The organism is Yersinia massiliensis CCUG 53443 (genome assembly GCF_000312485.1).
Classification (GTDB): domain Bacteria; phylum Pseudomonadota; class Gammaproteobacteria; order Enterobacterales; family Enterobacteriaceae; genus Yersinia; species Yersinia massiliensis.
In genome coordinates this window covers 1,502,381-1,617,723 of sequence record NZ_HE997643.1, presented here as the reverse complement: position 1 = coordinate 1,617,723, position 115,343 = coordinate 1,502,381, and the positions used below count along the sequence as shown (strand labels likewise).

Sequence of the window (115,343 nt, the reverse complement as noted above, 5' to 3'; positions counted from 1 at the left end):
CTGGCAATATTGGTATTGTTCGGGCTATCAACACCGGGCAGGGGAGCAAGGGCAGTAATCACTCGCTCACACTCCTGACGGGTGCCGATGGTAATGCGCAGGCAGTTGGATAACCCCGGCTGCTTATTTTGGTCACGCAGAATGATGCCCTGATCCCACAACGCTTTGAACACGCTGCTAGAGGCGGTCATACGCACCAATAAATAGTTACTCTCGCTGATAAACACCTCTTCAACGCAAGCGCAGTCTTGCAGCGCATTTTGCAGCCATTCGCGGTTAGCTTTCACTTCGTTCACCCGCTGGCGCATTTGCTCTAAACCTTGAGGGCTGAGCGCTTGTGCCGCGATATCGGCCACGGGGGTGGATAACGGGTAAGGGGCAATCACTTTGAGCAGCAGTTGGATAATATCGCTATTTGCCAAGGTAAAGCCACAGCGTAAGCCAGCCAATGCAAAGGCTTTCGATAAGGTGCGCAAAATGACTAAATTCGGATAATCTTTTAGCCAACTGCTCACAGAGGCTTGCGGGCAGAACTCAATATAAGCTTCATCGATAGCCACAATCGCGCGGCCTTGCGACAATTCCAATACTTCACGTAGGTCGGCTGGGTTGATTAGATTGCCCGTCGGGTTATTGGGGCTACAAATGTAAATCAGCTTGACCCGATCGAGACTGTCTTTAATCGCCGGTAAGTCGAGTTGCCAATCTTCTTTGGCTTGCACGGTACGTCGTTCTACACCGAAGGTTTCGGCGCTCACGGCATACATGCCATAAGTGGGCGGGCAGAACAGAATGGCATCTTGGCCCGGCTCACAAAACGCGCGGATCAGTAGCTCAATCCCTTCGTCAGCACCACGGCTCACCAATACCTGCTCAGGTTCTAAACCGGCGTAAGCCGCGTAACGCTCAATCACTAACTTGGGCTGGCACTCAGGGTAACGGTTGAAGGTTTGTGCCGTTAATTGATATTCAGTGGCCAGCGGATACTCGTTGGCGTTAAGCCACACGTCGCCATTGCCACCTAAACGGCGGGCTGACATATAAGGGGTCAACGCGCGGACATTGGCGCGGGCCAAATCAGTGATGTTGGCAGATTTGCTCATGCTTGATCCTTATTGGTGGCTGTCAGGGCAGAGACGCGTAGGGTAACGGCGTTTTTGTGGGCGGTCAGTTGCTCGGCCTGTGCCAGTGTTTCGATAGTTGGTGCCAGACCCAGTAAGCCCTGCGGGGTTAACTGTTGCACGGTCATGCGTTTAACAAAATCGGCTAGACCCAAGCTGGAATAGGTTGAGGTATAACCATACGTCGGTAATACGTGGTTGGTCCCTGAAGCATAATCACCGGCGGATTCCGGAGACCAATCACCCATAAAGACCGAACCAGCATTATCGATTTGGTCGATAATCGCTTCTGGCTGACGTATTTGCAGAATCAAGTGTTCTGGGCCGTACTCATTACTGATATCGATGCATTGCTGCAAATCTTTGGTGATGATCAAACGGCTGCTTTCCAGTGCTTGGCGTGCAATATCTGCCCGCGATAACACCGCCAGTTGCTGTTCAACTTCCACAGCGACAGCTTGCGCAATAGCGGCATCTGGCGTTAACAATACCACTTGTGAATCAGGCCCATGTTCGGCCTGAGACAATAGATCAGAAGCAATAAATGCCGGTGTGGCACCGCTGTCGGCAATAACTAACACTTCTGATGGACCCGCAGGCATATCGATTGCCGCGCCATCAAGGCGTTGGCTAACTTGGCGTTTCGCTTCGGTGACATACGCGTTGCCCGGCCCAAAGATTTTATTCACTTTCGGTACGGTTTCGCTGCCAAAGGCCATCGCAGCAATAGCTTGTGCGCCACCAATCTGGAACACTTCTTGAATCCTACATAACTGCGCTGCATACAAAATTTCATCAGCAATCGGTGGCGGTGAACATAAAATGACACGCTGGCAGCCGGCAATACGCGCGGGGGTACCGAGCATCAGCACGGTAGACAACAGCGGTGCAGAGCCACCGGGGATATATAAGCCGACGGAGGCTATCGGGCGGGTGATTTGCTGGCAACGCACGCCCGGTTGAGTCTCAACATCCACCACCGGCATTTTCTGCGCGTTGTGGAAGATTTCAATGTTGCGTACCGCTTGCGCCATTGCTTGCTTGATATCATCGTTCAAACGCGCAGCAGCAGCGGTTATCTCTTCGGCACTGACGCGAATATCGGCAACTTGCACCGCATCAAAACGCTGACTGAAATCACGCAGGGCGCTGTCACCCTCGTTTTTGACCCGATCCAGTATCTCGCTGACCGCGCTGGTAATCCGGTCTGATGCATTAATGGCTGGGCGGCTCAGCAGCGCTTTTTGCTGCTCTTTACTGCATTGCTGCCAGTCAATTAGGGTATTGAAATTCGTCGGCTGCATCGGTTACTCCATCATTTTTTCAATCGGTAACACCAGAATGGAGCTGGCACCCAGCGCCTTCAGTTTCTCCATGGTTTCCCAGAATAGCGTTTCGCTACTCACCATGTGCATGGCAACGCGACTTTTATCACCCGCCAGTGGCAGAATCGTTGGGCGCTCGGCACCCGGTAACAGGGTGATGATTTCGTCCAAACGCTCGCTTGGTGCGTGCATCATGATGTACTTGGATTCACGCGCCTGAATAACCCCTTGAATACGGGTCATCATGCGATCAATCAGGGCTTGTTTCTCGGCAGGCATTTCGCCATCACGCTGGATCAAACAAGCCTTAGAGCGGTAAATGACTTCGACTTCACGCAGGCCATTTGCTTCTAGGGTGGCACCGGTTGAAACCAAGTCACAGATGACATCGGCCAAACCGGCACGGGGGGCAACTTCAACTGAACCGTTCAGTAAACAAGACTTAAAGCTCACGCCTTTTTTATCCAGATACTGTTTTAAGATGTGCGGGTAAGAGGTGGCAATACGTTTGTTTTGCAGGCATTCCGGCCCGGTGTATTCGGTATCCAGTGAGGCAGCCAATGACAGCCGGCAGCCACCGAAATCCAGACGGCGTAATGTGAAGTAACGCGGGTCTTCGCCTTGAGCACGGCGGCTGAGTAACTCTTCTTCCAGTACGTTTTCACCGATAATGCCCAGATCAACCACGCCATCCATTACCAACCCTGGGATATCGTCATCACGGACACGCAGGATATCGATAGGCATGTTTTCCGCGAAAGCAATCAGGCGCTGCTGCTGTAAATTGATTTTAATCCCGCAGCGTGACAGCAACTCGTGGCAATCGTCACTCAGGCGGCCTGATTTCTGCATCGCGATGCGTAAACGTGTTTTATCCAACATGATAATCCTCTTAATTTATTAATTTTCCCCTGCGAACGTAATGCCGTAGGGTGATTAAATCTGAATAACAAAAAAGCCCTCGGAAGATAATCTTCCGAGGGCTTTCTCTATTGCGTTCTACCGCCACCTGGAAGATTCGTTAACCGTCTTCCAGCACACATCGGCCTGCAAGACTAGTCAGGATGATGGTGATGATGGTGATTAAATTGAACGCGATTCATGATAATTTCTCTATTTGGGCTTTTTGAGCAAATCAAAATAGCCATATTTGGAACGTGCCATAATTTCTGTCAATCAACGTAAACCATCAGACGGTGGCGACGCAACCTTTTTTTCGTCTGATGAGTTTATTTCACCGAGGCGGGCTGCGGCTTATCTGTGGGGAATCATTTTATTTATGGCGATTTTCACTCTATTTAATGTCAGTTTAAGCACAAAACTGTTACGTATTGGCATTATCCCGATGAATGAAATGAAAGGCATAATGTCATCATACTTAGGGTATAACGCTGCTAACCTCATTGTGAGCGGGGGTTATCGGGCGTAGATTACCTGTAGGGTCTTATGTTTGTGGTATCAGTTATCGATATGAGTTATTGATAAAAATGGTTGAAGAGCAATATGGCTGGAGAGCAATCGAGATGAAAAAAGTCGCCATTATTGGATTGGGCTGGTTGGGTATGCCGTTAGCACAATCATTAATTCGTCGTGGAATACAGGTGGTTGGCAGCAAAACCACATTGGATGGTGTCGACGCTGCCAGAATGAGTGGCATTGATTGTTACCTGTTACAACTGACACCTGAGCTGATTTGCGATCCCGATGATTTAGCCCAGTTGATGGCAGTTGATGCGCTCATTATTACTTTACCCGCTAGCCGGACGACTGAAGGTGGCAGAGACTATTTTCAGGCAGTACGACAAGTGGTCGACAGTGCGCTCGCTTTTGGCGTCCCGCGCATTATTTTTACCAGTTCGACCTCCGTGTATGGGGAAACCCGTGGGCGCATTAAAGAAAACTCCCCTCTGCAACCGGTCACGACGGCGGGGAAAACACTCATGGAGCTCGAACTTTGGTTGCATGATTTGCCTAATACGTCAGTGGATATTTTGCGCTTAGCGGGTTTGGTGGGCGGCGATCGCCATCCTGGTCGTTTCCTGGTGGGTAAAACAGACGTTAAAGGCGGTTCACTGGGAGTCAATCTGGTACATCAGGAGGATGTTATTGCGGCCATTGAATTGCTGCTTCGTTTACCTAAAGGCGGGCATATTTATAATCTGTGCGCGCCGATGCACCCGAGCAAACGTGACTTCTATCCTGCCAGCGCGAGGGCGTTAAATCTCACGCCACCGGTATTTGCACCGGAAGATATCGAGGAGCCAGCACGGGAGATTGACGGCAGCAAGATTTGCAGTGAGTTAGGTTTCGAATACCTCTATCCCGATCCCAACCGTATGCCGTTAAATTAAGCCAACCAAAGGGGACGCCCCAGTCTAGGGCTTTCCCTTTGATTGGCGGCATGTCACCGTTTTTGATGAATATAAGTCAGTGCCAATGCCATCGCCAGTACCAGCCCTTTGATGATATCCATCGCATAGTAGGGCACTGACAACATCACCAGCCCGTTTTGCAACACACCGAGGATCACCGCACCAATCAAGGTGCCGAAGGCATTGGGTTTACCGGAGCCGGCCAGTGAAAAACCGATATAAGCGGCGGCCACCGCATCCATCAAATAACCGCCGCCGGCGTTGACTTGTGATGAGCCAATGCGAGACGCCAATAAAATCCCACCCAATGCCGCCAACAGTGAGGAAAGCATATACGCCAACACTCGATAGCGTACCGTGCGGATACCCGCGAGCCGTGCAGCTTCAGGGTTGCCACCAATGGCATACATGCGCCGACCATGTTTGGTCAGGGACAAGTAGAGCTGCACCACGATGGTGACCACCAACATAATCAGCACAATCACCGGCACTTGCCCTAATGCTGAGAACATCTCAGGAATGACGCCTTCCGCCATGTCACCGCTAGGCAGCAACATATTTTGCGTGATAGAGCCGCCGTGGCTGTAAGTCATCGCCACGCCTTGGATAACAAACAGGCTGGCGAGGGTCGCTAGCATGTCTGGGATCTTCAGCACCACAATCAAAAACGCATTGAACAGACCGACCAGAGTACAAATCAGCAACGTCAGGACTATCGCGCCCGTAGTGCCAAAACCGTACCAAACAAACAGCGAGACCACGATGGCATTCGCCAGAGAAGCGGTCGACCCCACGGATAAGTCAAAACCACCAATGGAGAGTGAAATCGATACCCCGATAGCAATCACAGTCACGATCGCAATGGAGCGCAAAATATTGATGATATTATTGGGATCGAGAAAGTTATCGGTGGCCAAACCAAATAACGCGATCAGCGCCACAACGGTGAGTAACATCCCCCATTTGTAGAGAAAATCAAACAGTTGGTGACGCCAAGGTTGTGCGTCTGGTAGGGGTAGTTCTTTGCTCACTGAGGGACTCCTCCCGTTGAATAAAGTAATAATGTTTCTTCATCGACCTCTGCGGCGTGCAGTTCAGCGACGACGCGCCCGTCCCACAGCACACAGATACGATCACATAAACCGACCAACTCGGAGAATTCGCCGGAAGCATAAATAATGCCTTTGCCTTGTTGAGCCAAGCCATCAATCAAATGGAACAAATCCTGCTTGGCTTTGATGTCCACGCCTTTCGTCGGCTCATCAAAAATCAGCACGTTGGAATCCCCCCGCAACCACTTGCCAATCGCCACTTTCTGCTGATTTCCCCCTGAAAGACGGGCCAGTTTTTGTTGTGGTGAGGAGGTGCGTACCCCAAGGCGCTGAATCAGTGTTTTGGCCCAATTTAACTCTTGGCGACGGCTAAAAATGCTCCAGCGAGAAAAACTGTCATCGGCGGCGACACTGAGGTTCATCGGGATACCTTCGTGGATAAAGATACCTTCTTTACGCCGCTCTTCTGGCACCAAGGCTAACCCTTGAGCCACTGATTGGTCTGGTGAGCGCGGTTTCCAAGGTTTACCTTGTAATTCACCGTGATCGACACGGCTGGTGGTCGCGCCAAACAACGCTTTGCACAATTCGGTTTTACCGGCACCGGCTAAGCCTGCAATGCCTAAAATCTCGCCTTCGTGCAACGTCAGTGAGATATCACGCAGTTTATGTTGGTCGTGTAACCCGCTGACAGATAAGAGAGTTTTATCGCTGACCACTGCCCGCCGTGGCGGAAAAATGTCATCCAAGGTATGGCCGAGCATTTTCTCCACGATCTGCTCACCGCTGAGATCGCCCATTACATCATGGCTGACACGGCGGCCATCCCGTAAGACGGTTAATTGATCGCAGATCTCGCGCAGTTCATGGATGCGATGCGAAATGAAAACGATCGCCATCCCTTCAGACTGCAAGCGGCGCACCACACGGAATAACCGTGCGCTTTCTGCTTGATCCAGTGGTGCTGTCGGTTCATCCAAAATCAGGAAACGGCATTGATGGGAAAGGGCGCGCGCCAGTAACACCTGCTGTTTCTCGGCTAACGTGCAGAGCTCTAAGCGTTGGCGCACATTCAATTTGAGATCGAGCTGCTCGAGCAGGGCTTCTGCCTGACGGTAAAGTTGTGGCCAGTTCAACAGATGGCCCCGTTCAGCGAGGGTATCCAGCATAATATTTTCCGCCACTGACAACGTGGGGATCAGCGCCACATCCACCTCTTGTTGCACCACGTGGATACCATGCTCTTTTGCCTGTCGCGGTGAGTGAATATCGATCACTTGACCATCAATCGCAATTTCGCCGCGATAGTGACTATGCGCGCCGGAAAGAATCGCCATCAGAGTTGATTTACCCGCGCCATTAGCGCCGACCAATGCATGAGTCGAACCGCCTTCTAAGGTGAAGTCAACGTGCTGTAAGGCGTGAAATCCAGAAAACGAGATAGAGATATCGCGCATCTCAAGGCGAGAGGGAGTGTTGCTGGACATAAATTTCGATGGCTGCCCTATACAGTGTTTAGCGAGGTAGGCAGTCAATAATGCTGCTCAGATCATTCTTTTTTAACACAGTTTCTATTATTCGCAACAAACTAAAATAGTTAAGGTATATCAAAAAATTATTAAACATTGCGGGTATAGCCCTTAAGATGAGAAAAACTTCGCTCAGACTTTCATTAATTTTGCTGAGACTTTCATTAATAAGGAACGCGCCATGAGCACGACTGCCATCCGAGTGCAGGTGGGGCCTGCTAACTATTTCTCTTTTCCAGGGGCTATCGACAAGCTGAGCGAGTTTTATCCTCAGTCGGCACTGGAACATGCATTGTGGATTTACGGTGAGCGCGCACGGGTGGCAGCCAGCGATTATTTACCGGCAGCATTCCACGAGGAAAGCGCCGTCCGTGCGGCGTTCACCACGCATTGCAGCGAGTCTACCGTCAATGATTTGGTCCAAAAAGGCGGCAACGATCGGCAGGTAGTGATTGGTATTGGCGGCGGTGCCGTTTTGGATACCGCGAAAGTGGTGGCGCGCAAATTGGGCGTGCCTTTGGTGGCTATCCCGACCATCGCTGCCACTTGCGCCGCTTGGACGCCACTGTCGGTTTGGTATAACGATGCAGGGCAGGCACTGAATTTTGAGATTTTCAAAGACGCTAACCACTTGGTGTTAGTTGAACCGCGCATCATTTTACAAGCACCCGTCGAATATCTGTTGGCCGGTATCGGCGATACCTTGGCGAAATGGTACGAAGCCGTGGTGCTTAGCCCGCAACCCGAAACCTTATCGTTAACGGTGCGTTTGGGGCTACAGGCGGCCTTGGATATCCGTAATGTGCTGCTGCAACAAAGTGAGGCAGCTTTGCAGGCGGTTAAGCAAGGCGAATTGACGCAAGATTTTCTCGATGTGGTCGACGCCATTATTGCCGGTGGTGGCATGGTCGGAGGGCTGGGTGAGCGATATACCCGCGTCGCGGCAGCTCATGCGGTCCACAACGGTTTAACACTGCTTCCGCAAACGGAACATTTCCTGCACGGCACCAAAGTGGCATACGGGATATTGGTGCAAACTGCACTGTTGGATCAGGAAGAGGCGCTCCAATCGCTGGTAGTTGCCTTCAATAAACTCGGCCTGCCCACGCATCTCGCTGCTTTGGATGTGGATATCAATGACCGCGAAAGTATTGAGCGAGTGATTGGCCGAATTTTAAAACCCAGCGAATCAATCCATTACTTACCGATAACCCTAAATTCAGACAAATTATGGGCGGCGATTGAACGGGTTGAAACAGCCGCTCAGCGTGGGCATAGCGTAGGAATAGGTGTTTAGATCAACGTGCAATAAGAATATTGTTTCTAATGGTTTAACACCTTGTTTTTTACCCCCGAGTTAGGGCAAAATACGCGCCATGCAATAACCGACGTTTAAACGCGTCGGTTATTTTTTTGCATTCATGTTTTCACAAATAAAGAGGCCGGACATCGATCCGGATAGATAAATAGGTCCGCGAGCGATTATTCACATACGAAAGTCGCCGTTATGAGGAAAGAACGATGGGGCAATTATTTTCATTGGCACCGGTGCCCACCGGTATGCGCTGCACATGCAGCGATTATGGCGCAGCAGGTATGTTCAATACCCGTTACTCCGCTTTAGTTTCCCCACTTACGTATCCCAGGCAGATACGAAGTTTCCCCGTCACCTCTGGCCGTTGCTCTACACTTGCAACACGGGTCAAAGGTATGGGGAGGCTGAATCATGACGCATAATGCTGCTGTTGAAGTCGGCACCAACCAAACTGGCACCAATAACCGCGTACAACTCAGAAAAACACTCACGTTAGTCCAAGTGGTGATGATGGGTTTGGCGTATTTGCAGCCAATGACTATCTTCGATACTTTCGGCATTGTTTCCGGTCTGACTGATGGTCATGTCGCGACCTCTTACGCCATTGCATTGATTGCCGTGCTCTTTACCGCAATCAGTTATGGCAAACTGGTTAAGCGTTTCCCGTCTGCGGGTTCGGCTTATACCTACGCCCAAAAATCCATTAGCCCGAACGTCGGCTTTATGGTGGGTTGGTCATCCCTGCTGGACTACCTGTTCATGCCGATGATCAACATTTTGTTGGCAAAAATTTATCTCGAAGCGATTTTCCCAGGTGTGCCGTCGTGGATTTTTGTTGGCGCACTGGTGAGCTTGATGACGCTGTTCAACCTGCGTGGCATCAACGTGGTTGCTAACCTGAATACCGTGATTGTAGTGGTTCAGGTCGCTATCATGGTGGTCTTTATGGGCCTGCTGATCCACGGCGTTTATCAAGGTGAAGGGGCGGGTACGCTGGTTAGCCCACGTCCGTTCTATTCAGAAAATGCCCATTTGGTGCCGATGATAACGGGGGCCACGATACTGTGCTTCTCATTCCTTGGCTTCGACGGCATCAGTTCGCTGTCTGAAGAAACCCCTGATGCCGGTAAGGTGATCCCGAAAGCGATTTTCCTGACCGCATTAATTGGCGGCGTGATCTTTATTGTCGTCTCTTACTTCTTGCAGCTCTATTTCCCGGATATCACGCGCTTCACCGATCCTGATGCGTCACAGCCGGAAATCATGCTGTTTGTGGCAGGCAAGTTCTTCCAGTCAGTGATCCTATGCTTCTCCTGTGTCACGGTGTTGGCGTCCGGTATGGCCGCACACGCTGGGGTTTCACGTTTGCTGTATGTGATGGGCCGCGATGGTGTATTCCCAGAGAAAATCTTTGGTTACGTGCATCCAAAATGGCGTACACCGGCCATCAACGTTCTGTTAGTGGGTGGCGTGGCATTGTCTGCTATCTCCTTTGATTTGGTGACAGCAACGGCATTGATTAACTTTGGTGCGCTGGTGGCGTTTACCTTCGTTAACCTGTCAGTGATTTCGCAGTTCTATATCCGTGAGCGCCGTAACCGCACGTTTAGGGATCACTTCAGCTACTTGATCCTGCCAATGATTGGCGCGGGAACCGTGGGTGTACTGTGGATGAATCTGGAAAGCAGCTCAATGACGTTGGGACTGGTATGGGGTGCTATCGGTCTGCTGTACATGATCTGGAAAACCCGTGCTTTCCGCCAAGCGTTACCGCAATTCACCGGTGAATTGGCACAATAACGCGCACTGATAGTGCGATATCGAATCGCGGTATTACGCATCTAGAACGGAGCCTGATGGCTCCGTTTTTTTATGGCTGATTTTATGGCTGATAAATCCCCATAACTTGAGGGTGAGAAGTGAGGATCGGCGGAAGAGTAAAGCGTCCGCGCCAGGGATGGCGCGGCTCGAGCCTCCAAGGATGGATTTACGGCGTCTTTACGATCGGCCTGTTCTCACTTCGAATCGGGCAGCGTTTTTCACCGTGACGGAGGGTATCGGGTTAGCTGACTAAGCCTCGCGCATAATCAAACAGCGCCTTCAGCAAGGCTAATTTCTCTTTATCGCTTTCGTACTGGTTATAGAACTGCTCCAGTTGCATCACATAGTCTTGCACGCGTTCTGGACTAAGCGCTTCACGACGATGCTCTAGCCAGCGTTTTTGCTCGCTGTCTGTCAGGGTGTTAGGATAATTGCGCGCGCGGAAACGGAACAGCAGCGCTTCCAAGCGTGGGTCTTGGAAGGTCAAGTCCAGTGCGGGCAGATTTTGCGGCTCAGTTTGCAAAATGATCTTCATGGTGGCGCGGTCAGCATCACTGAAAAAACCGTTATATAGCTGTGCATCCACATCATCAGATACCGCGAAAGGCTCCGCTTCTGCAAAGAGTGCGACCACTTTCTCGCGAACTTGCGGGTTCTGCCGCAACAGTTGCAAGTTTTGCAAGCAGCGCTGGCGGTCTATTCCGAGCCGTTCGGCATTCTCTGGCAGCAGGGTTTTGGCTGGCGCCAATACGGGGCATTTATTAATATGCACCAACTTCAGTGGCACGGCGGCATCTTGAGCATTGAGCTTATCGCGGCGCGTATACAACCGCTCACGTAATGTATCGCTGTCGAGCTCAAGCAATGGCGACATATCTCCCGCCAAGTCGCACATAATCACCGCGTTTTTATTGTCAGGATGCCAAGCTAACGGCGCAACCCAACTGGTATTGCCCCGAGCCGCACCAAACATGCCTGACACATGAACCAGCGGTGTCATTTCGGCGATATCAATCAAGGCATTGATTTTATGCTTACTGCGATGCTGGTAGAGATAATCAAACAGTCGCGGCTGCGCTTGCTTGACCAGCTTTGCCATAGCGATGGTCGCGTGCACGTCAGACATCGCATCATGGGCCTGTAAATGTTCAACGCCGTTGGCTTTGGTGAGATGTTCCAATTTAAAACTGGGTAAGCCATCCTCATTCTCTGGCCAAACAATGCCATCAGGGCGCAGAGCATAACAGGCACGCATCACATCCAATAAGTCCCAGCGGGAATTCCCCCCTTGCCAGCTATAGGCATAGGGATCATAAAAGTTGCGATAGAAAATATTACGGCTAACTTCATCATCGAATCGAATATTGTTGTAGCCAAGGATACAGGTGCCGGGGACATTAAATGCCTGATGGATCTGACGAGCAAACTCGGCTTCATTGACCCCGTTGGCGAGGGCATGTTGCGGGGTGATACCGGTGATCATCACCGCTTCTGGTTGCGGCAGGTAGTCATCTGCTGGTTTGCAGTAAATCACCAGTGGTGTTTCGATAATATTAAAATCGAGATCGGTACGGACACCGGCAAACTGTGCCGGTCTGTCCAGTGCGGGGCGCTGACCGAAGGTTTCATAATCGTGAACGTAGAACGTTGGTTGCTTATTTTTATCTGACATTAATCGGTTTAACCCTTAATCCACTATGGTCATGCCTCAGCAATGACCCGTTTGAACCCGTCCCCCTATTGGCGGAGGATCGCTAGCGCCCCATGACGTGGGGCGTAGAATAGCATTTCAAACGCCACGAAACGCGTACTTTGTCATAAGAGCTGAGCAATCAATAGGGTATCCAATCACTCGGCGGTTAATCACTCGCTACAAATGTTTGAACCATCAATAAAGGAGAGATATTTTCTTTATCAACGGAATCATTATGAAATAATTATGTTTCTACCAAAATGTGTCGATCTCACTAATATTTATCTGTCGTTTACTTAGTGATTTATACAATTATCCTACTAAATATTATGGTAGGACGCATAGTGAAAACACTTTTGTTAACCGGCGCCACAGGTTTTTTGGGCGGAGCGGTGCTTGAAAAATTATTGTTGGAAAATTCAGATTTTAATTATTTATTATTAGTTCGGGCCAATACACCTGAGCAGGGGCTAACCCGTATTCGCGAAAATTTGGCAAAGTTTTATTTGCCGGAAGGGCGGCTAAATAAAATAATGACGCGTCATATTTTATTAGGTGACTTGGCGGAGCCAGAAGGTTTTCTTGATGATCCGCGTCTTAATGATGTCACTCATGTTATTAATTGCGCCGCTGTCGCGTCATTCGGGAATAACCCTTTAATTTGGAAAGTGAATGTCGAAGGGACATTAGCCTTTGGGAAAAGAATGTCTGAGGTGGCGGGGTTACAGCGGTTTATCCACGTTGGGACGGCCATGTCTTGCACCCCTGATGCTGATACAGTCGTGAGCGAACAGACATTATTAGCCGAAGATGATGCGCACTTCGTAGAATACACTAAATCGAAATCGGCTATTGAGCGCCAATTAGCGGAACAATGCCCAAATATGCCGTTGGTATTTGCGCGACCCTCTATTGTGGTAGGACATACTCGTTTGGGATGCCAGCCATCCAGCAGTATTTTCTGGGTATTCCGTATGGCATTAATGCTGCGTAAATTTATGTGTTCGTTGGATGACTATATTGATGTTATTCCTGCTGATTACTGCGCCGATGCTTTATTGTGTATTTTACTGCATCCCGACTTGCCCGAAAATATTTATCATATTTCAGCGGGTGAAAAACAGAGCGTCAGTTTTGCCGAAATAGATCAGGCGATGTCATTAGCCACCAGTCAAAACCCTGTGGGCAAGGATTATCGGCAGGTAGAATATGGCGTATTGGTGCAGATGCGAAATCAACTAAAAGGAATCTTCGGCCCCTGCAATGAGCGGCTCATGCTAAAAGCCATGCGCTTATATGGTGCTTTTGCCATGCTCAATGTGCGTTTTAGCAATGAACGGTTATTAAGTTTGGGGATGCCTCAATCACCGCGTTTCACTGATTATATTGCCTGCTGTGTGGAGTCCAGTGTCGGCATGACCATTCAGCAGCAAATGGCTGTTGATTTTAAGTAAGCCAAATTCCCCACCTGATCGCCTAGGGTGGGGGGTATTCTTTACCCCGCAGGCTCATGATGGATGGTTCATTCGTCACTTCTGATAACGGTAAATCCAGTGCCAGCCAGTGATATCTCAGCTAGACTTAGCCTTTGGTATCTTACTGTATGTAGGTACATTGTGCGCCTGAATAAAAAGATCTCGCCACTGGATAACCTGATTTATACCCATTACCGCATTACTCACGCTCTGCGCATTACGCTGGCCGTGGTCTGTGGCTCTGCACCGGGGGATATGAACACGGCACTGTGGCGCAGCGGCGATGTGATTTTCGGCTCCTTACTGGCGCTGATTTTTACCAGCGTTTATCCGCAGCGTGCTTTTACCCACTGGCGAATGCAAATGAGCGATAACCTGCGCGCCATCAGCCAAATTTACGCCGCCTATCTGTCACCCAATGTTATTGAACGTCCACGCTTAGAGCCTAAATTAAAAACAGCGTTGAGCCATTCGGTGAAGATGCGCACCTTTATCGCGCCCGCCAGCAAAGAATCCCATATCAACAAAGACGTATTTGAGGCCATCCAGACATTAAGCCGCAATCTGATCTGCACGTTGGAATTGCTGGTGGATGCGTATTGGTCTTCACGTGAAAGCCATTTCATCATGCTCAATGCCAAAGGTCTGCGTAATACACAGCTAATGACCATCCGCACTCTCAATACGTTGAGTGACAGCCTGCGCGATGGGTCGCCTGCGCGTGAACGGGAAGTCACGCAAGAGTTGGGTGATATTGCCAGCGAATTAAAATCACTGATGTTCGCTGTCACACAGGAACAACAGGTCGAAACGCCGATTTACGGCTATGTTTGGTTAAGTCTGGAACTGACCAAACAGCTTGAGGAATTAGACGATCTGATTAATATGACCTTGCGCAGATGATCATTCGTGGCGAATCAGGCAGATGATATTTCTGTCTGGCGGGTAAAGCAGGTAAGATAAGCCAAGCCAATGAATCTTGTCATCAGGCATAGCAAAGCGGTATGGTTCAGATAGCCTGGTCACCAGCAATTGAATTTGTGTAAAACTTAAGTGAAGGTGTAAAAATGGATAATGCAATTAAGCCAACTTTCCAGGACGTTTTGGAGTTTGTGCGTATGTTTCGTCGCAAAAACAAGTTGCAGCGTGAAATCGTTGATAACGAAAAGAAAATCCGTGATAACCAAAAACGCGTGCTGCTGCTCGATAACCTGAGTGATTACATCAAACCGGGGATGAGCATCGAGGAAATTCAGGCCATCATCGCTGATATGCGTACTGCTTACGAAGATCGTGTTGATGAATACACCATCAAAAACGCAGATCTATCCAAAGAACGTCGCGAACTGTCGAAAAAACTGAAAGCGATGGGCGAAGTTAAGTAATTAGGGCCAGCTTCAGACCGCTAACAACTTTTTGACTCGATCTGAAGCGGTGAGGGTAGGTGGAAGAGTAAAGCGTCCGCGCCAAGGATGGCGCGGCTCGAGCCATCAGGGATGATTTTACGGCGTCTTTACGATCTGCCTGCTTTTTCCGTTGTAGGGATTTCGTCTATAAGAAAAGGCTGGCAATCACTGCCAGCCTTTTCTTTGGGCCGCAATACGCGTTTAGCGTAAGAACCGAAACGCGGGAAGATTGACTCCTTTAATAAAGATAAACGCCAGCAGCAACGAACCCCACAGTGCCATCGTGATGTAGCTACTCACACCCATAATGTTCAGCCCGCTTTCCAGCATTTGAAGCAAGAACAGCGCTAGCGCAATGCCGACAATCTTGCCGAAACCGCCATCGGGATTCACGCCACCCAGTACCGTCGCCAAAATGGTGATCAACAACAGCGATTCGCCGTAGGATGCTTTAGCTGAGTTCAGTTTTGACATCATCAACAACGCCGCCACTGCGCAGAGAAGTGATGAAATGATGTAGACCCAAATCAGCGTGCGGCGGGTATTAATGCCAGAGAAAAAGGTCGCTTTTTCATTGGAGCCAGACAGATAAATTTGGCGGCCCAGCGGCGTCTTAGCCAAAATCACCCAGATAACCAATGCCACCGCAATGAACAGATACAGCGGTAATGGCACACCGAGAAAATGGCTGCGATCCAATGCCAACACATAGTTCGGGAAGTTAGAGATAGCGGAACCTTTGGAAATCAGCACGTTCACGCCTTTTAGTAGCGTCATAATGCCCAAGGTCGCCAAAATCGGGGAGACGCGCACCACCGAGATAAGCACCCCATTAATCAGCCCGACCACTAACGCGACCGAGGCACCGGCTAACAGCATCAGCATCATCGAACTGAACGTCGGGTCCAGATGCGTACAAACCCACGCCATCACCAATGCACTGGCATTGGCGGTCGCAATAATCGATAAGTTAATCCCGCCGGTCAGCATCGTAATGGCCATCGCGAACGTGAGTACCCCCGCGACAGGGATTTGTGAAGCGATAGACTGGAAGTTGGCCGCAGACCAAAATACCTGTGGGATCAGCAAACTGAACACCACACTGACCAACACCAGCAGAGCAATTAACCAGCGTTCGGTATGATCACGTTGCGTTGTTTTCGACATGATTATATCCCTACCTTATGACGTTGGCCCCAAGCGGTCACACTGATACTGATGACAATCACCAGACCGATAACCACGGTATGCCAGTACGACGAAATACCGAGTAAATTCAAACCGTTTTGCAATATCGCCAGCAAAATCACCCCTAGCAATGTGCCGGTCAGCGTACCGCGACCACCGACAATACTGGTGCCACCGAGCACCACCGCGGCTAACACTGTCAGCTCGTAACCCAGTAAAGAGTCAGGTGCGACGGTTAACACGGTATAGGACTGCACGACGCCCGCAATGCCCGATAAAAAGCCCATGTATCCATAGACAAAAAGTTGCAGTTTCAGAATGCTAAACCCCATACGGGATGCCGCTTCCTGATTGCCTCCTAATGCATAGATTTGGCGGCCAATACTGGTACGCGTCATCAACAATGCCGTGACGATAATGGTGGCGAGCAGTGTCAGAATCGGCAACGAAAGGCCGTAGTCATAGCCGTCGGCGGCGGTAAAGGAGAACAGCATTGGCCCATGTTCGAACCATTCTGGGTAGGTATACAGCCAGACACCGCGGCTAAGATACAACAGTAAGCCGTAGAAAATATTCAACGTAGAAATGGTGATAATGATCGACGGGACGCGTAGGCGATTAACCAATAACGCGTTAATCAACCCCAACAACAAGCCTATTCCCCCTGCAAGCGCGAAAGCGACCGGGAAATTACCCCCAAATTTCACAATCAGCGTCACCATGACATACTGCGAAATAATGGTCATGGCAGGGAATGAAATATCAATACCGCCAGAAATCAGCACGATAAACAATCCACACGCCAATATTGTCAGCATGGCGTAGTTATTGATCAGATCGTAAATATTAGCGAGCGTCAGAAAATCGGGGCTGGTGAATGAAAGATACGTCGAAATAATCAAAATAGTGAAGGCCAGCATCACTTCATGGCGCTTCAGATTTTCTTTATTAAATAAGCCGGTGTGACCGTGATTGGATTTATTAGGCACCGATTTATTGACCGCATGGGGATTAGCCATTTACTACCTCCGCAATGGCGGCTTCGCTGCTGTTGCTTGGCAAGAATTCTTGCACCAGTGTCCCAGCCCGCATCACTAAAATACGGTGACTGTTAAAGTACGCTTCGTCTATCTCATCACAGACCATCAAGACGGCAATGCCTCGCGCGGCTAATGCATTGATGATGTTGTAGATGCCGGCTTTGTTAGCAATGTCGACCCCGACCGTTGGCGAATCGAGGATCAATATTTGCGGGTCCGTCGCTAACCATTTTGCAATGGCAATTCGCTGCGCATTACCGCCGGATAAGGTATTAACGGGCAAATCGCTGTTACCGATTTTAATCGACAGGTGTTTCACCATGTCTTCTACCAACGTATCCACCCGCTCTGTGCGCATCAGATGAAAGGCATTCTTAAGCCGATGCAATACGGTGGCGCTGATATTATCGCGAATCGATTGCGCCATAATCAGCCCCGTGCTCATCCTGTCTTCCGAAACATAACCAATACCGGCGGCAATCGCATCACGGTTACTGGCGAAGTACATCGGCTTATCATTGACACGAATGGTGCCCGACTCAGGCGTGGTTAAACCGAATAAGCTGAGGCACAGTTCGGTACGCCCTGCGCCGAGTAACCCCACAAGCGAAACAATTTCACCGGGATGTAAGGTCAGAGAGATATTGTGATATTCATTGCTGCGAGAAAGCTCTTCTACGGCGAGCACCGGTGGGCGAGTGGCGACAAACGGCGGCAGCACTTTGAAATCAAACTTCATGCCGGTCATCAGCCAAGCCAAACGCTGGTCATCCACTTCGGCGGCAGGATAAGTCCCGACCCAATCACCGTCCTTCAACACCGTGATCCGGTCTGATATTTCCAGTACTTCACTGAGTCGGTGGCTAACAAAAACGACGCAGATGTTGCGCGATTTCAGCTCATGTACCACGCGCAGTAAGCCATTCACTTCTTGGCGGGTCAGGGATGCCGTTGGCTCATCCATGACAATCAGGCGGGCATCTTGTGCCAATGCACGGCAAATGGCGACCAACTGTTTCTGAGCAATCGGCAAATCTTCGACTAAATCGTCCAGATCTAAGTGAGCGTTAATACTATTCATTACCCGTTCTGCGGTGGCACGCATTTGGCGTTTATCCACCCACAGATGATGGTGATAATGGTTCATGGCGATATTCTCAGCCACGGTTAAATTTGGGAACAGTGACAAATCTTGGTAGATAACCTGAATCCCCAACCGGACAGATTCAATAGGGGTCAGGGTAGAGTAGGTTTTGCCATCAATGGTCATGGCGGCATCAGCATCGGGTTGGTAGACGCCGGAGATAATCTTGATCAGCGTCGATTTGCCACAACCGTTCTGCCCCGCGAGACAATGAACCTCACCCGGTAGCAGGGTCATCGCCACCTTATTGAGCGCCTTGACGCCATAAAAGGTTTTACTGATATTTTCCAAGGTAATGAATGGCTGCATAAATCCTCTAACACCAAATGTCATGAGTAGCAGAGCCGAATAACCGCTCCGGCTCTGCGATTTTTCAGTGAATCAATACAGAGAATCCACGTTATCTTTGGTGACACGCAACACATTATGGAACTGGATCAAACGTTTATCTTGATCAACTTCCGCTTTACCTACCCCTGGGACATCCATACCGGTTTCGATTTTCTCGCCTTTCAGCACTTTATCGGCTACCGCAGTCAGCGCATAACCGGCAGAACCTGGGTCATAAGTCACGCCCATCGCGATATCACCACTTTTCACCAGCGAAGCGGCTTGAGAAGGGATCATCATACCAAAGACATGCACTTTATCTTTCGCGCGTTTTTCTTTCACCGCACGGCCAGCACCGATTGGGCCTTGTGAACCAAAAGCAACAATCCCTTTCAGGTCACTGTGGGCTTTCATCAAATCCAGTGTGGTACGGCGTGAATCGTCAATGCTCTCAGCAACAGGCATACGGCTAGTCACTTCGAACATATCCGGATAATGTTCTTTCTGGTATTTCACAAACAGATCGGCCCATAAGTTATGTTGTGGCACGGTCAGGCTGCCGACATAAATCACATAACCGCCTTTACCGCCCATGGCTTTCGCCATTTCTTCCACGTTATCGGCGGCGAATTTTGCGTTATCAATGATTTCGATATCCCAGTTAGCACTTGGCTGTCCTGGGGATTCATTGGTTAATACCACGATACCGGCGTCACGGGCTTTCTTAAAGACAGGCTCCAGTACATCGGCATCGTTAGGCACGATACTAATGGCACTCACTTTCTTGGCGATTAAATCTTCGATAATTTTAACTTGTTGCGGGGCATCGGTACTGGATGGGCCGACCTGATAGGCTTTGATACCCAGATCTTTACCGGCACGTTCTACACCTTCACCCATGCGGTTAAACCACGGCATACCAGCAATTTTCGAAATGTTAACCACTTCGATTTCTTGTGCCAGCGCGCTGCCCGAGCATACCATCATGCTAAACAGACTGGCTGCCAGTAGGGTTTTTACACTCAGTTTTTTCATCTAATAAGGCTCCCGGAGCTATGTAGGTTGCGGTTATCGTTGTTCGGTATTGGTGCAATATTATGATGCTGGATACATGTGTTTTATTTATGTTTTTAAAAAAATGAAGATTTAACAGGGCTCAGATTTTACATCTGCACTACATTTCCTGTTGCTTGACTCTAATCCTTCGGCAGCTATTTTCCCCATATCACTGAATGCTATTTATATGGATTAAATGGCTGCTTTCCCTGTTTGTGATTGAGGTCAACATTTTGAGGCGAAATTCAAAGTGCGTTGCATCAAAATGGTGGGTGGAAGGGGAATAACAATGCTAGAAACATGGACAATTTGGTTCGGATGTTTCTTAATTAGTCTGCTAACTTTTTGTGCTCACCAGCGATAACGGAGATTAACGTACTCCCCCTGGTACCATGGTTAACAGGTGTTGGTGCGGGTAGTTTTCGGTGATGTGGTGTCGCTGTAACTGCCAGTATAGCTTTTCGACGTCATGGCGTTGCCTGTCTAGCAATAAACCGACGACACTGCCGCTGTGAGCAACATTCAGCCCGTATAAATCCAATGCTTCGACTAACGCCATCAGCGCGGCAAAATCGGGTTTCACCAGTAAACGCTGGCTGGCTTGTGCACTTAGCGTGGTGGCTTGGCCCAGTAGTGAACAATCGCGCCGTTCGGCTGCTTGGGTAAAGAGTTGCCATGCCTGCGCCAATGACGCGGCGCTTGCCAGTAAAGCCGGTTGGCGATCTCGGCGGTGGTAATCTTCAGTATTCAGGATCTGCGGGCTTTCCAGCAGCAAGATATCCACAGCAGGCTGCCAATCATAGGATATTTGCGTCGCGGCAGTTTGGTGGTCAAACAGCGTTAATTGCTGAAATAGCGTGCTGTCGGTTGGCTCCAAGCTCACACACAGGGCCGCGAGGGCTGCCTCATCCAGCGTTTTCCCCAAATGACGGGCGGTGGCCATTGCGGTGGCGGCGATATCGGCGGTGCTACTGGCTAGCCCTTTTGCCACCGGAATGGTGGAATCAAAACAGATATTCAAGCCGCGCGCCATCTCAGCAGGGTGATCGAAGTAAGCCAAGACTGCCGCCAGCATTTGTCGCATCCGTGGCCGCTCATGCCCGCTAGGCACACCCTCGCTCACCGACACGGTACTAAACCAATTGACGGGGCAGGAAATTAGCTTCTCGCCACCCAGAATCCAGCCTTGGATTAACTCGCCACAGGACGCGGGGCAACGGGCTTCAGCCATGGCCGAGAACCTGCTGTAACGCGGTGATCAGCCGCTGATTATCGGCAGCACTCTTAACCGCCACACGATAATGGTCACGGGTTAATGCGGGGTAGTTGGCACAATGGCGAATCAAAATATGATGCTGTAATAACGCCTGTTGCAGATCGATTTCTGGTTTCAGGCAGCGCAAGAAAATATAGTTGGCCGCCCCTTGCCAGACCCGCAAAGCAGGCAGAGAGCACAGTTGTTGGTATAACCAGCGCTGTTGCTGCGCTAACCACTGATGTGTGGCTTGAATATACGCATGATCATCGAGAATGATTTCACCGGCCAGCGCTGCAAAGGCATTGATGGTCCAAGGTTCGCGAAGCTGTTTCATCTGCGCGATAGCGGCACGGTCACCGCTGAGCAGATAACCGAGGCGCAACCCAGGGATGGCGAAAAATTTGGTCAGTGAGCGCAGCACGTATAAACGCGGGAACGCCGCTAATTGCGGGGTTAGCCCTGTTGCCTCAGGCAGAAAATCGATAAAAGCTTCATCGACAATCAACGCAATTTGGTATTGATGGCAGCACTGCACAATAGCTTGCAGCAGCGTGGTATCCGGCATCAGCCCTGTGGGGTTATTCGGTGTTGCCAAGAACAAGCAATCAGGGCGCGATTGAGCCAGAACATCCAGCAAGCACTCATCAGGCTGGAAGCCATCGGCTTCACTCATCGCATAATCACTGATCTGGCAGCCGACCCGTTGCAGGGCGCGGCGATATTCAGCAAAACCCGGCGTGAGCAACAGTGCGGTGCGCGGTTGCAAGTGGTGAACTATCGCGTAAATCAGTTCGGTGGCACCATTGCCCGCCATGATGTTTTCTGGCTGGCAATGATGGACACGGGCTAACGCGCTATGGAGTTGGCGATATTCAACATCGGGGTAGCGTTCCGCGCGGTTAAGCTGCGCCACAATGGCTGTTTTCAGGGATTCAGGCATCCCCAAAGGATTAATGTTGGCACTGAAATCAATGATATTCTCTGCATCTGTCCCGATTTTCAATGCCATTTCCAGCACATTACCGCCATGCTCACTCATTGCTGCGTTATCCCCTCGTTAACTCATGTGCGCAGAATATCATACCCATCGCTGCGAACTACAACGCCAACGACAGAGGGTAGATCAACGAGGGAATTGAGCTGAGTGATAACGCTTCTGGTGTGAATGCTAAGATTTCACGCAATCGGACCACATCACCAATCACAATCAGTGCGGGAGCCGACAAGCCCTGCGCTGTGGCTTGATCGGCTAAAGTGGTCAGTGTGCCACTGGCGACTTGTTGCTGTTGGTGGCTGGCGTACATCACCACGGCAGCCGGTGTGGTTGGCGCTTTACCGGCGGCAATCAACTGCTGGCAAATCGTCGCCAATTGCGTCATTCCCATCAGGATAACCAGCGTGCCTTCCAGCTTCGCTAACGTGGCCCAGTCTTGCGGTTCGTTACCTTGGCGTAGATGGCCGGTGATGACATGGAAACCGGAGGCATAATCACGGTGCGTCACCGGTATCCCTGCATAGGCTAATCCACCAATGGCGGAGCTGATCCCCGGCACCACTTCGAACGGGATTTCTGCCAACGCCAGTGCTTCAGCTTCTTCTCCGCCGCGCCCGAACACGTAAGGATCGCCGCCTTTGAGCCGCACCACATTCAGGCCACGCAGGGCGCAATCTACCAAGATCTGATTGATTTCAGGTTGCGGCACCAAATGGTGATTGGGGTTCTTGCCCACATTGATCATTTCGCAGCCGTCAGGGGCTTCAGCCAGCAGTTCAGCGCAGACTAACCGGTCATAGACCAGTGCTTCTGCCTGACGAATGGCATGCAATCCTTTTACCGTAATCAGCGCCGCATCCCCCGGCCCCGCGCCCACCAGCCAAACTTTTCCACTTTTCATCTTGCTTCTCACTGTATGGCGAGGGCCGGTTGTACCGGCAGGGTTTGTGCCACGCGCATGACATCACGGGCAATCATCAATTCTTCATTGGTGTTAACGATGGCAATTTGTACCGGCCCCGTTTCTTTTTGGATAAAGAATTGGTTCTTCTGATTTTTCTCTTCGTCCAACTCGATACCGAGAAACGCCAGATCGCGGCAAATCTGTTGGCGCGCATGGCGGGCATTTTCGCCAATACCGCCGGTGAAAATCAGTGCATCAATGCCACCCAGTTGCACGATATAGCTGCCAATGACGGCGCGAATACGTTCAGCAAACAGTTCAAGCGCCACTTGCGCGCGAGTGTCGCCGTTGTTGGCCGCCTGTTCCACATCACGGTAATCATGCGAAATGCCGGAAACCCCCAGCAAGCCTGACTGGTTATTGATCAGTTGATTGATTTCGGTGGCACTCTTGCCTTCCGTTTGCTGAATAAACGGCAAGATGGACGGATCGATATCGCCGCTGCGGGTGCCCATCATGATCCCAGCCTGTGGGGTAAAGCCCATGGAGGTATTGACGGAGCGCCCGTTGCCGATCGCGCACAGGCTGGAGCCATTGCCCAAGTGACAAGAAACAATGCGTAGCGATTCGAGTGGTCGCCCCATGCGCTCGGCGCAGACGCCACTGACATATTTATGGCTGGTGCCGTGGAAACCGTAACGGCGAATGCCCAGCTCTTCATAGTAACGCCACGGCAAAGCATACAGATACGAGGTCTGGCTCAGGGTTTGGTGAAATGCGGTATCAAACACCGCCACAGCGCTGGCATGGGGCAAGGCCTGTTGGAACACGCGGATCCCCAAGGCGTTAACCGGATTGTGTAACGGAGCCAGCACCCCCAACTGTTCAATTTGAGCTAGCACATCAGGGGTGATGAGCTCAGAATCGGCAAAGGCTTCGCCGCCATGGGCCACGCGGTGACCGACACCGGTGATTTCCGCTAGCGAATCGATAATATTGTGCTCGATAAGTGCGTGCAGCAAATGTTCTGCGCCTTGGCGGCAATCGGCAATGGGTAGCGTTTCCCGCCATTTCACATCACCGGCACGCAGGTTAAACACCGCATCATCCATCCCGATACGCTCAATTAATCCTTGGCATAACACCTGCTCATCCGCTTGACCGGTTTGCGCATTGAACATGGAAAACAACTGAAACTTCAACGAAGAACTGCCGGCGTTTATCGCCATAATCTTACCGGACATGCGACTCTCCAGAATGATTCAAATAAGTCATAAGGTCAGTTAACCCCTCGCCGGTTTGCGCCGAGGTGATAAAGATATTTTGTGCGCCTGCTTGCTGTAGCCCCTCTGCCGCCCAATTCAGTTGGTCGGGGTGGCTCACGGTGTCCGCCTTGCTGATGATGCCAATCACCGGTTTGTTGAAAACTTGTGCCAACATCGGGGCAAACCAGCTCTGCGTGGCATCGGCGTTTTGCACCAAACCCACCACATCGGCTTCACAAGCGCTCGCCAGTAACGCACTGTACAAACAGCGGTTTTCCAGATATTCGCCCGGCGTATCAATGGCATTGTCTTGCCAGATAATGGACTGAGTTTTCTGGTAATTGAGCGTCTCGCCGCGTAAACGCTGGATCAGCGACGTTTTACCGCACTGGCTAGGGCCAATTAACATGATGCGTTGCATGGCATCAGGTCCGCGTCATCGGGCAAGCGGTAAATTTCATCATGTCGCCTAAGGTATGAATCACCTGTTTCAGCGCAGACTCCACCGCAGAAACATCGCCGGTAAACACCACGGCACCGGTAAATCGGTCGATAAAACCAATCTCTACGGCACCTGATTTGGTGGCGATATCACTGGCAATAATCGAGGCTTCACTGGGGGTGATGGTCAGAATGCCAATGGCGCTGCTGACATCGTTTAGCCCCAGCTTTTTATAAAGCGCCTTATTGGGGTTGGCGATAAGGTGCGCGAGGGTGATCTGTTTACCAGGAACATATTCCTGAATGACGCGCTCGGGTGTGCTGCTGTTTTCCATCATGCCTCCTGAACTAACTGACGCCACAGCGCCTCATGGGGACGGGAGATCACGGTGCTGTAAACCAGTAATCCCTTCTCACCGGCACACTGGCTGGCAACGTCAACGGCGGTTTGCACATCGGCAATATCGCCACTGAGGACCTGATAGCACTTGCCGCCGATACCGAACGCCATATGGATGCGCACCAGCGTGACATTGGCGGCTTTCACCGCGCGGTCTGCCGCGGTAATACAGGCTGCGACACTCCATGTTTCCACCACGCCTGCCGCCTGACGGTTTTGAACCGTATTGAGGCCGCTGATTGCCGGTAACACTGAGGGGTGAAGATTCGGTAAGACGATGCTATCGACCAATAAATGGCCGCTGTGTTTTTCACCATTTTGCACGGACTGGCTAACGGCCCCGATATCGCCGCCGACCATCAACAAATACTTGCCGGGGCAGAGGGTTTTACTGACCAACAGGCTGACGTTGGCGCTTTTCAGCATCAGGTCGCAAACCTCCATCCCTTTGGCGATACTGCTTAATTCAACAATTCCAATGGCTTGAGACATGCTCATTCCTCTTCATGGTCGCAACGCAGGGTAATAGCGTGGGCGCTGATATCCGTGACGACGCCGCGAATACTGGCATGCACTGGCGCACCCAACGCGTTAGGGGGGATCTGCCCAATCAGTTGGCCGCGTTGGACCTGTTCGCCGACCGCTACGACAGGCTCGGCGGCGGCACCAATGTGCTGGCGCAGCGGGATAACCACGTGTTGCGGCGCAACGTCTAAATCGATAAAGGGAGCGGGTTGATACCAGTCGGTCAAATCCAGCCGCGCAATCAGCCGTGATATCGGCACCATGCGGTAATTGGCCATCGGATCGGCCTCACGCAATTCCCCTTGATAACGTGCTCCCTGTGCGCGCAACTGTGTTTTAAGCAGCCGATTAATGCGCATTGGCGAGATATCCACCGGACAGGCATAGCTTTCGCATAAGCCGCATTCCGAGCAGGTGAGGGCGCTCAGCAAGATATCGGGCGTCGCCACCTGTTGATAAATAATCGCCCGCACCAGTAAATGCGGCGGCAATTCATGACCAATAAGGTGACGGGGGCAAAGTTCGGTACACATCCGGCACTGCTCGCACACCGCGCGGGCAATGGCGAGTACATCCTGATCACTGCGTGCGCGGCGGGTGATCAACAAGTGATCCGCGGGCAGCACCAATAAGCCACCGGTGGTTTTTGTCACCGGTTGATCGAGATCATGCAGGGCATGGCCCATCATCGGCCCGCCATTGATATAGGCCGGATTGTCGACAGTCGCGCCGCCCGCTAACGCCAGTACTTCACGTAACGAAGTCCCTAGCGGCACGGTCAACGTTAAAGGCCGTGCCACCGCACCGTTGACGGTCAGTGTGCGGCGGGTAACAGGCCATTGCTGTTCCACGGCACGCGCCACATTGAGCAAGGTTTGGACGTTATTGACCACCACGCCGATGCTCACTGGCAGCGCCGCAGGCGGCACACGGCGACCCGTTGCCAGCCAAATGGTGATCACTTCATCACCGGCGGGGTACACATCAGGCAAAATATGCAGCCGAATTTGCGGCGGCAGCAACGGCGTGAGCGCTGCAATGGCTGCGTCATATTTGGCTTTGAGCGCAATAATGCCTTCGCGTGCGCCGGTGGCGACCATGCCATAAATCACGCCCCGCACCAGCCGCGCGGCTTCCCGCGGTATCAATTGCTGATCCACTTTCAGCATCGGTTCACATTCGGCGGCATTAACCAGAAAGATTTCAGCTTGCGCTTGCAATTTTACCGCGGTGGGGAATCCCGCGCCGCCGGCACCCACCACCCCAGCATCGCGTACCCGCTGCTGAATAGTTGCGGCATCGCACTGCGCTAATTCACCGCAGGCGAGGGGGGCGCTCAGTAACGGGGCCAGTGGCATTTGCAGATCATTCATAAAGCGCCTCGACGATGCCACGAATCGCTTTGTCATCTGCCGCACGCGGATTGGTGCGCAGAGTGACATCCGCCAGCGCGGCGGTGATGATGTCAGGGATCCGCTGCGTTAACTCGCGTTCGGTGACTTTCATCGCCGCCAACGGCTGAGGTAGACTGCATTGGCGTTTGAGCTGCTCAATCTGATGAATCAATTGATTCACCGCGCTGCGATCATCCGCATTTGCCGGGCTGAAATGGCACAATTTCGCCAATCGTGCATAACGTTTCTGCGCCCGTGTATCGATGGCGTTAAAGCGAATCACCGGCACCAGCAGCAAGGCATTGGCTAACCCGTGGGCGATATGGAACTGACCGCCCAATTGGTGTGCAATGGCGTGATTGATGCCGAGCCCTGCCTGACTAAATGCCATGCCCGCCAGTGTTGAGGCGTTATGCATCTTGCCGCGAGTGATCAGGCAATCACCTTTTTTGCAGGCCGTCGCCAAATGGCGAAACACCAGTTGCACCGCTTTTTCGGCCAGTGCATCGGTGAAATCACTCGCACGCGGTGAAACATAGGCCTCCAGCGCATGCGTCAGCACATCTAATCCGGTATTGGCGGTGATAACCGGTGGCACAGTGACCACCAGTGCCGGATCTAAAATGGCGATATCGGGATATATTTCATCGTCAAACAGCGGATATTTAATGCTTTTCTCTGGATCGCTGATCACGCAAGCGCTAGTGACTTCGGAACCGGTGCCGCTGGTGGTCGGGATCGCGATACAGGTTTCAATCTCCAGCCCTTGCTGACGGCTAAACCAGACAATGGCTTTCGCCGCGTCCAATGCCGAACCGCCACCAAACCCGATCACTACATCGGGGTGCAGGGCTTGCATCTGCTCAATCCCTTTCACCACGGTGCTGATATTCGGGTCCGGCGTAATGTCGCTGAACAGGCTGATCTGGTTATCCGCAGGCAGCGCTTGTTTTAAGCGATCTAACAGCGGCGAGGTGGCCAGAAAGCCATCGCAAATGATCCAGATTTTGCGCTGATGGAAGCGTTGCAGCACCTTGAGGCTGCCTTCCCCGCTATAAATGCGTGTTTGCAGGAAAAAAGTCTTCATACGTCCTCGCTCAGCGAATGGAGAAGCCGTTAGTCAGCACACAGCGACGTTGGCGCGCAAAGGTGCGGGCAGACGTGGTGCCTTCACCGGTTGGTGTGGCGATAGTAAAGGTGGTAAAGCCTTCGCCACCGACACCGATACCGGCATAAGATGGGCCGTTTTTAACAAAAATGGAGGTCTGCAACAGGCGAGCCGCCAGATTCAGGCGCGAGACATTTTGCGAGTGCATGGTCGCGGTATGATGCAGGCCGCCTTCCACTTGCAGTGCCAGCGTCAGCGCGGCATCAAAATCCTTTACGCGCACCACCGGTAACAGCGGCATCAATTGTTCAGTGGTCACCAAGGGATCGTCACCGGCGACTTCAACCAGCAACAGGCGTGGGGCTTTGGCTGGGCAAGCCAAACCGGCGGCTTTCAGCAGCTCATTTGGGCTTTTCCCCACCAGATTTTTATTGGCGTGGCCTTGAGGTGTCAGGCAAGCTTTACGCAGGCTGTCGACATCTTGCGGGTTACTGATCAGTAACGCATCGAAGGCTTGCATCTGCTGTAATAAACGGTCGGCGACACTCTCCACCACAATCAGGCTTTTCTCTGCGATGCACGGCAGGTTGTAGTCGAAGGATGCGCCAGAGACGATATCTTGCGCCGCTTTTGCCAACTCGGCGGTTTCATCCACCAGACAAGGTGGGTTACCGGCACCAGCACCAATCACTTTTTTGCCGCTCTTCATGCCCATCGCCACAATGGCGGGCCCGCCGGTGATCGCCAACAACGGGATTTTGTCGTGGGCCATCATCTGTTGGGTCGCTTCAAAGCTAGGTTCTTGCACGGTCACCACTAAATTGCGGATGCCACAACTGTTGAAAATGATGGCTTCAATTTGGGCAATTAAATCCAGTGATACGGCTTTCGCGCCAGGATGCGGGCTGAAATAAACCGCATTACCGGCAGCCAACATGCTGATGCTGTTATTGATGATGGTTTCAGTCGGGTTAGTGCTCGGAGCCACGGAGCCAATCACACCGAACGGTGAATATTCGAATAACACCATGCCGCCGTCGCCGGTCAGGGCAGTGGTGGACAAGTCTTCAATACCGGGGGTGTTTTCCAGTGCGGCTTTGTTTTTGAGGTATTTATCTTCTTTATTGCCCATGCCCGTTTCGCTGGCACCGCGTTCTGACAGTGAGGCTAACTGGGGTTTGAGTTGTTCACGCAGGGCGCTAATAATGGCGCTGCGGGTTTTCATCGGGCTTTGCTGATAGCGCAAAAAGGCGCTGTGAGCGGCATTGACTGCTTCATCCACGCTGGCAAAAATAGCGCTGGAGGCAGACGCAGTAGCTGGCGTCAGTTGCTCGGTGAGGATAGTGCGAATGAGAGTTTCAAGATCATTGGTATTCATTATTCATTCCTCAGGTGTAAAGCCGATATGGCCGCTTCTGCTATGTGCATATCTTGTTCGACGCTACCGCCGCTGATGCCTAAACCGCCCACCAATTGGCCATCACGCCACAGGGGGTAACCGCCACCAAAACTCACCACTTTGCCGCCGGTGCTGGCTTCCAGTTGGAACAAGTCAGCCCCCGGTTGAACGGCGCTGCTGAGTTGATGAGTGGCTGCTTTGAGGGCAACGGCGGTCCACGCTTTTTTCGGGGCCAACTCGCTGCTGACCAGCAAGGTATCGGGCATACGGTAGGTCATGATGAGATTGCCGTGGCGGTCAGTCAGGGCGACAACCACCGCAATACCTAATGTCATGGCGGCTTCAACCGCCAACTTAACTAACTGATGAACATCGGAAAATCCCAGCCCCGTCGCGCTAGGTCGCGTTTTTGTGGCGGGCTGAGTCTCCTGGGTGGCAGCCAAATAACGGGCCAGCACGGTCTGCGCGGTTTGTTGCAACTGTTGGCGCTGGTCTTCGTCGCGGGCCAATGCATACAGGCAATCAGATAACCGGTTGAGATACTGCAACAGCACCGAGCGCACGGGGACTTGTTCGGCCAGTTCAATCAAACGTCGTTCACAGCGCCGCGCTAATGTGCGGGCAAAATGTAAACGGCTACCGGCTTCGGTATCGCCGGGCAGAATAAATCCTTTGACCGGTGGCAACTGCGCCATGCAGCGGTCTACCGCTTGTTCGAGTGCGTGGATGTCCTGCTCGCTGATGCTTTTACGCCCAACGGGAGGAACTTCAATGCCTTCGCTGGCTAATTCGGCGCTGAAATAAAACAGTTGATGCTGTACCGCATCAATTAATTGACGGTTCTCTTCACCTTGCATCACTCGGGCGCACAAACTCAGTGCGGCATTGAGTTCATCTAACGTGCCGTAAGTTTCCACCCGTGGGTGACTCTTTTTTACCCGTTGTCCGGTGAACAGGGCAGTAGTGCCCGCGTCGCCCGTCTTGGTATAGATGCTCATAAAATCACCGTTCTATCTGTCAGGTTATTCAAGGTCAGAAAGCGCACTCATCACGACGCGCGCTCATCATCAGTAAGCGCATTCATCAACGATGGCGACAATCGCCAGATCGATGGCATCATTCGGCTCAGCAAACACACGTCTGGCACTGGAGCCGCCCGCCAGTAGCACCAGTTCTCCCTGACCCGCGCCGACAGAATCGACCGCCACTTCATCCGGCGTTTTGCTGTCTGGCGGCAGTGAGCCATCACCGGCGACACGGCGCACCAGCAGCAACTTTTTCCCAATCAGCGTTGGTGACTTTTGCGTTGAGACGACGGAACCTACCACTCTGGCCAGTTGCATGATTTACTCCTGCCTTAACAGTTGAATATGACGGGCTGATACGGTGTCTTGTGCCAGCGGTGTAACCAGCGTATGAGCATCAATCAGCAGCCAGCCGGAAGAGAGAGTGGCGATATCGCGATAACCCAGCACACGACCCGCGTGCAAGCGCACCGCGACACCTTGGTTGTCACTCAAACTCAGCGGCATACGGCGCAGTGCCGCCGCGGGTAAAGCTGCCAATAGTTGGCGATGCAAACTGATATGCACTTTCATGCCCCAAGACCACGCCTCATTGAGGGCATTGACCGCCGGACATTGACTATCGGACTGCGCCAGCCGATGCATAAACGCCAGATCCGGCAACATCAGATGCAGCGTGGCATGGCGCACGAATACCCAGGGTTCCAGACCCGCGCGCAACTGAGGCAGCAGCAAGGCGTGAACCCTACGTTCGCGCTCGGTCAACCGCGTAACAATCTGGCTGACCAGTTGTTCGGTTTGGGCCTGAGTCAGTGTCATGATTGCGCTGTCCGTGATGGCATCAAAAGCGTGGCAAACGCGGCGGGATCATCTGCGCCTGCTGCATTGGCCTCGTCGGTATCGATGTGCATTTCCAGTTTCATTTGGGGTGAAACGCGAATGGCCACATCATCCATAATCAGGCGGCGACCACTGCCTTGAATCGCCACTTGTACTCGGTCACCGTGCTTCACTCGGTAGATCAAAGCATCCAGCGGCGACATATGAATGTGCCGCAGCGCCACAATCACGCCATGAGGCAATTCCACTTCGCCGTAGGGGCTGACAAGACGAATAGCCGGTGTCCCTTCCAAGTTGCCGGACATGCGCAGGGGCGCATTGATCCCCAGCGTGCGCGCGTCGGTACGAGAGATTTCTACCTGACTTTGGCTACGCAATGGCCCAAGGATACGCACGTTTTTCAGGCTGCCTTTTGGCCCAACCAACGTGACCGTCTGTTCGGCGGCATATTGGCCCGGTTGCAGCAGCGCCTTTTTCTCCAGCAGTGGCTGCTCAGGGAACAGCCGTTGGTAATCTTGCGCCGAGAGATGCAGGTGTCGATTGGAAACCCCAAGCGGGATCGGACGAAGACGCATTTCGTCGAGGATCTTACTGACAACGGGTTCCAGTAACGCTTTTTCCATCAGACTTTTCCTCGTTTACCCAAGTGGATACAACGAAAGCGAGGTTCACCTTTATGGCGTCGGCAAGCGGGATCGAGGCAAAGATTGCAACTCACACGAGGCGCTTGCAGAGCCTCACTTTCTATCCGTTTTTTTTCGATACTCACCACCGTATCCGGCGCATCATCGGTCGCCGTCTCAGCCGGTTTGGGAGCATCGACTTCTTCGGTTTGCGCCTCATCAATGGCAGGCGCTTCTGCTTTTTTTACTTCTACTACTTCTACTTCGACTGCTAACTCACTGACCCCTTCACTCACCGGCTCATTCACAGGGTCGAGGGTCACTTGCACCTCGACAGTGATCGCCTCGGTGGGGGCTTGCCAATAAGCCATCAAGCTATCTGCCGGACGGGCTAACACCGCACGGGAAACCAGCCCATGATGCTGTTCGGCAAAGGCGGCACCGGTACTGATTGCCGCCTGTACTGAAGCCACATCACCGGTTAGGCGGATTAACATCCAGCCGGAGCCGTTGGTTTTTTCTATTCCGATCAGGTTGACGGATGCGGCTTTCGCCATGGCATCCGCCGCGCCGATAGCCAGCGCTAGACCGCTAACTTCAAGTAAACCCAGTGACGTTTTCACGCTGTGCTCCTCGTCTTACCCTTAGGCGGAGGTCGGTAAAATAGCTTCTACATCGCTGTGTGGGCGCGGGATGACATGGCAGGACATCACTTCACCCACCGCACTGGCGGCAACAGAACCGGCATCGACTGCGGCTTTGACGGCACCAACATCCCCGCGCACCATGACAGTGACCAAACCGGAACCGATTTTTTCGTAGCCCACCAGTTGGACGTTGGCAGACTTGACCATGGCATCAGCCGCTTCGATAGCAGCGACCAGACCTTTGGTTTCGACTAAACCTAATGCGTTGTTCATGAGTTCATTTATCCTTTTTGGGGTTATGGAGATGACTTAAACGGTAAACCTTTAACCAGTCGGGCGGCGTTGTTACCAAGCTGCCGTAATTGGTCATCGTTTTGCGCCCATGCCAACCGGAACAGCGGGTTGGTGGGCGGTAAATGACGAAAATGCACCACCACTTCGTCAGCAGAACAGGCGAGACCCACCAATAACGGCGAGCGGGTGGCGGCCTGCCATGCACGGAGAATGGCATCGCCTTCTTCGTCTTGTTGCCATTGCCAAGGAATGCCTTCTTCCTCAATGCCCAGCAATACCTGATGCCAAACCTCAGGCGGCGTTGGCGTGGTGAGACTGATCACGATAGCGGGAGCGTCATTGGCGAAATTCATACATTACGCTCCCGTTGAAAAGCCAAAATCAGACCCGTTGCCACGGCATTACGTGGGCCTTCAACGGCGCGAATGTTGCCGCGACCCGCCACTAGCTTGAAGTGGGAGAGGGCATCGGTGACCAATTGCGGAACCTCGAAATCCAGTGACGAGCCGCCCACCAGCACCACGAAGGGGATATCGCGGATATTGCCGGTTGGGCTAACTTGGCGCAGGGCTCGCAGCGCATTGGTCACAAACACCCGCTCTTTTGCGGAGCGGCGAATATTGCGAACTTTTTCCAGTGCGTAATCACCCGGTAGTGGCACCAGTCCTTCCGGTTTCACCACCACCAGCCGCGCAAAAACTTCAGGGGCGAGGGGGTGTGGGAAGAACTGAACGCTGCCGTCTTCATGGCGCAGGTGGAATAAACTTTCCACTTTGGCGAGCGGATACTTTTTGATGTCTTCCGCCAGATAGCGGTCTTGGAGATCCAGTTCTGAGGCGATGATCATCGTCACCATATCGCCCGCACCTGCCAGATGTGTGGCAACGATTTGACCTTGGGCATTGATGATGGAGGCATCGGTCGAGCCTGCCCCTAAATCGAGGATGGCGAGTGGCCGTCGCGTCCCTGGTGTGGTCAGCGCGCCGAGTATCGCCGCTTCGGCTTCCGCCCCCCCGACCTGAACATCAATACCTAATGTCTTTTCGATTTCACTGGCGATATGCGCCATTTGCAGGCGATCAGATTTCACCATGGAGGCGATACCCACCGCTTGCTCAAGAGAGAACTCGCCCGCCAAACCCCCAATGACATTGACCGGCACTGCCGTGTCGACAGCCAGCAAGTCTTGAATGAAGATTTCATTGGTCGGTTTGTTGGTCAGTTCTGCCATGGTTTGGCGCACGTGTTCGAGCATGCCACCAATATTGGTGCCCGCTTCACCGCTCACATTGTCCAAATGCCGGAAGCTGTTCACTGCCGTCATAATGGCTTCACTGCCCGTCGCAACATCGACCTGCACGGTGCGGCCATCGGCAAAGAGCACCAAATGACCAGCCGGAATGGATCGTGCTTTAACGTCCCCTTCCGGTGTTTTCACCACCACTGCAGAACGTGTGCCAATCAAGGCGCGCGCCACCGGAACGATGTTTTTGGTTTCTTCGGCATTAAGTTCAAAAACAGTGGCAATACCATAAGGGTTAGAGAGGGTTTCAATCACTTGGCCCGGCATCGCCACTTCAACTGCGGCCAACATGCCCATGGGGATGCGGTCGATATACAGCACTTCATCGACGATCGGCAGTGGGTGAGTGAGGCGGTTGCTGACCAAGACACCATCATCCCGCTGTAAAATAATCGCCGTGATGCGGTATCCAGCACCCTTTGCCGCATTGACGATTGCCGCCACATCGGCAAAATCAACCGTGGCAGGCACCACTAAAATGTAAGGTTGGGTCGGATCGCGGGTGACCAGTTCATCAATGGTGATAGTGAGCCCCACCCCTAATCCCAGCCCACCGGGGGTTTTAGGGTTGTGGCCGATCATGGTGGATTCCGTGATGATGGTTTCAGTAATGGTTTCCATCGCCACATCGCCAATCACCGGCGTTGCCTCGTTAATACGAATCAGACTGATATCGCTCAGTGCGATACCGGCCTTTTCCGTCAACAAGGCCAGCGCTTTGTTGATGCCGAAAATGTTACGTTGCGTCCCTTTGATACCGGTGGTTTCGGTGAGGGCGCTGGTGACAAACTGCAACTGACCATCAACTGCGCAAGTAGCCAATGCCACTTCCGTTGATGAGTTTCCGATGTCGACGCCGACGATGTAGCGGCCCATATTCTTCCCCTTCACCTTTCAATTTGCAGCGGTGTTGGCTGCACTCACTCACCCCAGTCACTGACTTGAGTCAGCTCCTGGGGATCACCTACCTGCAACTTGAAACCAAGTGGCTATAACAATTAATTGATGAACTAATCGTCGCCTTTGAGCTTCTTACGCTGAACATACAAAACGGCCGCTTCGCGCACGAAGGTGGCGCAAATCGTCGCTTTGTAGTTCTGCTCCAAATCATCAGCGATGGCGTTCAGTTCTTCTTTGCTTGAACGGTACGGACGCAGGGCGTTATAGATATCCAACACCTTGTCATCCGGTACAGCAGTCAGCTCAGCGGCACGTTCAAAGTTCATGGCCAACAGCGGACGGCCCGCGTCTTTGGCGATAGAGGCTTGAATGCGCAGGATTTCAGGCGTGATACGCAAATCCTGTGAGGTGACACTGCCGTTCAACACGTTCGCCAACGTCAGATCATCCAGTGTTTTGTTGGTGGCGGTTTTTACCCATTCAGGGTGTTTATTCGCCAACGGATAATCAGCGACTTTGGCATCACTGCGCGTACTGGCCGCCGGTGCTGGACAGGCTGCTGCCGGTGTTTGGCCTTGCAAGCTGTTCATCTTGTTCAGCACATCGCGAACCATGGATTCAATAGCTTCGGAATTCATTGTGTTTTCCTTTGTTAAAGCGCCACCCGGAGTTCCTGAGGATTCTTGCCGGTCACCACATATTTGGTTTCTTTAATGTGCAGAATCGCTGATTTAGCCTGATATTTTGGCCGCGCCATTTGGTCATTCAGGGTCGGAACCGGTTGTGGTGATTCCCGTTTGGCATAACGCGCCGCGTTTTTGCCAATCTGGCGGTAGGTTTCCAGCGTCAACAGTGGCGCTTGTGGGAACAACTCCAAATTGGACAGTGGCGGCAAACCTTGCTGATGAATGACCGTTGTGCCTTTAGATTGAATACCGATAGAGATACCGGAACCGCTCAAGCGGTTACCTTCAACCGCCACAAAGGCCACGTCGGAGGATTTAAAGCAGCGGATAACCCGCGCCTTAATCCCTTCTTCTTCGATACCGGCAATCACTTCACGCAAGATATTTTTGTGCGGTATCCCAACGATGTTGGCGGTTTGCGACAGACCAAATGCTGGCCCCACCGCAATGATCACTTCATCCTGATTATTGCCAGGGCGGGCTTCACCCACTTCAGTGAGGAAATCGCCAGAGGCCACGGCGGTTGATGCGGCCGCAGGCTGGGACGGTTGCTTAAAGGAGACGGTATTGTTGTCTCCTTGCATTTCCTGCAATACGCCTTCGATAATTTGGCGTAACAGTTTTTCGTTAATATCCACCATCTCGTGAACCCCTTAGCCAAGCTCATTCGGATCAAGCGCGTTTGGAATGTTTTTGATCTCTTCCCAACGTGCACCTTCCAGCCGATAACCCGTCGCTGGACCCGCGTAGTCATTGACGTCATTCACCGCTGACAGGACTTGATTGTCACCTTTGATGATCGCCGAGGTGTGCAGGTAGTCACCGGCAATTTTGGCTTTCTGGATGTTGAGCATGTCTTGCGCCACATCTTCGAAACCGCCTTGTGCCAACGCTTTAACCACTTCCAGACCGGTGCGGTTTTTGTTGATGATTTCCTGAGCGAACTTGATGTCTTCGACGATGTTACGTTCCGGCATATCTTTCGAGCCGTGCGCATAGGTCGCCGCAATCACTTCTTCGTCAGTGATTGGCGGCAAGCCCATACCGGCAAAGACAGCTTGTAAGGCACGCGCGGCTTTATTACGAATTGCCACGACGTCAGCTTCCAACACCGGACGCAGACCGCCATCGACTTTCAGGTCGCGCTGCATCACGTTGTAGTCGTCAAAATCTTCGGCATCTTCGTTAGAACCCGCGAACATGTTGTCGTAGTTCGGCACGGCGGAATAACCGGAGGAGATAAAGTCAGTACCCGGCAGGAACTGCATCAGCAGGCGAGCGGTACGACGCATATCAGAGTGGGTAAAGGTTTGGTCGTTACTGGACGCACATTCCAAGTCCAACGCCGAGCAAATCAGGTTTTCTGCCAAAATGGCGCGAATGCCTGATGGCACAGCAGAAGGCACACCGACGCAACTTACAGAACCGTTTTGCAGCCCTTGAACGCCCGCCGCTTTGGTGATGTAAATACAGCGCGCTTCCAGATACAGCATGGATTTGCCTTCGGCGTAGCCCATTTGCACTTCAGAGCCAGAACCTGAGGTAAAGCGCATTTTCAAACCGCGTGATGCATAGGACGAGGCGAGGAAGCCTTTCGACCATGGCGTGTCATCGCCGTCGGTAAATACCGGCTCAGTCCCGTAAACCGAAATGGTTTCGGCATAACAGGTATGGCCCAGCATCCCCAGTTTCAGCTCAGTGGCTTCTTCCAGTGAACATTGTGTCAACACGCCGGGGCGGCCAACTTGCGAACCCACTAACAGTGCAATGGCGTTAAACGGCGCATAACGGGCCACGGCCACGGTCGTTTCTTGCTCATCGAAGCCACGGAACGCGCCTTCTGCGGCATCGGCAGCAATCTGCACGGGGTTATCTTTCACGTTGGTGACGTGAGCTTGTTGTGATGGGGTACGACGTGCGCGCATTTTCTGCATCGACATCATCATTTCCACCACGTTCATATGGGAAACCACTTCGACGATTTTGGCCGGTGTCATGGCGGTCGTCAGTGGCACAATGGTGCGGCGTGACACATTCGGATCACACAGCATATTGGCCAGTTTGATGGAGTCCATTTTCATCACTTCTTCCGCGTGCGCGAGGTTGATACCGTAGCGGGCGATAAAGTGATCGATCAGGTCGAAACTGCTTTGTGGCTTGCCATCTAGCTCAGTCACCACGCCGTTTTCGATCTTGATGGAGGGTTTGGGATCGTTCGGGCTTTCCATGGCAATAAAGCCTTCTTCGATCCACTCTTTGACAAAGCCGTCCTGATTAACCGGGCGTTTCGCCAACGCTTCAAATCTTTTCGATTTCATGAAACAGCCTCACTGTGGCGTCAGATATAAGAAGGGCGGTCGTTTTTCGGTTCAGCGCCTAAGGTGCCTAATACCGTTTTGCCAATCTCACGGGCAGAAATCACTGCCTGACGAACTGCGCCAGAATCGCCGGAGATAACCAGAATGACTTCGTTACTGAAGCTGGTGCCTTGTGCCGGTGAGCTGTAAGCCACCACGTCAACGTTGGCAGATTTCACAGCGGTATCGGCCATCAACACGCCAATCGATGCAGGCGCGCCAACAATCACGCCGCAAGAACGGCCCAGCGGTGCACCAAAGGCTTTTTCTAACGCATGGCTCGCACGGGCGCTGTATTGCAGTTCAATGTGGCCGGCTTCATTGGCGTAAACATCGCCGAAAGTCCTGTCCAACTCTTTCAGAGCTACTTCCACGGCACGTTTCACATCAGACACATCGTCACCACCGAAGATAATCAGCGAGCCATGACCTGCGCCGCCTTTGGTATCACGGGGTAATTCGATGCTGACCACTTCGGTATTGGTGGCTTTAACGGCTTCATCAGCCGCCATGATGTGCGGGCCTGCGCCAGTACGTGCGCCCAAAATGCCAATGGAGCGATAGCGTTTTTCCAGCTTCATTGCGTCCAGTAGGGCAGTATCCACGTTGGCGATAACCAGTCCGACGGTGTCACCAATCGCGGTACCAACAAATTCCGTTAAACTGCAAGTTTTCTCAGCCATAGCCGTATCTCGTTGTTGATGAGCGGGTTGCGTAGAAGACGCCGGAGCGTGTTCACTGACTTTAGCGATTACCTGCGCCATGATTTGGTCGACCAGGTCATTGCTCTTCATTCGTTATGTCCCTTTGGTGAGCGGCTTTTCGGTAAAAAAGCCTCGACATCGGTGTGTGGGCGCGGGATCACATGGGTGGATTTCACTTCACCCACTTTGGCGGCTGCACTTGCACCGGCATCGGTGGCTGCTTTTACCGCCCCAACATCACCGCGTACGATGACGGTGACGAGGCCAGAGCCGATTTTTTCGTAGCCGACTAAGGTCACATTGGCTGATTTCACCATGGTGTCCGCGGCCTCAATGGCGGCGGTCAACCCTTTGGTTTCCACCATTCCTAGTGCTTCTTGTTGCATAAATACCTCGACGAAATATCAGTTGCCTTGTTTAGGCTTGAATAGACATGTTCGGAATAGGTGCTGCTGTGTTTAGCGTTTAGTTCGTCATGCTTAAATATTGAATTGTCAGGTTCGTGCTGAGGACGAATATACAAACAAGTGATGAAAAAGAATGGCTGTATTGAATTTACTGGCGGGAATGGTTAGTGACTAAATAACAAATTATTGTCATCGAAATAGGATAATTGAGTGTTTTATCAGAAGATTTTACTGTTCTGCCATGACAATAACTGGTGATTGGATATTCAGAATTGAAATTTAGTGAGTGACAGATAACATTGATTTTGATAAACGCGCGCCTGCCCGGTAAATAGAATACGGTTTGATTTTTATTTAAAAAAAGGAAGATCATTTTTAATGAAAGGGAAAGTTTAAGAGGTCTTTGGCGCAAAAATGCGAGCCTGATAACAATAACGGAAAGAATAAAAAGCAATAAAGTCATATACGCCAACAAAGTATAAAAGTGCCTATTAACAGGGTATTGCTGGGTATTTTTACTGTCATGATGACAATAATTTGCTATCAAAAGTCTAGTTTTTGTTTAATGAATGCTAAATCACGACAACACTTTTATTTTGTGTCTCTTTATAGTGGTTCAGTCAAGGGCCGTGCACTTATTCATCTATGTGAAGTCAGTGAACATATTTAAGCCGCTCATTAACCTTAAGTTGTTCATTGATGGAAAATAGATTGATCATAATAATCACAAGCAGGGTAACTCTATGAATGACTCACTCAAGGCTCAGTGTATTGCAGAATTTCTCGGTACTGGGCTATTTTTGTTTTTTGGTATTAGCTGTCTGGCAGCACTGAAGGTGGCCGGAGCCAGCTTCGGCTTGTGGGAAATTTGCATCGTGTGGGGGCTGGGGATTTCATTGGCCGTCTATCTGACGGCTGGCATTTCCGGCGCGCATCTCAACCCCGCCATTACCATCGCTTTATGGCTGTTTGCGTGCTTCCCAGGCCGTAAAGTGATTCCTTATTCTATCGCGCAGATTGCCGGTGCATTTGGTGGGGCGGCATTGTCTTATCTGCTGTACCACAACTTATTCACTGATTTTGAAACGGCACATCAGATGGTTCGCGGCAGTGTCGAAAGCCTACAGTTAGCCAGTATTTTCAGTACCTTCCCATCACCAGCAATCAGTGTATGGCAGGCTGCCTTCGTTGAAATCGTCATTACCTCGATTCTTATGGGATTGATCATGGCGCTGACAGATGATGGTAATGGCGTACCTCGCGGCGCGTTAGGGCCATTGTTAATTGGTATTTTGGTGGCGGTGATCGGGGCATCGACTGGCCCATTAACTGGGTTTGCCATGAATCCGGCTCGTGATTTTGGCCCTAAAATTTTCACCTTCCTCGCCGGTTGGGGGAAAATCTCAATGACCGGTGGCCGCGAAATTCCTTATTTCATCGTACCTATCATCGCGCCGATTATTGGTGCTTGTTTAGGGGCGGCGGTCTATCGTGTTTTCATCGGCAAAAATCTGGCGTGCAATGCCTGCAAATTAGAAGATGAAGAAGCCACCCATTAGTGACTGAGCGCCATGTTAATAACCTAACGTTATTTACGTCGCATTAAGTTATCGCCGAGAGGCGAGCAAGAGATAAGCCAGCGTGTTTCCTCATCTTACGATGACGACCCTAAAGTAGGGTGAGGAAATTTAAACTAGGATGAAGAAACTGAAAGTAGGATGAGGAAATTTCGTGATCTATTTCGGTTAATGAACGTATTGTCGTCCCCTATTGATGGTGATTCTGATAAAGTGAATTGTTATTTTTTCATTTTTCTTCAGGGTTAACCTTCACGGGGAAATAGATTTTTGGCCTTAGCGAATGGGAATGAAAATACAACAATGCATTAACATATTAAATAAAACAGGGATGATTTATCGCAACAAAAAACTTCATAACAATAAATTAAAATTCACTGAGAGGTTTTATCATGATTTCTGCCAGTTCTCTAAACTCAGAGCTCATAAATAAAATCGCGCAGGATTTTGCTCAGGCAACGGGTCTCGCCGTCGTTGTGGTCAATATTCACGGTGAAGAGATTTCCGACTTATTCAATTTCACACCATTTTGCCAATTGATGCGCCAAGATCCGGTTAATCATCTTCGCTGTCGAATGAGTGACCGTTGTGGTGGCCTTGAAGCCTCTAAATCCAATGAGCCTTGTATCTACCGTTGCCATGCTGGGCTAACGGATTTTTCTATTCCACTGGTGATTGCCGGCCATCTGGTCGGGTTTGTGTTGTGCGGGCAAGTGCGGTTGCACTCGGATGTCTATCTGATTGATATCCTCAATGTGGATAACCACTGGCAGCAGAATCCCGCGTTGATGGATGAGTTCCACAATGTGCCCATCATGGATTTCTCGCGGGTGATTGCCTCTGCGGACTTACTGAAATTGATCGTTGAAAACTGCCTAAAAAAACACCTTAACTTTGTGGTGATCAATGACAACATGGGCAGTAAAGATCCCGGTAGAGCGCGGCCTGTGCATCCTCACGACAGCAAAATGAAAAAAGTCTTACGCTACATTGATACCCATTTGTCGGAAGAATTGCGGTTGGAAGATGTGGCGAGCAAGGTCTATCTCAGCCCCTATTATTTCAGCAAGCTATTCAAAAAATATCAGGGTATCGGCTTTAATGCGTGGGTGAACCAACAGCGAATGGCCAATGCCAGAGAGATGCTACAACACAGCGATTGGAGCATTGCCAGTATTGCCAAAAATCTGGGTTTTTCGCAAACCAGCTATTTCTGCAAGGTGTTTCGACAAACTTATAATGTGACGCCGCAGGTATTTCGTTCGCTCTCTTCTGACCGTAACGAAATGGAATAGGAAATATTGATTTAATATTATTCAATTATGCCCTTAGTTTTGATTTTCTATTTTAAATTGTCATCGAAAAAATTAAGTCTCTAAAAATTTAATGACAATAATTTGTTATTCGAGTAAATGAGGATTTAAGTGTAGTTGTCTGTTTTTAAATGATGTTTTTGATGTTGATGACAATAATTTCATATGCAGATGCAAAAAAATCATCATCAAAAAATGAAATTCACCATTTTTTATGAACAGAAAGGCGTATATTAATTTTATGGCACGCTAATAAGATACTCATTCATAAATGCACTGTTATAACAGTGTAAATAAAGAGATAAAATAAATAACGAAATAAGAAATTTTATATACCGAAATGGTCATGTTATGCGCTAAAGCATAACTGGGAAGGGGGTGACAATCCCCCGCAGCCCCCGCTGCTGTGATGCTGACGACCCCGCTGTAACCACTGATCCACCGGATTGGGAAGGTGCGGGAGAGGATGACGCTAAGCCAGAAGACCAGCCAGATCGGTAAACGATATTCAACTCCTTCGGTGGGAAGCGGGTTGTCATCAGATGCGCGCAGCGGCGACGATGCGTTGGCGCACCTTTTTGACACTGCAGATCCCGCTTGAAATGGCGGGATTTTTTTATGCAACGGTCTGGCAAACAAGCCTTTATCATCGCAGGAACCGGTAGCGGATGCGGTAAAACCACCGTGACGCTCGGTCTGCTGCGCGCGTTGATGGCGCGCGGGCGGTCGGTACAGCCGTTCAAGGTGGGGCCGGATTACCTCGACACCGGTTGGCATAGCGCAGTGAGCGGTGTGATGTCCCGCAATCTTGATGCTTTTATGCTGCCGGTTGAAACCTTAAATGGGCTGTATAACCAGCATATGCGCCATGCCGATGTGGCGGTGATTGAAGGTGTCATGGGGCTGTATGACGGTTACGGCACCGATCCCAACTATTGCAGCAGTGCCGCGATGGCGAAGCAATTGGGTTGTCCGGTTATCTTACTGGTGGACGGCAAAGCGGTATCAACCTCGGTGGCGGCTACTGTGATGGGTTTCTGCCAGTTTGACCCTGACTTGGTGATTGCTGGGGTGATCGTCAACCGCGTTAATTCTGATAGTCATTACCAACTGCTGCGCCACGCTATCGAACACTATTGCGGTATCCCTGTGTTGGGCCGTGTGCCGGTGATGGATGATGTCGCCTTGCCATCACGCCATCTCGGGCTGATCCCTGCGCAAGAGCGCGGTAGTTCGAGACCAAATCAACGTCTGCAACCTGACAGCGATCCCCGCTGGCAACGGCTGGCGCAACAAATCGAGGAAACAATTGATCTCGACCGGCTATTAGCACTGACCCAGTGCGCGACGTTGCCAGCAGGAACGCCGCCAACATTGCCGCCCCAAGCACTGGCTGAGGGCTTGACACTGGCGCTGGCCGATGATGAAGCCTTCAATTTCTATTACCCCGATAACCTTGATTTACTCGAGCAAGCTGGGGTGCGCATCCAACGATTCAGTCCACTTCATGACCGCCAATTGCCTGATTGCCAAATGATCTACCTCGGTGGCGGCTATCCGGAAGTGCACGCCGCCAAACTGGCTGCTAACACCGCCATGCACAGCGCGTTACGGCAAGCCCATCACCAACAAATCCCCCTGTATGCCGAATGTGGTGGCTTGATGTATCTGGGCGAAGGGCTAACGGATGCGCAGGCGCAACACCATAGGATGGTCGGCATTCTGGCCGGTGAAAGCCATATGGGTAAACGCCTGACTCGCTTTGGTTACTGCCAGGCACAGGCGCGCACTGACACCCTCTTAGCCGCGCAAGGCGAGACGTTACGCGGCCATGAATTCCATTACTCCGATTTCACCAGCACCTTGACACCGGTCTTTGACAGCAGCAAGTGGCGTGATGGTGTTGCCATTCAACGTTGGCACAGCGGTTATCAAGTGCAACGCACCCAAGCCAGCTACCTGCATATTCACTTCGCCCAACGTTCCGGTTTGCTCAACGGTTGGCTGAGTGCCGCTCGGAGTCTGCTATGACACTCGCGGCGTGGTTTGTGGCTTTTCTACTCGATAGCTGGCTCGGCGACCCGCCGCACTGGCCGCATCCGGTGCGCTGGATTGGCAACATGATCACGGTATTGCAACGGGCGATTCGATCGGTTTGCCGCAGCGAGCGCGCGCTGAAATGGGGCGGTGCATTGTTATGGCTGGTGGTGGTGGGCGTGACTTGGGGCGTGAGCTGGGGATTTTTATGGCTGATGACCCAGATTCACCCTTGGCTCGGTTGGGTCGCGCAAGTATGGATGATTTACACCTTACTGGCTGGGCGCTGCCTGAGTGAAGCGGCGCTGTTGGTCTATGACGCGCTGCAACACGGTTCACTGGCGCAAAGCCGCGAGAAACTGTCATGGATTGTGGGGCGTGATACCTCCCAACTGGAGAAACCGCAAATGACGCGTGCCGTCGTCGAAACGGTGGCAGAGAACAGTGTCGATGGCGTCATTGCGCCACTGTTTTTCCTGCTGCTAGGCGGCGCACCGCTGGCGATGGCTTACAAAGCGGTCAACACCCTTGACTCGATGGTGGGCTACAAAACGCCAAAATATCGTGCGATCGGTTATGTGTCAGCTCGTATGGATGATCTGGCGAACTGGTTACCTGCTCGCTTGAGCTGGCTGTTGCTCAGTGCCGCAGCATGGTTCATTCAAGCCGATTATCGGCAAGCGTTGCGCATTGGTTGGCGTGACCGCTATCAACATTCCAGCCCCAATTGCGCGTGGTCTGAAGCCACCGTGGCGGGGGCGCTGGGGGTGCGTTTGGGTGGCCCCAATGATTATTTTGGCGAGCGAGTAGAGAAACCCTGGATCGGTGATGCGCAGCGTGAAGTGGCGTTGAATGATATTCCGCGCAGCATCCATTTAATGCTGATGGCATCACTGTTGGCCCTATTGCTGTTTGCCCTGATTCATCTGCTGCTGGTCGGCATTTAACAAGGATAACCTGATGAACTATATACAGAACCCGCAGCAAATCGAACAAAACAGTTTTGTGATTATCGGCGATATCATTGCCGAACAGCGGCCAGAGTATCGTTTTGCCAGCGCGATGCACGAAGCGGTGATCAAGCGTGCTATTCACACCACCGCCGATTTTGACTGGCTGGATATTCTGCATTTTTCGCCGCAGGTATTGACTCACATTACCGAGGGCCTCAAACGAGGTTGTACCCTGTACACCGACACCACCATGGCGATGTCTGGCATCAATAAAACGCTGCTCAAGCAGATGGGCTGTGAATGCCGCTGCTATATCAGTGACCCTCGAGTGGTCGAGAGTGCGCCACAACAGGGGATCACTCGCTCCATGGCGGCGGTTGATGTGGCGCTGGCTGAACCGGGTGAAAAACTGTTTGTATTTGGCAATGCGCCTACCGCGTTGTTCCGCCTGCTCGAGCGGCAAGCGACGCCTGTCGCGGTCATTGGCGTGCCGGTGGGGTTTGTCGGGGCAGCAGAATCCAAAGAGGCGTTAGCTCAAAGTGACCTGCCTTGTATCGCCGCACTGGGGCGTAAAGGTGGGAGCAATGTCGCCGCAGCCATCATTAACGCCATCCTCTACCAATTACGGGGGGCGCTATGAGTGACACTGTGGTGAGTCATGAGCAAGCCAATGATGTTGAACAACAACAGTTGTCATTAGACAGCATTTGGCACAACGGCAAGCAATACCGCAAAGGCTACACCACCGGTTCCTGCGCCACGGCGGCGGCAAAAGTGGCAGCATTGATGGTATTGCGCCAGCAAGTGATTGATCAGATTTCCATCGTCACGCCTTCCGGTATCACCTTGAACCTGAACGTTGAGCAGCCGTTGATTGAGGGCCGGCAAGCCACGGCCGCCATCCGTAAAGATGGTGGTGATGATGTGGATGCCACCCACGGCATGCTGATTTTTGCCCGCGTCACGGTTTTTGAATCGACTGATGACCTACCCCAACAAACTGACATTACTTTGCGCGGTGGCGAAGGGGTCGGCACGGTCACTCGCAAAGGCATTGGCTTACCCGTGGGCAGTAGCGCCATTAATCGCACCCCACAGCAAACCATTGAAGCCGCAGTGCGTGAAGTTATTGGCCCGTTACGTGGGGCGAGCGTTGAAATCTTTGCGCCGGAAGGCGAAGAACGGGCCAAGAAAACCTACAACGGGCGGCTGGGTATTCTCGGTGGTATCTCCATCATTGGCACGACAGGGATTGTGACGCCAATGTCAGAGGAGAGCTGGAAACGCTCACTGGCACTGGAGTTGGAGATGAAACGGGCGGCAGGGGAAGACCGCGTGATTCTGGTGCCGGGTAATCATGGCGAGCGCTTTGTCCGTGACCATCTGGGCCTTGATAGCCAGCGGGTGGTGACCATGAGTAATTTCGTCGGCTACATGTTGCAGGAAACCGTGCGGCTGGGTTTTCGCCGCGTGTTATTGGTCGGGCATCCCGGCAAATTGGTCAAAGTGGCTGCCGGTATCTTCCACACCCACAGCCATATTGCTGATGGGCGCATGGAAACGCTGGTGGCGAATCTGGCGTTAATGGGTGCGCCTCATGCGCTGTTACTTGAAGTGAATCAGTGTGATACCACCGAAGCCGCAATGGAGCTGATTGCCGAGCAAGGCTGGCAGCAGGTCTACACCCGTATTGCAGAGCGTATTTGTGAACGCATCAACGAGATGATGCGCTTCTCGGTGAATCCGCCGCAGTGTGACGCCATTTTATTCTCTTTCGACAATCAAGTGCTGGGGAGCAGTCGACCGCTGGATGAGATTCTGGAGGCGCTACGATGATCACCGTCGTGGGCATCGGCCCAGGAGATACCCAATACCTTACCCCTCGTGCGCAGCAGGCGATTTCACTGGCCGAAGTGTTGGTCGGGGGCAAGCGCCATCTGGCGACGTTTGGCGGGCATGGCCGTGAAACACGCTTGTTAGATGCAGATTTACTGGGGCTATTGGAATGGCTTGATAGCCAAAAAAACCGAGACATCGTGGTGCTGGCCTCAGGCGACCCGCTGTTGTATGGCATCGGCAAACTGCTGGCGGCGAATTTTAGCCCCGACCAATTACAGATAATCCCCGGTATTAGTGCGATTCAATACCTGTGCGCCAAAGTGGCGTTAGACATGAACGACCTGTTTCTTACCAGCAGCCACGGTCGCGAACCGGATTTTGACTGGATTTTCCAGCACGACAAAGTCGCTATGGTCACCGACGGAATTATCGGCCCACGCGCCATTGCGAATGCCCTCTGGCAACGTGGTCTTGAACGCACCTTGATCATCGGTGAAAACCTCTCCCAGCCCAACGAACGTATTCACCGCTTATCGGTGGATCAAGTGGCGGCCCGTTATGACATGAATGTGGTGGTGATCCTCAATGAGAGATGAGTTCTTTATTCGCGGACAAAATGCGCGCGGGCAAAAAGTCCCGATGACGAAAGAAGCGGTGCGCGTGTTAGCTCTGGCACGGCTGGAACTGAATGATGCCCGCCACCTGATTGATGTCGGCGCGGGAACGGGGAGTGTGGCACTGGAAGCGGCCTTGCAATTCCCCCATTTGCGGGTGACGGCCATTGAGCGCAATCCGGCGGCGCTGGAATTAATTCACGAGAATCGCCAGCGGTTGGCGTGTCACAACGTGGACATTATCGCCGGTGTGGCCCCGCTTCCTGTAGCAGATCACGCTGATGCCATTTTTATTGGCGGTAGCGGTGGTCAATTGACCGAACTGATTGATTGGGCACTGATGATGCTCAATCCCAATGGGCGATTGGTGCTGACCTTTATTTTGCTCGACAACCTCAATGACGCTCTGAGCCACTTACAGACCTGCGCGGTTAGCCAGCTCGATTGTGTGCAATTGCAACTTTCCAGCCTCACGCCACTGGGCAGCGGACACTACTTTAAACCGAATAATCCTACTTATCTTATTTCCTGCCACAAGGAGGCGCGCCATGTTTGAGCAGCCAAAGAACGTTCCCGCCGATAACGCCAAAACACCCGTCTCCCCTGCATGGGATAACCAAAAAGTCTGGTTTGTCGGGGCAGGGCCGGGTGACAAAGAGCTGATCACCTTAAAGGGCTACCGCTTGTTGCAACAGGCGCAGGTGGTTATCTATGCCGGTTCGCTGATCAATACCGAATTGCTGGAGTACTGCTCGCCAGAGGCCGAGTGCCACGACAGTGCGGGGCTGAACCTCGAACAGATCATCAGGTTAATGGTGGACGGTGTCCGTGCAGGCAAATTGGTGGTTCGGCTGCAAACCGGTGACCTTTCGTTGTACGGCTCTATTCGTGAGCAAGGCGAAGTCTTGGGTGAGCATGGCATCGGCTTTGTTTCTGTGCCGGGGGTCAGCGCATTCTTGGGGGCGGCGGCACAACTGGGTGTGGAATATACCGTACCTGAAGTGGCGCAAAGCCTGATTATCACTCGTATTGAGGGGCGCACGCCGATGCCACCTCGTGAGCAGTTGGAAGCCTTTGCTGCGCATCAAACTTCGATGGCCATTTTCCTCTCCGTGCAGGAAGTGGATCGCGTCGCCGAGCGCTTAATTGCCGGCGGTTATCCAGCCGATACACCGGTGGCGGTGGTGTACAAAGCGACGTGGGCAGAAAGCCGCACGGTGCGCGGCACCTTAACCGACATTGCTGAGTTGGTTCGAGCCGCTGCGATAAATAAAACAGCGCTGATTCTGGTGGGGGCCTTCTTAGGCGATGAGTACCACTACTCCAAACTTTATGATGCGGGGTTTAGCCATGAATATCGTCAAGCCTGAGTCGATCGCGGTCTTTTGCCTCACCCCCGGCGCGGTACGTTTGGCGCGGCGGTTGCAAACCCATTTGCCGCTCACCTGTTTTACCAGTGAAAAACTGCTGGAGACAGGGTTTCAGCCCTTTAACGGCACTTTTGGCGAGACGATCCGCGAGGCATTTAAGCAGTATTCCGCCTTGGTTGTGGTGGGGGCGATCGGCCTCACCGTGCGGGTGCTTGCCCCGTTGGTGAACGACAAAATGACCGATCCGGCCGTGGTGGTGATCGATGAACGTGGGCAGCATGTCATCAGTTTGCTCTCCGGCCATGTCGGCGGTGCCAACACCCTGACTCGTTATTTGGCGGGGATTCTAGGGGCAGATCCGGTGATTACCACTGCCACCGACGTCAATGAAATGGCGGCATTGGACACCTTGGCAAACCAATTGGATGCCGAAATGCAAGATTTCCGCCATGCGGTCAAAGTGGTTAATCAAATGCTGGTCAGCAACCAAAAAGTGGGGTTGTGGTGGGACACGCCGATGCTAGCGGAGCGTGAGCGCTGCGATACCCGAGGCTTTATCCCCGTTGATTCGCTGGACGATTTACCGCCGCTGGACGCCTTAGTCTGCATTTCACTGCGCGATAGCTTGCCTTTGTCTGACGATAAACAACACGCGATGCCGGTCTACAAACTGGTGCCGCGCCGCGTGGTGGCGGGGATTGGTTGCCGCCGAGCCACCTCACTGCAAACACTGGTCGAACTGCTGCAACAGCAAATGGCCGAAAATCACTTCGATATCATGGCACTACGGGCCATCGGTAGCGTCACCATCAAAAAAGACGAACCCGCACTCCACCAATTGGCTCAGTGCTGGCGCGTGCCATTCGAATTGTTCAGCGTGGGCGAATTAAGCCGCCATGAACAACGTTTCCCTGCTTCTGATTTTGTCCGCCAAACGGTGGGTGTCGGTAGCGTTTCACAACCGGTCGCTTGGCTGATGAGCGACGGTAAATTGGTTGGCAATACTCTGCGTCAGCAGGGCGTCACCATCACTCTGGGAGTATCGCATTAATGTTAACCGTGATTGGCATTGGGCCGGGCAGTGAATCGATGATGACACAGGATGCCATTGCGGCGATCCAAGAGGCGGACATTATCGTCGGTTATAAGACCTACACCCATTTGGTCAAGTCGATGACCATGGATAAGCAGGTAATCAAAACCGGCATGTGCAAAGAGATTGAACGCTGTCAGGCGGCCATCGATTTGGCGTTGGCGGGCCACAACGTGGCGCTGATCAGCAGTGGCGATGCCGGTATTTATGGCATGGCGGGGTTGGTGCTGGAGTTGGTCACGCAGCAAGCATTAGCGCTAGAAGTGCGCTTAGTGGCGGGGATCACCGCCAGTATTGCAGCCGCGTCCTTACTGGGTGCGCCGTTGATGCATGACTTCTGTCATATCAGCCTGAGTGATTTGATGACGCCGTGGGAAGTGATTGAAAAACGCATTGTTGCCGCTGCGCAGGCCGATTTTGTTATCTGCTTCTACAACCCCCGTAGCCGTGGCCGTGAAGGGCATTTAGCGCGTGCGTTTGAATTAATGCAGCCGTGGAAAAAAGCGACCACACCGGTTGGCGTTGTGAAAGCGGCGGGGCGTAAAAAGCAGGAAAAATGGATCACCACTTTAGGTGAGATGGATTTTGAGCCGGTGGACATGACCAGTTTGGTGATTGTGGGTAATCAAGCTACTTATTGCCGCAATGGGCTGATGATCACACCTCGTGGCTATTCACTTTAATCGGGCAGTCGCTTTAACAAGACAGTCACTTTAACAGGGCATCCATTATGACAGGGCAATCATTATGACGAGCGACCATCCATCCGTCCATGTATTCGGCGGCACCAGCGATGCGCGATTGATTTGCCAACAGCTCGATGCGGCTGGCGAGCGCTATAGCTTGTCGGTGGCGAGCGATGCCGGTCGGCAACTGGCCGGTGATATTGGCGGTGAAATTTTGGTTGGGCGGATGGATGCAGCGGCGATGACAGATTTTCTGTTCACGAGACAGGTGCGTTGGGTGATTGATGCCTCACACCCCTATGCCAGCTTGCTCACTGACAATGTGATCACCGCTTGCGAACAGGCTCAAGTGCCGATGACCCGCTATCAGCGACCGAGTGAAATTGACGCATTGCAGCATCCGTTATTGCACAAAGTCGATAGCCTGACGGCGGCCTGTGCGGTGGCACTCAGCTTAGGGCCACGCGTCCTGCTCACCACGGGCAGCAAGCAATTGGCTGATTACCAGCGCGGATTAACCGGAAAAACACTGCTGGTGCGCGTGTTGCCGACCGCCGATGTGCTGAATCAATGCGAGGCGTTGGGGTTGGGGGTGGACAACATTATCGCGCTGCGTGGGCCATTTAGCGCTGAGTTCAATCATGCGCTGTATGTGTTTTGTCAGCCAGATGTGGTTATCACCAAAGAGTCGGGGGCGCAGGGCGGTTATCAGGAAAAAGTGGCCCCCTGTTTGGCGCTGAATATCCCCTGCATTGTGGTGCGCCGCCCCGATGCCGTGGTGTTGGGGCCGAACGGGCAGCAAGTCACGTCACTAGCCGAATTTAGCCAACACCTGACGCACTGGCAGCAACAACGAGGACAATAAAATGAAAAAAGCACTGTTGGTGATCAGTTTTGGCACCAGTTATGAACAGACCCGCCAGAAGAATATTGATGCCTGCGAGCAGCAATTGGCCGCTGCCTACAGCGATCGTGATGTGTTCCGCGCTTTCACCTCGGAAATGATTATCCGCAAGCTGCGCAAACGCGACGGGTTGCTGATCAATAACCCCGCCGAAGCCCTTAAGCAACTGGCGGAATTGGGGTATCAGGATGTTGCCATTCAATCGCTGCATGTCATTAACGGTGATGAATACGAAAAAGTCGCCAATGAAGTGCGCGCGTTTGCTGAGCATTTCCACCATTTGGTCCTTGGCACACCGCTCCTGAGCAGTTTTGCGGATTACCAGCAATTGCTGGTCGCGCTGCAAGCGCAAATGCCGCCCCTCGCCGCTGATGAACGTGTGGTGTTTATGGGCCATGGGGCGAGTCATTATGCCTTCTCGGCCTATGCCTGTCTGGATCACTTAATGGCCTCGCTGAATTTCCCTGCTTTGGTGGGCGCGGTCGAAAGCTATCCGGAAATCGGCCATATCATCACTCGCTTGCAACAGCAGGGGGTGCGCAAAGTGCATTTGATGCCGTTGATGCTGGTGGCTGGGGATCACGCCATTAATGATATGGCTTCTGACGAGCCAGACTCATGGCGTTCACAGTTGGAAGCCGCAGGTATCAGCGCCCAATCATGGCTGCAAGGGTTAGGAGAAAACCCCTTGATTCGCCAAATGTTTGTGGAACATCTGGATCACGCCTTACAGCAAAAACAACAGGAGGCAGCGTAATGAGCGGCAGACTTTATGCCTTGGGCGTTGGCCCCGGCGCCAGTGATTTGATAACGGTACGCGCCGCGCGGTTGATCGCCAAATTGGATGTGCTGTATGCCCCCGCAGGGCGCAAAGGCGGTGATAGCCTCGCGCTCTCTATTGTGCGCGAATACTTATCGCCCACCACAGAAATCCGCACTTGCCACTTCCCTATGAGTGCCGATGACAGCGAAAAACAAGCGGTTTGGGATGACGTGGCGCAGCAGCTACAAGCTGAAGTCGCCAAAGGGCATCAAGTGGGCTTTATCACCCTCGGCGATGCGATGTTATTTAGCACGTGGGTGTTTTTACTCGAACGTATTGGCCGCCCAGATTGGCTGGAGATCGTCCCTGGTGTCACCTCCTTTGCTGCCATCGCTTCGCGCGCGGCGTTGCCGTTAGCCATGGAGCAACAGTCGCTGGCGATTATGTCTTGCACCGCACCCGAGGCGGAGTTAGAGCGGGCGCTACGGGATCATGATTGCGTGGTGCTGATGAAAGTCTATGGCCGCTTCGCCCGTATTCAGGCGCTGCTGGCCCGTTTGGAGCTCTTCCCCCATGCGCTATTGATGTCGGAAGCCTCATTGCCGGGGGAGGTGTGCTGGCGACAGTTGGACAGCATCGCCGCTGATCAGTCTTTGCCCTATTTTTCGACCATTTTAGTGAATAAGCAGCAACGCGTTAATGAATAACCGGCGAGTGAAATTGACCGCTAATTAACTTAAAAATACTTCCCCCATTTTCTTGCCATGCCGCAGGATTAGCCGCGGTGTCTAGGTGATGCGGGGATGAGGAGTCATTCGTGGAAAAACAGCTTAAGAAACTCTCGTTCACAGGACTTGCCATGGCAATCCTGCTGACCATTGCCCCCAATGATGTTTTTGCGATGCATATCATGGAAGGCTTTTTACCGCCGATGTGGGCGCTGGCGTGGTGGGTGTTGTTCCTGCCCTGCCTGTTTATGGGCTTGGTACGCTTAAAGCAGATTGTCTCTGAAGACAGCAACCAAAAAGTGTTACTGGCGCTTTGCGGTGCCTTCATTTTCGTGCTGTCAGCCCTGAAAATTCCGTCCGTGACCGGCAGTTGCTCGCACCCCACCGGTGTTGGGCTGGCGGTCATTCTGTTCGGGCCAGTGGTCGTGGCCGTATTAGGGGCGATTGTCTTGCTGTTCCAAGCACTGTTATTGGCCCATGGCGGGTTGACAACACTCGGCGCGAACGGCATGTCAATGGCGGTCATCGGGCCGGTGGTGGGTTATCTGGTTTGGAAGTTGGCCTGTAAAGCGGGGCTGCGCCGTGATGTCGGGGTGTTCCTGTGCGCCATGCTCGCGGACTTAACCACTTACTTTGTGACTTCGGTCCAACTGGGGCTAGCTTTCCCCGATCCGCAATTTGGTGTCAGCGGTTCGATTATCAAATTTATGGGCGTGTTCTGCCTGACTCAAATCCCGATTGCCATTGCTGAAGGTTTGCTGACAGTGATGATTTATGACCAATTAACCAAGCGCAAACTTGTCCACGCGGAGGCGCACTAACATGAAAAAGACTCTTATCTTGCTGGCGATGGTGATCGCACTGGTGATATTGCCGTTCTTTATCAATCATGGCGGCGAATATGGCGGTTCGGATGGTGAGGCTGAAACTTTGATTCAAACCACGGCACCGCACTATACACCGTGGTTCCAGCCGTTGTATGAACCGGCCAGCGGTGAAATTGAAAGTTTACTGTTCACCTTGCAGGGTTCCATTGGTGCGGCAGTGATTTTCTATATCTTGGGCTACTACCGGGGGAAACGCAGTGAGCATGCTGGGGATTGATAAACTCAGTTACCAAAGCCGCTGGCGGCAGGTTGATCCCATGGGAAAGTTGGTGCTGTATGGGGTTTTCCTGCTGTTAGCGATGCTGAGCCCGCCCATGTACCAAGCACTGTTGTTGGTGTTTATCGCGGGGCTGACCTGCTATTTGCTGCGGGTTGGCCTGCGCCGTTACCTGCGCTGGCTCGCCATACCGCTCTCTTTCCTGTTAGTCGGGTTGGTGACGATTGTATTGTCACTTTCCCGTCAGCCAGACAGTTTGTGGTGGGGCATGCAAATCGGTCATTGGTGGTTGGGTATCGATAAAGTCGGTTTAACCACGGCCAATCAAACGCTGTGGCGCAGTTTGGCGGCGCTGGCAGCGACATTTTGGTTTGTGCTCAACACGCCCTTCCCGCAGTTGATTCAACTGTTGAAACGTTGCCATGCACCCCGTTTGCTGACGGAACAAATTCTACTGACTTGGCGTTTTATCTTTATTTTGATCGAGGAGGCGGCGGCTATCCATCAGGCGCAGTCACTGCGGTTTGGTTATATCTCACTGCCAACCGGTTATCGCTCGCTGGCCATGCTGGTGGGGATGTTGTTTACCCGCGTAATGATCCGTTATCAACAGATGGTCATTTCGCTGGATATGAAACTTTATCAGGGTGATTTTCACCTGTAAGGCAGGATTGGATGTTAGCCACCCAGCAGTTAGGTTTCAGCTATCAAGATGAACCGGTATTGCACGATCTGACCTTGGATTTTAGTCAGCACGCGGTCACCGGCGTCTTGGGGGCCAATGGTTGCGGCAAATCCACGCTGTTTATGAATCTGACCGGTATTTTACAACCACAGCAAGGGGCGGTGTTATGGCAAGGCGAACCGCTCAGTTATCAGAAAGCCAGCCTACGGGCGTTGCGCCAACGCGTGACGACCGTGTTCCAAGATCCGGAACAACAGATCTTTTACACCGATATCGACAGCGATATTGCCTTTAGTTTGCGCAATCTTGGCATGCGAGAGGCGGTTATCGCTGAGCGGGTGGAACGGGCGCTAACCTTGGTGGATGCGCAGAGTTTTCGCCATAAATCTATCCAGCATCTAAGCCACGGCCAGAAAAAGCGGGTGGCGATTGCCGGTGCATTGGTGATGGAAGCGGAATACCTGCTGTTGGATGAACCCACCGCTGGACTCGATCCGGCGGGCCGCCAGCATATGATTACGATCATTGAACGCATTGTGGCAGAAGGAAAACGGGTTATCCTATCCAGCCACGATATCGATCTGATTTATCAGGTTTGTGATTATCTTTATGTTCTCTCTCAGGGTCACCTGATGATTGCGGGTGACACCACTGACGTCTTCATGCAACAAGATAAACTGCGTGCCGCTGGGCTGGTTCAGCCTTGGTTGGTCAAAATGCACACTGAGTTGGGGTTGCCTTTGTGCAAAACCGAAGAACAACTTTTTGCGTTGATGCGTCAACGTGAAGCGGAGGAAGCGCGATGAGCGAATCGCCATCTGGTCTATCCATCATGGTGCAAGGCACGGCATCTGATGTCGGCAAAAGCGTATTAGTGGCGGGGTTATGTCGTATTTTTAGGCAGGATGGCTATCGCAGCGCCCCCTTTAAATCGCAAAACATGGCGCTGAATTCAGGCATTACGCCGCAAGGTGATGAGATGGGCCGCGCGCAGATTTTTCAGGCCGAAGCGGCGGGTATTGCCCCAGATGTCCGCATGAATCCGGTGTTGCTCAAACCGACCAGTGACCGCAAAGCGCAAGTGGTACTGATGGGGAAAGTCGCCTGCAATATGGATGCGGTTGAATACCATCAATACAAACCACAATTGCAGCAGCAAATCAGCGAGGTTTACCACAGCTTAGCCCGCGAGTATGACGTGATGGTGCTAGAAGGGGCGGGCAGTCCGGCAGAAATCAACCTGCGCGATCGCGATATCGTCAATATGGGCATGGCCGCGATGGCAGATGCGCCCGTTTTGTTAGTGGCGGATATCGATCGCGGCGGCGTATTTGCGTCTATTTATGGCACGCTGGCGTTGTTGCATCCCCATGAAAAAGCGCGAGTTAAAGGGGTGATCATCAATAAGTTCCGTGGTGATATTGCGCTGCTCAAGCCCGGATTAGAACAGATTGAAGCCCTGACCGATGTCCCCGTGTTGGGCGTAATGCCGTGGTTAGACATTGATTTGGAAGATGAAGACGGTGTGGCGCTGCAAAATGGTAAATATAACGATGCCACAGAAAAGGCGCTGGATATCGTGGTGATTCGGCTGCCGCACATTGCCAATTTTACCGATTTCAATGCGTTGGCCGCCCAGCCAGATGTGCGCTTACGCTATGTTTCACAGGTCTCCGCTTTGGGTCAGCCGGACTTGATTATCTTGCCCGGCAGCAAAAATACCCTCGGTGATTTGCAATGGCTGCATGAAAGCGGACTGGCGGCGGCTTTACTGGCGCAGCACCAAGCTAAATCGATACCTCAACATTCACAGCCGGTGCCCGTGATCGGCATTTGTGGCGGTTATCAGATGTTGGGTCGACGCATTATTGATGGCGTGGAGTCGGGCCTCGAACAGATGGAGGGGCTGGGTTTGCTGGATGTGGAAACCCAGTTTGCGCAGGATAAAGTCACCACGCGGGTCAGCGGGCATTGCCGCGTGGCGCTATCAGGGATCTTGGCAAATTGTGATTCGCTCCCGCTAGAGGGCTATGAGATCCACATGGGCGTTTCTCAGTTGGGGGCCGATGCCACGCCGTTTGCTTGCCTGACTTTGCGCAATGGGCAAGCTGAGCAGTGGGTGGATGGTGCGGTGAATAAAGACGGCAGCGTGTTAGGCAGCTATATTCATGGCCTGTTTGACAGCCCCGATTTTACCCGTGCGTTGCTCAATAACTTACGTCAGCGCAAAGGGCTAGCGGCGTTCGATGGCGTGACCGTCGATTACGCACAACATAAGCAGCAACAGTTTGATCTTCTGGCGGCACAAATGCGTCAGCACATTGATATAGAACGTATTTACCAGCTCATGAAAACGCATTTACAGGAGAGCGCGCAGTGATTTTGATTACCGGAGGGGCGCGTAGCGGGAAAAGTTCGCTGGCTGAACGCTTGGCGGCACAGGCCTGTGACCGCGTGTTTTATATCGCGACCTCGGTGGTGACCGATGGGGAAATGGCTGAACGAGTGGCGCTACACCGCGCGACCCGCCCGCCACACTGGCGCACGTGGGAAGGGTATCGGGATCTCGGTGCGGTGGTGGAGCAACAGGTTGCACCCGGTGAAGCCGTGATGCTCGAATGCATCACCACACTGATCACCAATTTGCTGTTTGAACAGGCCGGTGATACGCCCCCTGAGCAGATGGACTTTACGCAGCTCGAAATCGGTATTCAGCAACAAATAACCGATCTGCTGGCCGCTTGCGCCCGCAGTTCAGCGCCCATTTTCCTCGTCACCAATGAGTTGGGAATGGGGATCGTGCCGGAAAATCGGTTAGCTCGGCATTTTCGCGATATCGCCGGCCGCGTTAATCAGCGATTGGCGGCAGCCGCAGATGAGGTGTTTTTAGTGGTTTCGGGTATTGAGGTAAAGATTAAATGAGCCTGCGGTTATTTCTCGCCACCTTACAGTTTATGACCCGCATTCCTGTGCCTGAGCGCTGGACACAAGGGCTGGCGATGGATCAATACGAGCGCGGTATTGTCGGCTTCCCTTTAATTGGCCTGATTGTGGGGCTGATCGGCGGTGTGGTCTTTACGCTGTTGGCCCCTTGGTGCGGTGTACCGCTGGCGGCGCTGGGCTATGTGTTGGTGTTGGCGCTGGTGACCGGTGCTTTTCATCTCGATGGGCTGGCCGATACCTGTGATGGGGTGTTTTCCGCGCGTAAGCGTGAACAGATGCTAGAGATCATGCGCGATAGCCGCCTCGGCACCAACGGCGGATTGGCGTTGATCTTTATTGTGGTGGCAAAACTGCTGGTGGTAAGTGAACTGGCGCTACGTGATATGCCGATGTTGGCCACACTCACGGCGGCCTCGGTCGCGGGCCGCACGATCATTGTGTTGCTGATGTATCGCCAGCGTTATGCCCGAGAAGGCAATGGGCTGGGCAATATCTATATCGGTAAAGTCACGGGTAAACAAACCGCCGTCACCTTGGCGGGAGGCGCGATATTGACGCTGTTACTCGGTAAAGGGGCGGCCGTACTGGCCTTGGTGATTACCATGGCGGTGGTCTGGTTGTTGGCGACTTATCTGCGCCGCCGTTTAGGGGGCCAAACCGGTGACACGCTGGGTGCGGCTGCTGAAGTGGGTGAACTGGTGTTTTTGCTGGCGCTGCTGTGATAGCGCAGCGCGCTGAATCCTCTCAATCTAGGGCTAACTTATGCGACTTTTTCTGGTACGTCATGGGCAGACAGACGCCAATTTGCGGGGCGTTTTTTGTGGCCTGACCGATTTGCCACTGACCTCGCTGGGCGTACAGCAGGCCGGTCAAGTCGCGCAATGGTTAGCGGATGTCGATTTCTCTCATGCTGTGAGCAGCCAATTGCTACGTGCGCGCCATACCGCCGATATCGTGCTGGCGGGACAGGGCGGCCTGAGTGCCGGTATCGACGCACAACTGAACGAAATGAATTTTGGTGAGTGGGAAATGCGCCATCATCAGGATTTGCAACGGGAAGACCCCGATGCTTGGGCCGCTTGGGTTGCCGACTGGCAGCAGGCTAGTCCTACCGGTGGCGAGTCTTTTCCGCAGTTTTCTGCCCGCGTTGAAGGGGCGGTTGAGCAGCTCAAATCAGTAAAAAATAATGATAATAATCACCTCTTGGTCGCCCATCAGGGCGTATTAAGCCTGATGTTGGCTCGCTTGCTGGAGATGCCTGCAGCGGCCATGTGGCACTTTCATTTTGAACAGGGTGCATACAGTGTGTTGACGATCCGTGATGGGTTTACCACGCTGCGTGCGTTTAACAGTCAGGCTGTTTGGCAGCCTGCGACACGAGATTAACCACATGCAAAAACTTTCATCGATTCTGGCGAGAATTCCCCCTTTAGACAGCAAAGCTATGGAGCGTGCTCAAGTGCGGCTAGACGGCTTGCTTAAGCCCCCCGGCAGTCTGGGGCGTTTAGAAAAACTGGCGGTCCAACTGGCGGGGATGCGCGGGTTATACGGGCATCAGGTCGATCGCAAACAAATTATGGTGATGGCTGCTGACCACGGCGTTTACGATGAAGGCGTGGCGATTTCACCCCGAGTGGTCACCATGGTGCAGGCGCTCAATATGGTCAAAGGGGTCACCGGCGTTTGTGTGCTGGCCGCCAATGCGGGTGTAGAAGTACAAATTGTTGATGTGGGTATCGACAGCGATACCTTGGCGGGCGTGTTGGACATGAAAGTGGCCCGTGGTAGCGGCAATATCGCCCGTGAAGCCGCGATGACACGCCAGCAAGCAGAAGACCTGCTTTTCGCCACAGCCAGACTGACCTTGCAACAAGCGGCAGAGGGCGTGAAAGTGTTTGGTGTCGGTGAACTGGGTATGGCAAACACCACGCCCGCGGCGGCGATGGTCAGCGTGTTGACTGACAGTGACCCCGAGCAGGTGGTGGGTATCGGGGCCAATTTCCCCAGCGAACAACTGCACCATAAAGTGGCGGTTGTGCGCCGCGCCATTGAAACCAATCAACCGGATGCCAGCGATGGTATCGATGTATTGGCAAAAGTCGGCGGCTTTGATTTGGTTGGTATGACCGGTGTGATGCTCGGCGCGGCGGCGGCTGGGTTACCGGTGGTGCTGGATGGTTTTCTCTCTTATGCCTCGGCGCTGGCAGCCTGCCGTATCGCCCCCGGTGTACACGCCTATCTGATTCCGTCACATCTATCGGCAGAGAAAGGTGCCGTTATCGCCCTTCAGCACCTGCAACTCGAGCCTTATTTGCAAATGGGGATGCGGTTAGGTGAGGGCAGTGGTGCCGCGATTGCTATGCATTTGGTCGATGCAGCCTGTGCGATGTACAACAATATGGGCTTGTTAGCCGAGAGTAATATTGAGTTACCGACGTCTGGTGCTTGATGGTTGGTTCTCTTTCGAACTCGCGTTGCAAAGGGGGCGAGACGTCTCTTTGCAACGTTGGCGATACACCTGATTTTTTACGCGATGAACGATCAGATAATGTTATTATCCCCATGCGCATTTAAATAACAAATTCAAATGATTGGGTAAATGGCATGCAAAAGCTTCTCTTTTCTGGTCGTATTAATCTGAAGATGATTCGCTATTTCCTTGCCGTATCAGAAGAGTTGCACTTCGGAAAAGCCGCTGAACGCCTTCATATATCGCAGCCCCCTTTAAGTTTGCAAATCAAAGAGCTGGAAGAAGCGTTAGGATTCCCTTTATTTATACGCGATAGCCGGAATGTGGTGCTCACCTTGGCTGGTGAAATGATGCAAGCCGAAATGAAAGAGGTGTTTGAAAACATCGAAAACTCATTAAGCCGTGTCTCCTATATTGCGCGCCACGAACAAAGCCATTTGAATATCGGCATTATTGGATCCGCACTGTGGCATCAGCTATTGGAGAAATTTAAGCATTTTAAAACGCTAAATCCTCATACGACTTGGTCATTACATGAATTTCCCCCCAGTAAGCAATTTGACGCGCTATTAAATAAAAAACTTGATATTGGGTTCTGGCGTTGTGCGGATTTGGAGCAGAACCCCGCACTGATTTACCAGCGAGTGGAAAAACAGCGTGTCAGTGTCGCGGTATCATATGAGAGTGAGCTAGCCGAGTACGATGTGCTCTCGCTGAAAGACCTCTCCGGTCAGACCCTTATCTTTCTCACTTTTACGCATTCAGGCTATTCGAAAAATCTTTACAACTGTTGCCTAAGCGCAGGTTGTCAGCCGCAGGGTATTTATCAATTCGATGAGCCACAAACTCAGTTGGCATTTGTAAATAGTAACTTGGGGATCGCGTTAGTCCCTGAAAGCATGCAGGAGATACCCTGGCCGAATATTAAGTTTATTCCGCTGCAAGAGTACCTTTCTGCTGACTTGTTTGCGGTTTATCCCCCAGATAATGCCTCTCCCGCGCTGGAGCGATTACTCGAATTATTCTAACTCATCCGAATCATGAGTTAGCATGACTTCGCTTTCACTAAAATCACCATGGCGATAATCACTAATATTGCGCCGCTGGCGATTTCTCGCCATTGGATAACCTGCCCCAGCAGCATATTAGTGGCAATGACTGAAAGCGGAATGAGGTAAACATATCCTGATACTTTGGCCGGTGACAGCACAACACAGGCTTTTTGAAACAGGAAAAAACTCAGCGCAGTGGCGAAGGTCGCCAGATAGAGAATACCACTCCAAGTGATGATGCTGATATGCCGCCACTCAACCTCGGGCAACTGAAAGGCAACAAAGGCGGTCAGTAAAACCGTGGCGCAAATTAAACTCCATCCCGTCAGCACTAATGCTTGTTCACCACGATGCAATTTTTTGACCACGATGGGATTCAATGCCATACCTAAACAGCCAAATAGAAATAAATAATCAGAAGGGATTAGCGATAATTGTAAAACCTGCGATAAGTCACCTTTAAAAATAATTAATAGCGCGCCTAAAATCCCCATTAATAAAGCAATCAAGACTGGCCACGTCGATTTAGCTTTGATTAACACCATACTCATGATTAGGCTCATCAATGGAACGGTGGTATATAAGGCGCTGGAATTTAATGCACTCGTGGTTTGCAGTGAAATTATCATGCAAGCGAAATAGAGCAGAGGTGGCAGGCTAATTAATGTATAGCGGCCTAAATCACGATAAGTTGGTCGTTGTAATCGCCTTTGTACCACCATTAATACGATAAAGAGTAGGCTAGCGATGGCATATCTCATCCATGTGATCACCATGGGGGGTAATGTCGTGCTGATGGTAGCGCTGGCAATAAAGGATCCGCCAAGCAGGGCGGTAAACCCGAGCATCTGCAAATGTGCTTTAAGTATTTTCGTTGTCATGTGCGCCCCGATTATCCTCTTGTGATCAACGATAATTGCGTGGAAACACAGGTCAAACCATTACCTTTTCAGTATGGATAATCGGAATTTTAGTATTGGTCGTGCCATAACCCACTCCCTATGATGGGTATTGATTATCTCAGTTTCTACCTATTTGTTATTTAACCAGCTTATTTGCTCAGTATTAAATAAAAAATTAAGGGTTATTATTATGACAAACGTAAATAAAACGATAGATACGGATTTCAGTGAGTTACCCTTTCAGGCCGTCGATTATATTCAGAAAATAAAGCCCGGATTTAAACCTCAGATCGCATTTATATTAGGCTCAGGTTTGGGTGAGCTGGTGGATCAAATCACAAATGACACCACAATCAGTTATGCCGATATTCCTGGGTTCCCAGTGAGTTCAGTGCATGGTCATGCGGGTGAGCTTGTTTTAGGTCATCTATTTGGTGTTCCTGTGATGTGTATGAAAGGCCGTGGGCATTTCTACGAAGGGAAAGGCATGAGCATCATGACCAATCCCGTGCGTACCTTTAAATTAATGGGTTGCGAGTTTTTATTCTGCACCAATGCGGCCGGTTCATTACGCCCAGAAGTCTTACCAGGTTCGGTTGTTATGCTAAAGGATCACATTAACACCATGCCGGGAACGCCATTAGTTGGTCCGAATGATGATCGCTTTGGTCCACGCTTCTTTAGTCTCGCCAATGCCTATGATAAAGACTTACGTGCGGACATGGCGGATATTGCCCAACAACTTGATATTCCTCTGACTGAAGGCGTTTTTGTCTCTTATCCGGGGCCTTGTTTTGAAACACCGGCAGAAATCCGCATGATGCAAATTATCGGTGGTGATGTTGTCGGGATGTCTGTCGTACCTGAAGTTCTGTCTGCGGCACATTGTGGCTTAAAAGTCATTGCATTAACCGCGATTACGAATTTGGCTGAAGGGCTATCTGATGTGGTTCTTTCCCACGAGCAAACCTTAAAATGCGCCAAATTAGCTTCCGTTAATTTCACCAAACTGATTGAAGCGTTCTTAAAGAGCAAAGCGACTGCCTGATTCAGATTATCTCTATCCGCTGTACTTGGCTCCCCATTATGCCCAGTACAGCGGAAACTCGTTAAAGAGGGAAACCCTACAAATTTAATTCGCTAAAAATATTCCCTCGACGCATTCGTATCATGGAGAATAAAAATGATAATAAAAAAACGGCTTAAAGTGATGTTCTTCCTACAGTTCTTTATCTGGGGTGCCTGGCTGGTGACATTGGGTGCCTACATGATGAATACACTGAATTTCACCGGTGCGCAGGTGGGGTTAGTCTATGGCGCGAAAGGGATTGCCTGTATTTTAATGCCAAGTATCGTTGGCATCATTGCTGACCGATGGGTTAAGGCCAATATTCTCTATGCCTGTTGCCACTTATTAGGGGCGGGTGCATTATTTGTCGCGGCTCAAATCTCAAATCCTCATTTCATGTTTTTTGTGATGCTATTTAATGCGATGGTTTATATGCCAACAATCGCGCTAGCGAATACCATCTCATATATCTGTTTAGAAAAAGCGGGGCTAGATACCATCAAGGATTTCCCGCCTGTCCGTGTTTTTGGCACCGTGGGGTTTATTTTTGCCATGTGGGCCATTAGCTTATCGGGATTCGAATTAAGCAATATTCAACTTTATATTGCCTCTGGTGCGGCACTGGTTTTGGCGATGTATGCATTTTCATTACCCAGTTGCCCGACCTCAAATGTGAAGAAGGACGGTTCGTGGGTCACTCTTTTAGGGCTGGATGCTTTCGTTTTATTTAAACAAAAGAAAATGGCCATTTTCTTTTTATTTGCCATGTTATTAGGGGCATCACTGCAAATTAGCCATACTTTCAGCAGCCCGTTTTTACATGATTTTGCCAAAAATCCGGTTTTTCACGATAGCTTAGTGGTGCAGTATCCATCCATATTATTGTCAATGGCACAATTTGCAGAAGTCTTTTTCATTCTGACGATCCCCTTCTTTTTATCCCGCTTTGGTATTAAACGCGTGATGATGATCAGTATGGTGGCATGGACATTGCGCTTTACTTTGTTCGCCTACGGGGACCCTTCCGCATCGGGAATTGTATTATTGCTATTATCCATGCTGGTTTATGGCTGTGCTTTTGACTTCTTTAATATTTCCGGCGCAATTTATGTCGAAAAGGAAGTAGACCGTAATATCCGAGGTAGTGCACAAGGCTTATTTATGACGATGGTTAATGGCGTTGGCGCTTATGTTGGGGCGATATCCAGCGGACATGTCGTGGATTACTTTACAGTCGAGGGAGTGAAGGACTGGCACAGTATTTGGTTATCTTTCGCCGCTTATACCCTGGCGCTACTCGTGATTTTTGTGTTTGTCTTCCAATATAAGCATGACCCTTCTGAAATACAGGACCGCCAATTGTCACATTAGTGGTGTGACTGATAATTTCGGTGGCACTCAGAGAGAGTGCCACCTTGAAGTCATGATGATTTATGAGCCGTTAGTCATTAAAAAATGAATAATGGTTAACTACGACTAACGCTTATTCTGAATACCTTTCACGCTCAGATTATTATTATCGACTTGCGGCAAACCGGTGGTCGCAGAAGTGGATAACAGCCCTGTCTCGGCGTAGCTGAACAGCTTCTCACGGGTATCGGTGATATCCAGATTACGCATTGTCAGTTGGCCGATACGGTCATCTGGGGAGAAGACTGAATCGCCTTTTTCCATGGTCAGGCGCTCTGGTTTGTACGTCAGATTGTCAGATACGGTATTGAGGATGGAGTAGTCATTACCGCGACGCAATTCCAGCGTGACTTCACCGGTGATTTCGCTCGCGACCCAACGCTGGGCGGAATCACGCAACATCAGTGCTTGTGGGTCGAACCAACGGCCTTGATATAACAGGCGGCCCAACACGCGGCCATTAGCATGATATTGCTCGATGGTATCTTCGTTGTGAATACCGGTCAGCAGGCGCTCGTAAGCAATATGCAGCAGCGCCATTCCTGGGGCTTCATAGATGCCACGGCTCTTCGCTTCAATAATCCGGTTTTCAATCTGGTCACTCATGCCCAGACCATGACGGCCACCGATGCGGTTAGCTTCCATCATCAGCTCAACGCTGTCATCGATGGTCACGCCATTCAGTGCCACCGGATAGCCGCGCTCAAAACGAACCGTCACTTCTTCCGCTTTGACCACCACATTTTCGTCCCAGAATTTTACGCCCATAATCGGATTCACGATTTTGACGCTAGAGTTCAGGAATTCCAGATCTTTAGCTTCATGCGTCGCACCCAACATGTTTGAGTCAGTTGAGTAGGCTTTTTCTGTCGACATTTTGTAATCGAAGCCCGATTGAATCATAAACTCAGACATTTCATGGCGGCCACCCAATTCATCGATGAAATCAGTGTCCAGCCACGGCTTATAAATTTTCAACTCAGCGTTGGTTAGCAGACCGTAACGATAAAAACGTTCGATATCGTTACCTTTATAGGTGCTGCCATCACCCCAGATGTTCACGCCATCTTCTTTCATGGCGGCGACCAACATCGTACCTGTAACGGCACGGCCCAGAGGGGTGGTGTTGAAGTAGGTCACACCGGCGGTGGTGTTGTGGAAGGCACCACATTGGATAGCGGCGATCCCTTCAGCGACGAGCTGTTTACGGCAATCGATCAAACGGGCTTTCTCTGCACCGTACTCCATCGCTTTACGCGGAATGGCATCGTAATCCTCTTCATCAGGCTGACCCAGATTGGCCGTGTAAGCGTAAGGGATCGCCCCTTTTTTCTGCATCCACAACAGCGCTGCACTGGTGTCTAAACCACCGGAGAAAGCAATACCAACACGCTGATTAATAGGAAGGTGTTTGAGAATAGTTGTCATCAATTAAATCCTGTATGAATTAGGTCAGTCTGGCAAAGGTTTCAATGCCTACATTGATAGCGCAAAACCGGTATTCGAGTCAAAGACATTCTGCATATTTATGTGTATTTATATGCATAAGTATTTATTTTGTACTTTGGTAGAATTGCGTTTCATTTAAATTAATTTGACGTTCTGTTATGATACCGGCGTCGATTTTTTATCGCAGGTAACACGTTAAAATTTAAAGCGGAAACCCGCCTTTGTAAACCGGCGTATCAGGATATTTCACCCGTGTGGTGAAAAGCGCGATGGGAGGCAAATGGACGGGGTTTCAGGGACTGTAAAGTTGAAAATCTTGCGCGAAAGTGCGTGGTACAAAAAGCGTAAATCCTACCGAGTGTTATTCTGGCGTGAGATAACGCCGTTAGCGATCCCGCTGTTTATTGAAGGGCTGTGCGTCTTATTGATGGGGGTGTTCAGCACGCTGCTGGTCAGTTGGCTCGGTAAAGAAGCCATGGCGGCGGTGGGCTTGGCAGACAGCTTCAATATGCTGATTGCCGCTTTTTTTGCCTCAGTGGCGCTGGGGACATCAGTGGTGGTGTCGTTCAGCCTTGGCCAACGTAAGCGCAAACAAGCACAAACTGCCGCTCGTGAGTCCATCTCTCTGCTGGTCTTAATCTCCCTGCTTTTAGTGCTATTAGTGCATTTTGCCGGTGAGGGTATTATCAATCTGATGGCCAGTCAGGCCGATCCTGCCGTAAAAGATATGGCACTGACCTATCTCAACTTGACGGTCTGGAATTACCCTGCCATGGCGATAACACTGGTGGGATGCGGTGCCATGCGCGGCGCAGGTAATACGCGCTTGCCGATGTTTATCAATATCGCGATGAATATCCTCAATATCGCCATCAGTAGTTTGCTGATCTATGGCCTATTCAGTTGGGATGGATTGGGATTTATCGGTGCCGGTATCGGTATCACGATTTCTCGCTACCTTGGCGCGATAGTGGTGGTACTGATGCTGATTTCGGGTGCCAATAATACGCTGCGTATTCCGTTCAAAGCCTATTTTATGCCTTTTACCTCCGCCATCATGTTAGAGGTTTTGAGCATCGGTATTCCGGCCAGTGTTGAATCGGTGATGTTCAGCGTGGGTAAACTGATTACCCAACGCTTTGTGGCGGGAATGGGCACTGAAGTGATTGCCGGTAACTTTATTGCCTTTTCGATTGTGGGGCTCATTAACCTACCCGGGAATGCGCTGGGGTACAGTTCAACCATTATCATTGGCACGCGGTTGGGCAAAGGTCAGATTTTGCAGCCGATCCGCCAGATTAAGCATATTTTCTGGCTATCCACGCTAGGGGTGTGTTTTATCGCACTGCTATCCATTCCCAGTGCCGGATATCTGGCCTCGTTGTATACCGATGAACCAGGCGTGATCAACGTAGTGAAACATCTGATTTGGATAAATGCGCTATTTATGCCGATTTGGGCGGCGGCTTGGGTGTTGCCATCAGGCCTGAAAGGGGCGAAAGATGCCCGTTATACCATGTGGGTCGCGTTGGCGGGGATGTGGGGATGCCGCATTATTGCTGGCTACATCTTGGGAATAACACTGGGTTTCGGTGTCACAGGTGTGTGGATGGGGATGTTCCTAGACTGGATAGTGCGCGGTGTGTTGTTTTATCGGCGTATGTCGACAGGCCGCTGGCTGTGGCGTTATCGTTCCATGGATTGATGTATTCGAGTCCTTACAACGTTTTTTTCTCATTTCTCTTCAGCGAATGATTAAGCATTTTCCACCAATTGCCGATAAATATATAAGCAGAATGTTATTCCTTATTTTCCGAATGACTTAATTCGCCTTGTTATCATTTATCAATCTTCATTCGCGTTGGGGAAAGTATGGATAATTTTCAAAAAGAGATAGAGGAGAGAACCAATCTCACCTCATCAAACCGGTTTGAGCTGTTGCTGTTCCGCTTGGGTGAGTCGCAAGACGAAGGTAAATCCGAGCTGTATGGCATCAACGTGTTTAAACTGCGTGAAATTGTGCCGATGCCAACGCTGACCAAAGCGGCAGGTATGGCTTCCCCTATGATGGGTGTGGCGAATATTCGCGGAGAGATTATTCCCGTGATTGATCTCCCTGCCATTGTCGGCTGTGAACCAAAAACTGGATTAAATATCCTGTTAGTGACTGAGTATGCCCGTAGCACTCAGGCATTTGCGGTGGAATCGGTTGATGACATCGTCCGCCTTGAATGGAGCCAAGTATTGGCTGCTGATGCCGGTGTTAAGAGCCGTAATATCACCAGTATCGCTCGGTTAGATAACGATACGGCCAGCAATCGTCTGGCGTTGGTACTGGATGTTGAGCAGATTTTGTATGACATCATGCCCTCCCATCGTAATGTGCAAATCGACAGCGAAAAAACCAAGGCGTTTGATCTGAAACCGGGGGCTGTCGCTATCGTGGCGGAAGATTCTAAAGTGGCGCGTTCGATGTTGGAACAAGGGCTGAAGATGATGGATATTCCCGCCGTGATGCATATCACCGGTCTCGAGGCGTGGAATAAGATACGCAAGATGGCCGAAGAGGCGAGGGCAGAAGGTCGACCTATCTCGGATAAAATTTCGTTTGTGTTAACCGATTTGGAAATGCCCGAGATGGACGGTTTTACGCTGACGCTGAATATTAAGCGCGATGAGTTCCTGAAAAATATCCCGGTGATTATTCATTCATCACTATCGGGCAGTGCGAATGAGGATCATGTGCGTAAAGTCGGCGCGGATGCTTATGTCGCAAAATTTGAAGTGAATGAATTGGAAGCGGCAATCCACAGCGCGTTGGATTCTAAAAAAGCGATCAATTCATAATAGCCATCCCTCTGTTAACTCTAGGCCATTGACGTAAAATCAATGGCCTAGATACCTCACTTCACGACCTTTCTTACGCCATAACCTAGTACCCGTTCACCTGCATATCACTCAATCTCATGGCTTATATTCAATTGTTCTGTCAGCGTTGTTGACTCTTAAATGTCAGTCATCATATATTATTAATAGATGACGCGTGTCATTTATTAATCCCACACAAGAGAGCACATTTATGAGTACGAATCCCTCAGTTCTTATTACTGGCGCATCATCAGGCATTGGTGCTACCTATGCTGAACGCTTTGCATGTCGTGGGCACGATCTGGTCTTAGTGGCCCGAGATGGTGCGCGAATGGCGACTTTGGCGGCCCATCTTCGGCAGGAATATGGCATTGCCGTGGATGTTTTACCGGCGGATCTGACCCAGCCGGCAGAACTTGCCACGGTAGAGGCGCGACTGCGTGATGACCACCATATTGGGATTTTGGTGAATAATGCTGGCATGAGTATTGCGGGGCATTTTATCGAGCAGAATACCGACGATATTGAGCGTTTAGTTGCCCTGAACACCACAGCTCTTGTTCGGCTAGCCAGTGCGGTCGCCCCCCGTTTTGCGGCGGCGGGTGAGGGAGCCATCATTAACATTGGTTCAGTGGTGGGTTTGGCACCTGAGCTAGGTTTGAGTGTTTATGGTGCCACCAAGGCATTTGTGCTGTTTCTTTCCCAAGGGCTTAGCCTTGAGCTGGCAGAGAAAGGGGTTTACGTTCAGGCGGTGCTGCCAGCAGCCACGCGAACGGAGATTTGGGAACGCTCAGGTTCTGATATCAGTGCCCATGCGGCGGTGATGGAGGTAGGCGAGTTGGTCGATGCTGCGCTAGTCGGTTTTGATCGCCGTGAATCAGTGACGATCCCTCCGCTGCATAACGTTGAACAGTGGGAGGCGCATCAAAGCACACGGCAAGCGATGTTGCCCGGTTTTGCACAAGAACACCCTGCCGAACGTTATTTATCATCATCATGCGTATAGACTGAATGGCTGATAAATCATTAGTCGCTTTAGGCAAATCGGTTTTGAAAGCGCTTGAAAAAATAAAATAAACGTACATCGAATTTGTAAAGAATGTAGGGAAAAGCTGGGGACGGAAAAAAAGCAGAGATGAGAAAAAATCTACAGAAATATATAGAAGAATATGAAAACTATGAACCACAACCGTTCGTTCATTGTAATGCAGGAGTTGGGCGGACTGGTGCACTCCTTGTTGTTCTACAACTATTGAAAGAGAACAATAAACTTACTGTCGATGAAATCATTATGGAGATAAGGAAAACAGGCAGCCAACGAATGGTGCAAACACAAAAACAATACGATTTGCTGTTGGGGGCCGCAGCACTGATTAATGCAACGAAGGTTGAGAATGCTAAGAAGCTGTCAGTTTGATCTATACAAAAAAAAGCAAAAAAAACCGCTTAGTTTCCTAAGCAGGCTTCTTTAATTTGGCTCCTCTGACTGGACTCGAACCAGTGACATACGGATTAACAGTCCGCCGTTCTACCGACTGAACTACAGAGGAATCGTGTGAACGAGGCGAATAATAGCGGGGGTCATGGTGTTTGTCAAAGTAGAAAAACGTTAAAAATGCGCGTTTGCTGAGAGAATGAGCTTATTGGCTTGTTTTTCAGCAAACTCACGCCTTTTTAAGCGAGTTATTCCTCTTGTTAAGCGGCTCACATTATTCAGTCTGCTCAAGCTTCGCATCCTCGTCGGGATAAGGTATAGTTCCGCTTTTTGCGAGGTATCAATGCTGACTCATTCATCCATTCGACTGAATAAATACATTAGCGAGAGCGGTATCTGTTCTCGCCGCGATGCCGATCGTTACATCGAACAAGGAAATGTTTTTATTAACGGCAAGCGTGCCACGGTAGGTGTTCAGGTATTTGCTGGGGATGTGGTGAAAGTTAACGGTCAGACTATCGAGCCGCGTAATGAAGAAGACTTGGTGTTGATCGCGCTCAATAAGCCGGTTGGCATTATTAGCACCACGGAAGATGGCGAGCAGAATAACATCGTTGATTTTGTTAACCACAGTAAACGTGTTTTCCCTATTGGGCGTCTGGATAAAGACTCGCAGGGGTTGATTTTGCTGACGAATCACGGGGATTTGGTCAATAAAATCCTACGTGCGGGCAACGATCATGAAAAAGAATACATTGTCACCGTCAACAAACCCATAACCGATGAGTTTATTGTCGGCTTGGGGGCGGGCGTTCCTATGCTGGGCACGGTGACCAAGAAATGCAAAGTGAAGAAAGAAGCCGCCTTTGTGTTTCGTATCACTTTGGTACAGGGACTTAATCGCCAAATTCGTCGCATGTGTAAGCATTTTGGCTATGAAGTCACCAAACTCGAACGTGTTCGCATCATGAATATTAACCTGAAAGGGTTGCCGCAAGGCGAATGGCGAGACTTAACCGATGATGAACTTATTGAGTTATTTAAACTGATTGAAAATTCATCGTCTGATGAGAAGCCGGCAAAAAAACCACAAGCTAAGCCAGCAGCCGCGAAAAAAGTGAGTGCGAGCGGGCCGAAGAAAGTTGAAAAACCTGAGGGTAACGCCGCTTCGCGTAAGCGTTTTGCCCAACCAGGGCGCAAAAAGAAAGGGCGTTAAATCTGTATTTTTGCCATCAATCGCTGAAAGTCACTACGTGATTGGCGAAATCCTTTAAGTATCGACCGTGGCGAGAGGATGCCATCGCGTAGCTCGCCACGGTAAGTGGGTTATTGGACGAATATATTTCGTCCTTTAACCGCAGTAAGAAATGACAAGTTACGGTGTCACCTTCAATAACTGACTGTTTTTAACCTCATTCCCCGCATCATTGAAATAGATATAGTCCAAGGCCATGTTACCGCTGAGTGAGGTTGGTGGGTGCTCAAACTGGTATTGGCGATCGGCAAATGGCACGACCATCATGTCCATTTCTTGGGCGACCAAATAGCTTCTATTCTTGTCATGCAACTGAATCTGGCCGAAAGAGACGTGATAGGGCGTAGGGTTATGAACCGTCACCACGTATTGATTATTTTGTTTTTTGAGGCTGAAACTGACTTTCTTCATCGCTTCCGGCAGTGTTGGTGTGAGTCCATCAGGGCGATAGAAAATCTTCATTTGGGTGTTCATCGCCATAGCAACCTGAGCGTGAGCATCGCTATCACGCCGAGTTTTGGGGGGGATCTCATACAGATTCAGCCAGTAAACTGACTCTCTGTCCTTGGGAAGGCTTTCCCCCTTATTGATAATGCGTAATCCCTGTGCCCCACCCGGTTGCATTTTGAAAACAGCAGGTAGCACCATAAAGGGAGCTTGGGTCTGATCTGGGGTGCTGTCCACATCCCCATCATCAATCCACGTTTGTACCACGACGGGATAATCATTAGTATTGGCCAGCATCAAGGTGTGTTCACGCGATTCAGGCAGATAAATCATGCGTGTCGCGCCAGCGATTAATCCGGCTATCGCCTGCTGATTGAGGCTGAATATCAGTAAAATTAGGCAGCAGTATCTCATTGTATTTTCACCAAAACGTATGCAGTTGCATCGATTTTACCGGCTGTCGGGGTACCATTCGGTAATTTTTTCAGGGTCGCGATGAAGTGATGAGAGTAATCGTTGAAACCGGCAGCACTACTGCCGTTGTCGCTGGCACCGGTTAAGACCGGATACCAACCGGCTGCGGTGGAACCGGCGACACAATTATTGACGCAGCCCCCCCAACCGACAAAATTCATGGCTGCGCCAGTACTATCACTCAAACTGATACCAACGCCAGTGGCAATACTGTTATCAGTACCGTAATTATCGGACAGCAGATAACTCACGCCACCCGCCGAATTCACTAGCCCTAACCCCTGCGCCTTAAGGTAACCGGGTAAAGAAGTTTGGATGCCCATTGCAGTTTGCCCGCTATTAATGCCTGATTCGGTACCAGACTGGCATTCAATATCGACAGTAATATCGGCGCTGCGTGTTTGGTTATCGTTGAGTTCATTGACGGTGATGATCGGGAAAACGACATAAGGGGTCACGTTACGCACCACACAGGTATTTTTACGTGTCAGGATAGCGTTCGGTGAGGTGTTCATGCCAAATGCCATATAGCGGCCAGTTCCCCAAGTTTGATAATTAGTCGCTGAGTCATAACCCGCTTCCGGTACGGGCATGCCGGGGCCTTTGAATACCACATAACCATTAGGCTGATTACAGGTGTAGCTGCCAGAATAATTATCCGTTGCTGGCCCAGGGCATCCCCAAGAAGCGGGGCCAGGGGTGCGGTCTACTAAGCCGACTTTTTTTAGCTCTGCGCGGATTTGGCTGAAATGCTTGCCTTTGATCTGAATTTTATTGCCCACCACATCGTATTTTCTAAGGGGGACTTGCTGCCAGATGCGGGTGAATTCAATGCCTGAATCGACATGGATCAGTTTCAATGCGGTATAAGGGAAGAACGTCTGGAAATAGTTACTTCCCATATTGGTGTAACCCCCCACATTACTGTCGCCATTAGTGGCGAAGACTTCGAAAAGGCTATCTTTATCTGCAAGGTCGCATTCATAAATAACGGCTTCAGGGTCTGGCCAGAACCGTGCTGGGACTAAGCTAATAATGCTAGAAGCCAGAATTGAACCGACGGGCTGAATGTGATTGCTCGTCATATTGATATTGCCAAGCTGTAATGAGGCACCGTAGTTATCGCCGCCGATGTTAGCGCCTTTCCAAACACATTGCGCGTAGCTGGGCAGCGCCATGCACAGTAAAGTGAATGCTAAAAGTAATCCCATTTTCTGTAAGCCAAGTAGGCATCGTCGGTATAGTAAGGCAAAAAGGTTGGTCATAAGATTCATGCTATTTCTCTAATTTAATGCGAAGTCGCGACGCACAAGGCATCAAGCTTATAAAGTTGTTTATCATTCTTGGGTGTACCTATATCGAAATCTAATTGGCAACGCTCATTTTTGTTATCGCCCCATACCAGAATAAGTTCTCCTTGAGGGGTTTCGGCCCTTAAATACGCTTGGCTAGCTTGTCCGACCATACCCACCTCATGTAGCGAGCTAGAATCATCGTGGTTTTTATCGTCATGATGGGTGTTGTTATCGTCATTATGGGTGCTATAAACCACCGCCCCCATGGGCACTTGGCTGCCGTCTGCGAGCTTGACGGTCATCAGTACGGGATATCCACGTAATGTGCGAAACGCCACTTTCACCGTCGAACCAGCATAAGGCGCAATTTGCCTTTCGCCGTCACGCAGTTCGGTATTGAAATCCATACCTTCAGGATCGAGCGTAATCGTGTTGTAGCGATAGGGGGTTAAGGTCGGCACTAAGGCATAACCTAGGCTGTCAATACGCGCGCCTTGCCCATACATGACTTTGGCCCCACTGGCGCCTTTAGCTTCGATTAAGGCAAAGGTGTCGCTTAGGTATGGCCCGAGCGTGACGCCCCCGCTGTGTACAGCCACTGAGCCTCGTGCACTGGCAGAGCCTTGCCAATAACCTGGGCTACTGGAGGCGCTGCCGCTTAAACTGGTCACCGGTAGGCGTTTTTGTAAACTACCGCTGAAGGTATTGGCTTTGCTTTGTTCACTGCGGGCAAAGTCCACACTGTAACTGGCCGATTGATCCTCACCCATCACACCTGATAATGAAGTCTGATAGCTTGCACCGCTGGTTTTGCTGTTCACCGCACCGGCAGAAATATAAGGTGCGCGAGGGCTACCACCCAACGGAAATGAGATAGACATCTGCACCACGGTTTCACTCGTTCCCAGAGTCATCGCGCCATTGGCCGCGGGTAGGCCACTTCCTGGATCGACAAAATAGGTTTCATTGCTGCCACCGCCCGTTTTTTGTTTTGAGACCGCAATATTGAAACTGGTATTCCGCCATAGGGTATTGGCATAACCTAACTGCAACTGGTTATCTCGCTTGCGGTCGCTTCGGTAATCTAGTGAGGAAGCGGTTAAATAGAGTGAGCCATAGCTATCTAAACTCTGATTAAGCGAAATCTCAGTTCGACTACGCTGCCGGTAAGTATCCGAGTTCCATGCCTTACCATAACTGGCGGCTCGAACACCTAGCACATCGCTCAAATCTCGATAGCCTTCGGTTGAATAACGATAACCTGCTACCGAGAGAGTGGTGTTGGTCGCGGCAAAAGTTCGGCTGAACGCCGCGCGGGCCATCCAACCGCTTTGTTGCTCATCATTGGGTAAACTGGCTTTTGAAAAAGTGGTATCTAGCCCCAAGGCTCCAATATAGTGGGTAAAAACGCCACCTAGCATGATGGCTTGATAGCCTGATGCCAGACGTAGACCGGTGTTCGCCGTAATGGCATTACTGACACCACGTTGATAGGTCAGCTCACCGAATACCTCGTGATCGCCCACATCACGAACTTGGCCCGCCGCAAAACCGTAGCGCGAATAGCCAGGGCGCAATGACTCAGGTACTGAGGAGAACGGCACTTGAAAAGTACTCAAGCTGCCATCGGCCTCTTGAATTTCTACGGTCAGGTCACCACCAAAATTGGTGGCGGACAGGTCATCAAATTCAAATGGCCCCGCCGAGACGGTACTTTGATAGATGGGCCGACTATTTTGATAAACCGTCACCTTGGCGTTGGTTCGGGCGATACCGCGCACAATGGGCGCATAGCCACGCTGCGATTCAGGCAGCATGCGATCATCCGTTGAGAGCGCAATGCCGGTGAACCCCATGCTAGAGAAGAACTGACCGCTACTGAATGTCTGGCCAATAGTAGCTTCACTGCCAATAGCGGGAAGTGCACGTTGGCTGTACAGTCGATTTGAGGTCCAGTCGGCTCCTCGATTCTGGTCATAACGCAGAGAACCTTGCTGGCGAAAACGCCACATACCGGCATTGAGGCCATTGGTTAAGCTGAGGTAACTTGAATCTGTGGCGCGCTTTATACCATCTTTATTATAGCCCACGTGATATTGGTTGAAGTTGTAATTACTGAAACCAATGGTATCGCCGTAAGTGAGATTGCGTGGGTCGACATAGCCACGTGGCATTTTTTTCACGAATAATTGCGGAACCGAGAGATCAAAACGTAATTTGGCGTAATCAAATTGATAATTGCTGGCAGGCAGAATCGCTTTGAAATCGATGCAGTTGTCTTCCATATCGGCTTTTTTTAATGCCGTCTCTTCCACACCCGCTTGGAGTAACTGTGCACCGGACAAGCAAGGAACAACATCGTCACCTTTCTCGATAAACATAATCTCGATACGATCAACAAATTTGTTGTTCATATAAAGATCGACCTGATAATTGCCAGCTTCAAAACTATTTTTTTTGTTAAACCGAGCGATCGAACCTAAACCGAGCGATGAACCACGTAATAGCGCATCCTCAAACACGTATTCGTCTTGATTATGCTCATCTGCGGCTGACAAACTATGACTGACTAACAAGCCATGCGCTAGCAAGCAGGGAAGCCAGGGGGAAAACCTCACGGATTATCCCTGGGCCTTAGGGGGGGGCTGGCTTATCATTCTCGGGCCAATTACAAAAGATAATGGCTTGGGATATTCGTGCCATAATCATTAACCACATTGAATGTCAGTTGCTCACCTTTCTTGGCTTTGACCCCATCAGGGAGCGCTAAATCAGTGGTCGAGTTAGGCGGGAACATTTCACTTGTGGCAAACGAAATGGTTTTTCCCTCGCTCACCAGTTTGGCATCACGAAGACTGATATAATAAGCCGTTGGGTTCTGTACTTTAATTTTATTACCGTCAGTGCTATCCAATGTCACTTGGACTTTTTCACCCAATGTATCGACATTTTCTTTTAAAGCCGCAGGGCGATAAAATACTTTGAGCCGGTTATTCACGATCAAAACCAGCTTATTATCAGTTTGGGTATCGGCTTTTAACGCAGGGATCTGCAAAAAGTTAAGATAGAACACGGATTCACGATCTTTAGGTAAATTACGCTCAATGTATGACAGTCGGACGACTTGCCCACTTTGAGGTTCCATACGAAATATCTGTGGTGTCAACGTGAAGGGAACATCGCTTTTTGATGGTGAAGATTGATTGCTTCCATCATCCATCCATAATTGAACTAAATTAGGATGGCTATCTTTATTACTCAGTTGTAATACTTTTTCCCGAGTGCCTTCAGGATAAATGATACGAGTCCCTGTCATGACAACACTGGCTTTGGTCCATAAGGGTACGCCGCTAAGCAGCAACAACGAGCAGGCGATTATTTTGTGGGCAGTCAGTGTCATAATGCTTATATATCCTTGCTTTGCTCTGGTTTATTTAGGCTCCGTTACCGGTTGGCCAACATACTCATGAAATAAACTCATTTCATGAGTAGTCAGGGGTAGGTGATGGCATATTGAGCTGAAGCAATGACACTCCCTGCCGTCGCACGACCTTCTTCCGTAATGTATTGTGCTGCTAAATCTTGTGATGCGGATGTTGCACCTGCGACCAGCGTAATGCCGGGGACTTCAACGCTGCCCCCAGACATACGAATCGGTGCGCCATTAGTATCAAGCAATTGAATTGCAACATTGAGTGCTGTACCGACGTTCCCCAAGTTGCCACCACTTGTCACGTTCATTCCTTGAAAAACCGAACTGATTTTGGTGTCTTGGATGGCAATATTGCAGCCGGTGAGGTTAATCGTGAAATTGGTTTTACCCGCCACAGCATTCACTTGATTTAGGTTGCTTGTGGAGACTGTGGGTAACAGAACAACGGGAGTGTTAGCGGTGCCGTTAATATCAACCATGCAAGTTTGTTCAGCGACTTCACCTTGAAACTTAATGGTATTATTAGAGGTCGCAGCTAACGCCATACTCGGTAGGGTAAGTAGCGCCAATGTGACTAGAGTTTTTCCCATGTAATACCTACTTAGATTTATCATTTATATTTTTAGTGAACGAAAATCTTTAGCATTCAGCAGAATGAGCGATCATTAAGTTGAATAAGATGATTCATTTTTCAGATTTTGTTATTCAATTTCTGTGCCGGCCCAGTGTAGAGGGAAATGAAGTTCAGTAGAATGAGAGACGTCCTTGTTTTGCATCTGAAATATCCTACAAAACATGTAGGAAGAGATCTGGTTAAAATTAGAATAATAATTAAGTCTTTAAATATCAACTTACTATAATGAGTGGTTTTTGCGACGATATCATTATTATTCTATCGAAAACTTGATTATTAGCGGGGATGGAATAAAAAACCCGCCAGCGGTTTTGACGGGTTTTTTAGTCGCGAGTGATTTTTAATTTCTATTTTACAGTATTGTCACTACCTATTTCTGTGTAGTAGGAAACTAACTGGGTTAATAGCAGATTAGCCTCGTTTAACAATCTCAGATAATTGGCTTTATGAGTAATAACCTTAGCCTTATCATGAGCCAGTAGCAGCGGCTCAAGCTCAATACAACTCTCTACCAGAGTATGCGCGTCGATCAGTTGCACACTGCCCTTAATCCTGTGCACCAAACGGGCCATCTCTTCATAAATATCTGCGGGGGCTGAAGTGCTATCACTTGCGACCAACTTGTTGTAGTGCTGTGTCATTGCTTCCGTATCTTGTAAATGACTTTCTAGCAACGATTGTACTAACTGCAACCCTACCTCAGTATTTCCACCCGAGAGCGAATTTAATTTTTCTCTCGCTGCCCCAACAGGGGATTGTGACAATCTCGGTGTTGCGCTGTTTTTCAATTTCACGTTCTGAGCATTCGCGATAGGGCGGCCACTTTCGCCACTGTCAGAGATAATCTCTTGACGCAGCAGAACCGTCCGTAAGGTATCGATGGTGATCGGTTTAGTCATGCAATCATTCATGCCAGAATCAGCACAGCGGCCAGCGCTCTCTTCACGAGCATCTGCTGTGCAGCCAATGATGACCATATCTTTGATGGTGGGGCTATTACGAATATGCGAAGCCAGTTCGTAGCCATTCATCAGTGGCATATTGTAATCGGTGATGACCAAGTCAAAACTATAATGCTGCAATATTTGCCAAGCTTCCGCACCATTCTCTGCGCTCATGATCTGCTCGATACCGATAAAGGCGAGCTGTTGCTGGAGCAATTGACGATTAGCTGGCAAATCATCCACCACCAAAACACGTAAGTTCTTTAGCTGCGTGAGCTGTTTTTCATCAGCATGCAGAATATTCGTATCTTGTGGTAAGTCATCCTCAGTGGCAATTTCCAGCGGCAAGGTAATAAATAGGCTCGTGCCTTTACCTAACTGACTTTCTAAAATAATTTGTCCACCCATCTTATGGATCAACTGGTGGCATATCCAAAGCCCCAATCCTGATCCACCGAAGCGCGGTGATTTACCTTCGTTCGCCTGACTAAACGGCTGGAACAGGTTTGCCTGTGCAGCCAAAGAAATGCCGATACCCGTATCCGTAATATCGATATTCATGACGCCCTGTTTACCGTCCGTCGGCTCCCAAGTGACATCGACAGAGACACCGCCTTGTTCAGTAAACTTCAGCGCGTTGCCCAGTAAATTACCCATCACCTGTCGGACTCTCAACATATCAACCATCAGCAGTGGCGGGATTTGTTCATCCACCCAAGCAGAGAATCGTAGCCCACGTTGATCGGCGATAGGCTGATAGAGTGTGAACATCCGTTCTATTTCTTGACGGAAATCAACCACTGCGGGATGAACGCTCAGTTGGCCGGCTTCAATTTTGGCTGAGTCAATAATGTCATCTAATAGCAGCATCAATGATTGCGCAGTCTTAGATACGGTGACCAATGTATCTTTTTCGACCGGTTTCTCACTGCGAATTTCTAACTCCAGTAAGCCCATAATGGCATACATTGGCGTGCGCAATTCATGGCTGATGGTTGCCAGAAAAGTACTCTTGGTTCGATTAGCACTGTCGGCTTCGACGCGCGCGGCTTCCAACTCACGTTCTACCGTTTTACGCTGACTAATGTCTAACCAGCCACCCAGCAAACTACGTTCCGCGTTATCCAGCGGAATAATCCACAGGAAGATATCCCGTAGTTCTTCATTAATTTCCAAGGATAAATCGACCATTTCTGGTCTTCTATCCAACAAAACATTTTGGCAGTATTTATCTATCTCGCGATCGAGTTGGTTCGTCATCGGCCAGTGGGCTTGCTCATTGTTCTGATTGAGCATGTCATTGAGCTTATCTTGATGCGCAGCCGCAAAGTGGCTGTTATGTACGGCGAGTTCCCCTTGGGCCGTGCGAATAAATACGGCGAAGGGCAAGGCATTAATGATAGATTCTTGTTGCAGTAAACGGGTGTGTAACAGCTTAGCTTGACGGCGCTTATTGAACACCAAATAGCAAAGATATAAACCAAAGATAAGTAACAGCCCTGAGCTAATTTTCAGTGCTAGCATCAGTAATTCGTTATCTAAGTTATCGTTATCAAAACTCACCGGGTTAGGTTTGAATGTGCTCCATTCGCTGAGCAGATTGTCGAGTTCTTCAGGCGGAATAGACTCAATGACTTTATCAACGATGGCTTTTAATTCGGGTAATTTGGGATTGATACCAAATGCCATCATCAGTGGTTCTTCACCGGCCACTGCAACGGTTTTGATTTTAGGGTTAAAATTTTGTGCTGATAAATAGTTAGCTGTCATCATATTTTTGACGATAGCGTCTACTTTTCCCTGCTGTAACCAACGTACCAAGGTCATCGTATCGGGAGCTTCGACAAAGGTTATCTTCTGGGCTAAAAGAGGATTACCCACAATACTGTTGGAGGCACTTCCTGATTGTATGCCAACCCGCTTCCCAGCCAGGTCTGCCACATTATTGATGTCAATGCGGTCTTCACGGGTCAGTATGCCCCATAGGGACTGGGCGACAGGTGATGAATAAAGATTATTGCCATATTGGCCGTTGCGTACGGCGACAATCGGCAACATATCGATTTTACCGGCGATAAAATCACGAACACCTTCAGCCGAATCTTTGGTGTAAATTGGCTCAAATTTAAGGCCGGTTCGACGTGCAATAATATCGATTAAATCAATGGAGAAACCCGCCATTAATCCTGTTTGACGGTCACGGAAGATCAGTGGTGCGAGATCAAGTGGGGCAACGTAAGTGACGACTGGGTGGCTCTGAATCCAGCTCACCTCTTGCTCAGTCAACAGCAACTGAGCGTCAATGTTGTAATGGGGCTTGCTGCCAAACCAACGCTGCTGAATATCACCGGTCGCTCGAGTCGGTAACAGTTCGATAATCTGATTAATATATTCAATCAGTTTTTTATTACTTTCCCGCGCGAGAAAAGTATAGGGGGCAGGGTGGTAAGGGGCAAAGTTGCGAATCTGCAACGTTAGCAACTGTAATTGGTCAATCAAATAGTTGGCAGATGTGGCATTCGAGACGAAGACGTCGGCATTACCATAAGCGACAGCGAGCAGCCCTTGTAATTGGTTAGGATAGGCGACAATTTTGTCAGCATGGTAATTAAATAAAAATTCAGGTGAAAGGGGTTCATTATTAACGATAGCCACCGTTTCTGGATGGGTACGCTTGGTTGGATCCCAATTCTTACTGCGAACTTCGACATGCCGGTTAGTAAAGAAAGCATGGGAAGCGATCAGCCCAGGTTGAGCAGGCATGGGGGTCCCAGCCATTAAATCAATCTGACCATTCTCGAGAGCATTCAAAACTAATCCGTAATCACAATAGCCAATCATCTCAAACGATAGCTGGCTCGCATCGCTCATGATTTTCAGATAGTCGGCAACAATTCCTTCAATGGAATTATCATCGCGGTTAACGACGAAGGGGGTGTTGGCATCAACGACGACACCCACTTTCACTGTGCGGCGACTTGACTGGCGTGGATCGGTAGAAGGGGTCAGTAATAAGTCTTCACTATAACTATTGGCGATGCTATGTATCGTTAGGGGCTGGCCTGTGTCACATCCTTGTCGCCCAGCCGTTACAGCCGCATGAAGCTGCCCGCTAAGGAATAGCAGACAGCACAATAAAATACGTAAGGAAAACCAACTACGCAGAAATAACTTGATTCGCCGCAGGCCAAACCAAGCTGAGCTACACCAAGTTATGGGTATGTGCATAATCAGCGAGCTCAATGACAGAACTTAGCCCTAACTTGGTCAGGATTCGTGTCTTATAGGTGCTGACAGTTTTGTTACTGATAAACATTTCGTCGGCAATTTGTTTATTAGATAGGCCATTCACCAGATAACGTAAAACATTAATTTCGCGTTCTGATAACAAACGAGCCCGATTGACAGGATCATGGCTAGAAGGCTGGCCTGCTAATTGGGTTAATGCTTCAGATGGAAAGAATGAATACCCACGTAATACGTTCTGTGCCGCAAAAAGAATTTCGCTAATATCTTTATTTTTACTGATAAATCCGTTGGCACCCGCCTGTAATGCGCGCACGGCAAAAACTTGCTCATTTTTGGCTGACAAAAATAAGGACTTACCCGTAAAACCACGTTGTTGCAGTTTTTTTAGTAATGAAAAACCATCGAAATTGGGTAATTCAATATCAATGATAACTAAATCAACGGGGTTGTTTTTTAATAGTTCAAGAGCTTCACTACCATCGACTGATTCATAAATTGTTGAAAATTCATTGCTTTGTGATAGCAGTGCGCGAATGGCTACACGAATAGCTGGGTGATCATCAACTATCATCACTGATTTTGTCATGTTTTCTCCGTACACCGTTATATCTTGGGATTAGCAGGGGTATTTCACTACTTTTCACTTGCACCGAATGACTTCAAATGATTACCCAAGATGAGATAAACATGAACCACTATTGTCGATGCCCAAAGTACTATTTCGGTGATTTTAATCTGTAATTATAGATTATCAAGAAAAGATTCTTGCTCATGCATAGGTTACTGGCTCTAATCAGCCCAATAGCGTATGGCTATGTAGTAAATTGATTATAAACGAATTGGGATTTTTTTTAATGTAATAAAAATGGGCCACTCAGTAAATTAGACAGTGAACAGTTAATTTATAATTCTAAATGTAAATATAAACGATTTTTTAAGCCGAGGTGCAGGAAATCTCTATAGACTCACCTCTTTCATATTCGGGCATAAATATCATAGAGATAGGCGTCGACTTGGTTGCGATGTTACAGATTCAACACATTGGAATTGAGAATAATAAAGTTGCGGCCTAATCGCGGTATTTCGGTAACTATCACTCTTGCTGACCATTTTTAGTGGTTGACGTCTACTTTTCGTTGCCTTTCAGGCCATCGACAAAGCAAAAATCCCGCTTAAGTTTCCTTAAGCGGGATTCTCTAATTTGGCTCCTCTGACTGGACTCGAACCAGTGACATACGGATTAACAGTCCGCCGTTCTACCGACTGAACTACAGAGGAATCGTGTGAACGGGGCGAATAATAGCGAGGTATCTGGGACATGTCAAAGGGGAAACAGCAAAATCGGATCGTTTGCTTAGAGTTTGTGCAACTTATTGAGATTTTTAGTTTTTAGCACAGAATTTGCTCAGTAAAGGGTGAGCTGATATCCGGTAAAAAGGCGGGCAGCCCTATTTTAAGCTGCCGGCATAAGCGTTTACTCGGGGTATCGGCCAATACAAACATGCCATAAGGGTAGATTTGCAGATAAATGTTGGAGGCGTAACAGGTGCGAGAAAAATCTGATGAGGATATCGTCAGTTATTGTTGAAAAATGATGCGCCACCGGTGAAGAGGCGCATGACGGAGATTAACAGACTGCTGACGAACACCGATGACGCGATCGGCTTGCCCTCCCCGCAACGGGCACATTGTCAGCTATCTCAAATTAAGCTTGTTTTCGGCTACGATAAATCCGTTGAGGGCGGCCGACCTTGCCATAAATGATTTCTGCTTGCAGCGCTTGATTAGCGGCGCAGAACTCTAAGTAACGCCGAGCCGTAGTACGGCTTAGCCCGAGCGCTTGAGCAACATTTTCAGCGGTATACTCGGCAGCACTATCACTGAATAACGTTTGAATTTTATCCAGCGTCAGTTGATCGATCCCCAATGGCAGCGCCACTTTTTGCTCACCACGAGCATAAGTGTTGTACATCTCATCTATCTGGCGCTGATTAACCTTGGTGCCATCCTGCAAAACCTGATGGCGATGGCTGTAGCGTGCTAATGATTGCTCCAGCCGTTCGTAGGCCACCGGCTTAATCAGATAATCAAACACCCCGTAACGAATCGCTTCAGAAACGGTTTCACTGTCGCTGGCTGCGGTGACAAAAATAATCCCCCCCGTGAAACCCTGTAAGGTCATTTCACGTAACAGCTCTAATCCATTGCCATCAGGCAGATAGTTATCGAGCAGAATTAAATCAGGCTTAAAGCGAGCCACCATACTGCGGGCTTGCTGCAAGTTACCGGCGAGCCAGACTTCATGGCAATAGCTGCTTTGTTTGATAAATTCTGCATGCATCTCTGCCAGTGGTGTTTCGTCTTCTACCACTAAAATATTAAGCCATTCCATGGGATCTCCCCGTCTTTGAGATCAATGCGTCTTTGGAATAAAGACTGTAAATAAGGTGCCGCATGGCGGATTTTCTTCTATCGTGATGGTGCCGCCACTTTGTTGAACATAGGTCGCGACGAGATACAGGCCGATACCGTGTTCATCTGAGTTTTTCGAGCTAACACCCCGTTCAAACAGGCTATCTTGCAATTGTGGGTCAATGCCACAGCCATGGTCAGCCACTTCTAAAATCAAATCATGACCTTCATCAGACAGGTAAATGTCCACCTGCTTATCACTGTTCGGATTTTTCAAACTGGCTTCAAAGGCGTTATCCAATAAATTCCCCATAATCGCGGCCAGTTCATTCTCACCCACGTTGGCTGGCAGAGTGCCTAATTGACAACCGGTAACAAAGTTCAAACTCAGCCCTAACTCCTTAGCACGGTGGTATTTGCCAAAGAGTAGCGCGGCAATTTGCCGGTTATCGAAGGCGGTACGTAACATATCAATTAAGGCTTGATGAGATGACGATTCGGTTTTCACCATCTCCAACGCCCGATCAAATTCTTTCATCTGTAGCAGTCCGCTCATGGTTGACATCCAATTCAGATGCTCATGGCGCACGGTGCGCAGATTCTCAACATACTGCTGAATCTGGCTGAGTTGAGCACTGAGCGTATGAATATCATCCTGACTACGGAAACTTACCACCCAACCTTGAAACACCCCCTCTTCAGACCAAATACCGGCGCGGTTGGCAATCGTATTCAAGCCATTGAAGGTACAAAGCTCATCCTGACGGTTATCACCGGTGTGATCGAGGAAGAAATGGTCAGGAGAGACAACCTCGCTGACGGAACAACCAATCAATTGCTGTGGCGTGGCGGAGATCCCTAACATCTTACGCGCATTTTGATTGATTGCAGTGATCTTCCCCGCAGGATCAACCGCCAGCAGTCCTTCAAAGACAGCACCGAATAATGCTTCTTGTTGGCGCAACACGCGGGCAATTTCTTTGGGTTCCATCCCCATCATTTGGCGACGAATATGATGGGCAAAAAGCCATGACAACAGCAGCAAGACAATGAGCACGAGAATAAATGAGTGGGTGAGGGGGAGCAGGTAAATTAACCGCCAATGATCAATTTTACTGATCAAATAGCCGAGAGAAACCACCCCGATGATTTTCCCTTGCTCATCACGGATAGGGGTTTTCGCCCGCATGGCTTCGCCCATCGAGCCCTTACCAAAAATAATGTAACTCTCGCCCCTTTCTAACGCACCAGGCTTGGTCCATTGCATCGGGTAGCCAATCATCTTGGGATTTGGATGATAAAGGCGAATGGATTGGGTATCACCAATGACCAGATAATCCAGATCGGAAGTACTGCCCAGCCGGCCAACAATTTGTGCCAATTGATCTTTATCGCGATGTTTAACGGCATTCACCACTGAGTCCATTGAGGCAATAATTTTGGCCTGATTCATCGCTGTCTTACTGACTTGATCCAACAGATATTGCTCAAAGTTGTGACTGAGAAAACGATCTAATGCACCGATAAGCAGAATCGAGACGGTTAATAGCAGGAGAAAAATACGCAGCGGGAAGGCCATATTTTTCAACCGGCTCCATATTTGGTCGCGCCAACTTAAATTATCTGCTGGGGAATGACTCGACACATTACTCACCTTAATTAACATAGTGACCATAGGGACTGGCGCTAACATAAGTCAATTTAGCTAATAATTAAATAGCTAAGAGAAATAAAAATATATATAAATAATTAAGATAATTAAAACCATTAAATAACTTTTATTTACTCTCTTATATGTGAAATAGGTCAATTAATCCGGCTATTTTTATGTTTAGCATGTGTTCGTCAATTAATCTCAATTAAAAATAAATGGCGAAAAGATATTTTATCATGTTGATCTTATGTGAAATATTTATTTTCGTCCTGTAGCGACTCGTTATTTATTTTCCGATTTTTACTTGTTTTTTATTTGTTATGTAAACGTTAGAGCAGAGAGCTAATTATGGATGCGGTATTCAGTCGAATTAATCGTTCAGACCATCAACAGATTGCAGAAATAACACGTTTCTTACGGGCTAATGATCTGAATATAGATACCACTGTTGATGTGTTTATTACCGTAAGCCGAAATGAAAAGCTGGTGGCCTGTGGTGGTATTGCGGGCAACATTATCAAGTGCGTTGCCATCAGCGAGGAGGTCAGGGGCGAAGGCTTAGCGCTGACACTGGCAACGGAGTTAGTCAACTTGGCGTATGAACGGCACCATAGCCATCTTTTATCTATACCAAAACTAAAAACGGAAGTTTATTTAAAAACTGTGGCTTTTATCCTATCGCGGATGTGCCCGGTATTGTGGTGCTAATGGAAAATAGCGCCTGCCGTTTGCAGCGCTATGCGAAACAGTTAAGCCAGCTACGCCAGCCTGGGCAGAAAATTGGCAGCATTGTGATGAATGCCAACCCCTTCACCCGTGGACATCAATATTTAGTCCGTCAGGCGGCAGCGCAATGTGATTGGTTACACCTATTTTTGGTGAAAGAAGATAATTCCCGTTTTCCTTATGAAGACAGGCTGCAATTAGTGCTCAGCGGCACTCAAGATATCGCCAATCTTACGGTGCACCCCGGTTCGGAATATATGATCTCCCGAGCCACATTCCCGTGTTATTTCATTAAAGATCAAGGTGTCGCCGATGACTGTTACACCGAGATCGACCTGAAAATATTCCGCCAATATTTAGCACCTGCGTTAGGCGTGACTCACCGGTTTGTCGGCACAGAGCCATTTTGTACCGTGACCGCCAAATATAACCATGACATGGGCTACTGGCTGGAAATGCCGTCATTACCATCCCCCCCAATTTCCTTGGTGGAAATTGAGCGCCTTAAATATCACAACACCGCTATTTCCGCCTCTTGGGTGCGCAAGCTCTTAGCGCAGGGGGATGCGGACACCATTCGCAAATTAGTCCCACCGGCGACCTGCCACTACTTGCAGCGATTGTTGGCGCAACGGGCGCAAAAAACCGCTAGCGCAGAAAAAAAAGCCCCATCCGCAAAGAATGCCCCGCCGGAAAAGAATCCAGCCCTGTTTTAGTCGACTGACAAAAGCCGATAAAGCAGGGCGAAAAGATAGGGACTGATTCGTCAGTCCGCCGTCACTGAATTTGAAGACAAGTTAATCAGGTGAAACATGAAAATTATCAGAGAGGCCGTCGCCGGAACACTGGAGTCGAGCGACGTTATGGTGCGCATTGCACCGCTAAATCCGCCCGAAATAGACCTGCAAATTCACAGCAGTGTGGATAAGCAATTTGGTGAAGCCATTCGCTATAGCGTACTGGCGTTGCTGGAACAGCATCAGGTGACTGGGGGGCAACTGATTATTGATGATAAAGGCGCACTGGATTGCGTTTTGCAGGCACGTCTTGAAACCGCCTTGCTCAGAGCCTGCGATGAAAAAATTCTGCCATGGAGAGCGCAGTCATGAAAATTGAAATGAAAAATAGAATGCGCCGCAGCATGTTGTTCGTCCCCGGTGCTAACGCGGCGATGGTGAGTAACGCCTTTATTTATCAGGCGGATGCGTTGATGTTTGACTTGGAAGACTCGGTTATTCTGCGCGAAAAAGATGCTGCTCGTCGTTTGGTTTATCACGCCTTACAACACCCGCTTTACCAAGATGTAGAAACCATTGTGCGCGTCAATGCGTTGGACTCAGCTTATGGTCTGGCAGATTTGGAAGCGGTGGTGCGCGGTGGCGCAGATATCGTTCGCTTACCCAAAACCGATAACGCGAAAGATGTTGAGGATATGGCACGAGAAATCAGCCGTATCGAGTCTGAATGTGGCCGCGAAGTGGGGAGCACAGGTCTACTGGCAGCGATTGAATCCGCGCAAGGGATCACGCAAGCACTGGCGATTGCACAAGCCTCTGAACGCCTGATGGGGATTGCATTGGGGGCTGAGGACTATGTGCGCAATTTGCGTACTGAGCGCTCACCAGAAGGGATTGAACTGCTGTTTGCCCGTTGTTCTATTTTGCAGGCTGCCCGCGCCGTCGGTATTCAAGCCTTCGACACCGTTTATTCCGATGCCAACAACGAAGCCGGTTTCTTGCGCGAAGCCGCACTGATCAAACAACTGGGATTCGATGGCAAGTCGCTGATTAATCCACGTCAAATCGAACTGTTACACAACCTCTATGCCCCGACCGAAAAAGAAGTTCGCCATGCTCAGGCGGTGGTGGATGCCGCCGCGGCTGCGGAAGCCGAAGGGCGCGGAGTCGTCTCTTTGAACGGCAAGATGGTAGATAGCCCCGTGATTGAACGGGCGCGGTTGGTTTTGCAACGTGCGGTTAGCGGTTTGCGTGAGGAATAAAAAATGAATAGGCAACAACGAGTAGAAAACTTCAGTCACCGTCAAGACAACGGCCCTGCGTATCAGGCGTACCAAAATGCCTCGAAAGCCAATTTGCAGGCGCAAAAGCCCCGTGACATTAAAATTTGCGATTCATTAGAAAAAGCGATTCGTCGTTCAGGCTTGCAAGATGGCATGACCATCTCTTTCCACCATGCATTCCGCGCCGGTGATTTAACGCTGAACTTGGTGATGGCAACCATCGCCGCCATGGGATTCAAAAATCTTCGCTTGGCTTCTAGCTCTTTGAGCGATTGCCATTCGCCGCTAGTCGAGCATATCCGCAATGGCGTGGTGAGCGAGATCTACACCTCAGGGATGCGTGGCCCGCTAGCAGAAGAAGTTTCACGCGGATTATTGGGCAAACCGGTACAAGTTCACTCTCACGGTGGGCGGGTTAACCTGATTGAATCCGGTGAACTGACCATTGATGTGGCGTTTATCGGGGTACCTGCCTGCGATGAGTTCGGCAATACCAACGGTTTTAGCGGCAATGCCTGCTGTGGTTCGCTGGGCTACGCCAGAGTGGATGCCGAATATGCCGATTGTGTGGTGTTGTTGACCGAAGCGCTGGTGGCTTACCCCCATCACCCCGCCAGTATTACGCAGGATCAAGTCGATCTGATTGTGCAGGTTGAAAAGGTCGGGGATGCCGACAAGATTGGCGCTGATACCACCCGAATGACCTCAAACCCTCGTGAGTTACTGATTGCTCGCCGTGCGGCGGAAGTCATCGCTGGCTCAGGGTATTTCGTTGATGGATTCTCGCTGCAAACCGGCACCGGTGGCGCTTCGCTGGCCGTCACACGTTTTCTGGAAGACAAAATGTTGCGGCGCAATATCACCGCTGCATTTGCGCTGGGTGGCATCACTTCCACGATGGTGGAACTGCACGAAAAAGGGCTGATCACTAAGCTGCTGGATGTGCAAAGTTTTGACCGGCAGGCCGCGTCTTCACTGGCGCGAAACCCCAATCATATTGAAATCAGTGCTAACCAATACGCCAATTTCAGCTCAAAAGGGGCATCCGTCGACAGGCTCGATGTGGTGGTCCTCAGTGCGTTGGAAATCGACACCCGTTTTAACGTCAATGTGCTGACCGGATCGGATGGTGTTTTACGCGGTGCATCCGGCGGCCACTGTGATACGGCGGTGGCGGCACGTCTGTCTATCATTGTCGCCCCGTTGGTTCGCGGGCGTATTCCAACATTAGTGAGCCAAGTGACCACCTGTGTCACCCCTGGTTCCAGTGTCGATATTTTAGTGACCGATCATGGTATTGCCGTCAATCCGGCTCGGCCTGAATTGGCTGAACGCTTGCAGCAAGCCGGTTTGCCGGTTGTGACTATCGAATGGCTCTATGAGCGCGCGCTTGTTTTAACCGGCGTGCCGCAGCCAATCCAATTTACTGATCGCGTGGTCGCGGTGGTGCGTTACCGCGACGGTTCCGTGATTGATGTTGTGCATCAGATACAGGAATAAGCCATGAACATACTTTCTCCTGCATTAGCGGCTAATCGGCCGATCAGTTTGCCGGAATTGCTCACCAGTCGAGAGTCACGCCAGCATCGGCAACAAGCTTGGTTGGCGCGCCATCAAGTGAGCTTGATTTCGCTCACTTTAGTGGCCCCCGGCGCGGTGAAAGATAACCCCTTGACGCGCAAACTGTTTGCGTTGGCATGGCAAGCCATTATGACGCTAAGCCAACAGCAGCACTGGCCGGTATTGCAGCAAGAAGTGTTCCCACTGCCGACCGGTTGCGAAGGTTTGATTGCGGTTGATCTACCGGCGGAACAGGTGAAAGACGCGGCGCTGTTACTGGAGTTAAAGCACCCGCAAGGTCGGTTATGGGATATCGATGTGCTGGATGCCTCCGGTCAGATCCTATCGCGCAGTGACGTGGGTTTACCACCTCGCCGCTGCTTGCTGTGCCACCGTCCCGCCAATGTTTGCGGGCGGGCGCAAACTCACAGCATTGATGAATTATTGGCTCAGATGGAGTTGATGCTCAATGCCACAACTGCAACGCACTGATGAGTGGCTCTCCTTCACGGCGTTGCCGGTGGGGGAGGCAAATAGCGCGGCCGATTTTGCCAGACACTGGGGCGGTCTGGCTTATCGAGCCATGTTGACCGAGGTGAATCTGACGCCGAAACCCGGGTTGGTCGATCGCAACAACTGCGGCGCACATCAGGATATGGCACTGATCGATTTCTATTACAGCGCCGATGCAATAGCGCCGTGGCTACCGCGTTTTATCGAACAAGGTATCAATCATCACCATTTGTGCGGGCAGGCAGCACTGAACAACTTAAGGCCACTGGGGTTGGCATGTGAAAACAGCATGTTTCGTGCCACTGGCGGCGTGAATACCCATAAGGGCAGTGTTTTCTCATTGGGATTGATCTGCTGTGCACTGGGGCGGCTGAAAGCCCGCGCTGAACAGATTGATGCTGAGGCTGTTTGTCAGGAAGTGGCGCATTTGTGTAGTGGGTTAACGCAACGCGAACTGTGCCAAACCAACCCGCAGCAAACGGCAGGCCAACGTCTGTTCTATCAGCATGGACTAACGGGTGCCCGTGGCGAGGCAGAATCAGGTTTCGCCACCGTATTGACCCATGCCTTACCGGTGTACCGGCGGTTAATCGCTGAAGGTACGCAACCTGAACACGCCTTATTGCACACCTTGCTGGTTTTGATGTCGGTCAACCGCGATACCAATGTGGTTTCGCGTGGCGGTATCGCGGGGCTGCAATGGCTACAACAACAGGCGACAGACATTCTGACTTCACACTCATCGGCAGGGATGGGTTGCCCACTCAGCCAGAGGCGAGTGCGGGAGTTTGACGCCCAATGTATCGCTCGCAACCTGAGCCCCGGCGGCAGTGCTGATCTGCTGATCTTGACCTGGTTGCTGGCGCAGTTCCCTCACCATCCCTCACACAAAAAATAATAACGGTGTTATAGGAGTCTCTTTATGTCGAAGTCGCAAGAGAAATTATGGAAAGCGCTCGCGCCCTTTGTGGTGTTGGCCGTTCTGCTACTTATCCCGACCCCAGAAGGTATGCCGCCTCAAGCTTGGCGCTATTTCGCGATTTTTGTTGCCATGATTGTGGGTATGATTTTAGAACCCATCCCTGCCACCGCGATAAGTTTTATTGCCGTGACAATTTGCGTGCTCAGTTCTGACTGGGTGCTGTTCAGTGCTGCTGAAGTGGCCGATGCGAGCTTTAATGGCGGCAAAGAGTCACTGAAATGGGGGTTGGCAGGGTTCTCGAGTACCACTGTCTGGCTGGTATTCGGCGCGTTCATTTTTGCTCTCGGCTACGAAGCCACAGGACTGGGCCGCCGTATCGCCTTGTTCATGGTGAAGTTTATGGGCAAACGCACGCTGACGCTGGGCTACGCGATTGTCATCATCGATATTCTGTTGGCACCCTTTACGCCATCGAATACCGCCCGTACCGGTGGCACTGTGTTCCCTGTGGTTAAAAACTTGCCGCCGCTGTTTGATTCATTCCCTAATGACCCTTCATCACGACGCATCGGGGGCTATTTGATGTGGATGATGGTGATCGGGACCAGTATTAGTTCTTCCATGTTTGTCACCGGCGCCGCTCCTAACGTGCTGGGGATTGAGTTTGTCAGCAAAATTGCCGGTGTGCATATCGGTTGGATGCAGTGGTTCTTGGCCTTCCTGCCGGTGGGCTTAATTTTGCTGATCGTTGCACCTTGGCTCTCTTATGTACTGTATAAGCCTGGCGTGACCAAAAGTAATGAAGTGGCGGCTTGGGCGCAAACAGCATTGGCAGAAATGGGGCCACTGACGCGCCAAGAGATGACGCTGATCGGTTTGGTGTTGCTGAGCCTGAGCTTATGGGTGTTTGGCGGTAAGTTTATTGATGCCACCACGGTTGGCTTATTGGCCGTTTCTCTGATGTTAGCCTTGCATGTCGTGTCATGGAAAGACATCACCAAATACTCCAGTGCGTGGAACACCTTGGTGAATTTGGCCACCTTGGTAGTGATGGCGAATGGCCTGACCCGCTCTGGTTTCATTGATTGGTTTGCTAACACCATGAGTACCCATTTGGATGGTTTCTCACCCAATATGACCGTGGTGGCATTGGTGCTGGTGTTCTACTTCTCCCACTATATGTTTGCCAGTTTATCGGCTCATACCGCGACTATGCTGCCAGTGATTTTGGCGGTCGGTAAAGGCTTGACCGGTGTACCGATGGAGCATTTATCGATGCTGCTGGTATTGTCTATCGGGATCATGGGCGTGCTAACGCCGTACGCAACCGGCCCTGGTGTGATTATCTATGGCTGCGGTTACGTGAAATCGAAAGATTACTGGCGGTTGGGCGGGATCATGGGGGTGTTCTATATCACCATGCTGTTGCTCGTCGGTTGGCCAATCATGAGCCTGTGGTATTAATGTGTTCTGAGCACTGACAGGGCTTCACGCTAGTGGGTAGGCGTCTAATATTGTGGTCGCGAAGGTTAGCAGCTACTATAAGAGCCGATGAATCAACAAGATTAGGATGATGTGTGACCTCGGTATTTATTCGTAACTTTACCTTTGCCGCACTACCCGCTAGCGGTTTGAATGGTCAGCCACAGTTCCACGGACTGTTGGCGAAATGCGATTTTGATGTCAATGAGTATCGGGATGAGCTGTTTGCCGTTTATGGCATCGCTTTTCCCGGTAACTTGCACAAGGCCGTGACGAAACGGCGTGCGGAATATCTGGCGGGTCGTTTTGTGGCTCGCCAAGTTCTGAATATGCTGGAAATTCGTGATTATCCGCTCACAAACGGAGCCGGTCGCGCTCCACAATGGCCAACCGGCCTCATCGGCAGTATCAGCCACAATAGCCAACGTGCATTATGCGCCGCGCAGGTGATCACTCCCGCTGTCGGGCCGTTAACGGAAAACCGTATCACTCATGGTATTGGGTTGGATATTGAAGGACTTATTCCGGTTGAAAGGGCGGCAGACTTGTGGCCCGGCATCCTCAGTGAAGAAGAGTATCGCCAATTTCAGCAAGGCCCGTTGCCGTTCAACCATTTACTGACATTGGCTTTTTCCGCGAAAGAGAGCTTATTTAAAGCGGTTTATCCGCAACTGGGTCGTTATTTTGATTTCCTTGAAGCGCACCTCACCGATTATTCGTTAGACTCGGGGCGTTTTGAATTGCAGCTCTTGCGCGGTTTGAGTGATGAGTTTCCGGCAGGCCGTTGTTTTGATGGCAGTTTTACGATAACTGACAACGATATTCAAACCTTTATCGCGTATTAATTTTATTGCTTAGGCGTTTTACCCTCAATTTTCATGATTAAAAATTGGATATTTCAAAATAGATCAGCTAAATATTTTGCTACCCGCCATATTTATTTGATAGGAAATCATGAAATATATTGTGCTCACTATTTTTATCCTCTGTGTTGCCTATGTCCATTTTCGAGGGAAAGTTCGGTATAAATTTTGGCGGCAACTTTCAGATCATTCGACATTTGTCTCTCCTCTTAATGTGTTTATGTACTTATTCTCTCGCGTTCCTACGACGCCCTATTTAAAACAAGACCTTTTCCCTGAACTGACCATTCTGCGTGATAACTGGCAGAAAATCAGGGAGGAGGGCAAAGCCTTGATGGCGATCCAGCAAATAAAAGCATCGGATAAGTATAATGATGCGGGTTTTAATTCTTTCTTTAAAACGGGCTGGAAGCGTTTTTACCTAAAATGGTATGAAGACAGCCATCCTTCGGCGATGACACTCTGCCCACATACCACCTCATTGTTGCGTGAGCTACCGTCCATCAAAGCAGCCATGTTTGCTGAATTACCCGATGGTAGCCGTTTACCTAGGCATCGTGACCCCTATGCTGGCTCCTTACGTTACCATCTGGGCTTAATCACCCCGAACGATGATCGCTGTTTTATCGATGTTGATGGCACCACTTACAGTTGGCGAGACGGCGAGGGGGTGTTGTTTGATGAAACTTATATTCACTATGCTGAAAACCAAAGTGGCCAAAATAGACTGATTCTGTTTTGCGATATTGAGCGGCCGATGCGCTACCGCTGGGCGCAATGGGTGAATCATTGGTTAGGGCGCAATTTAATGAGTGCTGCCGCGGCACCGAATGATGAGGGCGATCGTACCGGTGGCGTGAACCGGATATTTAAATATATCTATGCAGTGCGCAAGGTGGGTAAACGCTTAAAAGCGTGGAATCGCCGAATTTACTATTTGATAAAATGGATCCTCTTTGGTGGCATTGCCGCGCTGATATTTTATGCGCTGTAGCTTCTCAGTTGCAGGGTGAGAGGATTAAGTCATCAAACTGATGACTAGGTTGATAAGTTGATAAGTTGATAAGTTGATAAGTTGATAAGCGGGGAAATGTGCCGAATGGGCCGTAACGGCGTGAGCCGTCGGAGCGCCCATCGGTGCAGTCGATCCGCTAATCTGGGGGGGGGAGGGTGGATATATGGATATATCGATAGAGGGGCATCAGCCTATGCTTCACGGCTGATGCCCATAAAATTACAACATAGAAATGATGCGGCGCAGCAGCCGGATACGCGGCAGAATAGAATCAATTTGCAGATATTCTGCTGTGCTGTGGAACCCCGCCCCGATAGGGCCAAGACCATCTAGCGTTGGGATACCCAGCGCGGCGGTATGATTGGCATCGCTGCCACCCCCGACAGCCTGCCAGGTAATCGGGATACCCTCGGCTTTACCCGCGTCCTCAACCAACGACATCAGTGATGATGTGTCATCACTCGCGGCCATCGCGGGCTTATGAGTGACTTGCTCTAATGTGGTGGTCACGCCATCGAGAAAACCCTTCGCGCACAATTTATTCATGCTCTCGTTAATGCGGTCATACTCTTCGTTTTCCCAGAAACGAACATCCAACTCGGCAATGGCTCGGTCAGCCACCACGTTTGCGGCGCTTCCCCCTTGGACGACGCCAACATTCAATGTCGTACCACGGCTGAGGTCCGTCAGCCCATTAATGGCGATGATAGCGTTTGCCAGCGCGGTGACGGCGGAACGTCCTTTTTCAGGGTCATTACCGGCATGGGCGGCAACACCGTCGAAGGTAAGGTGGTAGCCCACCATGCCTTTACGGGCTTTGACCAGTGAACCATCTGCACGTGCCGCTTCACAAACCAGCACCACACGGGAGCGTTTTGCCAGTTCACCAATCCACTCATGGGAGTAGACCGAGCCGGTTTCTTCATCTGGGTTCATGGCGATGGCGATAGAAAGACGTGACTTGTCCGCAGTATCAAGCTCGCGAATGGCCCATAAGATGTTGAGCAATCCACTTTTCATGTCGGCGACACCCGGCCCATAAAGGCGTTCGGTATCTCGACTCATCGGGCGCTCAGCGACGGTTCCTGCTGGAAATACCGTATCAAGATGACCCACGAGCAGAACATCAAAATGGGTTGCCTGTGGTTTATTCGTGACCAACAGCCCTGGCCCCACTTTATCGCCCAGAGAAACCTGTTCTGTATTCCAGCCTTCTTGTTTCCACAATGCCTGCATGCGTTCAGCAACGGTTTTGACGCCTGCTAGCGTCTGCGTTCCACAGTCGACATTCACCAGTGTTGCCAATTCTTCGATATAGCGCTCAATATTCATATGACATCCTGTTCTAGACAATAATTCGCATCAGCAACATGGCTAAAAATGCATTAAGTACGGAAATACCAATCATGAGAGGGATACGCTTGCCACTGGTCCCGATCACACCCAAAATACGACCGAGATATTGCACTTGTGAACCCATCAGATAAATGGCAGGTGCGAGGATAGCCAAGTGTTCGCCGGTAATAATGCCTTTATCAAACAAGCCGATGGCAACACCAATGCCACCTCCCATCGACATCCAACTGCCAATTAATACCGCAGCCGCTTCACCGGGTAACCCAAATAATCCCATTATCGGGGAGAAAATCAGGCCTAGCCCTTTTAACGCCCCCGTGATTTCCAGCGCTTTAATAATGATAAACGCCATAACGACATTTGGCAGGGTACTCGACGTGGCAATATTCCAGCCTTTACGGGCACCGGCAACAAACACATCGGTGATAACGGGATTGGAATTCGGAGTGCTCATCACGCTTCCCCTTTCGCATCGGTTTTAACGGATACGTCTTTGTCGATAAATTTCAGAATGAGACGCAAGATATTGGCCCCAACGATTTTCATGGTAAACATCACCACAATGCAGGCACCGATTGAGGTCGGTACGGCGGCAGTGCCGTCAACGGCAATTAGCGTAAAGAGAATGGCACCGGAGGAGAAAAAGTTAGTGATCATCGCGCCCGCTGAAAACTGAAACATGGCGAAAACATCTTTCTCTTTTTCGGTTATCTGGCCTTCATCCGCTAAGTTGCGGGTGAGTGATGCACCGACATCGGTACTTTGCAGGCTGCCGATCATGGCAAGGCCAGTATTGCCAGGGAGGCCTAACAGCGGGCGCAGCATCGGTGTCAGTAACTTACGTGCCGCGCGTAATGCGCCATAATGCTCCAGCACATTGATCATGCCTAGGGCGAACATCACCGCAGGAATTAGCCCCAATGCGAATAGGAAACCATCCATTGCACCATTACCGCCGGTACCGCGAAAAGCACTGGTTGCGGTGACCAGTGTGTCACCCTCGAGACTGGCTCGACTGACGACTTTACCGAATGCACCATTCAACGTGGTGAAATCAAATACGCCATACCACTCTTGCCCTCCGAGTAATCCTGAAAAAAAGACCGCTGCGAAGGCCAGCGCAAAATAGGCGCCCGGGCCGACTTTATTTTCCTCTTTGTTTACATCCATTTATTTCTCCTTGATCACTAATGGCTTTAAGTCTGAGGAAAATATAGGGGGTAAGTTATCGTAAGAATATGACCCTAACCATTGAATTATAAGGGGAGCTACTAACATGTGTTAAAATGTGACATGAAATACACTCCCTATTGCCACCGTAATAATTAGATATTTAATTTTTAACGAAGGCTAAACAATTAATACCCAATTATTTTAAGTAATAAAAAGAGAAGTCGGTGAGGGGAGAATTATCTTATTAATCGGATGATGAAATAAGATAATTCTTGTGGTGTATGTTGTGTTGAATCATCCTCTTTCGCACTATTCACTTGGCGTCATGCCATGTTGAATTTTGATGTCATCGGCTTCAGGGGAAACTAAAAATTGTAGCAGTGCTTTTGCAGCGGTAGCATCCTCGGAATATTCGGGTATGGCACCGGCAAAACAGGTCGTCAATTGAACTTCCGGCGGTAAGTTTTCAAGTATTTTTATACCAAGTAGAGGAAGCAGTTCGCTCAGTTGTTGAAAGCCGATATCTACTTTTCCACTGGCAATCAGCGAACCCACGGAAATTCCTGGGGGAGCAACAACTAATTTTTGACCTAGTTGCGTTTCTTGCCCCCAACGAGTCAATATCTGTTTCAGATGATCGCCACTCGGGCCCGTTGAGCAGCCGATGGATTTTGCCCCTAGCAATACTGTTCTCAATGCCTCCTCGTTATTGATATCCAGCGTGGGGTGGTCTTCATGAACAGCCAGCGCCATTTTACTCAAGGCGATGTTAGCCGGCGGGCTAAATTGTACTGAGGTTGCCAATCGCGTAATAGCAGGTAAGGCGAGTATCACGATATCGAACTTTTCACCTGCTGCGACTCGCTGTACGGCAGTAACACCGCCTGTGCTTTCAAGCCTCACTTGGGTGCCCGTCAGCTTGGTATAAGCTAATATAAGTTCTTGGAGAAGACGAGATGTGGCCATTGAGCAAATAACCTTTAAGACTTTAACTGCGGCTTGCCCAGAATTATCCATATCACTATTCATCATTTCATTTTTCCTATTAGGAATACTATACCTTCAATGACATGTCACTTATTAACATGACTTTTGTTAATATAGTATTCCAGTCAATAAAATTCCCCAGCGTTGCTATTAATAACAAAGCCTGTGCCTATTGCGAAAAGCAATATTCAAATATGTTAATAATGAAGTTGTTAATATAATAATATTATTCAGTACGTGCTATTTTAAACTAGCCCGATAAATGACCACCAAGCATAACCAATGGTTATTGTGATAATGAAGCAGACCATGGCAATGACGGCACCTGATATCCACCATTGTTTAACATCGCTGTATCCCGCGCCAAAAATAATGGGTGCTGCACCGCCTCCGTAATGTGTTAATGATCCACCGTAAGAGTTAGTGGCTGCCAGTAATAACGCCAGTGCCATAGGGTCGGCGCCAGCTACTTTACCGACGGTGAAAAATACGGGCAGCATGGCAATGGTAAAGGAACTCGCGGAAGCAAAGAAATAACGAATAGCGATACTCACAAAGCCAATAACCGTTAGAACAATAAAAGGGTAATGACCAAAATCAATTTTGTCTTGTATCAACTCCGCTAACCAGTCAAATACTTTTGCTTTATTCAGTGCGCTGGCAAGCCCAATGATCCCACCGAACCATAATAATGTATTCCATGCGCCTTTCGTATTGAGGAAGTCATCCCATTTAATCACGCCACTTAGCACACATAGAATCATGGCAACAATGGCAATTGCCGTCGCCTCAATTTTAAATGTGATGCCAAATACCTGTGACAGAATTGAGGGAAGTGCCCAGCCTAGCAGTGCGGTAACAAAGATCCCGACCAGAATCTTCTCTTTCCTTGTCATCCTCCCCAGTTCTTTGAGCCCTTCAGAGGCAATTCTTTCATTATCGACCTTGGTTATCTCCGGTTTATCAAGCCAGTAGCCAACCGCAGGGACGATAAGTAAGAGTAAAACGCCGGGTACAATCATGGCCAATGCCCAAACACCCCAATCGAGATGAACATCCAAAATACTGTTGGCAAATTCTGCCACGAGCAAATTCGGTGCCATCGCCGTGATGAAGATAAAGCTACTGACTTTCATCACGAAGTAGATATTCGACATTAAGTATGAACCGGCTTTTTTGGCTGTTTCGCCGGGTTCTGAACCAAGGGCTTTCACCACGGAAAGAATAATGGGGAAGACAATTCCGCCACTCCGCGCAGTATTTGATGGCGTGACGGGAGCAATCACAAACTCAAGAAAAGCCGTGACGTAGCCTAAACGCAGTGTCGTGCCGCCAAAAAGCCTGATCATATGAAAGGCGATACGCTTACCCAGGCCTGTTTTGACGAACGCGACGCTAATACCGAAAGCCGCGAAGACTAACCAAACCGTCGTTGTTGCGTAGCCCACCAGAATCTGGCTGGTGTTATTTAGAAATAATCCTGACAGACCTACAACTGACAGGAGAATAACCGGTTCAGGGAAGGGCCTTAAAATAAGCCCAATAATAGCGGTAATGTAGAAACCAAATAATCGCCATGCATCAACCTCAAGACCCGCTGGAGGCGGGATGAACCACATCACCAGCGGGACTGCGATTAGTATGCCTGTTTTCCATAATTTCTCATTCATAACAGTATCCTTTCGGGTGCAATCAGCAAATTATCTTGCCGCGAATACGCCACGGTCAGTCATTGAGGTCAGTCAATGAATGGATGTACTGCAATCCTTTTGCTGAGAGTTTGTCCCGCATGTGATAAATGTCTAAACCCAGTTCGCCGCGAGATAAACGTTGGCGTTTACTCTCTTCTTGGATGAGGCGTTGTTGCGCGGCATCGGCAACCCATGTGCCTTTTTGACGAGGAACAATGACCACGCCGTCATCATCAGCGACCACGATATCGCCCGGATGCACTAACTGCCCCGCACAGATAATAGGCACGTTGACTGAGCCAATGGTCTCTTTCACGGTACCTTGCGCGAAAACTAAACTTGACCAGACAGGGAAGGACATTTCCCTGAGCGTTTGGCTATCGCGTATACCAATATCCCCAACCAGCGCAACCACGCCACGCGCCTGTAATGACGTTGCGAGTAAGTCACCAAAAAAACCGTCATAGCAGGGGGAGGTGGGCGTAACCAGTAGCACATCACCGGGTTGACACTGTTCTACAGCAACGTGGAACATCCAATTGTCACCGGGAGAAACCAAGACAGTGATCGCATTTCCCGCAATGGTAACGCCTTGTTGGATGGGGCGAACGCGATGTTCAAGCAACCCCATGCGACCCTGTGCTTCATGTGTGGTTGCGACGCCAAAGGTCTGGAAACGTGCGAGCAACGCTGGATCGCTACGCTCAATGTGGGTGACCACAATCCCTTTTCTATTGATGTCACTCATGAGAGAACCTCCGTCACGCGAGGGAAAATGCTCTGATACCCTTCTGCGTGAACTAATGCTCTTTGGGACGTTATGCCGACGTTGCGCTTAGCTTGAACACCTCGCTGTAAGGCGACGCGAGTGTAGTATTCCCACAGATGTTCTTGCCCAGCCATGCATTGGATTGCGGCGTACTTTTTATCCCATACAGAGGTGATATCGAGCAGGACATCCGGTTTCCAGCCGCATTGCTCGGGTTGGTGCGGTTCGAAACAATACACTGGGGGAGCCCCAATGATATTTTCGCCGGGCCGATAACCTTCTGCTTGGGCAATGATTCTTGCCTCTTGGGTCAGGCTGGCGGCAAGAGGATGATCATAATTATAGGGGTCAGCGAGAGAGTGCGTCAGTACGAAGTGAGGCTGAATTCTGCGATACACATCGGCTAATTTGAATAACGCCTGTTTGTCGGCCCGCAATGGATAGTCGCCAAGATCAAAATACTCGATACTGGCACCTAAAATATCGGCCGCAGCTTGAGCTTCTTCTTGTCGCTGCTCTTTAACCGAGGCTTCAGTCATTTGCCCTTTACGCCAGAGTTTTGCCGACTCGCCGCGCTCACCATAAGAAAGGCAAACAATATGAACTTGGTAACCTTGCTCAACGTGAAGGGCTATCGCTCCGCCTGCTCGCCAAACAAAATCTGCTGAATGTGCACTGACTACTAGGGCACTTTTAGGGGTAGGACTCGTCATAAACTTCTCCTTTTATCCTGCTTATTCGTCAACGTTATTCTTCCATGATGATGTCAAGGCGGGATAATGCGTTTAGTTGCCATCGCTATGAGTTTTATTTAATGTGGTGAAAGAGGCGATATTGGGGGGACAGTCAAATTGAAAAATAAGCAGGAAAATAAATTATTTAATATCATGCAGATAAGGGCATTCCTGCGAGTTGCACAAACCGGAAGTATCTCTCAGGCGGCACATAATTTATTTCGCACTCAATCTGCGATAACGCGTTCTATTCGTGAGCTTGAACACATTTTAGGCGAGTCGCTATTTGAACGGCATTCAGCAGGAATGTTATTGACTGAGCAGGGAAAATCTATTTTACCGCGAGCGATACAGATACTTGATGAACTCCAGCAAGTCCCGCCATTGATAGATGACACAGGCTCCGATTTTTCAGAACCGCTTTGGCTGTATAACGTGATGCGGTTGAAGATTTTTCTGGCCTTGTATCAGCTGCATTCCACCCGCAACGTCGCCAATTCGTTAGATATCACCTCATCTGCTGTCAGTGCAGCGATAAAAACCATGGAGCAAGGTTGTGGGGCCGTACTGTTTCGTCGAACAGCACAAGGTATGATGCCGACCAAAATGAGCAGAAAAATAGCTCCATCAATAAGCCGCGCATTAAACGAGATACGCCGTATTCCAGAAGAGATTGCGGCGATGAAAGGCATCGTCACCGGAACCGTGCATGTCGGTGCGCTGCCGTTGAGCCGTGCTGGGCTGTTACCCAAAGCGATAATTAACGCCATTCATGCTCATGAGACGATAAAAGTCGCTACCGATGAAAGTGCATTCGATAGACTTGTGAGTGAGTTACGCGGGGGAAATATCGATCTGATTATTGGCGCATTACGCCATGATTCGAGTGTTGATGACCTCGATAAAATCAAACTCTTTACCGAAGAGCTGATTCTGCTCACTCGTCCAGCCCATTTCCTGACGGGCCGAGATTTAATCGCGGCAGATTTTGACAATATTAAGTGGGTATTACCGCGAGAGAATGCGCCGTCAAGGCATTCGTTACTCAAGGCATTTCGCCGTCTCGGCATGGATGCGCCGCAACCAGTGGTGGAAACTGGTGACCCCACCGTGGTGAGGGAGCTGCTGTTGAGGTCTGATATGGTGGCGGTTGTGTCATCTCACCAACTGGAATATGAGATATCAATCGGGGTGCTAACGCCATTACGAATTCATCTGAATGACACTCATCGCGATATTGGCATCATGAGCCGTAAGGGTGCGCTGCATTCCCCCGCAACCCGTGCATTCATTCGCAGCTTGAAAGAAACTATTCCAGGTGGCCCATCTGGAACGCTTGAATCGCCCTTTTATTTGTAGCAATACTGGGCGAGAAATAGTGCATATTTGGGGATGAATATGACACCTAGTACTGCCTCAAAAATTATAGGTATAATCTCGTAAATTACTTAATTGGTTTAGAAACGAAAATGACAAAACTCACTTTACAAGAGCAGATGTTAAAAGCTGGGTTAGTGACCAGTAAAAAGATCGCTAAAGTCCAAAGAACGGCTAAAAAATCACGCGTTCAGGCCCGTGAGGCAAGAGAGGCGGTGGAAGAAAATAAAAAGACTCAACTTGAACGTGACAAGCAGATAAGTGAGGAACAAAACAAAGCGGCTTTATCCAAAGAGCATAAAGCTCAGGTTAAGCAACTGATTGAAATGAACAAAATCGACGTTTTAAAAGGCAATATTGATTTTAACTTCACCGATAATAATTTAATTAAAAAAGTCGTCGTGGATAAGCCTACTCAAACTCAATTGATTAATGGTCGCCTTGCCATTGCTCGTTTGGCTATTAATAACAGTGGTGAGAGTGAATACGCAATTATTCCCGCGAGCGTGGCCGATAAAATTGCCCAGCGAGATGCTAGCAGTATTGTCTTAAACAGTGCGCTTAGTCAGGAAGAGCAAGATGAAGAAGATCCGTATGCTGATTTTAAAGTGCCCGATGATTTAATGTGGTAATGAGCGCGCTTAGAACGGGCTCGCATGCCGGGCGTTGATCCGCTCTTCGCTGATGGGATGAACAAAATGCAATTCACTGGCGTGCAACATCAGCCGCGGAACCTGTTCGGTTCCTGATATCAAGCGGCCGCCATACAGGTCGCAGCCCAAAATAGGGTGGCCCAACTGCTGGCAGTGGATGCGTAGTTGATGGGTGCGCCCGGTCTCAGGGGTTAGCTGTACCCGCGTTAACGGCAACAACGACCTGTCTTCCAACTCGTGATAAATACGCTCAATGACCCGAAAGTGGGAGCGGGCGGGCTTACCGTGAATTGCGCAAATCGACATCAGAGGGAATAGTGCCGGATCCTTAGCAATCGCAGCGTCTATCACCCCTTCGTTATCGTCCAAATGTCCACAAAGCAGTGCACTGTACTTCTTGGTCACCGTGCGTTGACTGAACTGCTGGCAGAGAGCAGCATTAATCGCCTTATTGCGGGCAATCACCATCAGCCCAGAAGTACCAAAATCAAGGCGATGGACGAGGGTGCAGCCGGGGAATATCTGTACCAGTCGATGATGCACCGAATCGAGATTTTGCGGATTTTTCCCTGAGAGGCTGAGCAGCCCAGCGGGTTTATTGATAAGAACCAGATGATCGTCCTGATAGAGCGTTTCTATTTGCTCATGGCACGGCGGGGCGATAAACGTATCGAAAATCGTAGACATCAGACTGCTCGGATGGAGAGTGGCAGCGGATAATAACGAATTTTAAGCCAACTGGCGAATCTGGCTGTTTGTTTATGAGAGCGACTGTAGATGGCATTCCATTTTTATGCCGGTGTAACCAGTACACTATCAAACTTAATGCGGGCCGTAGTCTGTACTGAGGCACCTGCCGGACACGCACGTTGGCTCACACATTTTCTTGCTCTCCTTCATGAACGTTATCAAAAGATGCCTACCCAGTTACGTCACACGTGTATTATGATCATTAATCCACTATGCTCCATTGTGTACACTTATGCAATGTCATGTTTATTTTGAGAGTGCAGAATGATTGATTATGACGCCTTGCCTGAACAGAGACAGGAAGTGATTTACCAGATGCTACAGCAGACCGGCCGAGTTATAGGCGCTGATATTGCCTGCCAGCTGGGCGTATCTGAACACACGATACGCAGGGATTTGCAGGCGATGGTCCGCAAAGGGATGTGTAAAAAGGTCTATGGTGGGGCTGTCAGCCAGTTCAAACGATCAGCAAGCTTTGAAACGCGGGTTATGCACAGCATTGAAGAAAAGTCAGGTGTGGCCAGACGTTGCGCGGAACTCATCAGAACCGGAACCTGTATCTTTATAGACGGGGGGTCTACTTATCTTGCTATGGTGAGCTTCATTCCTCAGGATTACGATCTCACCATTGTGACAAATTCCCCACAAATAGCAGCAGCCCTGAGCGGACGTCAGCAGGGAGAAGTTATTATGCTTGGTGGAAAGCTGAATCCACAGACTGGAAGTATTCTGGGGTCAGAGCCTCTTAAGAATGTCAGGGAGATGTTGTTTGACCAGATGTTTATCGGCGTCTGCGGATTAGACCTTCAGGCCGGACTAACGGCTGTTTACTATGAGGATGCCTGCTTTAAAAAAGAAGTGATGCGGCAGAGCAATGAGATTATCGCAGCAGTCATTGCGGATAAAATGCCCCAAGTCGCACGGTATAAAGTCGCTTCATGTGAGGATATTGATGTTGTCGTGGCAAGCAGTCTGACGGATACAGGCTTTCTGGCACACACAAATATACGGTTGGAAATTGCTGACTAATATGTCCCCCGTCCTTGGGAAGGCGTATGTCTTAAGCCTTCCCGCCCATCCCCGTCAGGATTGCAACACAAGCAGCCGGTTGATAGTGTCCATGACTGCACTTTCATCATTGGTTCCGGTGATAAAACGTGCCGCATGCTTAACCTCATCAAAGGCGTTTCGCATCGCAAAGCTATACTCAGCCTGAGCCAGAAGCTCGAGATCGTTGTATCCGTCACCAAAGGCCATTGTTTCTTCCGGACTGACATTCAGAATTTCCTGAAGTTTTTGGACGGTGCTCCCCTTATGTACGCCATATCCGGCAATATCTATCCATGAGGCTTCAGAAACCACGATGTACACATCTTCCTCAAACGGGCTTAAGTGCGGACGAGTCTGCGGGCAGTTTCCCTCCTCATCAAAAACAGTGATTTTGACAAAATCACTGTCGACCCTGCCGAAGTCCACAGTCTCTATCATGCGTGCATAGGAACGTCTGACCTTATCCTTCAGATGTTGCGGAACATCGGACCGCACGATCGCGCCTTCCGGAGTACACGCAATGATGACATGCGAGGAACTCACTTCCTCAAGCGTGTTAATGATTGCCCTGCCTGTCGCATTATCAATCAGGGACTGAAAGGCAAAGTTACCGTTATGTTTGATGCGCGTGGCACTGTCACCCACTATCCAAATATCTTTACTGAATTCCCCGAAAAGTTCTTCCACCCGCTCACATTGCTTGCCGGTACATGCAGCAAAATGCACCCCGCGGGACAACATATTTGCCCATGTCTTGGCAAATAACGCCCGATCATAGTCGCCCTGGCTGTTTAAAAATGTGCCATCAAGATCCGTAATAATCAGCTTTATCATGCTTCCTCCTGACTGTTTGGTCATCAATATTAGTATTTGGCGAATAGATCCGAGCATTGACACGTTACGCAAATCAAAGTATCACCACATGCTAGATCATGCAAAGTTATGTTTGATTGTGTTCATTTCATGAGGGGCAGAAATAGCTAATGGCTATTCTCTGCAACGTAACGAAGGACGCGATACCAAGATTGTGAAAGCCAAAAAGCAGGGCCTTTTAGTCATGTAATGCGTCTATATTACTGGACATTATTGCAGTATGGTTCTGAGTAATCTTTTCTATGGGTCAATCCCACCACGCCAGTTTTTCTAGCGTTGCTATCGTTTCATCAGTAAATCGTTTCTTAATCACTTTGGCTGGATTGCCACCTACATTTTGAAGGCTAACACATCGTAATGTCAGTAGCCCTGTCCATTACTCTATTTCTTTAGGCCCAGTTTGACTGCCAGTCGATGAAGATTACCCGGATCTAGTTCAAGCTTTCTTGCCGCTTTAGCCCACACCTGATCACAGTCTACATAGACCTGTTGGATATAATTGTATTGAAATTTACGCGTCGCCTCGCTGAGATTCATCGCGGGCATTGCTTCCAACGTTTTGGTTGGTTCTGCATGAACAGCCCTCTCATTTTCAAACTGGAAATGTTGCGAAAGCAAAATAACTTTACCGTTGCGTGATTCGGCTTGCGCGATGATAACGGCACGATATATGGCATGTTCAAGCTCGCGCACATTTCCCGGCCAACTGGCGGCTTGCAGCATAGCGCGGCAGTCAGAACTCAGCGCAATGCTTATCAGACTGAATTTGACCCGACACTTTTCACAGAAATAGCCAGCCAGCAGCACAATATCCTCCCGACGCTCATTCAGCGATGGGACGAACAACGGGAAGACACTAAGGCGATGATAAAGATCAGCCCTGAATTTGCCATCGGTCACCGCTTTACGCATATCAAGGTTGGTTGCGGCGATAATGCGTACATCAACGGTAAGCGGCTTATCTTCCCCCACCCGCTGCAGATCGCCATACTGCAACACACGTAAAAGCTTAGCCTGCAGCGAAAGCGGCAATTCTCCGATCTCGTCAAGAAACAGCGTTCCTTTATCCGCCAACTCGAATTTTCCTCGCCGATCGTGAATGGCACCGGTGAACGCGCCTTTGACATGGCCAAATAGCTCGCTTTCCGCCACGCTTTCCGGCAGGGCTGCACAGTTCAGATAAATCAGCGGTCGCGCTGAGCGATGCGATTGTCGGTGAATAGCCAGAGCAATAAGCTCTTTACCGGTGCCGGTTTCTCCCATTATCAAAACGCTGAGATCGCAGGGCGCAACAACACCAATCTCTTTTTTGAGGTGCGCTAACGCTGCTGAATCACCAATAATTTCAACCTCTTCATTCTCTTCCGGTCGGCGAGGTGACGGTATAAAAGATGAGGCGGGTTTCTCTAAGCGCTCCATCAGCAAGGCATTATTCAATGCACCCGCAGTCAGGCTCGCCAGCACCCGTAATTCTTCATCACTGTACTCATCAAACTGAGTGGCATTAATGCCATCCAGCGTCAGAGCGCCGATCAGCGTTTGCCCGACAAAAAGGGGGATGCCGACGCAGGCGTGAACGTGCAAATCGCCTTGATCGGGAATCAATCCATCATAGGGATCCGGTAAATCGCTGTCGGCAGGAAAGCGCACCACATCACCAGCGCGCGCGATGGCTTCAAGCCGTGGATGAACATCAAGATTGAATCGGCGCCCCATCACATCCGGCGCCAAGCCAGCGGTGGCCAGTGGCCGAAATTGCAGATTTTCGTAGCGTAACAGTGCGGTGGCATCGCAGTTTAGCGCGCTGTGGATGCTGTTAATCATCCGCATAAAACGATCGCGTCCGTTCACACCATTCTGAATATCGACGGCAAGTGCCGCCAGCGTTTCAACAGAAAGAGCCATATTGTCACCCGCACATGAATTGTCTTAATGACAAAGGTAGGTATTGTGCTTAACACAATAGAGAATTTTCTGCTAGATGCAAATCAACGCGTTAACAAATGGCACGGAATATGCCAAATCTGGTTAGATAATTTTGCGAAGGAGTATGACGATGCCAGATAGATTCAAGCAAACCAATGTTAACTTATCTCTTGATAGTCAAAAAAACAATCGCGTTGTCAAAAACACATTTAACTAAATAGTCAAAATGACAATTTTATTTCATCAATATTAATAAAAACCTTTAGAATCAATTAATTGAAAAGTTGGCATGCCATTTGTATTAACCCTAGCATGAGCATTATTTTTTTAATTCTTTTCTGAGGTATAAGAATGGCTATTTTAGTAAAAAACAACATTCATTGGGTTGGCCAACGTGATTGGGAAGTGCGTGACTTCCACGGCACCGAATACAAAACACTGCGTGGCAGCAGTTACAATAGCTATCTCATCCGTGAAGAGAAAAATGTCCTGATAGACACCGTTGATCATAAGTTCAGCCGCGAGTTTGTGCAGAACTTGCGTAGCGAAATAAACCTGGCCGATATTGATTACATCATTATTAATCATGCGGAAGAAGACCATGCAGGCGCACTGACTGAGCTGATGTCCTGCATCCCGGACACACCAATTTACTGTACCGCTAACGCCATCGATTCCATCACCGGCCACCATCATCACCCTGAGTGGAACTTCAACGTGGTGAAAACCGGTGACAGTTTGGACATTGGTAACGGGAAACAACTGATCTTCGTTGAAACCCCAATGCTGCACTGGCCGGACAGTATGATGACCTATATGACTGGCGATGCCGTGCTGTTCAGTAACGATGCCTTCGGTCAGCACTATTGCGATGAACGCCTGTTCAATGATGAAGTAGATCAAACCGAGCTGTTCGAACAATGTCAGCGCTACTACGCCAACATCCTGACTCCGTTCAGCCGCCTGGTAACACCGAAAATCACCGAGATCCTCGGCTTCAACCTGCCAGTGGATATGATTGCCACCTCACACGGTGTGGTATGGCGTGATAACCCGACTCAGATTGTCGAAATGTATCTGAAATGGGCGGCAGACTATCAGGAAGACCGCATCACTATTTTCTACGACACCATGTCAAACAACACCCGGATGATGGCAGACGCCATTGGCCAGGGGATTAACGAAGTTGACCCAAGTATGGCGGTAAAAATCTTTAACGTCGCCCGTAGTGACAAAAATGACATTCTGACTAACGTCTTCCGTTCTAAAGGCGTACTGGTCGGCACATCCACCATGAACAATGTGATGATGCCAAAAATTGCCGGTCTGGTTGAAGAGATGACCGGCATGCGTTTCCGTAATAAACGCGCCAGCGCATTTGGTTCCCACGGCTGGAGCGGCGGTGCGGTAGACCGCCTTTCTACCCGCTTGCAGGATGCTGGTTTTGAAATGTCGCTGAGCCTGAAAGCTAAATGGCGCCCAGATCTCGATGCGTTGGAAATCTGTCGTCAGCATGGCCGTGAAATCGCACGCCAGTGGGCGTTGACGCCATTGGTTTCAGCGACTGCCACCGCACCACAGACAGCAAATGTTGAAGAAATGAAAACCTGTGTGGACTTAGGCCCATCTATGCAATGCAGCGTTTGCCAGTGGATTTATGATCCGCAAACCGGTGAACCAATGCAGGAAGTTGCACCTGGCACCCCTTGGAGTGAAGTACCAGAAACCTTCCTATGTCCGGAATGCTCTCTCGGTAAAGATGTGTTTGACGTGCTGGTAACGGAGGCAAAATGAGCCACGGTATTGTCATTATCGGTTCTGGTTTTGCGGCCCGCCAACTGGTAAAAAATATCCGTAAACATGACGCACAGGTTCCTGTGCGTATGATTGCCGCCGATAGCATGGATGAATACAACAAGCCCGAACTCAGCCATGTTATTAGCCTGAATCAGTGTGCAGACGACCTCACCCGTCAGCGTGCTGGGATGTTTGCCGAGCAGTTCAATTTAACGCTCAATGCCAATAGCTGGGTGTCGGATATTGATACTCGCGAGCGCTTGGTTAAATGTGGCAACCAGCAATGGCAGTACGACAAACTGGTTCTGGCAACCGGATCAAGTGCACTGCTGCCTCCGATTCCTGGAAAAGAACTGATGCTGACGCTCAACAGCCAGCAAGAGTATCAGACCTGTGAATCGTCGCTGCGTGACGCCCACCGAGTGATGATTTTAGGTGGTGGCTTGATTGGTACTGAGCTTGCGATGGATTTTTGCCGCGCGGGTAAACAGGTCATTTTGGTCGATAACGCTTCCAGCCTGCTTGCTTCGCTGATGCCTGTAGAAGTCAGCAGCCGTCTTCAGCATCGCCTGAATCAAATGGGTGTCGAGTTGCTGCTTAATCAACATCTTGAATCACTGTCTAAAACGCCGCAGTGCATTAATGCCGCACTTAGTAACGGGCGAGTGGTTGGTGTTGATGCAGTTGTCGCGGCTATCGGCCTGCGTCCTAATGTTGGGCTTGCACAACACGCCGGGCTAGAAGTGAATCGCGGTATTCAGGTCAATCACCAGTTGCAAACATCAAACGCAAATATTTATGCGCTGGGGGACTGTGCTGAAATTGACGGTAAGGTGCTGCCGTTCCTGCAACCTATTCAGTTTAGCGCCATGACGCTGGCTAAAAATCTGTTGGGTGCAACCGATGATATTGTGCTTCCCGCCATGTTGGTGAAAGTGAAAACACCTGAGCTGCCATTGCATCTCGCGGGTGAAACCCAGCGCGGTGATTTGAGCTGGCAAATCTTTGCCGAACCGCAGGGTTTGATTGCCAAAGGGTATGATGAGGCGCAGCAGTTGAGGGCATTCATTGTCAGTGAAGCGCATATGAAACTGGCATTTGGATTGTTGCGGGAGTTGCAGCTCTTCTGAGTCATCACAATACGAAAGCTGGTGTTTACGGCCGCCTGTCTGTCATGCAAGGTGCGGTTAAGTATTTTGGCTTCTCTGATGCTGAAAGTACGACAGCAGATCTGGAACTGGTTATTGAGGCGGGTCACTTTGGTATCAGCCCTCCGGAAAAATGGCATCGAATCGGCGTGGCTGCTGTACCACAATGAATCTGTTTGACGCTCACCTTATTTATTAATGGAATGAGATGCTAGCGACATCAGTTCAGCGTAAGTTTCCCTGCAATCCGAGCCATTTACTTATAGAGGTCACCCGAGATACTAATGGTGTATGTGTGAGGCTAACTACCGCTTTTCACTCGAAGCGGGCCTTCAGCTCAGCCGGATGGTTCGCTTTATATCAGAAGCGGAACTTGATAAGAGCCGTAGAAGGTTAAACACCACGTTGTTTCTCTAATCGAATATAAGCACCATTTAATTGTGTCTTATTACCCCAGCCGAGTTGCATGTAGAATTTGGCCGCACGACTGTTTTTATCTGTTTCCAGCCAGGCAACTTTGTGTTGTTTGAACAACTCCTGTTCCGCAATCCTTGTAAGCCTGCGACCGATGCCTCTGCCTTCATATGCAGGAAGAACAAAAAGACCAAAAAGAGAGCCTTTCTCCCTTAAAATCATCGAAAAGCCCACAACTTCATCATCATCTGTTGCAACCCATGCGCAAAGATTCTCTTCGATCATATTGCACACGGTAGTTTCGCTGATGCCCATCACCAGCATCTCTTCACGGGTCAGATGATTTTCGGTGACTGATGTTCTGACAGTGAAAATACTTTCAACATCAGATGCTTGAGCTGGTCTTATATTGATAGTCATAAGTCTTAATCCATTTATGACAAAGATAAATTTTGAGAGTGATGTAATCATATCCTTTACAGAATGATTGAGTTTTGAGCTAAATCACTACTGCATATCATGTCTGCTTATCGCTCACAGCAGATCTTCATCTCCAAAATCTTGTTCGCCTCGTACCAGAAGGGGATGTTACGGATAGTTCAATTTAGATAAGTTTACCCGCTCGTATATCGATCCCTATATTCAATTTCACTTTCAGTACTAAGTGAGCTTTTATCGTTCGCGAAAGTTTTGTTTTCATGAAACTTACATATTTCGGTGCAGACCGAAGTATCAGACTTTCGTTGGTAATAAACTCATTAGAAATTAACGAAGGAGCCGATCAATGATTGCAGTTATTTTCGAGGCAGAAGCATTACCCGAAGCGCAGGAGCGATATTTTCAGCTTGCTTCTGAACTCAAGCCACTATTGTTAGGCACTCCGGGATTTATTTCTATTGAGCGATTCCAGAGTCTGAGTACACCGGGGAAATTACTTTCTTTGTCATGGTGGGAGGATGAGAACTCTGTGGCTGGATGGAAGCAGAATGTTATGCATCTGGCTGCGCAAAAAGAAGGTAAACAGTCGATTTTTTCTTTTTACAGAATCCGTGTTGCAAGCGTATTTCGTGACTACTCTTCTGATAAGGAAGCACATCATCATGTTTAATATTCACGTCATTCTCAGTAATACCCCAGGGGCACTTGGATCACTTGGCAGCGTGTTGGGTAAAAATGGTGTCGGTCTTGAAGGGGGCGGTGTATTTTCAACATCCGAAACAGGACACGCGAATTTTCTGGTTCAGGACGGCGAAAAAGCCCGCAAGGTTCTTACTGAAGCTGGTTTTGACGTCCATAAAGTGTGCCGCCCTGTGATAAGAAAGTTACCTCAGGAACGTCCGGGAGAATTAGGGGAGATAGCTGAAACAATTGCCAGGAATGGTATCAACATTCTGGTACAGTACAGCGACCACAGTAACCGACTCATTCTGCTGACGGATGATGATACTCATGCAGCTGAAGTGACGCGAAAATGGGCATTACCCTCTGAATGAACTTTCTGAAAACCGAATATGACAGTGAGTCGGATGACTCTCTCGAAAAATCGATGTCTTTGATTGCTTCTGCCATAGCTGATCCGTCAAGGGTCAGTATTCTGTGCGCCCTGATGGATGGACGCGCGTGGACAGCAACTGAACTCAGTGCGGTTGCAGACATTGCCCCATCCACGACCAGCGGGCACCTATCCCGACTTCTGAACAACGGGCTGGTTGTGTGCCTGACTCAGGGACGCCACCGCTATTACAGCCTCGCAGGTCATCATATTGCCGCATTACTGGAAAACCTGATGGGGGTTTCCATGCATACCTTCAAATCCCCTGCGACCCGAACGCCGACACATTTACGATTCGCTCGCACTTGTTATGACCATCTGGCAGGAGAACTTGCTATCAGTATTTACGCGTTTATGTTGCAGGAACGATGGCTTGAGGCTGGGGGCAGTGCACTGACGCAAGCCGGAAAATCCCATTTTCAGCGCATCGGAGTAGTTCTTAACCCGCGACCACGACGCAAATCCTGTTGTGCCTGCCTCGACTGGAGCGAAAGACGTTTCCATCTGGGGGGAGAAGCAGGCTCAGCGCTGATGACGTTTTTTTTACAAAATAAATGGATAACCTGCACACAGGGATATCGCGAAGTGAACCTAACCTCGAGTGGCAAAATTGCCATATATCGCCTGTTCGATCTGAATATGGACTGAACTCAGATGTTTTAGCATTAATTTTTTAGAATTTCAGTGAGACCTAATGCTCTCTGCATACCTGATGGCAATAAGTCCGTTTCTCGCACTAAGCTGCCCGAGGTATTTGCGGAACGGGCAGTTTCGTGCCGAAAACAGACATCATAGATACCACGAATGTGAAAGCCAAAAAGCAGGGCCTTTTAGTCATGTAATGCGTCTATATTACTGGACATTATTGCAGTAAGGTTCTGAGTAATCTTTTCTATGGGCCAATCCCACCACGCCAGTTTTTCTAGCGTTGCTATCGTTTCATCGGTAAATCGTTTCTTAATCACTTTGGCAGGATTGCCACCTACAATGGCATAGGCAGGTACATCAGAAGTCACCACCGCACGTGAAGAGATTATCGCCCCATTACCGATCTTTACGCCGGGCATAATCAGCGCTTTATACCCGATCCACACATCATTGCCGATTATAGTATCGCCTTTGTAGGGCAAATCACCGGCTTGGGGCATGGACTTTTCCCATCCATTCCCGAAAATATAAAACGGGAAAGTAGAGAAGCCAGAAAGTTTATGGTTTGCCCCGTTCATAATGAACTGGACGCCTCTTGCGATGGCGCAAAACTTACCGATAATCAGCTTGTCACCAATAAAAGGGAAATGATAGAGAACGTTGCGCTCGAAGTTTTCTGAGTCCTCTGGGTCGTCGTAATAAGTAAAATCACCCACGATGATGTTTGGATTTGTCACCGTATTTTTGACAAAACAAACCTGAGGAAATCCCTTCATTGGATGTTTATTGGATGGATCTGGTCCGTACATACTCCCTCCCGCTATGATTGATTCTAATTTTTTGAAGGCTAACACATCGTAATGTCAGCAGCCCTGTCCATTACTCTACTACATTAGTAACGGCTTCTTTACGTGCCTCGGTTGGTCAAATTATGCATTTAAC

The 115,343-nt window shown here is 50.0% G+C and carries 111 protein-coding genes, 2 tRNA genes, 2 pseudogenes, 1 riboswitch and 2 other annotated features (1 of these 118 cut by a window edge); of the genes and pseudogenes, 56 read left to right on the top strand and 59 right to left on the bottom strand.

The genetic code is table 11. The features are described from left to right. From hisC to hisL, 4 genes are all read right to left on the bottom strand, one after another. Positions 1–1,103, bottom strand: the 5' portion of a protein-coding gene (gene hisC / locus BN68_RS07340) for a histidinol-phosphate transaminase (protein WP_019210515.1). It extends 22 nt beyond the left edge of the window; the window shows 1,103 of its 1,125 coding nt (coding positions 1–1,103); its start codon is at positions 1,101–1,103; its stop codon lies beyond the left edge, outside the window. After that, the gene (hisD, locus tag BN68_RS07335; RefSeq protein WP_019210514.1) at positions 1,100–2,425 is read right to left on the bottom strand and encodes a histidinol dehydrogenase; all 1,326 of its coding nucleotides are present in this window, start codon (positions 2,423–2,425) and stop codon (positions 1,100–1,102) included. The genes hisC and hisD overlap by 4 nt, the downstream gene beginning before the upstream one ends. Before the next feature lie 3 nt (positions 2,426–2,428). After that, positions 2,429–3,328: an ATP phosphoribosyltransferase gene (hisG, locus tag BN68_RS07330; RefSeq protein WP_019210513.1), complete on the bottom strand. Its 900-nt coding sequence runs from the start codon at positions 3,326–3,328 to the stop codon at positions 2,429–2,431. Then, positions 3,322–3,438, top strand: a sequence feature (His leader region). (Overlaps the previous gene by 7 nt.) Further along, positions 3,396–3,526 (bottom strand) — a sequence feature (His leader region). (Overlaps the previous feature by 43 nt.) Further along, entirely contained in the window at positions 3,502–3,549 is a 48-nt protein-coding gene (gene hisL / locus BN68_RS23870; protein WP_002231208.1) for a his operon leader peptide, read from the bottom strand. (Overlaps the previous feature by 25 nt.) A gap of 420 nt (positions 3,550–3,969) precedes the next feature. Between hisL and BN68_RS07320 the strand changes: the two genes are divergently transcribed. Further along, positions 3,970–4,797 (top strand): SDR family oxidoreductase, encoded by an 828-nt coding sequence (locus BN68_RS07320; RefSeq protein WP_042806422.1) that lies wholly within the window; start codon positions 3,970–3,972, stop codon positions 4,795–4,797. A 53-nt stretch (positions 4,798–4,850) separates the two neighbouring features. Here BN68_RS07320 and BN68_RS07315 read toward each other — a convergent pair whose 3' ends face one another. Further along, positions 4,851–5,849 (bottom strand): ABC transporter permease, encoded by a 999-nt coding sequence (locus tag BN68_RS07315; RefSeq protein ID WP_019210510.1) that lies wholly within the window; start codon positions 5,847–5,849, stop codon positions 4,851–4,853. Continuing rightward, entirely contained in the window at positions 5,846–7,357 is a 1,512-nt protein-coding gene (locus BN68_RS07310; protein WP_019210509.1) for a sugar ABC transporter ATP-binding protein, read from the bottom strand. The genes BN68_RS07315 and BN68_RS07310 overlap by 4 nt, the downstream gene beginning before the upstream one ends. Before the next feature lie 223 nt (positions 7,358–7,580). Between BN68_RS07310 and BN68_RS07305 the strand changes: the two genes are divergently transcribed. From BN68_RS07305 to BN68_RS07295, 3 genes are all read left to right on the top strand, one after another. Continuing rightward, positions 7,581–8,696, top strand: a complete 1,116-nt coding sequence (locus BN68_RS07305) for an oxidoreductase (RefSeq protein ID WP_019210508.1) — start codon at positions 7,581–7,583, stop codon at positions 8,694–8,696. A gap of 224 nt (positions 8,697–8,920) precedes the next feature. Beyond that, entirely contained in the window at positions 8,921–9,136 is a 216-nt protein-coding gene (locus BN68_RS07300) for a hypothetical protein (protein ID WP_042806421.1), read from the top strand. Next, a complete protein-coding gene (locus BN68_RS07295; RefSeq protein ID WP_019210507.1) occupies positions 9,126–10,514 on the top strand; it encodes an APC family permease in 1,389 nt (462 codons plus the stop codon). Before BN68_RS07300 ends, BN68_RS07295 begins: the two co-directional genes overlap by 11 nt. 262 nt (positions 10,515–10,776) lie before the next feature. Here BN68_RS07295 and sbcB read toward each other — a convergent pair whose 3' ends face one another. Continuing rightward, positions 10,777–12,207: an exodeoxyribonuclease I gene (sbcB, locus tag BN68_RS07290; protein ID WP_019210506.1), complete on the bottom strand. Its 1,431-nt coding sequence runs from the start codon at positions 12,205–12,207 to the stop codon at positions 10,777–10,779. Between the two features lie 365 nt (positions 12,208–12,572). Here sbcB and BN68_RS07285 point away from each other — a divergent pair, with 365 nt between their 5' ends. The 3 genes from BN68_RS07285 to tmaR all read left to right on the top strand — a co-directional run bounded on the left by BN68_RS07285 (position 12,573) and on the right by tmaR (position 15,088). Further along, positions 12,573–13,682, top strand: a complete 1,110-nt coding sequence (locus BN68_RS07285) for an SDR family oxidoreductase (protein ID WP_019210505.1) — start codon at positions 12,573–12,575, stop codon at positions 13,680–13,682. A 162-nt stretch (positions 13,683–13,844) separates the two neighbouring features. After that, on the top strand, positions 13,845–14,606 hold the full coding sequence (locus BN68_RS07280; protein WP_019210504.1) for an FUSC family protein: 762 nt from the start codon (positions 13,845–13,847) through the stop codon (positions 14,604–14,606). A 164-nt stretch (positions 14,607–14,770) separates the two neighbouring features. Next, a complete protein-coding gene (gene tmaR / locus BN68_RS07275) occupies positions 14,771–15,088 on the top strand; it encodes a PTS system regulator TmaR (RefSeq protein ID WP_004711143.1) in 318 nt (105 codons plus the stop codon). A gap of 222 nt (positions 15,089–15,310) precedes the next feature. On the opposite strand, the gene BN68_RS07270 is transcribed toward tmaR, so the two are convergent. The 27 genes from BN68_RS07270 to pduA all read right to left on the bottom strand — a co-directional run bounded on the left by BN68_RS07270 (position 15,311) and on the right by pduA (position 39,320). Beyond that, positions 15,311–16,276: an ABC transporter permease gene (locus tag BN68_RS07270; RefSeq protein ID WP_019210503.1), complete on the bottom strand. Its 966-nt coding sequence runs from the start codon at positions 16,274–16,276 to the stop codon at positions 15,311–15,313. A 2-nt stretch (positions 16,277–16,278) separates the two neighbouring features. Continuing rightward, entirely contained in the window at positions 16,279–17,217 is a 939-nt protein-coding gene (locus BN68_RS07265) for an ABC transporter permease (RefSeq protein ID WP_042806553.1), read from the bottom strand. Positions 17,218–17,308: 91 nt separating this feature from the next. Next, positions 17,309–18,790 (bottom strand): sugar ABC transporter ATP-binding protein, encoded by a 1,482-nt coding sequence (locus BN68_RS07260; protein ID WP_019210501.1) that lies wholly within the window; start codon positions 18,788–18,790, stop codon positions 17,309–17,311. 72 nt (positions 18,791–18,862) lie between these two features. Continuing rightward, entirely contained in the window at positions 18,863–19,798 is a 936-nt protein-coding gene (locus BN68_RS07255; RefSeq protein WP_226720212.1) for an autoinducer 2 ABC transporter substrate-binding protein, read from the bottom strand. A 439-nt stretch (positions 19,799–20,237) separates the two neighbouring features. After that, complete coding sequence (locus BN68_RS07250; RefSeq protein WP_019210499.1) at positions 20,238–21,098, bottom strand: GHMP family kinase ATP-binding protein; 861 nt, start codon at positions 21,096–21,098, stop codon at positions 20,238–20,240. After that, entirely contained in the window at positions 21,091–22,164 is a 1,074-nt protein-coding gene (gene cobD / locus BN68_RS07245; protein WP_019210498.1) for a threonine-phosphate decarboxylase CobD, read from the bottom strand. Before cobD ends, BN68_RS07250 begins: the two co-directional genes overlap by 8 nt. A 58-nt stretch (positions 22,165–22,222) precedes the next feature. Continuing rightward, the gene (cobA, locus tag BN68_RS07240; protein WP_019210497.1) at positions 22,223–23,020 is read right to left on the bottom strand and encodes a uroporphyrinogen-III C-methyltransferase; all 798 of its coding nucleotides are present in this window, start codon (positions 23,018–23,020) and stop codon (positions 22,223–22,225) included. An 8-nt stretch (positions 23,021–23,028) separates the two neighbouring features. Beyond that, complete coding sequence (locus BN68_RS07235) at positions 23,029–24,267, bottom strand: acetate/propionate family kinase (protein ID WP_019210496.1); 1,239 nt, start codon at positions 24,265–24,267, stop codon at positions 23,029–23,031. Next, entirely contained in the window at positions 24,257–24,709 is a 453-nt protein-coding gene (locus BN68_RS07230) for a EutP/PduV family microcompartment system protein (RefSeq protein ID WP_019210495.1), read from the bottom strand. The genes BN68_RS07235 and BN68_RS07230 overlap by 11 nt, the downstream gene beginning before the upstream one ends. 4 nt (positions 24,710–24,713) lie before the next feature. Further along, positions 24,714–25,064 carry an ethanolamine utilization microcompartment protein EutS gene (gene eutS, locus BN68_RS07225; RefSeq protein ID WP_019210494.1) on the bottom strand — a complete coding sequence of 117 codons (351 nt, stop codon included), beginning with the start codon at positions 25,062–25,064 and terminating at the stop codon, positions 24,714–24,716. Next, positions 25,064–25,621, bottom strand: coding sequence for a BMC domain-containing protein (locus tag BN68_RS07220; RefSeq protein WP_019210493.1), 558 nt, complete (start codon positions 25,619–25,621; stop codon positions 25,064–25,066). Before BN68_RS07220 ends, eutS begins: the two co-directional genes overlap by 1 nt. A gap of 2 nt (positions 25,622–25,623) precedes the next feature. After that, a complete protein-coding gene (locus BN68_RS07215; protein ID WP_019210492.1) occupies positions 25,624–27,027 on the bottom strand; it encodes a 4Fe-4S dicluster domain-containing protein in 1,404 nt (467 codons plus the stop codon). Beyond that, positions 27,020–28,135 carry a 1-propanol dehydrogenase PduQ gene (locus tag BN68_RS07210; protein ID WP_019210491.1) on the bottom strand — a complete coding sequence of 372 codons (1,116 nt, stop codon included), beginning with the start codon at positions 28,133–28,135 and terminating at the stop codon, positions 27,020–27,022. Before BN68_RS07210 ends, BN68_RS07215 begins: the two co-directional genes overlap by 8 nt. Positions 28,136–28,145: 10 nt before the next feature. Further along, positions 28,146–29,534 carry an aldehyde dehydrogenase family protein gene (locus tag BN68_RS07205; RefSeq protein WP_019210490.1) on the bottom strand — a complete coding sequence of 463 codons (1,389 nt, stop codon included), beginning with the start codon at positions 29,532–29,534 and terminating at the stop codon, positions 28,146–28,148. Continuing rightward, on the bottom strand, positions 29,534–30,553 hold the full coding sequence (locus BN68_RS07200; protein WP_019210489.1) for a cob(I)yrinic acid a,c-diamide adenosyltransferase: 1,020 nt from the start codon (positions 30,551–30,553) through the stop codon (positions 29,534–29,536). The genes BN68_RS07205 and BN68_RS07200 overlap by 1 nt, the downstream gene beginning before the upstream one ends. Positions 30,554–30,622: 69 nt before the next feature. Then, complete coding sequence (locus BN68_RS07195) at positions 30,623–30,898, bottom strand: EutN/CcmL family microcompartment protein (RefSeq protein ID WP_019210488.1); 276 nt, start codon at positions 30,896–30,898, stop codon at positions 30,623–30,625. Between the two features lie 3 nt (positions 30,899–30,901). Next, a complete protein-coding gene (gene pduM / locus BN68_RS07190) occupies positions 30,902–31,399 on the bottom strand; it encodes a microcompartment protein PduM (RefSeq protein ID WP_019210487.1) in 498 nt (165 codons plus the stop codon). Continuing rightward, positions 31,396–32,043: a phosphate propanoyltransferase gene (locus BN68_RS07185; protein ID WP_019210486.1), complete on the bottom strand. Its 648-nt coding sequence runs from the start codon at positions 32,041–32,043 to the stop codon at positions 31,396–31,398. Before BN68_RS07185 ends, pduM begins: the two co-directional genes overlap by 4 nt. Beyond that, positions 32,043–32,666: a BMC domain-containing protein gene (locus BN68_RS07180; protein ID WP_019210485.1), complete on the bottom strand. Its 624-nt coding sequence runs from the start codon at positions 32,664–32,666 to the stop codon at positions 32,043–32,045. The genes BN68_RS07185 and BN68_RS07180 overlap by 1 nt, the downstream gene beginning before the upstream one ends. A 21-nt stretch (positions 32,667–32,687) precedes the next feature. After that, a complete protein-coding gene (gene pduJ, locus BN68_RS07175; protein WP_019210484.1) occupies positions 32,688–32,963 on the bottom strand; it encodes a propanediol utilization microcompartment protein PduJ in 276 nt (91 codons plus the stop codon). Between the two features lie 23 nt (positions 32,964–32,986). Next, entirely contained in the window at positions 32,987–33,337 is a 351-nt protein-coding gene (locus BN68_RS07170) for a glycerol dehydratase reactivase beta/small subunit family protein (protein ID WP_019210483.1), read from the bottom strand. Further along, positions 33,334–35,163 carry a diol dehydratase reactivase subunit alpha gene (locus tag BN68_RS07165; RefSeq protein ID WP_019210482.1) on the bottom strand — a complete coding sequence of 610 codons (1,830 nt, stop codon included), beginning with the start codon at positions 35,161–35,163 and terminating at the stop codon, positions 33,334–33,336. Before BN68_RS07165 ends, BN68_RS07170 begins: the two co-directional genes overlap by 4 nt. A gap of 134 nt (positions 35,164–35,297) precedes the next feature. Next, positions 35,298–35,825, bottom strand: a complete 528-nt coding sequence (gene pduE / locus BN68_RS07160; RefSeq protein WP_019210481.1) for a propanediol dehydratase small subunit PduE — start codon at positions 35,823–35,825, stop codon at positions 35,298–35,300. 14 nt (positions 35,826–35,839) lie between these two features. After that, a complete protein-coding gene (locus tag BN68_RS07155; RefSeq protein ID WP_167311310.1) occupies positions 35,840–36,511 on the bottom strand; it encodes a propanediol/glycerol family dehydratase medium subunit in 672 nt (223 codons plus the stop codon). A gap of 15 nt (positions 36,512–36,526) precedes the next feature. Then, entirely contained in the window at positions 36,527–38,191 is a 1,665-nt protein-coding gene (pduC, locus tag BN68_RS07150; protein WP_019210479.1) for a propanediol dehydratase large subunit PduC, read from the bottom strand. Positions 38,192–38,211: 20 nt separating this feature from the next. Continuing rightward, positions 38,212–39,024 (bottom strand): propanediol utilization microcompartment protein PduB, encoded by an 813-nt coding sequence (pduB, locus tag BN68_RS07145; protein ID WP_019210478.1) that lies wholly within the window; start codon positions 39,022–39,024, stop codon positions 38,212–38,214. Next, on the bottom strand, positions 39,021–39,320 hold the full coding sequence (gene pduA, locus BN68_RS07140; RefSeq protein ID WP_019210477.1) for a propanediol utilization microcompartment protein PduA: 300 nt from the start codon (positions 39,318–39,320) through the stop codon (positions 39,021–39,023). The genes pduB and pduA overlap by 4 nt, the downstream gene beginning before the upstream one ends. A 764-nt stretch (positions 39,321–40,084) precedes the next feature. On the opposite strand from pduA, the gene pduF reads away from it, so the two are divergent. The 24 genes from pduF to BN68_RS07015 all read left to right on the top strand — a co-directional run bounded on the left by pduF (position 40,085) and on the right by BN68_RS07015 (position 61,448). Continuing rightward, positions 40,085–40,900: a propanediol diffusion facilitator PduF gene (gene pduF, locus BN68_RS07135; RefSeq protein WP_019210476.1), complete on the top strand. Its 816-nt coding sequence runs from the start codon at positions 40,085–40,087 to the stop codon at positions 40,898–40,900. Positions 40,901–41,310: 410 nt separating this feature from the next. Continuing rightward, entirely contained in the window at positions 41,311–42,213 is a 903-nt protein-coding gene (pocR, locus tag BN68_RS07130) for a transcriptional regulator PocR (RefSeq protein WP_019210475.1), read from the top strand. Between the two features lie 342 nt (positions 42,214–42,555). After that, positions 42,556–42,739, top strand: a riboswitch (cobalamin riboswitch). 110 nt (positions 42,740–42,849) lie between these two features. After that, positions 42,850–44,262, top strand: coding sequence for a cobyrinate a,c-diamide synthase (locus BN68_RS07120; RefSeq protein WP_019210473.1), 1,413 nt, complete (start codon positions 42,850–42,852; stop codon positions 44,260–44,262). Then, entirely contained in the window at positions 44,259–45,215 is a 957-nt protein-coding gene (cbiB, locus tag BN68_RS07115; protein ID WP_019210472.1) for an adenosylcobinamide-phosphate synthase CbiB, read from the top strand. Before BN68_RS07120 ends, cbiB begins: the two co-directional genes overlap by 4 nt. 13 nt (positions 45,216–45,228) lie before the next feature. After that, complete coding sequence (locus BN68_RS07110) at positions 45,229–45,861, top strand: cobalt-precorrin-8 methylmutase (RefSeq protein WP_019210471.1); 633 nt, start codon at positions 45,229–45,231, stop codon at positions 45,859–45,861. Then, positions 45,858–47,057 carry a cobalt-precorrin-5B (C(1))-methyltransferase CbiD gene (cbiD, locus tag BN68_RS07105; RefSeq protein WP_019210470.1) on the top strand — a complete coding sequence of 400 codons (1,200 nt, stop codon included), beginning with the start codon at positions 45,858–45,860 and terminating at the stop codon, positions 47,055–47,057. The genes BN68_RS07110 and cbiD overlap by 4 nt, the downstream gene beginning before the upstream one ends. Next, complete coding sequence (locus tag BN68_RS07100; protein ID WP_019210469.1) at positions 47,054–47,656, top strand: cobalt-precorrin-7 (C(5))-methyltransferase; 603 nt, start codon at positions 47,054–47,056, stop codon at positions 47,654–47,656. Before cbiD ends, BN68_RS07100 begins: the two co-directional genes overlap by 4 nt. A 43-nt stretch (positions 47,657–47,699) precedes the next feature. Beyond that, complete coding sequence (locus tag BN68_RS07095; RefSeq protein WP_391592555.1) at positions 47,700–48,230, top strand: decarboxylating cobalt-precorrin-6B (C(15))-methyltransferase; 531 nt, start codon at positions 47,700–47,702, stop codon at positions 48,228–48,230. Continuing rightward, on the top strand, positions 48,223–49,044 hold the full coding sequence (locus BN68_RS07090; protein ID WP_019210467.1) for a cobalt-precorrin-4 methyltransferase: 822 nt from the start codon (positions 48,223–48,225) through the stop codon (positions 49,042–49,044). The genes BN68_RS07095 and BN68_RS07090 overlap by 8 nt, the downstream gene beginning before the upstream one ends. After that, positions 49,025–50,095, top strand: coding sequence for a cobalt-precorrin 5A hydrolase (gene cbiG, locus BN68_RS07085; protein WP_019210466.1), 1,071 nt, complete (start codon positions 49,025–49,027; stop codon positions 50,093–50,095). The genes BN68_RS07090 and cbiG overlap by 20 nt, the downstream gene beginning before the upstream one ends. After that, positions 50,095–50,820, top strand: coding sequence for a precorrin-3B C(17)-methyltransferase (locus BN68_RS07080; protein WP_019210465.1), 726 nt, complete (start codon positions 50,095–50,097; stop codon positions 50,818–50,820). The genes cbiG and BN68_RS07080 overlap by 1 nt, the downstream gene beginning before the upstream one ends. A 64-nt stretch (positions 50,821–50,884) precedes the next feature. Beyond that, the gene (locus tag BN68_RS07075) at positions 50,885–51,688 is read left to right on the top strand and encodes a cobalt-precorrin-6A reductase (RefSeq protein ID WP_019210464.1); all 804 of its coding nucleotides are present in this window, start codon (positions 50,885–50,887) and stop codon (positions 51,686–51,688) included. A gap of 1 nt (position 51,689) precedes the next feature. Then, complete coding sequence (cbiK, locus tag BN68_RS07070; protein WP_019210463.1) at positions 51,690–52,484, top strand: sirohydrochlorin cobaltochelatase; 795 nt, start codon at positions 51,690–51,692, stop codon at positions 52,482–52,484. Further along, positions 52,484–53,197 (top strand): cobalt-factor II C(20)-methyltransferase, encoded by a 714-nt coding sequence (locus BN68_RS07065; protein WP_019210462.1) that lies wholly within the window; start codon positions 52,484–52,486, stop codon positions 53,195–53,197. Before cbiK ends, BN68_RS07065 begins: the two co-directional genes overlap by 1 nt. Positions 53,198–53,349: 152 nt before the next feature. Beyond that, on the top strand, positions 53,350–54,039 hold the full coding sequence (cbiM, locus tag BN68_RS07060) for a cobalt ECF transporter S component CbiM (protein ID WP_049609620.1): 690 nt from the start codon (positions 53,350–53,352) through the stop codon (positions 54,037–54,039). A 1-nt stretch (position 54,040) separates the two neighbouring features. Next, on the top strand, positions 54,041–54,322 hold the full coding sequence (locus BN68_RS07055) for an energy-coupling factor ABC transporter substrate-binding protein (RefSeq protein WP_019210460.1): 282 nt from the start codon (positions 54,041–54,043) through the stop codon (positions 54,320–54,322). Then, positions 54,309–54,986 carry an energy-coupling factor ABC transporter transmembrane protein gene (locus BN68_RS07050; protein ID WP_019210459.1) on the top strand — a complete coding sequence of 226 codons (678 nt, stop codon included), beginning with the start codon at positions 54,309–54,311 and terminating at the stop codon, positions 54,984–54,986. The genes BN68_RS07055 and BN68_RS07050 overlap by 14 nt, the downstream gene beginning before the upstream one ends. An 11-nt stretch (positions 54,987–54,997) precedes the next feature. Then, the gene (locus BN68_RS07045) at positions 54,998–55,813 is read left to right on the top strand and encodes an ATP-binding cassette domain-containing protein (protein WP_019210458.1); all 816 of its coding nucleotides are present in this window, start codon (positions 54,998–55,000) and stop codon (positions 55,811–55,813) included. Further along, positions 55,810–57,387 carry a cobyric acid synthase gene (locus BN68_RS07040; protein WP_019210457.1) on the top strand — a complete coding sequence of 526 codons (1,578 nt, stop codon included), beginning with the start codon at positions 55,810–55,812 and terminating at the stop codon, positions 57,385–57,387. The genes BN68_RS07045 and BN68_RS07040 overlap by 4 nt, the downstream gene beginning before the upstream one ends. Continuing rightward, the gene (gene cobU / locus BN68_RS07035) at positions 57,384–57,929 is read left to right on the top strand and encodes a bifunctional adenosylcobinamide kinase/adenosylcobinamide-phosphate guanylyltransferase (protein WP_019210456.1); all 546 of its coding nucleotides are present in this window, start codon (positions 57,384–57,386) and stop codon (positions 57,927–57,929) included. The genes BN68_RS07040 and cobU overlap by 4 nt, the downstream gene beginning before the upstream one ends. Further along, positions 57,926–58,672, top strand: a complete 747-nt coding sequence (cobS, locus tag BN68_RS07030; protein ID WP_019210455.1) for an adenosylcobinamide-GDP ribazoletransferase — start codon at positions 57,926–57,928, stop codon at positions 58,670–58,672. The genes cobU and cobS overlap by 4 nt, the downstream gene beginning before the upstream one ends. Before the next feature lie 40 nt (positions 58,673–58,712). Next, the gene (locus BN68_RS07025; protein WP_019210454.1) at positions 58,713–59,336 is read left to right on the top strand and encodes an adenosylcobalamin/alpha-ribazole phosphatase; all 624 of its coding nucleotides are present in this window, start codon (positions 58,713–58,715) and stop codon (positions 59,334–59,336) included. 4 nt (positions 59,337–59,340) lie between these two features. Further along, positions 59,341–60,399 carry a nicotinate-nucleotide--dimethylbenzimidazole phosphoribosyltransferase gene (cobT, locus tag BN68_RS07020; RefSeq protein ID WP_019210453.1) on the top strand — a complete coding sequence of 353 codons (1,059 nt, stop codon included), beginning with the start codon at positions 59,341–59,343 and terminating at the stop codon, positions 60,397–60,399. Positions 60,400–60,554: 155 nt separating this feature from the next. Beyond that, a complete protein-coding gene (locus BN68_RS07015) occupies positions 60,555–61,448 on the top strand; it encodes a LysR family transcriptional regulator (protein ID WP_019210452.1) in 894 nt (297 codons plus the stop codon). A gap of 17 nt (positions 61,449–61,465) precedes the next feature. Here BN68_RS07015 and BN68_RS07010 read toward each other — a convergent pair whose 3' ends face one another. After that, positions 61,466–62,320 (bottom strand): DMT family transporter, encoded by an 855-nt coding sequence (locus BN68_RS07010; RefSeq protein WP_042806551.1) that lies wholly within the window; start codon positions 62,318–62,320, stop codon positions 61,466–61,468. Positions 62,321–62,564: 244 nt separating this feature from the next. Between BN68_RS07010 and xapA the strand changes: the two genes are divergently transcribed. Then, on the top strand, positions 62,565–63,422 hold the full coding sequence (gene xapA / locus BN68_RS07005; protein ID WP_019210450.1) for a xanthosine phosphorylase: 858 nt from the start codon (positions 62,565–62,567) through the stop codon (positions 63,420–63,422). Between the two features lie 135 nt (positions 63,423–63,557). Further along, positions 63,558–64,814: a nucleoside permease gene (locus BN68_RS07000; RefSeq protein ID WP_019210449.1), complete on the top strand. Its 1,257-nt coding sequence runs from the start codon at positions 63,558–63,560 to the stop codon at positions 64,812–64,814. A 105-nt stretch (positions 64,815–64,919) separates the two neighbouring features. Here BN68_RS07000 and argG read toward each other — a convergent pair whose 3' ends face one another. After that, entirely contained in the window at positions 64,920–66,281 is a 1,362-nt protein-coding gene (argG, locus tag BN68_RS06995; protein WP_019210448.1) for an argininosuccinate synthase, read from the bottom strand. A 301-nt stretch (positions 66,282–66,582) separates the two neighbouring features. Between argG and BN68_RS06990 the strand changes: the two genes are divergently transcribed. The 4 genes from BN68_RS06990 (at position 66,583) to BN68_RS06975 (ending at position 70,587) form a co-directional block, all read left to right on the top strand. Further along, positions 66,583–68,007 carry an EmmdR/YeeO family multidrug/toxin efflux MATE transporter gene (locus BN68_RS06990; protein WP_019210447.1) on the top strand — a complete coding sequence of 475 codons (1,425 nt, stop codon included), beginning with the start codon at positions 66,583–66,585 and terminating at the stop codon, positions 68,005–68,007. A 167-nt stretch (positions 68,008–68,174) separates the two neighbouring features. Continuing rightward, positions 68,175–69,149 carry a chemotaxis protein gene (locus tag BN68_RS06985; protein ID WP_019210446.1) on the top strand — a complete coding sequence of 325 codons (975 nt, stop codon included), beginning with the start codon at positions 68,175–68,177 and terminating at the stop codon, positions 69,147–69,149. 232 nt (positions 69,150–69,381) lie between these two features. Further along, the gene (locus tag BN68_RS06980) at positions 69,382–70,176 is read left to right on the top strand and encodes an SDR family NAD(P)-dependent oxidoreductase (RefSeq protein ID WP_019210445.1); all 795 of its coding nucleotides are present in this window, start codon (positions 69,382–69,384) and stop codon (positions 70,174–70,176) included. A gap of 129 nt (positions 70,177–70,305) precedes the next feature. Then, on the top strand, positions 70,306–70,587 hold the full coding sequence (locus BN68_RS06975; RefSeq protein ID WP_019210444.1) for a protein-tyrosine phosphatase family protein: 282 nt from the start codon (positions 70,306–70,308) through the stop codon (positions 70,585–70,587). A 57-nt stretch (positions 70,588–70,644) separates the two neighbouring features. Here BN68_RS06975 and BN68_RS06970 read toward each other — a convergent pair. Then, a tRNA-Asn gene (locus BN68_RS06970) sits at positions 70,645–70,720 on the bottom strand. Between the two features lie 228 nt (positions 70,721–70,948). Between BN68_RS06970 and rluF the strand changes: the two genes are divergently transcribed. Continuing rightward, the gene (gene rluF / locus BN68_RS06965; protein ID WP_019210443.1) at positions 70,949–71,821 is read left to right on the top strand and encodes a 23S rRNA pseudouridine(2604) synthase RluF; all 873 of its coding nucleotides are present in this window, start codon (positions 70,949–70,951) and stop codon (positions 71,819–71,821) included. 159 nt (positions 71,822–71,980) lie between these two features. Here rluF and BN68_RS06960 read toward each other — a convergent pair whose 3' ends face one another. The 10 genes from BN68_RS06960 to dpiB form a co-directional block, all read right to left on the bottom strand. Further along, positions 71,981–72,721 carry a fimbrial biogenesis chaperone gene (locus BN68_RS06960; RefSeq protein WP_019210442.1) on the bottom strand — a complete coding sequence of 247 codons (741 nt, stop codon included), beginning with the start codon at positions 72,719–72,721 and terminating at the stop codon, positions 71,981–71,983. Beyond that, complete coding sequence (locus BN68_RS06955) at positions 72,718–73,992, bottom strand: fimbrial protein (RefSeq protein ID WP_042806419.1); 1,275 nt, start codon at positions 73,990–73,992, stop codon at positions 72,718–72,720. The genes BN68_RS06960 and BN68_RS06955 overlap by 4 nt, the downstream gene beginning before the upstream one ends. Before the next feature lie 77 nt (positions 73,993–74,069). After that, complete coding sequence (locus tag BN68_RS06950) at positions 74,070–76,694, bottom strand: fimbria/pilus outer membrane usher protein (RefSeq protein ID WP_019210440.1); 2,625 nt, start codon at positions 76,692–76,694, stop codon at positions 74,070–74,072. Between the two features lie 50 nt (positions 76,695–76,744). Further along, positions 76,745–77,476 carry a fimbrial biogenesis chaperone gene (locus tag BN68_RS06945; RefSeq protein WP_019210439.1) on the bottom strand — a complete coding sequence of 244 codons (732 nt, stop codon included), beginning with the start codon at positions 77,474–77,476 and terminating at the stop codon, positions 76,745–76,747. A 92-nt stretch (positions 77,477–77,568) separates the two neighbouring features. Further along, entirely contained in the window at positions 77,569–78,099 is a 531-nt protein-coding gene (locus tag BN68_RS06940; protein WP_019210438.1) for a fimbrial protein, read from the bottom strand. A gap of 391 nt (positions 78,100–78,490) precedes the next feature. After that, on the bottom strand, positions 78,491–82,315 hold the full coding sequence (locus BN68_RS06935; protein ID WP_019210437.1) for a response regulator: 3,825 nt from the start codon (positions 82,313–82,315) through the stop codon (positions 78,491–78,493). After that, the gene (locus tag BN68_RS06930) at positions 82,290–82,922 is read right to left on the bottom strand and encodes a response regulator transcription factor (protein WP_019210436.1); all 633 of its coding nucleotides are present in this window, start codon (positions 82,920–82,922) and stop codon (positions 82,290–82,292) included. Before BN68_RS06930 ends, BN68_RS06935 begins: the two co-directional genes overlap by 26 nt. Positions 82,923–83,538: 616 nt before the next feature. Then, positions 83,539–83,614: transfer RNA gene (locus BN68_RS06925), tRNA-Asn, on the bottom strand. Between the two features lie 427 nt (positions 83,615–84,041). Further along, positions 84,042–84,728: a two-component response regulator DpiA gene (gene dpiA / locus BN68_RS06920; protein WP_019210435.1), complete on the bottom strand. Its 687-nt coding sequence runs from the start codon at positions 84,726–84,728 to the stop codon at positions 84,042–84,044. Between the two features lie 21 nt (positions 84,729–84,749). Further along, the gene (dpiB, locus tag BN68_RS06915) at positions 84,750–86,414 is read right to left on the bottom strand and encodes a sensor histidine kinase DpiB (RefSeq protein WP_071822407.1); all 1,665 of its coding nucleotides are present in this window, start codon (positions 86,412–86,414) and stop codon (positions 84,750–84,752) included. Between the two features lie 336 nt (positions 86,415–86,750). Here dpiB and citC point away from each other — a divergent pair. The 9 genes and pseudogenes from citC (at position 86,751) to lpxO (ending at position 95,482) form a co-directional block, all read left to right on the top strand. After that, positions 86,751–87,844 (top strand): annotated as a pseudogene (citC, locus tag BN68_RS06910) ([citrate (pro-3S)-lyase] ligase). 96 nt (positions 87,845–87,940) lie between these two features. Continuing rightward, positions 87,941–88,237, top strand: a complete 297-nt coding sequence (citD, locus tag BN68_RS06905; RefSeq protein WP_019210433.1) for a citrate lyase acyl carrier protein — start codon at positions 87,941–87,943, stop codon at positions 88,235–88,237. Then, the gene (locus BN68_RS06900) at positions 88,234–89,127 is read left to right on the top strand and encodes an aldolase/citrate lyase family protein (RefSeq protein WP_019210432.1); all 894 of its coding nucleotides are present in this window, start codon (positions 88,234–88,236) and stop codon (positions 89,125–89,127) included. Before citD ends, BN68_RS06900 begins: the two co-directional genes overlap by 4 nt. A 3-nt stretch (positions 89,128–89,130) precedes the next feature. Next, positions 89,131–90,648, top strand: coding sequence for a citrate lyase subunit alpha (gene citF / locus BN68_RS06895; protein WP_019210431.1), 1,518 nt, complete (start codon positions 89,131–89,133; stop codon positions 90,646–90,648). Between the two features lie 3 nt (positions 90,649–90,651). Further along, positions 90,652–91,200 carry a citrate lyase holo-[acyl-carrier protein] synthase gene (gene citX / locus BN68_RS06890; RefSeq protein ID WP_019210430.1) on the top strand — a complete coding sequence of 183 codons (549 nt, stop codon included), beginning with the start codon at positions 90,652–90,654 and terminating at the stop codon, positions 91,198–91,200. Continuing rightward, complete coding sequence (gene citG, locus BN68_RS06885; protein WP_391592540.1) at positions 91,178–92,119, top strand: triphosphoribosyl-dephospho-CoA synthase CitG; 942 nt, start codon at positions 91,178–91,180, stop codon at positions 92,117–92,119. The genes citX and citG overlap by 23 nt, the downstream gene beginning before the upstream one ends. 24 nt (positions 92,120–92,143) lie before the next feature. Then, the gene (locus BN68_RS06880) at positions 92,144–93,607 is read left to right on the top strand and encodes an anion permease (RefSeq protein WP_019210429.1); all 1,464 of its coding nucleotides are present in this window, start codon (positions 92,144–92,146) and stop codon (positions 93,605–93,607) included. A gap of 113 nt (positions 93,608–93,720) precedes the next feature. Next, positions 93,721–94,470: a 4'-phosphopantetheinyl transferase family protein gene (locus BN68_RS06875; RefSeq protein WP_019210428.1), complete on the top strand. Its 750-nt coding sequence runs from the start codon at positions 93,721–93,723 to the stop codon at positions 94,468–94,470. Between the two features lie 109 nt (positions 94,471–94,579). Beyond that, positions 94,580–95,482: a lipid A hydroxylase LpxO gene (gene lpxO, locus BN68_RS06870; RefSeq protein WP_019210427.1), complete on the top strand. Its 903-nt coding sequence runs from the start codon at positions 94,580–94,582 to the stop codon at positions 95,480–95,482. A gap of 240 nt (positions 95,483–95,722) precedes the next feature. On the opposite strand, the gene BN68_RS06865 is transcribed toward lpxO, so the two are convergent. The 7 genes from BN68_RS06865 to galB form a co-directional block, all read right to left on the bottom strand. Then, positions 95,723–96,835, bottom strand: a complete 1,113-nt coding sequence (locus BN68_RS06865; RefSeq protein ID WP_019210426.1) for a M20 family metallopeptidase — start codon at positions 96,833–96,835, stop codon at positions 95,723–95,725. 13 nt (positions 96,836–96,848) lie between these two features. Next, positions 96,849–97,313, bottom strand: a complete 465-nt coding sequence (locus BN68_RS06860) for a YjiG family protein (RefSeq protein WP_019210425.1) — start codon at positions 97,311–97,313, stop codon at positions 96,849–96,851. Beyond that, positions 97,313–98,029 (bottom strand): nucleoside recognition domain-containing protein, encoded by a 717-nt coding sequence (locus BN68_RS06855; RefSeq protein WP_019210424.1) that lies wholly within the window; start codon positions 98,027–98,029, stop codon positions 97,313–97,315. Before BN68_RS06855 ends, BN68_RS06860 begins: the two co-directional genes overlap by 1 nt. Before the next feature lie 312 nt (positions 98,030–98,341). Beyond that, on the bottom strand, positions 98,342–99,064 hold the full coding sequence (locus BN68_RS06850; RefSeq protein ID WP_019210423.1) for a substrate-binding domain-containing protein: 723 nt from the start codon (positions 99,062–99,064) through the stop codon (positions 98,342–98,344). A gap of 200 nt (positions 99,065–99,264) precedes the next feature. After that, a complete protein-coding gene (locus tag BN68_RS06845; protein ID WP_019210422.1) occupies positions 99,265–100,689 on the bottom strand; it encodes an anion permease in 1,425 nt (474 codons plus the stop codon). A 55-nt stretch (positions 100,690–100,744) separates the two neighbouring features. Then, positions 100,745–101,458: a 4-carboxy-4-hydroxy-2-oxoadipate aldolase/oxaloacetate decarboxylase gene (locus tag BN68_RS06840; protein WP_019210421.1), complete on the bottom strand. Its 714-nt coding sequence runs from the start codon at positions 101,456–101,458 to the stop codon at positions 100,745–100,747. Beyond that, on the bottom strand, positions 101,455–102,192 hold the full coding sequence (gene galB / locus BN68_RS06835; protein ID WP_019210420.1) for a 4-oxalmesaconate hydratase: 738 nt from the start codon (positions 102,190–102,192) through the stop codon (positions 101,455–101,457). Before galB ends, BN68_RS06840 begins: the two co-directional genes overlap by 4 nt. Before the next feature lie 138 nt (positions 102,193–102,330). Here galB and BN68_RS06830 point away from each other — a divergent pair, with 138 nt between their 5' ends. Continuing rightward, the gene (locus BN68_RS06830; protein ID WP_019210419.1) at positions 102,331–103,572 is read left to right on the top strand and encodes a LysR family transcriptional regulator; all 1,242 of its coding nucleotides are present in this window, start codon (positions 102,331–102,333) and stop codon (positions 103,570–103,572) included. A gap of 110 nt (positions 103,573–103,682) precedes the next feature. Further along, a complete protein-coding gene (locus BN68_RS06825) occupies positions 103,683–104,222 on the top strand; it encodes a DUF2058 domain-containing protein (RefSeq protein ID WP_019210418.1) in 540 nt (179 codons plus the stop codon). Positions 104,223–104,231: 9 nt separating this feature from the next. On the opposite strand, the gene BN68_RS06820 is transcribed toward BN68_RS06825, so the two are convergent. Continuing rightward, positions 104,232–104,930, bottom strand: coding sequence for an RluA family pseudouridine synthase (locus BN68_RS06820; protein ID WP_019210417.1), 699 nt, complete (start codon positions 104,928–104,930; stop codon positions 104,232–104,234). Positions 104,931–105,257: 327 nt separating this feature from the next. Between BN68_RS06820 and BN68_RS06815 the strand changes: the two genes are divergently transcribed. Further along, entirely contained in the window at positions 105,258–106,022 is a 765-nt protein-coding gene (locus BN68_RS06815; RefSeq protein WP_019210416.1) for a DeoR/GlpR family DNA-binding transcription regulator, read from the top strand. 54 nt (positions 106,023–106,076) lie between these two features. Here the strand turns inward: BN68_RS06815 and BN68_RS06810 are convergent, their stop codons facing one another. Beyond that, positions 106,077–106,877 carry a Cof-type HAD-IIB family hydrolase gene (locus tag BN68_RS06810; protein ID WP_019210415.1) on the bottom strand — a complete coding sequence of 267 codons (801 nt, stop codon included), beginning with the start codon at positions 106,875–106,877 and terminating at the stop codon, positions 106,077–106,079. A gap of 420 nt (positions 106,878–107,297) precedes the next feature. Beyond that, complete coding sequence (gene norR / locus BN68_RS06805; RefSeq protein WP_019210414.1) at positions 107,298–108,821, bottom strand: nitric oxide reductase transcriptional regulator NorR; 1,524 nt, start codon at positions 108,819–108,821, stop codon at positions 107,298–107,300. A gap of 372 nt (positions 108,822–109,193) precedes the next feature. Here norR and norV point away from each other — a divergent pair, with 372 nt between their 5' ends. The 3 genes and pseudogenes from norV to BN68_RS06790 form a co-directional block, all read left to right on the top strand. Next, the gene (norV, locus tag BN68_RS06800) at positions 109,194–110,636 is read left to right on the top strand and encodes an anaerobic nitric oxide reductase flavorubredoxin (RefSeq protein ID WP_019210412.1); all 1,443 of its coding nucleotides are present in this window, start codon (positions 109,194–109,196) and stop codon (positions 110,634–110,636) included. Then, positions 110,633–111,769: an NADH:flavorubredoxin reductase NorW gene (norW, locus tag BN68_RS06795; protein ID WP_019210411.1), complete on the top strand. Its 1,137-nt coding sequence runs from the start codon at positions 110,633–110,635 to the stop codon at positions 111,767–111,769. Before norV ends, norW begins: the two co-directional genes overlap by 4 nt. After that, positions 111,760–111,933, top strand: a pseudogene (locus BN68_RS06790) (DUF1971 domain-containing protein); the annotation flags it as partial. The gene norW and the pseudogene BN68_RS06790, both read left to right, overlap by 10 nt. A gap of 247 nt (positions 111,934–112,180) precedes the next feature. Here the strand turns inward: BN68_RS06790 and BN68_RS06785 are convergent. Continuing rightward, a complete protein-coding gene (locus BN68_RS06785; RefSeq protein ID WP_019210409.1) occupies positions 112,181–112,621 on the bottom strand; it encodes a GNAT family N-acetyltransferase in 441 nt (146 codons plus the stop codon). Positions 112,622–112,985: 364 nt separating this feature from the next. Between BN68_RS06785 and BN68_RS06780 the strand changes: the two genes are divergently transcribed. From BN68_RS06780 to BN68_RS06770, 3 genes are read left to right on the top strand one after another with little or no spacing between them, the layout of a single operon-like run. Further along, entirely contained in the window at positions 112,986–113,309 is a 324-nt protein-coding gene (locus BN68_RS06780; protein ID WP_019210408.1) for an antibiotic biosynthesis monooxygenase family protein, read from the top strand. Then, on the top strand, positions 113,302–113,694 hold the full coding sequence (locus BN68_RS06775; protein ID WP_019210407.1) for an amino acid-binding protein: 393 nt from the start codon (positions 113,302–113,304) through the stop codon (positions 113,692–113,694). The genes BN68_RS06780 and BN68_RS06775 overlap by 8 nt, the downstream gene beginning before the upstream one ends. Next, positions 113,691–114,401 (top strand): ArsR/SmtB family transcription factor, encoded by a 711-nt coding sequence (locus BN68_RS06770; protein WP_019210406.1) that lies wholly within the window; start codon positions 113,691–113,693, stop codon positions 114,399–114,401. Before BN68_RS06775 ends, BN68_RS06770 begins: the two co-directional genes overlap by 4 nt. Before the next feature lie 182 nt (positions 114,402–114,583). Here the strand turns inward: BN68_RS06770 and BN68_RS06765 are convergent, their stop codons facing one another. Continuing rightward, positions 114,584–115,210, bottom strand: coding sequence for a Vat family streptogramin A O-acetyltransferase (locus tag BN68_RS06765; protein ID WP_019210405.1), 627 nt, complete (start codon positions 115,208–115,210; stop codon positions 114,584–114,586). Positions 115,211–115,343: the final 133 nt, after the last annotated feature.

Excerpts from the sequence above, each read along its gene's own strand:
- BN68_RS07210 (WP_019210491.1), bottom strand. The coding sequence starts at position 28,135 with ATGAAGACTTTTTTCCTGCAAACACGCATTTATAGCGGGGAAGGCAGC.
- cbiK (WP_019210463.1), top strand. The coding sequence starts at position 51,690 with ATGAAAAAAGCACTGTTGGTGATCAGTTTTGGCACCAGTTATGAACAG.
- pduB (WP_019210478.1), bottom strand. The coding sequence starts at position 39,024 with ATGAAGAGCAATGACCTGGTCGACCAAATCATGGCGCAGGTAATCGCT.
- galB (WP_019210420.1), bottom strand. The coding sequence starts at position 102,192 with ATGACGAGTCCTACCCCTAAAAGTGCCCTAGTAGTCAGTGCACATTCA.
- BN68_RS07195 (WP_019210488.1), bottom strand. The coding sequence starts at position 30,898 with ATGCAACTGGCCAGAGTGGTAGGTTCCGTCGTCTCAACGCAAAAGTCA.
- BN68_RS07300 (WP_042806421.1), top strand. The coding sequence starts at position 8,921 with ATGGGGCAATTATTTTCATTGGCACCGGTGCCCACCGGTATGCGCTGC.
- BN68_RS07065 (WP_019210462.1), top strand. The coding sequence starts at position 52,484 with ATGAGCGGCAGACTTTATGCCTTGGGCGTTGGCCCCGGCGCCAGTGAT.
- BN68_RS07055 (WP_019210460.1), top strand. The coding sequence starts at position 54,041 with ATGAAAAAGACTCTTATCTTGCTGGCGATGGTGATCGCACTGGTGATA.
- BN68_RS06840 (WP_019210421.1), bottom strand. The coding sequence starts at position 101,458 with ATGAGTGACATCAATAGAAAAGGGATTGTGGTCACCCACATTGAGCGT.
- BN68_RS06810 (WP_019210415.1), bottom strand. The coding sequence starts at position 106,877 with ATGATAAAGCTGATTATTACGGATCTTGATGGCACATTTTTAAACAGC.
- norV (WP_019210412.1), top strand. The coding sequence starts at position 109,194 with ATGGCTATTTTAGTAAAAAACAACATTCATTGGGTTGGCCAACGTGAT.
- cobA (WP_019210497.1), bottom strand. The coding sequence starts at position 23,020 with ATGAAAAGTGGAAAAGTTTGGCTGGTGGGCGCGGGGCCGGGGGATGCG.
- pduE (WP_019210481.1), bottom strand. The coding sequence starts at position 35,825 with ATGAATTCCGAAGCTATTGAATCCATGGTTCGCGATGTGCTGAACAAG.
- BN68_RS07170 (WP_019210483.1), bottom strand. The coding sequence starts at position 33,337 with ATGAATTTCGCCAATGACGCTCCCGCTATCGTGATCAGTCTCACCACG.
- BN68_RS06930 (WP_019210436.1), bottom strand. The coding sequence starts at position 82,922 with ATGACAAAATCAGTGATGATAGTTGATGATCACCCAGCTATTCGTGTA.
- sbcB (WP_019210506.1), bottom strand. The coding sequence starts at position 12,207 with ATGTCAGATAAAAATAAGCAACCAACGTTCTACGTTCACGATTATGAA.
- BN68_RS06985 (WP_019210446.1), top strand. The coding sequence starts at position 68,175 with ATGGATAATTTTCAAAAAGAGATAGAGGAGAGAACCAATCTCACCTCA.
- dpiA (WP_019210435.1), bottom strand. The coding sequence starts at position 84,728 with ATGGAATGGCTTAATATTTTAGTGGTAGAAGACGAAACACCACTGGCA.
- BN68_RS07270 (WP_019210503.1), bottom strand. The coding sequence starts at position 16,276 with ATGTCGAAAACAACGCAACGTGATCATACCGAACGCTGGTTAATTGCT.
- citF (WP_019210431.1), top strand. The coding sequence starts at position 89,131 with ATGAATAGGCAACAACGAGTAGAAAACTTCAGTCACCGTCAAGACAAC.
- BN68_RS06825 (WP_019210418.1), top strand. The coding sequence starts at position 103,683 with ATGACAAAACTCACTTTACAAGAGCAGATGTTAAAAGCTGGGTTAGTG.
- BN68_RS06845 (WP_019210422.1), bottom strand. The coding sequence starts at position 100,689 with ATGAATGAGAAATTATGGAAAACAGGCATACTAATCGCAGTCCCGCTG.
- cbiG (WP_019210466.1), top strand. The coding sequence starts at position 49,025 with ATGAATATCGTCAAGCCTGAGTCGATCGCGGTCTTTTGCCTCACCCCC.
- dpiB (WP_071822407.1), bottom strand. The coding sequence starts at position 86,414 with ATGTTAATTAAGGTGAGTAATGTGTCGAGTCATTCCCCAGCAGATAAT.
- BN68_RS07165 (WP_019210482.1), bottom strand. The coding sequence starts at position 35,163 with ATGGGCCGCTACATCGTCGGCGTCGACATCGGAAACTCATCAACGGAA.
- cbiB (WP_019210472.1), top strand. The coding sequence starts at position 44,259 with ATGACACTCGCGGCGTGGTTTGTGGCTTTTCTACTCGATAGCTGGCTC.
- BN68_RS06765 (WP_019210405.1), bottom strand. The coding sequence starts at position 115,210 with ATGTACGGACCAGATCCATCCAATAAACATCCAATGAAGGGATTTCCT.
- cbiM (WP_049609620.1), top strand. The coding sequence starts at position 53,350 with ATGGCAATCCTGCTGACCATTGCCCCCAATGATGTTTTTGCGATGCAT.
- BN68_RS07120 (WP_019210473.1), top strand. The coding sequence starts at position 42,850 with ATGCAACGGTCTGGCAAACAAGCCTTTATCATCGCAGGAACCGGTAGC.
- BN68_RS07045 (WP_019210458.1), top strand. The coding sequence starts at position 54,998 with ATGTTAGCCACCCAGCAGTTAGGTTTCAGCTATCAAGATGAACCGGTA.
- BN68_RS07000 (WP_019210449.1), top strand. The coding sequence starts at position 63,558 with ATGATAATAAAAAAACGGCTTAAAGTGATGTTCTTCCTACAGTTCTTT.
- BN68_RS07090 (WP_019210467.1), top strand. The coding sequence starts at position 48,223 with ATGTTTGAGCAGCCAAAGAACGTTCCCGCCGATAACGCCAAAACACCC.
- BN68_RS07235 (WP_019210496.1), bottom strand. The coding sequence starts at position 24,267 with ATGTCCGGTAAGATTATGGCGATAAACGCCGGCAGTTCTTCGTTGAAG.
- BN68_RS06770 (WP_019210406.1), top strand. The coding sequence starts at position 113,691 with ATGAACTTTCTGAAAACCGAATATGACAGTGAGTCGGATGACTCTCTC.
- BN68_RS07230 (WP_019210495.1), bottom strand. The coding sequence starts at position 24,709 with ATGCAACGCATCATGTTAATTGGCCCTAGCCAGTGCGGTAAAACGTCG.
- BN68_RS07255 (WP_226720212.1), bottom strand. The coding sequence starts at position 19,798 with ATGATGGTATGCTCGGGCAGCGCGCTGGCACAAGAAATCGAAGTGGTT.
- BN68_RS07010 (WP_042806551.1), bottom strand. The coding sequence starts at position 62,320 with ATGCTCGGGTTTACCGCCCTGCTTGGCGGATCCTTTATTGCCAGCGCT.
- BN68_RS07310 (WP_019210509.1), bottom strand. The coding sequence starts at position 7,357 with ATGTCCAGCAACACTCCCTCTCGCCTTGAGATGCGCGATATCTCTATC.
- BN68_RS07110 (WP_019210471.1), top strand. The coding sequence starts at position 45,229 with ATGAACTATATACAGAACCCGCAGCAAATCGAACAAAACAGTTTTGTG.
- hisG (WP_019210513.1), bottom strand. The coding sequence starts at position 3,328 with ATGTTGGATAAAACACGTTTACGCATCGCGATGCAGAAATCAGGCCGC.
- BN68_RS07260 (WP_019210501.1), bottom strand. The coding sequence starts at position 18,790 with ATGCAGCCATTCATTACCTTGGAAAATATCAGTAAAACCTTTTATGGC.
- argG (WP_019210448.1), bottom strand. The coding sequence starts at position 66,281 with ATGACAACTATTCTCAAACACCTTCCTATTAATCAGCGTGTTGGTATT.
- BN68_RS06940 (WP_019210438.1), bottom strand. The coding sequence starts at position 78,099 with ATGGGAAAAACTCTAGTCACATTGGCGCTACTTACCCTACCGAGTATG.
- BN68_RS06960 (WP_019210442.1), bottom strand. The coding sequence starts at position 72,721 with ATGAGATACTGCTGCCTAATTTTACTGATATTCAGCCTCAATCAGCAG.
- lpxO (WP_019210427.1), top strand. The coding sequence starts at position 94,580 with ATGAAATATATTGTGCTCACTATTTTTATCCTCTGTGTTGCCTATGTC.
- BN68_RS07185 (WP_019210486.1), bottom strand. The coding sequence starts at position 32,043 with ATGGAAAAAGCGTTACTGGAACCCGTTGTCAGTAAGATCCTCGACGAA.
- BN68_RS07250 (WP_019210499.1), bottom strand. The coding sequence starts at position 21,098 with ATGGCTGAAGCCCGTTGCCCCGCGTCCTGTGGCGAGTTAATCCAAGGC.
- eutS (WP_019210494.1), bottom strand. The coding sequence starts at position 25,064 with ATGGAAAACAGCAGCACACCCGAGCGCGTCATTCAGGAATATGTTCCT.
- BN68_RS06880 (WP_019210429.1), top strand. The coding sequence starts at position 92,144 with ATGTCGAAGTCGCAAGAGAAATTATGGAAAGCGCTCGCGCCCTTTGTG.
- BN68_RS07080 (WP_019210465.1), top strand. The coding sequence starts at position 50,095 with ATGTTAACCGTGATTGGCATTGGGCCGGGCAGTGAATCGATGATGACA.
- hisD (WP_019210514.1), bottom strand. The coding sequence starts at position 2,425 with ATGCAGCCGACGAATTTCAATACCCTAATTGACTGGCAGCAATGCAGT.
- BN68_RS07050 (WP_019210459.1), top strand. The coding sequence starts at position 54,309 with ATGCTGGGGATTGATAAACTCAGTTACCAAAGCCGCTGGCGGCAGGTT.
- BN68_RS06990 (WP_019210447.1), top strand. The coding sequence starts at position 66,583 with ATGGACGGGGTTTCAGGGACTGTAAAGTTGAAAATCTTGCGCGAAAGT.
- BN68_RS07295 (WP_019210507.1), top strand. The coding sequence starts at position 9,126 with ATGACGCATAATGCTGCTGTTGAAGTCGGCACCAACCAAACTGGCACC.
- BN68_RS07075 (WP_019210464.1), top strand. The coding sequence starts at position 50,885 with ATGACGAGCGACCATCCATCCGTCCATGTATTCGGCGGCACCAGCGAT.
- BN68_RS06820 (WP_019210417.1), bottom strand. The coding sequence starts at position 104,930 with ATGTCTACGATTTTCGATACGTTTATCGCCCCGCCGTGCCATGAGCAA.
- BN68_RS07320 (WP_042806422.1), top strand. The coding sequence starts at position 3,970 with ATGAAAAAAGTCGCCATTATTGGATTGGGCTGGTTGGGTATGCCGTTA.
- BN68_RS06815 (WP_019210416.1), top strand. The coding sequence starts at position 105,258 with ATGATTGATTATGACGCCTTGCCTGAACAGAGACAGGAAGTGATTTAC.
- pduJ (WP_019210484.1), bottom strand. The coding sequence starts at position 32,963 with ATGAACAACGCATTAGGTTTAGTCGAAACCAAAGGTCTGGTCGCTGCT.
- BN68_RS07095 (WP_391592555.1), top strand. The coding sequence starts at position 47,700 with ATGACGAAAGAAGCGGTGCGCGTGTTAGCTCTGGCACGGCTGGAACTG.
- citD (WP_019210433.1), top strand. The coding sequence starts at position 87,941 with ATGAAAATTATCAGAGAGGCCGTCGCCGGAACACTGGAGTCGAGCGAC.
- cobT (WP_019210453.1), top strand. The coding sequence starts at position 59,341 with ATGCAAAAACTTTCATCGATTCTGGCGAGAATTCCCCCTTTAGACAGC.
- BN68_RS07025 (WP_019210454.1), top strand. The coding sequence starts at position 58,713 with ATGCGACTTTTTCTGGTACGTCATGGGCAGACAGACGCCAATTTGCGG.
- BN68_RS07205 (WP_019210490.1), bottom strand. The coding sequence starts at position 29,534 with ATGAATACCAATGATCTTGAAACTCTCATTCGCACTATCCTCACCGAG.
- norR (WP_019210414.1), bottom strand. The coding sequence starts at position 108,821 with ATGGCTCTTTCTGTTGAAACGCTGGCGGCACTTGCCGTCGATATTCAG.
- BN68_RS06855 (WP_019210424.1), bottom strand. The coding sequence starts at position 98,029 with ATGGATGTAAACAAAGAGGAAAATAAAGTCGGCCCGGGCGCCTATTTT.
- rluF (WP_019210443.1), top strand. The coding sequence starts at position 70,949 with ATGCTGACTCATTCATCCATTCGACTGAATAAATACATTAGCGAGAGC.
- BN68_RS07015 (WP_019210452.1), top strand. The coding sequence starts at position 60,555 with ATGCAAAAGCTTCTCTTTTCTGGTCGTATTAATCTGAAGATGATTCGC.
- BN68_RS06780 (WP_019210408.1), top strand. The coding sequence starts at position 112,986 with ATGATTGCAGTTATTTTCGAGGCAGAAGCATTACCCGAAGCGCAGGAG.
- BN68_RS06775 (WP_019210407.1), top strand. The coding sequence starts at position 113,302 with ATGTTTAATATTCACGTCATTCTCAGTAATACCCCAGGGGCACTTGGA.
- BN68_RS06865 (WP_019210426.1), bottom strand. The coding sequence starts at position 96,835 with ATGAATATTGAGCGCTATATCGAAGAATTGGCAACACTGGTGAATGTC.
- cobD (WP_019210498.1), bottom strand. The coding sequence starts at position 22,164 with ATGAGTGAGCATGGCGGTAATGTGCTGGAAATGGCATTGAAAATCGGG.
- BN68_RS07200 (WP_019210489.1), bottom strand. The coding sequence starts at position 30,553 with ATGAGCATCTATACCAAGACGGGCGACGCGGGCACTACTGCCCTGTTC.
- BN68_RS06785 (WP_019210409.1), bottom strand. The coding sequence starts at position 112,621 with ATGACTATCAATATAAGACCAGCTCAAGCATCTGATGTTGAAAGTATT.
- pocR (WP_019210475.1), top strand. The coding sequence starts at position 41,311 with ATGATTTCTGCCAGTTCTCTAAACTCAGAGCTCATAAATAAAATCGCG.
- BN68_RS07265 (WP_042806553.1), bottom strand. The coding sequence starts at position 17,217 with ATGCTGGCCTTCACTATTTTGATTATTTCGACGTATCTTTCATTCACC.
- BN68_RS06955 (WP_042806419.1), bottom strand. The coding sequence starts at position 73,992 with ATGGGATTACTTTTAGCATTCACTTTACTGTGCATGGCGCTGCCCAGC.
- pduA (WP_019210477.1), bottom strand. The coding sequence starts at position 39,320 with ATGCAACAAGAAGCACTAGGAATGGTGGAAACCAAAGGGTTGACCGCC.
- BN68_RS06975 (WP_019210444.1), top strand. The coding sequence starts at position 70,306 with ATGAGAAAAAATCTACAGAAATATATAGAAGAATATGAAAACTATGAA.
- tmaR (WP_004711143.1), top strand. The coding sequence starts at position 14,771 with ATGGATAATGCAATTAAGCCAACTTTCCAGGACGTTTTGGAGTTTGTG.
- BN68_RS07100 (WP_019210469.1), top strand. The coding sequence starts at position 47,054 with ATGATCACCGTCGTGGGCATCGGCCCAGGAGATACCCAATACCTTACC.
- BN68_RS06900 (WP_019210432.1), top strand. The coding sequence starts at position 88,234 with ATGAAAATTGAAATGAAAAATAGAATGCGCCGCAGCATGTTGTTCGTC.
- citG (WP_391592540.1), top strand. The coding sequence starts at position 91,178 with ATGCCACAACTGCAACGCACTGATGAGTGGCTCTCCTTCACGGCGTTG.
- cobS (WP_019210455.1), top strand. The coding sequence starts at position 57,926 with ATGAGCCTGCGGTTATTTCTCGCCACCTTACAGTTTATGACCCGCATT.
- norW (WP_019210411.1), top strand. The coding sequence starts at position 110,633 with ATGAGCCACGGTATTGTCATTATCGGTTCTGGTTTTGCGGCCCGCCAA.
- BN68_RS07305 (WP_019210508.1), top strand. The coding sequence starts at position 7,581 with ATGAGCACGACTGCCATCCGAGTGCAGGTGGGGCCTGCTAACTATTTC.
- BN68_RS06980 (WP_019210445.1), top strand. The coding sequence starts at position 69,382 with ATGAGTACGAATCCCTCAGTTCTTATTACTGGCGCATCATCAGGCATT.
- BN68_RS07040 (WP_019210457.1), top strand. The coding sequence starts at position 55,810 with ATGAGCGAATCGCCATCTGGTCTATCCATCATGGTGCAAGGCACGGCA.
- xapA (WP_019210450.1), top strand. The coding sequence starts at position 62,565 with ATGACAAACGTAAATAAAACGATAGATACGGATTTCAGTGAGTTACCC.
- pduF (WP_019210476.1), top strand. The coding sequence starts at position 40,085 with ATGAATGACTCACTCAAGGCTCAGTGTATTGCAGAATTTCTCGGTACT.
- citX (WP_019210430.1), top strand. The coding sequence starts at position 90,652 with ATGAACATACTTTCTCCTGCATTAGCGGCTAATCGGCCGATCAGTTTG.
- pduC (WP_019210479.1), bottom strand. The coding sequence starts at position 38,191 with ATGAAATCGAAAAGATTTGAAGCGTTGGCGAAACGCCCGGTTAATCAG.
- BN68_RS07220 (WP_019210493.1), bottom strand. The coding sequence starts at position 25,621 with ATGTCTCAAGCCATTGGAATTGTTGAATTAAGCAGTATCGCCAAAGGG.
- BN68_RS07215 (WP_019210492.1), bottom strand. The coding sequence starts at position 27,027 with ATGAATGATCTGCAAATGCCACTGGCCCCGTTACTGAGCGCCCCCCTC.
- pduM (WP_019210487.1), bottom strand. The coding sequence starts at position 31,399 with ATGACACTGACTCAGGCCCAAACCGAACAACTGGTCAGCCAGATTGTT.
- BN68_RS06850 (WP_019210423.1), bottom strand. The coding sequence starts at position 99,064 with ATGATGAATAGTGATATGGATAATTCTGGGCAAGCCGCAGTTAAAGTC.
- cbiD (WP_019210470.1), top strand. The coding sequence starts at position 45,858 with ATGAGTGACACTGTGGTGAGTCATGAGCAAGCCAATGATGTTGAACAA.
- BN68_RS06945 (WP_019210439.1), bottom strand. The coding sequence starts at position 77,476 with ATGACACTGACTGCCCACAAAATAATCGCCTGCTCGTTGTTGCTGCTT.
- BN68_RS06860 (WP_019210425.1), bottom strand. The coding sequence starts at position 97,313 with ATGAGCACTCCGAATTCCAATCCCGTTATCACCGATGTGTTTGTTGCC.
- BN68_RS06935 (WP_019210437.1), bottom strand. The coding sequence starts at position 82,315 with ATGCACATACCCATAACTTGGTGTAGCTCAGCTTGGTTTGGCCTGCGG.